The sequence below is a fragment of the Lutimonas vermicola genome, assembly GCF_038433205.1.
In the GTDB taxonomy this organism is placed as follows: domain Bacteria; phylum Bacteroidota; class Bacteroidia; order Flavobacteriales; family Flavobacteriaceae; genus Lutimonas; species Lutimonas vermicola.
In genome coordinates, this window is the sequence record NZ_JBCDNA010000001.1 from 1,436,382 (window position 1) to 1,551,724 (window position 115,343).

99 protein-coding genes, 2 tRNA genes and 1 pseudogene (2 of these 102 cut by a window edge) are annotated in these 115,343 nt (G+C 37.8%); 61 read left to right on the forward strand and 41 right to left on the reverse strand.

Annotated features, from left to right (window positions below; translation table 11 throughout):
• The 3 genes in view from fusA to rpsL are tightly spaced (at most 25 nt apart) and all read right to left on the reverse strand, a layout consistent with a single transcriptional unit that may run on beyond the window.
• Positions 1-697: the beginning of an elongation factor G gene (gene fusA, locus AABB81_RS06445; RefSeq protein ID WP_342159374.1), read on the reverse strand. 1,427 nt of this gene lie to the left of the window's left edge; the window shows 697 of its 2,124 coding nt (coding positions 1-697); it begins with the start codon at positions 695-697; its stop codon lies off the left edge, out of view.
• 12 nt (positions 698-709) lie between these two features.
• Entirely contained in the window at positions 710-1,186 is a 477-nt protein-coding gene (rpsG, locus tag AABB81_RS06450; RefSeq protein ID WP_342159375.1) for a 30S ribosomal protein S7, read from the reverse strand.
• 25 nt (positions 1,187-1,211) lie between these two features.
• Positions 1,212-1,586, reverse strand: a complete 375-nt coding sequence (gene rpsL / locus AABB81_RS06455) for a 30S ribosomal protein S12 (protein ID WP_224926486.1) — start codon at positions 1,584-1,586, stop codon at positions 1,212-1,214.
• Between the two features lie 262 nt (positions 1,587-1,848).
• On the opposite strand from rpsL, the gene AABB81_RS06460 reads away from it, so the two are divergent.
• From AABB81_RS06460 to rlmB, 5 genes and pseudogenes are all read left to right on the forward strand, one after another.
• Positions 1,849-3,576 carry a POTRA domain-containing protein gene (locus AABB81_RS06460; protein WP_342159377.1) on the forward strand — a complete coding sequence of 576 codons (1,728 nt, stop codon included), beginning with the start codon at positions 1,849-1,851 and terminating at the stop codon, positions 3,574-3,576.
• A gap of 157 nt (positions 3,577-3,733) precedes the next feature.
• Entirely contained in the window at positions 3,734-5,740 is a 2,007-nt protein-coding gene (locus AABB81_RS06465; RefSeq protein ID WP_342159378.1) for a SusC/RagA family TonB-linked outer membrane protein, read from the forward strand.
• Between the two features lie 18 nt (positions 5,741-5,758).
• A pseudogene (locus AABB81_RS06470) lies at positions 5,759-6,964 on the forward strand (TonB-dependent receptor domain-containing protein); the annotation flags it as partial.
• A 20-nt stretch (positions 6,965-6,984) separates the two neighbouring features.
• Positions 6,985-8,394 (forward strand): SusD/RagB family nutrient-binding outer membrane lipoprotein, encoded by a 1,410-nt coding sequence (locus tag AABB81_RS06475; RefSeq protein WP_342159380.1) that lies wholly within the window; start codon positions 6,985-6,987, stop codon positions 8,392-8,394.
• Between the two features lie 131 nt (positions 8,395-8,525).
• Positions 8,526-9,266 carry a 23S rRNA (guanosine(2251)-2'-O)-methyltransferase RlmB gene (rlmB, locus tag AABB81_RS06480; protein WP_342159381.1) on the forward strand — a complete coding sequence of 247 codons (741 nt, stop codon included), beginning with the start codon at positions 8,526-8,528 and terminating at the stop codon, positions 9,264-9,266.
• Between the two features lie 13 nt (positions 9,267-9,279).
• Here rlmB and AABB81_RS06485 read toward each other — a convergent pair whose 3' ends face one another.
• Positions 9,280-9,945 (reverse strand): rhomboid family intramembrane serine protease, encoded by a 666-nt coding sequence (locus tag AABB81_RS06485; protein WP_342159382.1) that lies wholly within the window; start codon positions 9,943-9,945, stop codon positions 9,280-9,282.
• Between the two features lie 119 nt (positions 9,946-10,064).
• Here AABB81_RS06485 and AABB81_RS06490 point away from each other — a divergent pair, with 119 nt between their 5' ends.
• Positions 10,065-11,339 carry a replication-associated recombination protein A gene (locus tag AABB81_RS06490; protein WP_342159383.1) on the forward strand — a complete coding sequence of 425 codons (1,275 nt, stop codon included), beginning with the start codon at positions 10,065-10,067 and terminating at the stop codon, positions 11,337-11,339.
• Positions 11,340-11,352: 13 nt separating this feature from the next.
• Here the strand turns inward: AABB81_RS06490 and AABB81_RS06495 are convergent, their stop codons facing one another.
• The 9 genes from AABB81_RS06495 to radC form a co-directional block, all read right to left on the reverse strand.
• Entirely contained in the window at positions 11,353-12,327 is a 975-nt protein-coding gene (locus AABB81_RS06495) for a hypothetical protein (protein ID WP_342159385.1), read from the reverse strand.
• A gap of 2 nt (positions 12,328-12,329) precedes the next feature.
• Positions 12,330-13,766 carry a DUF5723 family protein gene (locus tag AABB81_RS06500; protein WP_342159386.1) on the reverse strand — a complete coding sequence of 479 codons (1,437 nt, stop codon included), beginning with the start codon at positions 13,764-13,766 and terminating at the stop codon, positions 12,330-12,332.
• A 77-nt stretch (positions 13,767-13,843) separates the two neighbouring features.
• Positions 13,844-14,269 (reverse strand): HAD family hydrolase, encoded by a 426-nt coding sequence (locus AABB81_RS06505; protein ID WP_342159388.1) that lies wholly within the window; start codon positions 14,267-14,269, stop codon positions 13,844-13,846.
• Between the two features lie 8 nt (positions 14,270-14,277).
• Positions 14,278-14,466 carry an HAD family hydrolase gene (locus AABB81_RS06510; protein ID WP_342159389.1) on the reverse strand — a complete coding sequence of 63 codons (189 nt, stop codon included), beginning with the start codon at positions 14,464-14,466 and terminating at the stop codon, positions 14,278-14,280.
• 6 nt (positions 14,467-14,472) lie between these two features.
• The gene (locus tag AABB81_RS06515; protein WP_342159390.1) at positions 14,473-15,918 is read right to left on the reverse strand and encodes an oligosaccharide flippase family protein; all 1,446 of its coding nucleotides are present in this window, start codon (positions 15,916-15,918) and stop codon (positions 14,473-14,475) included.
• Positions 15,908-17,101 carry a glycosyltransferase gene (locus AABB81_RS06520; RefSeq protein WP_342159391.1) on the reverse strand — a complete coding sequence of 398 codons (1,194 nt, stop codon included), beginning with the start codon at positions 17,099-17,101 and terminating at the stop codon, positions 15,908-15,910. The genes AABB81_RS06515 and AABB81_RS06520 overlap by 11 nt, the downstream gene beginning before the upstream one ends.
• A 1-nt stretch (position 17,102) precedes the next feature.
• Positions 17,103-17,966, reverse strand: coding sequence for a hypothetical protein (locus AABB81_RS06525; protein ID WP_342159392.1), 864 nt, complete (start codon positions 17,964-17,966; stop codon positions 17,103-17,105).
• A gap of 60 nt (positions 17,967-18,026) precedes the next feature.
• Positions 18,027-19,349, reverse strand: coding sequence for a polysaccharide deacetylase family protein (locus tag AABB81_RS06530; RefSeq protein WP_342159394.1), 1,323 nt, complete (start codon positions 19,347-19,349; stop codon positions 18,027-18,029).
• A gap of 103 nt (positions 19,350-19,452) precedes the next feature.
• Positions 19,453-20,130 carry a RadC family protein gene (radC, locus tag AABB81_RS06535; RefSeq protein ID WP_342159396.1) on the reverse strand — a complete coding sequence of 226 codons (678 nt, stop codon included), beginning with the start codon at positions 20,128-20,130 and terminating at the stop codon, positions 19,453-19,455.
• Between the two features lie 139 nt (positions 20,131-20,269).
• Between radC and trkA the strand changes: the two genes are divergently transcribed.
• The 7 genes from trkA (at position 20,270) to AABB81_RS06570 (ending at position 32,429) form a co-directional block, all read left to right on the forward strand.
• The gene (gene trkA / locus AABB81_RS06540) at positions 20,270-21,619 is read left to right on the forward strand and encodes a Trk system potassium transporter TrkA (protein ID WP_342159397.1); all 1,350 of its coding nucleotides are present in this window, start codon (positions 20,270-20,272) and stop codon (positions 21,617-21,619) included.
• A 7-nt stretch (positions 21,620-21,626) separates the two neighbouring features.
• Entirely contained in the window at positions 21,627-23,138 is a 1,512-nt protein-coding gene (locus AABB81_RS06545) for a TrkH family potassium uptake protein (protein ID WP_342159399.1), read from the forward strand.
• Positions 23,139-23,249: 111 nt separating this feature from the next.
• On the forward strand, positions 23,250-26,684 hold the full coding sequence (locus AABB81_RS06550) for a methylmalonyl-CoA mutase family protein (RefSeq protein WP_342159400.1): 3,435 nt from the start codon (positions 23,250-23,252) through the stop codon (positions 26,682-26,684).
• A 103-nt stretch (positions 26,685-26,787) separates the two neighbouring features.
• On the forward strand, positions 26,788-28,725 hold the full coding sequence (locus tag AABB81_RS06555; protein WP_342159401.1) for a CocE/NonD family hydrolase: 1,938 nt from the start codon (positions 26,788-26,790) through the stop codon (positions 28,723-28,725).
• A 27-nt stretch (positions 28,726-28,752) separates the two neighbouring features.
• The gene (locus tag AABB81_RS06560) at positions 28,753-30,267 is read left to right on the forward strand and encodes an SLC13 family permease (protein WP_342159402.1); all 1,515 of its coding nucleotides are present in this window, start codon (positions 28,753-28,755) and stop codon (positions 30,265-30,267) included.
• Positions 30,268-30,332: 65 nt separating this feature from the next.
• Positions 30,333-31,703 (forward strand): alpha/beta hydrolase family protein, encoded by a 1,371-nt coding sequence (locus AABB81_RS06565; protein WP_342159404.1) that lies wholly within the window; start codon positions 30,333-30,335, stop codon positions 31,701-31,703.
• A gap of 6 nt (positions 31,704-31,709) precedes the next feature.
• On the forward strand, positions 31,710-32,429 hold the full coding sequence (locus AABB81_RS06570) for a class I SAM-dependent methyltransferase (RefSeq protein ID WP_342159405.1): 720 nt from the start codon (positions 31,710-31,712) through the stop codon (positions 32,427-32,429).
• Positions 32,430-32,433: 4 nt separating this feature from the next.
• On the opposite strand, the gene AABB81_RS06575 is transcribed toward AABB81_RS06570, so the two are convergent.
• On the reverse strand, positions 32,434-33,621 hold the full coding sequence (locus AABB81_RS06575) for an MDR family MFS transporter (protein ID WP_342159407.1): 1,188 nt from the start codon (positions 33,619-33,621) through the stop codon (positions 32,434-32,436).
• Positions 33,622-33,747: 126 nt separating this feature from the next.
• Between AABB81_RS06575 and AABB81_RS06580 the strand changes: the two genes are divergently transcribed.
• Positions 33,748-34,350, forward strand: a complete 603-nt coding sequence (locus AABB81_RS06580; protein ID WP_342159409.1) for a DUF1684 domain-containing protein — start codon at positions 33,748-33,750, stop codon at positions 34,348-34,350.
• Here the strand turns inward: AABB81_RS06580 and crcB are convergent, their stop codons facing one another.
• From crcB to AABB81_RS06595, 3 genes are read right to left on the reverse strand one after another with little or no spacing between them, the layout of a single operon-like run.
• On the reverse strand, positions 34,351-34,722 hold the full coding sequence (gene crcB / locus AABB81_RS06585; protein WP_342159410.1) for a fluoride efflux transporter CrcB: 372 nt from the start codon (positions 34,720-34,722) through the stop codon (positions 34,351-34,353).
• 3 nt (positions 34,723-34,725) lie between these two features.
• Positions 34,726-35,829 carry a BT_3928 family protein gene (locus AABB81_RS06590; RefSeq protein WP_342159412.1) on the reverse strand — a complete coding sequence of 368 codons (1,104 nt, stop codon included), beginning with the start codon at positions 35,827-35,829 and terminating at the stop codon, positions 34,726-34,728.
• A gap of 9 nt (positions 35,830-35,838) precedes the next feature.
• Positions 35,839-36,375, reverse strand: coding sequence for a DUF1599 domain-containing protein (locus AABB81_RS06595; RefSeq protein WP_342159413.1), 537 nt, complete (start codon positions 36,373-36,375; stop codon positions 35,839-35,841).
• Between the two features lie 118 nt (positions 36,376-36,493).
• On the opposite strand from AABB81_RS06595, the gene AABB81_RS06600 reads away from it, so the two are divergent.
• From AABB81_RS06600 to AABB81_RS06615, 4 genes are read left to right on the forward strand one after another with little or no spacing between them, the layout of a single operon-like run.
• Positions 36,494-37,075 carry an LOG family protein gene (locus tag AABB81_RS06600; RefSeq protein ID WP_342159414.1) on the forward strand — a complete coding sequence of 194 codons (582 nt, stop codon included), beginning with the start codon at positions 36,494-36,496 and terminating at the stop codon, positions 37,073-37,075.
• A 15-nt stretch (positions 37,076-37,090) separates the two neighbouring features.
• A complete protein-coding gene (gene folP, locus AABB81_RS06605; RefSeq protein ID WP_342159415.1) occupies positions 37,091-37,924 on the forward strand; it encodes a dihydropteroate synthase in 834 nt (277 codons plus the stop codon).
• Entirely contained in the window at positions 37,924-38,598 is a 675-nt protein-coding gene (locus AABB81_RS06610; protein WP_342159416.1) for a hypothetical protein, read from the forward strand. The genes folP and AABB81_RS06610 overlap by 1 nt, the downstream gene beginning before the upstream one ends.
• Before the next feature lie 29 nt (positions 38,599-38,627).
• A complete protein-coding gene (locus tag AABB81_RS06615) occupies positions 38,628-39,410 on the forward strand; it encodes a diadenylate cyclase (RefSeq protein WP_342159417.1) in 783 nt (260 codons plus the stop codon).
• Between the two features lie 13 nt (positions 39,411-39,423).
• On the opposite strand, the gene AABB81_RS06620 is transcribed toward AABB81_RS06615, so the two are convergent.
• Both AABB81_RS06620 and truA read right to left on the reverse strand, forming a co-directional pair.
• Positions 39,424-41,208 carry an ABC transporter ATP-binding protein gene (locus tag AABB81_RS06620; protein ID WP_342159418.1) on the reverse strand — a complete coding sequence of 595 codons (1,785 nt, stop codon included), beginning with the start codon at positions 41,206-41,208 and terminating at the stop codon, positions 39,424-39,426.
• 1 nt (position 41,209) lies between these two features.
• Positions 41,210-41,959 (reverse strand): tRNA pseudouridine(38-40) synthase TruA, encoded by a 750-nt coding sequence (truA, locus tag AABB81_RS06625; RefSeq protein WP_342159419.1) that lies wholly within the window; start codon positions 41,957-41,959, stop codon positions 41,210-41,212.
• 51 nt (positions 41,960-42,010) lie between these two features.
• On the opposite strand from truA, the gene AABB81_RS06630 reads away from it, so the two are divergent.
• Positions 42,011-42,505: a metallophosphoesterase family protein gene (locus tag AABB81_RS06630; protein ID WP_342159420.1), complete on the forward strand. Its 495-nt coding sequence runs from the start codon at positions 42,011-42,013 to the stop codon at positions 42,503-42,505.
• Between the two features lie 2 nt (positions 42,506-42,507).
• Here the strand turns inward: AABB81_RS06630 and AABB81_RS06635 are convergent, their stop codons facing one another.
• From AABB81_RS06635 to AABB81_RS06650, 4 genes are all read right to left on the reverse strand, one after another.
• The gene (locus AABB81_RS06635) at positions 42,508-44,337 is read right to left on the reverse strand and encodes a tetratricopeptide repeat-containing sensor histidine kinase (RefSeq protein ID WP_342159421.1); all 1,830 of its coding nucleotides are present in this window, start codon (positions 44,335-44,337) and stop codon (positions 42,508-42,510) included.
• Positions 44,324-44,983: a response regulator gene (locus tag AABB81_RS06640; protein WP_342159422.1), complete on the reverse strand. Its 660-nt coding sequence runs from the start codon at positions 44,981-44,983 to the stop codon at positions 44,324-44,326. The genes AABB81_RS06635 and AABB81_RS06640 overlap by 14 nt, the downstream gene beginning before the upstream one ends.
• Positions 44,984-45,104: 121 nt before the next feature.
• On the reverse strand, positions 45,105-45,512 hold the full coding sequence (locus AABB81_RS06645) for a hypothetical protein (RefSeq protein ID WP_342159423.1): 408 nt from the start codon (positions 45,510-45,512) through the stop codon (positions 45,105-45,107).
• A 1,601-nt stretch (positions 45,513-47,113) separates the two neighbouring features.
• The gene (locus tag AABB81_RS06650) at positions 47,114-47,548 is read right to left on the reverse strand and encodes a DUF4293 domain-containing protein (RefSeq protein WP_342159424.1); all 435 of its coding nucleotides are present in this window, start codon (positions 47,546-47,548) and stop codon (positions 47,114-47,116) included.
• Between the two features lie 206 nt (positions 47,549-47,754).
• On the opposite strand from AABB81_RS06650, the gene rho reads away from it, so the two are divergent.
• The 4 genes from rho (at position 47,755) to era (ending at position 52,724) form a co-directional block, all read left to right on the forward strand.
• Positions 47,755-49,497, forward strand: a complete 1,743-nt coding sequence (gene rho, locus AABB81_RS06655) for a transcription termination factor Rho (RefSeq protein WP_342159670.1) — start codon at positions 47,755-47,757, stop codon at positions 49,495-49,497.
• A 245-nt stretch (positions 49,498-49,742) separates the two neighbouring features.
• Positions 49,743-49,815, forward strand: a tRNA-Met gene (locus AABB81_RS06660).
• A 468-nt stretch (positions 49,816-50,283) separates the two neighbouring features.
• Positions 50,284-51,765, forward strand: coding sequence for a Na+/H+ antiporter NhaC family protein (locus AABB81_RS06665; RefSeq protein WP_342159425.1), 1,482 nt, complete (start codon positions 50,284-50,286; stop codon positions 51,763-51,765).
• Between the two features lie 77 nt (positions 51,766-51,842).
• Positions 51,843-52,724, forward strand: coding sequence for a GTPase Era (gene era, locus AABB81_RS06670; protein ID WP_342159426.1), 882 nt, complete (start codon positions 51,843-51,845; stop codon positions 52,722-52,724).
• On the opposite strand, the gene AABB81_RS06675 is transcribed toward era, so the two are convergent.
• Together AABB81_RS06675 and AABB81_RS06680 are read right to left on the reverse strand one after the other, a co-directional pair.
• Positions 52,725-54,077: a UDP-N-acetylmuramate--L-alanine ligase gene (locus AABB81_RS06675; protein ID WP_342159427.1), complete on the reverse strand. Its 1,353-nt coding sequence runs from the start codon at positions 54,075-54,077 to the stop codon at positions 52,725-52,727.
• A 113-nt stretch (positions 54,078-54,190) separates the two neighbouring features.
• Positions 54,191-55,075, reverse strand: coding sequence for a dimethylarginine dimethylaminohydrolase family protein (locus AABB81_RS06680; RefSeq protein WP_342159428.1), 885 nt, complete (start codon positions 55,073-55,075; stop codon positions 54,191-54,193).
• Positions 55,076-55,293: 218 nt separating this feature from the next.
• Between AABB81_RS06680 and AABB81_RS06685 the strand changes: the two genes are divergently transcribed.
• Positions 55,294-56,382: an aromatic ring-hydroxylating oxygenase subunit alpha gene (locus AABB81_RS06685; protein WP_342159429.1), complete on the forward strand. Its 1,089-nt coding sequence runs from the start codon at positions 55,294-55,296 to the stop codon at positions 56,380-56,382.
• On the opposite strand, the gene dnaE is transcribed toward AABB81_RS06685, so the two are convergent.
• The gene (dnaE, locus tag AABB81_RS06690) at positions 56,379-60,698 is read right to left on the reverse strand and encodes a DNA polymerase III subunit alpha (protein ID WP_342159430.1); all 4,320 of its coding nucleotides are present in this window, start codon (positions 60,696-60,698) and stop codon (positions 56,379-56,381) included. The two genes, AABB81_RS06685 and dnaE, sit on opposite strands and share 4 nt — an antisense overlap.
• A gap of 267 nt (positions 60,699-60,965) precedes the next feature.
• Here dnaE and AABB81_RS06695 point away from each other — a divergent pair, with 267 nt between their 5' ends.
• From AABB81_RS06695 to AABB81_RS06705, 3 genes are all read left to right on the forward strand, one after another.
• Positions 60,966-61,553 carry a 30S ribosomal protein S16 gene (locus tag AABB81_RS06695; RefSeq protein ID WP_342159431.1) on the forward strand — a complete coding sequence of 196 codons (588 nt, stop codon included), beginning with the start codon at positions 60,966-60,968 and terminating at the stop codon, positions 61,551-61,553.
• 86 nt (positions 61,554-61,639) lie between these two features.
• On the forward strand, positions 61,640-62,167 hold the full coding sequence (rimM, locus tag AABB81_RS06700) for a ribosome maturation factor RimM (protein WP_342159433.1): 528 nt from the start codon (positions 61,640-61,642) through the stop codon (positions 62,165-62,167).
• A 10-nt stretch (positions 62,168-62,177) separates the two neighbouring features.
• The gene (locus tag AABB81_RS06705; protein ID WP_342159434.1) at positions 62,178-62,894 is read left to right on the forward strand and encodes a tRNA1(Val) (adenine(37)-N6)-methyltransferase; all 717 of its coding nucleotides are present in this window, start codon (positions 62,178-62,180) and stop codon (positions 62,892-62,894) included.
• A 266-nt stretch (positions 62,895-63,160) separates the two neighbouring features.
• On the opposite strand, the gene AABB81_RS06710 is transcribed toward AABB81_RS06705, so the two are convergent.
• Entirely contained in the window at positions 63,161-64,531 is a 1,371-nt protein-coding gene (locus tag AABB81_RS06710) for a saccharopine dehydrogenase family protein (protein WP_342159435.1), read from the reverse strand.
• Positions 64,532-64,697: 166 nt separating this feature from the next.
• Here AABB81_RS06710 and AABB81_RS06715 point away from each other — a divergent pair, with 166 nt between their 5' ends.
• Both AABB81_RS06715 and pckA read left to right on the forward strand, forming a co-directional pair.
• A complete protein-coding gene (locus AABB81_RS06715; protein WP_342159436.1) occupies positions 64,698-65,087 on the forward strand; it encodes a DUF423 domain-containing protein in 390 nt (129 codons plus the stop codon).
• A 301-nt stretch (positions 65,088-65,388) separates the two neighbouring features.
• Positions 65,389-67,014 (forward strand): phosphoenolpyruvate carboxykinase (ATP), encoded by a 1,626-nt coding sequence (gene pckA, locus AABB81_RS06720; protein WP_342159437.1) that lies wholly within the window; start codon positions 65,389-65,391, stop codon positions 67,012-67,014.
• A gap of 60 nt (positions 67,015-67,074) precedes the next feature.
• On the opposite strand, the gene dinB is transcribed toward pckA, so the two are convergent.
• The gene (gene dinB / locus AABB81_RS06725; protein WP_342159438.1) at positions 67,075-68,163 is read right to left on the reverse strand and encodes a DNA polymerase IV; all 1,089 of its coding nucleotides are present in this window, start codon (positions 68,161-68,163) and stop codon (positions 67,075-67,077) included.
• Positions 68,164-68,254: 91 nt separating this feature from the next.
• Between dinB and rlmD the strand changes: the two genes are divergently transcribed.
• The 9 genes from rlmD (at position 68,255) to AABB81_RS06770 (ending at position 74,454) form a co-directional block, all read left to right on the forward strand.
• Positions 68,255-69,667 carry a 23S rRNA (uracil(1939)-C(5))-methyltransferase RlmD gene (rlmD, locus tag AABB81_RS06730; protein ID WP_342159439.1) on the forward strand — a complete coding sequence of 471 codons (1,413 nt, stop codon included), beginning with the start codon at positions 68,255-68,257 and terminating at the stop codon, positions 69,665-69,667.
• A 2-nt stretch (positions 69,668-69,669) separates the two neighbouring features.
• Positions 69,670-70,173 (forward strand): DUF6452 family protein, encoded by a 504-nt coding sequence (locus tag AABB81_RS06735; protein ID WP_342159440.1) that lies wholly within the window; start codon positions 69,670-69,672, stop codon positions 70,171-70,173.
• The gene (locus AABB81_RS06740; protein WP_342159441.1) at positions 70,154-70,840 is read left to right on the forward strand and encodes a DUF6048 family protein; all 687 of its coding nucleotides are present in this window, start codon (positions 70,154-70,156) and stop codon (positions 70,838-70,840) included. The genes AABB81_RS06735 and AABB81_RS06740 overlap by 20 nt, the downstream gene beginning before the upstream one ends.
• A gap of 10 nt (positions 70,841-70,850) precedes the next feature.
• Complete coding sequence (locus AABB81_RS06745) at positions 70,851-71,021, forward strand: hypothetical protein (protein WP_342159442.1); 171 nt, start codon at positions 70,851-70,853, stop codon at positions 71,019-71,021.
• The gene (locus tag AABB81_RS06750) at positions 71,018-71,185 is read left to right on the forward strand and encodes a hypothetical protein (protein ID WP_342159443.1); all 168 of its coding nucleotides are present in this window, start codon (positions 71,018-71,020) and stop codon (positions 71,183-71,185) included. Before AABB81_RS06745 ends, AABB81_RS06750 begins: the two co-directional genes overlap by 4 nt.
• Positions 71,178-71,534, forward strand: coding sequence for a translation initiation factor (locus AABB81_RS06755; RefSeq protein WP_342159444.1), 357 nt, complete (start codon positions 71,178-71,180; stop codon positions 71,532-71,534). Before AABB81_RS06750 ends, AABB81_RS06755 begins: the two co-directional genes overlap by 8 nt.
• 49 nt (positions 71,535-71,583) lie before the next feature.
• Positions 71,584-72,456, forward strand: coding sequence for a nucleoside phosphorylase (locus AABB81_RS06760; RefSeq protein WP_342159446.1), 873 nt, complete (start codon positions 71,584-71,586; stop codon positions 72,454-72,456).
• Positions 72,457-72,541: 85 nt separating this feature from the next.
• Positions 72,542-72,721: a hypothetical protein gene (locus AABB81_RS06765; protein WP_342159447.1), complete on the forward strand. Its 180-nt coding sequence runs from the start codon at positions 72,542-72,544 to the stop codon at positions 72,719-72,721.
• Between the two features lie 125 nt (positions 72,722-72,846).
• A complete protein-coding gene (locus AABB81_RS06770; protein WP_342159448.1) occupies positions 72,847-74,454 on the forward strand; it encodes a CTP synthase in 1,608 nt (535 codons plus the stop codon).
• Positions 74,455-74,499: 45 nt separating this feature from the next.
• Here AABB81_RS06770 and AABB81_RS06775 read toward each other — a convergent pair whose 3' ends face one another.
• The 3 genes from AABB81_RS06775 to xrtF all read right to left on the reverse strand — a co-directional run bounded on the left by AABB81_RS06775 (position 74,500) and on the right by xrtF (position 76,150).
• Positions 74,500-74,817 (reverse strand): heavy metal-binding domain-containing protein, encoded by a 318-nt coding sequence (locus AABB81_RS06775; protein WP_342159450.1) that lies wholly within the window; start codon positions 74,815-74,817, stop codon positions 74,500-74,502.
• Positions 74,818-75,168: 351 nt separating this feature from the next.
• Complete coding sequence (locus AABB81_RS06780; protein WP_342159452.1) at positions 75,169-75,609, reverse strand: exosortase F system-associated membrane protein; 441 nt, start codon at positions 75,607-75,609, stop codon at positions 75,169-75,171.
• Entirely contained in the window at positions 75,602-76,150 is a 549-nt protein-coding gene (gene xrtF, locus AABB81_RS06785; RefSeq protein ID WP_342159453.1) for an exosortase family protein XrtF, read from the reverse strand. Before xrtF ends, AABB81_RS06780 begins: the two co-directional genes overlap by 8 nt.
• A gap of 49 nt (positions 76,151-76,199) precedes the next feature.
• Here xrtF and AABB81_RS06790 point away from each other — a divergent pair, with 49 nt between their 5' ends.
• Positions 76,200-76,673, forward strand: a complete 474-nt coding sequence (locus AABB81_RS06790) for a GAF domain-containing protein (protein WP_342159454.1) — start codon at positions 76,200-76,202, stop codon at positions 76,671-76,673.
• On the opposite strand, the gene AABB81_RS06795 is transcribed toward AABB81_RS06790, so the two are convergent.
• Entirely contained in the window at positions 76,654-77,859 is a 1,206-nt protein-coding gene (locus tag AABB81_RS06795) for an MFS transporter (protein WP_342159456.1), read from the reverse strand. The two genes, AABB81_RS06790 and AABB81_RS06795, sit on opposite strands and share 20 nt — an antisense overlap.
• A gap of 191 nt (positions 77,860-78,050) precedes the next feature.
• Between AABB81_RS06795 and purH the strand changes: the two genes are divergently transcribed.
• From purH to rodA, 6 genes are all read left to right on the forward strand, one after another.
• Positions 78,051-79,583, forward strand: a complete 1,533-nt coding sequence (gene purH / locus AABB81_RS06800) for a bifunctional phosphoribosylaminoimidazolecarboxamide formyltransferase/IMP cyclohydrolase (RefSeq protein WP_342159457.1) — start codon at positions 78,051-78,053, stop codon at positions 79,581-79,583.
• A 177-nt stretch (positions 79,584-79,760) separates the two neighbouring features.
• A complete protein-coding gene (locus AABB81_RS06805; RefSeq protein WP_342159458.1) occupies positions 79,761-80,789 on the forward strand; it encodes a rod shape-determining protein in 1,029 nt (342 codons plus the stop codon).
• Between the two features lie 17 nt (positions 80,790-80,806).
• Positions 80,807-81,637, forward strand: coding sequence for a rod shape-determining protein MreC (mreC, locus tag AABB81_RS06810; protein ID WP_342159459.1), 831 nt, complete (start codon positions 80,807-80,809; stop codon positions 81,635-81,637).
• On the forward strand, positions 81,630-82,136 hold the full coding sequence (gene mreD, locus AABB81_RS06815; RefSeq protein ID WP_342159460.1) for a rod shape-determining protein MreD: 507 nt from the start codon (positions 81,630-81,632) through the stop codon (positions 82,134-82,136). Before mreC ends, mreD begins: the two co-directional genes overlap by 8 nt.
• A 3-nt stretch (positions 82,137-82,139) precedes the next feature.
• Positions 82,140-84,020 carry a penicillin-binding protein 2 gene (mrdA, locus tag AABB81_RS06820; RefSeq protein ID WP_342159461.1) on the forward strand — a complete coding sequence of 627 codons (1,881 nt, stop codon included), beginning with the start codon at positions 82,140-82,142 and terminating at the stop codon, positions 84,018-84,020.
• Entirely contained in the window at positions 84,001-85,278 is a 1,278-nt protein-coding gene (gene rodA / locus AABB81_RS06825; RefSeq protein ID WP_342159463.1) for a rod shape-determining protein RodA, read from the forward strand. The genes mrdA and rodA overlap by 20 nt, the downstream gene beginning before the upstream one ends.
• A 114-nt stretch (positions 85,279-85,392) precedes the next feature.
• Here the strand turns inward: rodA and rpsT are convergent, their stop codons facing one another.
• The 3 genes from rpsT to proS all read right to left on the reverse strand — a co-directional run bounded on the left by rpsT (position 85,393) and on the right by proS (position 87,315).
• A complete protein-coding gene (gene rpsT, locus AABB81_RS06830) occupies positions 85,393-85,644 on the reverse strand; it encodes a 30S ribosomal protein S20 (protein WP_342159464.1) in 252 nt (83 codons plus the stop codon).
• A gap of 35 nt (positions 85,645-85,679) precedes the next feature.
• A tRNA-Glu gene (locus AABB81_RS06835) sits at positions 85,680-85,751 on the reverse strand.
• A gap of 88 nt (positions 85,752-85,839) precedes the next feature.
• Positions 85,840-87,315, reverse strand: a complete 1,476-nt coding sequence (proS, locus tag AABB81_RS06840) for a proline--tRNA ligase (protein WP_342159466.1) — start codon at positions 87,313-87,315, stop codon at positions 85,840-85,842.
• A gap of 104 nt (positions 87,316-87,419) precedes the next feature.
• Between proS and AABB81_RS06845 the strand changes: the two genes are divergently transcribed.
• The 12 genes from AABB81_RS06845 (at position 87,420) to AABB81_RS06900 (ending at position 101,492) form a co-directional block, all read left to right on the forward strand.
• Positions 87,420-88,814: a hypothetical protein gene (locus AABB81_RS06845; protein WP_342159467.1), complete on the forward strand. Its 1,395-nt coding sequence runs from the start codon at positions 87,420-87,422 to the stop codon at positions 88,812-88,814.
• Positions 88,815-88,832: 18 nt separating this feature from the next.
• Complete coding sequence (locus AABB81_RS06850; RefSeq protein WP_342159469.1) at positions 88,833-90,194, forward strand: OmpP1/FadL family transporter; 1,362 nt, start codon at positions 88,833-88,835, stop codon at positions 90,192-90,194.
• A 151-nt stretch (positions 90,195-90,345) separates the two neighbouring features.
• Positions 90,346-91,425 (forward strand): hypothetical protein, encoded by a 1,080-nt coding sequence (locus AABB81_RS06855; protein ID WP_342159470.1) that lies wholly within the window; start codon positions 90,346-90,348, stop codon positions 91,423-91,425.
• Between the two features lie 60 nt (positions 91,426-91,485).
• Positions 91,486-92,751, forward strand: coding sequence for an oligosaccharide flippase family protein (locus AABB81_RS06860; RefSeq protein WP_342159471.1), 1,266 nt, complete (start codon positions 91,486-91,488; stop codon positions 92,749-92,751).
• Complete coding sequence (locus AABB81_RS06865; RefSeq protein WP_342159472.1) at positions 92,748-93,974, forward strand: EpsG family protein; 1,227 nt, start codon at positions 92,748-92,750, stop codon at positions 93,972-93,974. Before AABB81_RS06860 ends, AABB81_RS06865 begins: the two co-directional genes overlap by 4 nt.
• Entirely contained in the window at positions 93,971-95,188 is a 1,218-nt protein-coding gene (locus AABB81_RS06870) for an O-antigen ligase family protein (RefSeq protein WP_342159474.1), read from the forward strand. The genes AABB81_RS06865 and AABB81_RS06870 overlap by 4 nt, the downstream gene beginning before the upstream one ends.
• Positions 95,189-95,297: 109 nt before the next feature.
• A complete protein-coding gene (locus tag AABB81_RS06875; protein WP_342159476.1) occupies positions 95,298-96,413 on the forward strand; it encodes a glycosyltransferase family 4 protein in 1,116 nt (371 codons plus the stop codon).
• Positions 96,392-97,639: a hypothetical protein gene (locus AABB81_RS06880; protein ID WP_342159477.1), complete on the forward strand. Its 1,248-nt coding sequence runs from the start codon at positions 96,392-96,394 to the stop codon at positions 97,637-97,639. The genes AABB81_RS06875 and AABB81_RS06880 overlap by 22 nt, the downstream gene beginning before the upstream one ends.
• Entirely contained in the window at positions 97,636-98,448 is an 813-nt protein-coding gene (locus AABB81_RS06885; RefSeq protein ID WP_342159479.1) for a glycosyltransferase, read from the forward strand. Before AABB81_RS06880 ends, AABB81_RS06885 begins: the two co-directional genes overlap by 4 nt.
• A gap of 122 nt (positions 98,449-98,570) precedes the next feature.
• Positions 98,571-99,923, forward strand: a complete 1,353-nt coding sequence (locus AABB81_RS06890; protein WP_342159481.1) for a sugar transferase — start codon at positions 98,571-98,573, stop codon at positions 99,921-99,923.
• Positions 99,924-99,945: 22 nt separating this feature from the next.
• Entirely contained in the window at positions 99,946-100,605 is a 660-nt protein-coding gene (locus tag AABB81_RS06895; RefSeq protein WP_342159482.1) for a uracil-DNA glycosylase family protein, read from the forward strand.
• Positions 100,606-100,853: 248 nt separating this feature from the next.
• Complete coding sequence (locus AABB81_RS06900; protein ID WP_342159483.1) at positions 100,854-101,492, forward strand: hypothetical protein; 639 nt, start codon at positions 100,854-100,856, stop codon at positions 101,490-101,492.
• 107 nt (positions 101,493-101,599) lie between these two features.
• Here the strand turns inward: AABB81_RS06900 and odhB are convergent, their stop codons facing one another.
• Positions 101,600-102,814, reverse strand: coding sequence for a 2-oxoglutarate dehydrogenase complex dihydrolipoyllysine-residue succinyltransferase (gene odhB / locus AABB81_RS06905; RefSeq protein ID WP_342159484.1), 1,215 nt, complete (start codon positions 102,812-102,814; stop codon positions 101,600-101,602).
• 35 nt (positions 102,815-102,849) lie between these two features.
• Positions 102,850-105,579 (reverse strand): 2-oxoglutarate dehydrogenase E1 component, encoded by a 2,730-nt coding sequence (locus tag AABB81_RS06910; RefSeq protein ID WP_342159485.1) that lies wholly within the window; start codon positions 105,577-105,579, stop codon positions 102,850-102,852.
• 683 nt (positions 105,580-106,262) lie between these two features.
• Here AABB81_RS06910 and AABB81_RS06915 point away from each other — a divergent pair.
• Positions 106,263-107,030 (forward strand): hypothetical protein, encoded by a 768-nt coding sequence (locus tag AABB81_RS06915; protein ID WP_342159487.1) that lies wholly within the window; start codon positions 106,263-106,265, stop codon positions 107,028-107,030.
• Between the two features lie 60 nt (positions 107,031-107,090).
• Here the strand turns inward: AABB81_RS06915 and AABB81_RS06920 are convergent, their stop codons facing one another.
• The 3 genes from AABB81_RS06920 to AABB81_RS06930 are packed head-to-tail and all read right to left on the reverse strand — an operon-like array spanning position 107,091 to position 110,736.
• Positions 107,091-108,191: an efflux RND transporter periplasmic adaptor subunit gene (locus tag AABB81_RS06920; RefSeq protein ID WP_342159488.1), complete on the reverse strand. Its 1,101-nt coding sequence runs from the start codon at positions 108,189-108,191 to the stop codon at positions 107,091-107,093.
• Between the two features lie 24 nt (positions 108,192-108,215).
• Entirely contained in the window at positions 108,216-109,475 is a 1,260-nt protein-coding gene (locus AABB81_RS06925) for an ABC transporter permease (RefSeq protein ID WP_342159490.1), read from the reverse strand.
• A gap of 10 nt (positions 109,476-109,485) precedes the next feature.
• Positions 109,486-110,736, reverse strand: coding sequence for an ABC transporter permease (locus tag AABB81_RS06930; RefSeq protein WP_342159492.1), 1,251 nt, complete (start codon positions 110,734-110,736; stop codon positions 109,486-109,488).
• Between the two features lie 410 nt (positions 110,737-111,146).
• Here AABB81_RS06930 and AABB81_RS06935 point away from each other — a divergent pair, with 410 nt between their 5' ends.
• The 3 genes from AABB81_RS06935 (at position 111,147) to AABB81_RS06945 (ending at position 115,025) form a co-directional block, all read left to right on the forward strand.
• A complete protein-coding gene (locus AABB81_RS06935) occupies positions 111,147-111,878 on the forward strand; it encodes an energy transducer TonB (protein WP_342159493.1) in 732 nt (243 codons plus the stop codon).
• A gap of 183 nt (positions 111,879-112,061) precedes the next feature.
• Positions 112,062-112,403: a hypothetical protein gene (locus AABB81_RS06940; RefSeq protein WP_342159494.1), complete on the forward strand. Its 342-nt coding sequence runs from the start codon at positions 112,062-112,064 to the stop codon at positions 112,401-112,403.
• A 177-nt stretch (positions 112,404-112,580) separates the two neighbouring features.
• Positions 112,581-115,025: a TonB-dependent receptor domain-containing protein gene (locus AABB81_RS06945; RefSeq protein ID WP_342159495.1), complete on the forward strand. Its 2,445-nt coding sequence runs from the start codon at positions 112,581-112,583 to the stop codon at positions 115,023-115,025.
• Positions 115,026-115,164: 139 nt separating this feature from the next.
• Here the strand turns inward: AABB81_RS06945 and AABB81_RS06950 are convergent, their stop codons facing one another.
• Positions 115,165-115,343, reverse strand: partial view of a hypothetical protein gene (locus AABB81_RS06950; protein ID WP_342159496.1) — the final stretch only. 790 nt of this gene lie beyond the right edge of the window; only the last 179 of its 969 coding nucleotides appear in the window; its start codon lies beyond the right edge, outside the window — the gene reads right to left on this strand; its stop codon occupies positions 115,165-115,167.

Below are 115,343 nucleotides of genomic sequence, written 5' to 3' on the forward strand. Positions count from 1 at the left end.
AAGATGCTACCTCTTCGATAAGCATAGCCCTGTACTTTGCAGTCTCTTCCTTCAATTCTTCAGGAATCTCAATGACGTCGAAAGTAGAACCAAATGATTCTTCATTCCATACGATTGCCCTGTTCTTGACTAAATCAACGATCCCTTTAAAATCAATCTCATCACCAATAGGAAGAACAATAGGAACCGCATTGGAACCTAACATTTCTTTTACCTGCGTACATACTTTTAAAAAGTCTGCCCCCTGTCTGTCCATTTTGTTGACAAATCCGATTCTGGGTACTTTGTAATTGTCAGCCAATCTCCAGTTAGTTTCAGATTGAGGCTCAACGCCATCAACTGCACTAAAAAGAAAAACCAATCCATCAAGTACTCTTAACGAACGGTTTACCTCAACTGTAAAATCAACGTGACCAGGAGTGTCAATAATATTAAAGTGATACCCTTGAGCATCTGGAGTCGGAACTCCGTTTTCAGTTGGAAACTGCCAGGTACAGGTTGTTGCAGCTGAAGTAATGGTAATACCCCTTTCCTGCTCCTGCTCCATCCAGTCCATAGTGGCAGCGCCATCATGTACTTCACCTATCTTGTGAGAAACTCCTGTATAATATAGAATTCTTTCAGTAGTAGTGGTTTTACCGGCATCAATGTGCGCAGCAATCCCAATATTTCTAGTTAATTTTAAATCTCTTGCCATTCTATATTTTTATTAAAATCTGAAATGAGAGAATGCTTTATTCGCATCCGCCATTTTATGTACATCCATCCTCTTCTTAACAGCTGCTCCTTCTTCCTTCACTGCGGCAAGTACTTCACCGGCAAGTCTTTGAGACATACTTTTTTCATTTCTCTTTCTGGCATAAAGAATCATCCACTTAATGGCCATAGAAATTTTCCTGTCTGCTCTAATAGGCATTGGGATCTGGAATGTTGCACCACCAACCCTTCTGCTTCTTACTTCCACGTGAGGCATTACATTCGACAAAGCCTCTTTCCATAATTCCACAGCAGACTTCTCTTCATCTTGTTTTTTCTCTTCAACTATCTCCATTGCATCATAAAAAACTTTAAATGCAACCGATTTTTTACCATCCAACATCAGGTTGTTTACAAACCTTGTAACCATCTGATCGTTAAATTTTGGATCCGGTAAAAGGATCCTTTTCTTTGAAACTCTTTTTCTCATTGTTCCTTACATTAAAGCTTATAAATTATTTCTTTGGACGTTTGGTTCCGTATTTGGAACGACGCTGAGTCCTTCCCTCTACTCCTGCTGTGTCCAAAGCACCACGAACAATGTGATATTTAACACCAGGTAAATCTTTTACTCTTCCACCTCTAACCAATACTATCGAGTGTTCTTGTAAATTATGTCCTTCTCCCGGGATGTAAGCGTTCACCTCATTACCGTTAGTTAACCTTACCCTGGCAACTTTTCTCATTGCTGAATTTGGTTTCTTTGGTGTAGTAGTGTAAACTCGCGTACAAACTCCACGACGTTGGGGACATGAATTCAAAGCAGCCGATTTATTCTTCTTGGTTGTTTTGGTCCTTCCTTTTCGTACTAATTGTTGAATAGTTGGCATTCTATTTTATAAAATTTTAATTTTAGTTCACTCTGTTTTTTAAGAGTTTGCAAATGTAGGACTTTTTTCTCGTTATTCAAACTATAAATTATTGATTTTTTTAGCTTTATCTCAACATTCAAAATCAGAAGCATTAAATCAAAGCCATCCCATAGCCACTACCCATACCCGTCGAAAGCCATTTTACAATTAAACCATCATTTCTTTTCCATATGGCAAGGTCCTAAATATTGAAGTGGTACTTATTTGTAAATCGCTAAAATTGACAGATATTTACCGTCAAATTCAAAGGCTTTTGAACAGCAAGTTTACACCATATATATATATACTATTTTTTTTTGTACAAGTCTCGTGTGTTCTGGCTCAGGGTTATAAGCTTGAAATCAGAACAAACCCAAACGATCCCGAGGAGTTTGCAAGGCCTTTGGCTTTTCAGAAAAACATCATTACAAAAGATTCGGTTGCCGTTGAACTGAATTCGCACTTGAAACAAATTGAGTTAAAAGGTTACCTCAACGCTACTATTGACAGCGTTGTGCAAACGGATTCTGTTTATACAGCCTTTCTCGATCCGGGAGAAAAATTAGAATTTATCAATATTTACTACGGTCATATTTCAAAGCTGCTGCTCAGTGAAAAAGACCTGAACTCGATTTCTAAAGAAGTAGACAGTTCGCGGATCAGGATTCCTTTTACAGAAATTCCGGCCTTTATGAATGCACTGGTGAGCCTTTTTGAAAATAAAGGCAATTCTTTCGTGATGGCATCTCTCGAGCAAATTGAACTTGACAAACAAGATGCAAGAGCAATTCTACGACTAGATCAGAACATCGTTCGTCATGTTGATAAAGTAATTATCAGAGGATACGACAATTTCCCAAAAAATTATATTGATCATGAACTAGGGCTCAAGCGCGGTACTGTTTTTAACAGTGAAAAATTAGAAATGGCATCCAGGGCCGTAAATAACCTGCTTTTTGCAGAGGAATTAAAACCTCCGGAAGTTCTTTTCACCAATGACTCCACAATCATTTATCTGTATCTCAGCAAAAAAAGGTCGAATGAGTTTGATGGTATTGTTGGATTTGCTTCAAAAGAAGAAGAAAATGGACTTGAATTCAATGGCTATCTCGACCTTTCTATAAACAATATCTTTAACAGTGGAGAAACAATTGCACTTTTCTGGAAGAATAACGGTCAAAACAGACAGCGCTTTTATCTCGAAACGGAATTGCCCTATATCTTTAATCTCCCGCTAAGTCCAAAAATAAACTTTGAACTCTACAGGCAGGATTCTACCTTTAATAATGTAAAAGCCAATTTCAGCTTATTGTATAGCATTATAGGTAAAGGCCAAATTACTGCAAATATCAATACCGAAAACTCGAATGACCTAACCAATGGAAACACTGCCGGCATAGGGTCGTATTCGAATCTGTTTTGGGGTTTGTCTTACACTTATAAGATCCTAACAGCCGATGCGCTTTTCCCGGTTCGGTTTGATGTAAGGTTCAGTGCCATGTTCGGATCTCGAAGCAATGAACAGGAAAGTGTCAGCCAAACTAAATTTATGTTCCACACAAGTTACCTGTATCCGATCAATCGAAAGAATTATATCTTTCTTCAAAACGTGAGTGGCCTTTTGGATTCTGATAATTATTTTGAAAATGAATTGTTCAGGTTCGGAGGCATTTACAATCTGAGAGGGGTGAATGAAGAAAGTATCTTTGCTTCGTCGTATACCGTTTTTAATTTAGAGTATCGTTTCAAACCCAATCTTTCAAGTTACTTTTATACCATTACCGATTATTCCTTTTCAAAGAATGAACTCATCAGCCAAAATACGAATGTTTTAAGCTTTGGCCTGGGTTATGCTTTTCAAACAAAAGCAGGTATCTTAAACCTTAGTTATGCCATCGGGAAATTTGAAAACAGCCCATTCACTTTTGATAATTCCAAGGTGCACATTAAAATCGTGAGTAAATTCTGAGTCAACGCAACCTATATTTTTTTTTACATCCTATAGATAGAAATGCCATTCTTATTAACAAAGCATTAACCTTTTTTTAAAATTTTTATGTTAAAAACTTGGTATATTAACTTTTTATTAAGATTTTTGGCTCAAATTAATTCAAATAATTTATATAATGAAAACAAAGTTAAGTGGAATTTTGACGCTTTTACTAGCGTTTGTAGTGCAAGTATCTTTTGCACAAGAAAGAACTATCACGGGTACAGTGTCGGACGAAACCGGCGCATTACCAGGTGTTAGTGTTTTGATTGAAGGTACCACTTCTGGTACTGAGACTGATTTTGACGGTAATTTTTCTATTGAAGCTAGCAGCGGTGATGTACTTCGCTTCAGTTTCGTAGGGATGACTACTGTGAAAAGAACAGTTGGAGCAGAAAGTTCAATCAATGTAACGATGGTCTCTCAAGAAAACACCCTGGATGAAGTTGTGGTAACAGCTTTGGGTATTGAAAGAGAGAAAAAATCATTAGGTTATGCTACTCAGGAAGTAGGTGGAGAAGCAATCAACACGGTTAAAGATCCTAACTTCGTTAACTCTTTACAAGGTAAGACTTCTGGTGTTGATGTTAAAGCGAGTGGTACTATGGGTGGATCAACCAACGTTGTTATCAGGGGTTATTCCTCGATGTTTAACAGCAACCAGGCGTTGTTCGTAATTGACGGTGTGCCGATTAGTAACATTAACAACAACACTTCAGATCAGACAACTGGTAGAGGTGGTTATGACTACGGTAACGCTGCTCAGGATTTGAACCCTGATGACATCGAATCGGTAAACGTTCTTAAAGGTGGTGGTGCAACTGCACTATACGGATCCAGAGCGGCTAACGGTGTAATCTTGATTACGACTAAAAAAGGTAAAGATCACGGAACCAAAGCGATCGGTGTGACGATTAACTCAGCTGTAACGATGAACGTTTTTAACCCTGATACTTTTAACCGTTATCAAAAAGAATACGGTGCTGGTTATTCTGACTATTATTACGATGCAGGTGGGCCAAGCGATGGTGGTTTCTTTGAAAGAGATTTAAATGGTGATGGTATTCTTGAATTAACGACTCCATCTACAGAAGATGCTTCTTTTGGTGCTGTATTCGATGAAAACTTATTGGTTTACCAATGGGACTCCTGGTATCCTGAACTAGAAGATACTTATTTAGTACCAAGACCATGGGTAGCTGCTGAAAACGACCCAACTACATTCTTCAAAACAGGTGTTACTATGTTTAATAGTATTGACCTTAACGGAGCGAATGAAAAAGGTGATTTCAGATTAGGTTATACAAATTTAGACCAACAAGGTATTTTACCTAACAGTCAAATTAGAAGAAATACTATTTCTTTCAATGGTAGCCTTAAATTGACTGAAAAATTCACAGCCAGTGTAAGAGCAAATTATACAAATACGGCTGGTAAAGGACGTTATGGAACAGGTTATGATTCTCAAAACCCTTTACAATCAATGAGACAATGGAATCAGGCTAACGTTGATTTCAAGGATCAGGAAGCGGCTTATTTTGCTACAAGAAAAAACATTACTTGGAATGCAAATGATCCATTGACAAACAGAACTCCTATTTATACTGATAACCCTTATTGGACTCGTTATGAGAATTTCCAAAATGATGTGAGAGACCGTCTTAATGGAAACGTTACTTTAAACTACCAGATCAATGATTGGTTAGGAATTATGGGTAGGGTTACTATGGATAATTACAGCAGTATTCAAGAAGAGCGTATTGCTATTGGTTCAGTAGACGTTCCGAATTACACTCGTTTTAACGAACGTTTTATGGAAAACAACTATGATTTGATGTTGAATTTCAACAAAACCTGGGATAAATTATCTTTGAACGGTGTTATTGGAACAAACATCAACAGAATCAATTATTCAAATATCAGAGCGAGCACAAATGGTGGATTAAATGTACCACGTTTGTATTCTCTTAGCAATTCAGCCAGTTCATTATTGGCACCTGCTGAATATCAATATTATTCAGGAATCGATGGTTACTATGCGAATGCTTCGCTGGGATGGAACAACTTATTATATTTAGAAGGTTCTTACAGAAGAGATGTTTCTTCTAATTTACCTTCAGATAATAATACCTATGATTATTAATCAGGATCTCTTAGTTTCTTATGGTCTAGTTTGTTTGATTCAAACGCGATTTCATTAGGTAAACTTAGAGTTGGTTATGCTAAAACAGGTAACACTGCAAGACCATTATCAGTAAATAACGTTTTTATATTGGGTAATATTACAGGTGGCCAGCCAACTGCTTCTTTACCAAGTAGAAATAACAATGCTAATCTTAGAGCTGAGACTTCAAATGAATTTGAAGTTGGTTTAGAAATGGCATTATTCAGAAACAGGTTAGGTTTAGATGTTTCGTATTATGACAAAACATCTGAAGACTTGATTACTCCTGTAACGATTAGTGCTGCTACCGGTTATACCGGACAATGGTTGAATGCCGGAGAAATTCAAAACAAAGGTATTGAAGCCACTGTATACGGATCTCCTGTTAAGACTGAGAATTTTGAATGGAGAATTGACTTAAACTATAGTAAGAACGAAAGTGAAGTGTTATCATTGCCTTCAGGTCTTAGCAACTTATTGTTAGCAAGTCCTCAAGGTGGGGTTTCTATTAATGCAACCGTTGGAGAACCTTATGGTATGATCCAGGGTAGAGACTTCGTTTATGTTGACGGTCAAAGAGTGATCAACCAAGACACTGGTCGTTACGAAAGAACGGATAGTTCAACTGAGAACTTAGGTTCTTTCCAGGCTAACTTCAGAGGAGGTATTAACAACCGCCTTACTTGGAAAAACTTAAGCTTTCAATTCTTGATTGATATGCAAGATGGTGGTAGTGTATTCTCATTGGATACCTGGTACGGTTATGGTACTGGTGTTACAGACAACACTGTTGGTCTTAATGACCTTGGTAACCCAAAACGTCTTCCTATAGATCAAGGTGGAGGTATCGTTCTTGGTGGTGTAGCTCCTGATGGAACTCCAAATACTGTAAGAACAAGATATGACTACTACGCACATGCTGAAGGTTGGACGAGAGCTCCACAAGCATTACACGTATATGACGCCAGTTTTGTAAAACTAAGAGAAATGTCTTTATCATATAAACTAGGTAGTGATGTATTCAGAGGACACGTACAAGCCATGACTTTCACAGCCATAGGTAGAAACTTACATATATTCAGTAAAAACACTCCTTACTCTGATCCTGAAGCTGGATTAAGTTCTGGTAACGTTCAAGGTTATCAGTCAGGAGTATATCCAACAACAAGAGATATTGGATTTAGTGTTAAAATCGACTTTTAATAATGAAAAAAATGAAAAAAATGAAGAATTTATTTTTAATAATTCTACTTCTAGCTATCTCAACCTCTTGTGAAGATTTTGAAGGTTGGAACGTAGATGAAAAAAATCCGTCGGAAGTACCCGCTGATTTTTTAGTGACAAGCGCTGAATATACCATCTTTTTAAGAATGACAAGTATCAGTGTGAACTATAATATTTACAAATATTTTATCCAGAACGTTGGGTCTACTACTTATCAGGATGAACCAAACTATGATTTGAGAAACCGTGATATTGGTGGTACGATGTGGACTTATTTTTACAGAGACATATTGAATGACCTTGCGGAAGCAAAGAAAATTGTTACAGAAGGTAATGATCTTCCTTCAGACAAAGCGAACAAATTAGGACAAATTGAACTTTTAGAAGTTTTTGCATGGCATGTGCTTGTGGATACTTATGGAGACTGTCCGTATTCAGAAGCTTTAAACGTGAATGACGTCCTTCAACCAAAGTACGATGATGATGAAGCAATCTATACTGACTTATTCAGACGTATCGATGTGGCTTTGGCAACATTGGAAGCTGGGGGATCTGGTTTTTCAGATGCTGATTTGATCTATCACGGTGATTCTGATGCCTGGATTAAATTCGGTAACTCATTAAAATTGAAATTAGCTGTTCGTACCTCTAATGCCAGCGCAGCTTCTGAAGCTATGGCTGCAGGTATTTTTGAAAGTGATGCCGACAACTTTGCATATCCATTTGAGGCTGATCCACCAAATACAAATCCATTATGGACTAGTTTGGTACAATCCGGTCGTTCAGATTTTATCGTTGCAAATACGATGGTGGATTTGATTGTCCCATTGAATGATCCTAGAACTCCTGTTTATTTAGATGATAATGTGACTCCTTATGCCGGCGGTATTTATGGTGTTAACAGCCCATTTGCAAATTATACGCATATTGGTCCTTATTTCCAAGAATCTGACCTTCCTGGTTTGTTAATGTCTTATTCTGAGGTTCAGTTCTTAGCGGCTGAAGCTATTGAAAGAGGATTAGTGGCCGGAGACGCAGAAGCTTATTATAACGAAGGGGTAACTTCTTCTATCAAGTTTTATGGTGGTTCTGATGCTGATGCTGCAGCTTATTTGGCACAGCCAACTGTAAGTTATGCATCAGGAGACTGGGATGAAAGAATTGGTGTTCAAAAATACCTTGCTCTTTATATGATCAATGGTTTTGAATCTTGGGCATCCTGGAAATTGTTAGATTGGCCAAAAATGAACATTGCCGGACAATCTTTGTTGCCAGTACCAAGACGTTACGTGTATCCTAATGATGAGCCTAATATTAACGGAACCAATTATGACGCAGCTTCGTCTGCCATGGGTGGTGACGAACTAGACTCTAGAGTTTTCTGGGATATTACTGGTCAAGGAAACTAAAATTAAATATATAATTTAGATTAGACACTTTTTATATGTTGATACCATCACGCCTCCGGCGTGATGGTTTTTTTTATACAGGTTGTGTAGAAGTAAATACATGAATCGTTAAAATATCTTACCTTCGCAGCATGGATAAAGACACTACTAAAATATTCGGATTACGCGCCATTATGGAAGCGATCGATTCGGGTCAGGAAATAGAAAAAATATACCTTCAAAAAGAAATTCAGGGCTCATTAGCCAAAGCTTTGCAACATAAAATAAATGAGCATAATATCTCCTTTAGTTATGTTCCTGTTGAAAAACTCCACAAACTTTCGAAGTTCCAGAATCATCAGGGAGCGGTTGCCAAAACCTCTTCAATTACTTTTAAAGACTTAGATGAAGTTCTAAGTGCCCTATCAGATGTAAAGGCCAGCCCCCTCTTTTTATTGTTAGATCAGATCAGCGATGTACGCAATCTTGGTGCGATTTTAAGAACAGCAGAATGTACGGGTGTGGATGCCGTAATCCTTCCTTCACATGGAAGCGCCCCGATCAACGCCGATGCCATAAAAACATCTGCCGGAGCTGCTTTCAGCCTGTCTATTTGTAAGGTGAACCATGTGCTTGACGCCATTTATCAGCTCAAGGCACACGACATACAGATCGTTTCGGTAACTGAAAAATCTGATAAAAGTATTTTTGATATCGATTTTACCGGGCCGACGGCCCTTGTGATGGGTTCGGAGCATAAAGGAATCTCTACTTCTGTTTTAAAGAATTCCGATCACAAAGCTAAACTCCCTTTATTTGGTTCTATAGAGTCTTTGAACGTTTCAGTGGCTTGTGGTGCCGCTCTTTATGAAATAGTACGTCAAAGAGGCTAAAATCAGGATTAGATCACCCTTTGTGATCAGATTCTAATTGCTCACGCTCTTCAAAGAGTGAATCAAAATCATCAGCTTCGTAATTTTCTTTCTCCCATTCGTATTGAAACTTTTGAGGCCCTGTGCCTCTGTAGAAAAAAGCGAAAATAAGCCCGAAAACGAATCCCGAAAGATGCCCTTCCCATGAAACATTTTCCTTAACGGGTAACACGTACCACACCATACTCCCGTAAAGAAAAATGATCATTAACGAAACCGCCACCAAACGGTAGTTGTTTCTTATGATCCCGCTAAAGAATATAAAACTAAACAACAGGTAGATAATGCCACTGGCGCCGATATGATAAGATTTTCTTGCAATAATCCATGTCATGACCCCGGCACAGAGGGTCCCATAAATAAAAACTTTCCATGCGATACTCCTGTAGAAATACAACAGGCTGAACAGCAATACAAACAAGGGCGCTGAATTATGGTATAAATGTTTGATGTCGCCATGAATAAAGGGCGATAAGACAATTCCCTTCAAGCCGCTAAAACTCCGAGGGTATATTCCATAACTGTTAAAATTATAACCGTTTCGCACTTCAAACCAGTAAATCAACCATAATGACAGTACAAAATAAAGAGGAACCGCCAGGATCCATGGTGAAAATTTAAACTGACTTTGTGCGGTCATAGCTACGTTTATTTTCTGTAAAAATACAATATTCAAATAAACGGGATCTGTCAAAAAAATATGATTACAGAATTCTTCTCTCACTTTCAAGGTTAGTCAATTTAGTTTACTTTTACGGTATGAATGAACCATTGGCAGAAAGAATAAGGCCGAGAACAATTGAGGAATATATTAGCCAACAACACCTTGTTGGTAAAGAAGGTGCCCTGAGTACCCATATAAAAAGTGGCTTTATTCCTTCATTGATCTTCTGGGGGCCTCCGGGTACAGGAAAAACCACCCTGGCCAATATCATCGCTCAGCAATCTGGGCGGCCATTTTATTCGCTCAGCGCCATCAATTCAGGGGTTAAAGATGTTAGAGATATTATTGAAAAAGCGAAGAGTAGCGGAGGCTTGTTTACAACAAAAAACCCCATCTTATTTATTGACGAAATTCACCGTTTTAGCAAATCGCAACAGGATTCTCTTTTAGGCGCCGTCGAAAAAGGTTGGGTGACCTTAATTGGTGCCACCACCGAAAATCCAAGTTTTGAAGTGATTCCGGCGCTGCTTTCGCGTTGCCAGATTTATGTTTTAAATCCATTCGACAAAGATGACCTGATATCCCTATTGCACCGGGCCATTGAAAAAGACATTTATATATCAAAAAAACAAGTGGATCTTAAAGAAACTGATGCCTTGCTTCAATTATCGGGAGGAGATGCCAGAAAATTACTGAATATATTCGAATTGGTGGTCAATTCACAAGATGGGGGTGCCAGTATTACCAATGACCTGGTACTGAGCAAGGTTCAAAAAAATACAGTGAGATATGACAAGACGGGGGAACAGCATTATGATATTATTTCGGCCTTTATCAAATCAATAAGAGGCAGCGATCCGAATGGAGCTGTCTACTGGCTTGCCAGGATGATTGAAGGAGGTGAAGACGTCAAATTCATCGCAAGAAGGTTGCTCATTTTAGCATCCGAAGACATTGGAAATGCGAATCCCACAGCTTTGATCCTTGCCAATAACACTTTTCAGGCAGTTGCGGTTGTTGGAAATCCTGAAAGCAGGATCATTTTAAGTCAATGTGCCGTGTACCTGGCAAATTCAGCAAAAAGCAATGCCTCATATATGGCGATTAATAAAGCCCAGCAACTTGTTAAAAACACCGGAGACCTCTCTGTCCCATTGCATTTGAGAAATGCCCCGACAAAATTGATGAAGGAGCTCAATTATGGAATGGAATACAAATATGCCCATGATTTCGAAGAAAATTTTGCGGAACAGGAATTTTTACCCGAAGAAATAAGCAATACAAAGCTATATGATCCCGGAAACAATCCCAGGGAGCATCAGTTCAGGGAGATTCTCAAAAAAAGATGGAAATCAAAGTACGGTTACTGATCCTGAACTAGCCCTATTTTACTTCTTTAAAAGTAAGCACCTCCAATTTGCCATCGCGGTGAATGTCGATCTTTAAATCTCCTGATTCATCGAAATAAGCGGTTGTTTGATCAATATCCTTTTCGGGCTTTTTCCAGGCCACCCTGAACACATTGGGTAGCGATGTTTTTTCAAACGTTCCAATCAATTCCCCTTGTATATATTTCTCTGACGTACTTTTGGTTACATAGGCCTGCAATTGCGCACCCTGATTGACAAGTAAAAAAGTAATCTTCTCATTTTTATACGATTTGGCTACCACCGGAGCTTCCATTTGGGATGGCGCATCAGGCTTCTCCTCTTTAACAGCAATCGGAGCTGCAACAACAACTACCTTAGCCTGGCTGCTTTCTGTAACAGGAACGGGATCGGTTTTAACGTCACCAACCGTACTCTTAGGTTTTTCTTTTTCAGCGGCACCGGCTGCTACTACCGGAGCAACCTCTGCTTTAATGTCATTTTTTTTATTTTCAGCTGTGGTAACTGTCGCAGCTGATTGTGAAAGTGCCTTCGGGTCATACTTGTAATCAAGTTCCTCAATCGTAACAAAACATTTCTTCAGGGCATCGATATAGGTCTTGTCATATTGCTTGATTTTACTCTTTCCTTCAACGGTTTGAAGAACAACCTCACCACTACAATTTTTTAAAACCAGGACTATTTTGGTCGTAAAAGCATTTGATCCGTCAATGACATTGGCTGTTAGTCCCAAACATGGATTGGCTCGCAAATCATCAGGGTAATCATCACCTTGGTAAAAAGCCTGATAGCCGTTCTGGTCGAAAAGGTATTTGGTAAAAGAATTCACCCGGTACTGATTTTCCTTTTTTAAAAAATCATATTGTTTGGGCACTACGATGTATTTATAGGGATCCAATTCATTCTGAGAAGATATCGGGGCTATAAAGCCCAATAACAAAAAAAGTAGGATTGCTTTATGCAGAATCATAATCAGGGTTTGTTAAAGGTAAAATTCATGCCAAATTGAAAAGACTGGTAATTACTGTTTTTTACGGTTGGTAAAGCTACTAAATTATCGGCTGTCAGATAAAAATTAAAACTTTTTATATGGGTTGAAACCCCGATCCCTATGTTGTAAAATGAAAATTTATCAACAGTATAGGTGCCTTTAAGTGACAGGTATTTGTTCAATTCTCTCGAATAAAATCCGGTTACGGCCCAAACCGGGGTACTTGGCCTGAATGCAGTATAAACCTGAAGGCCAAAGGAGCTCGTTAAATAATCACTTGAAAGATCAGCCCTGACATTTCGAAAGGCTATTTTGTCATATTTAACCTTTCTGCGCATGTTGTATCTTACTGAAGCATTTAATCTGGGTGATCTCAAATAAGAGAATGATCTTTCGTCAGTGCTCAGGGGAAGTTCATCTTTAATATACAAGGTTTCCCAGTAATCCAGCTCAGCTCCTGCCGGATCATAGAATTCATCAGATGGAATGACAGCATCATCAAAGTCTATGTTGGTTAGCTTATGTTTAAAAGAAATCATTCCGATATCGAGCAAACTGCCCGTAAAAGTCCATTCATCACTGTGATCATAGGTGAATCCAAGATCCAATGAAGCGCCCATACTTCCATTCATAAAAAAAAGTCCGGCGAACAACTCCGATGACGTTCCTATATCTTCGCTCAGGTCAAAAGGATCCAGAATCCCTGCCGTATTTAACTGGACACCAATATTCTCATAATTATGAACATAGGGTTCATTTGACAAGGGGTTTCGACTGAGGTAATAAGTCCCTCTGTTAGAGCTTGTTTCAAGCCCAATGGATCCGGATAATAATTTTAGCCTTCCTCCTATGGTTAATTTTTCATTGACCTTCTTGTTTATGCCTACGTGGAACACCCCTAACAACTCAAAAACGGTGTTCACGTCGTTAGCATTGTAATTTTTCTCATACTCAGGGATCCCATCCTGATCCTGATCGTCTCCATAAAAAAAAAGATCCGCAAAATCCTGGGGGTAGGCCGAAAAACCATCGGTCTGCTGATACATTCCAAAGCTTAGGTAATAGCTTGGGTTTCTTAAGCGCATTCCGAAATTAAGGACTTCAATTTGCTGATGGAACAAAAATATTTCACCGCTTCCAAGCCTGAGTTCATGAAGGTTTCTCAAAACGTCCCCGGTGTCTTCTGTTCCGGCAACAAGATTATTGTAATTCACATCCCTGCTCGATGAACCTGCAACCCCATAAACATTCGATAGAAAAGGGATACCGAAGTGCATGTCATAATCAATTTCCGATCCTGGATTCAGCATTAAGGTTTGAGGCAATTGATCAAAATCATATAAAATCTGCATGTTCTGAGCCGTGGTTTTGGCACACAACAGTACAAACACAAGGTATATACAGCATGTTCTGATCATGAGGGGATTTCAAGCAATCTTGTTAACTACAAGTGCTAAATATACATCTATTTTCTGAAATCCTTTACCTGGGCAACTTAAAGAAGATTTTTGAGTTGGGTCAGGTTATCAACCATAGGCACGTCCCTGGTTGCAATTTCACCATTGAATTTACAAAATATGACTTGCATGCCCACATTCATGGCTCCTAAAATATCCGCTTCAAAATTATCCCCAATCATCATGCTTTCCCCAGCTCCCGCACCAGTAACATTCATTGCATATTCAAATATCTCCTTATTAGGTTTTTTAACGCCTACTTTTTCCGAAGTAATGATATGATCAAAAAACGGAAGCAAATTTGAGTTTTGAAGCTTTCTGTGCTGTACTTCTTCAAAACCATTCGTAATGATGTGCATCTTGTAACTTTTCTTTAAATATTCCAATACGGGAATGGCATTTTCAAATAAGGCATTGTGATCGGCCAAATAAGTGATATAATCAACTGAGAGCACATCGATCATGGCATCACTTATCTCAAAATCAATAGCGTCAAAAGCTTCCAGTAATGATGATTAATGGGTTGATAGACCTCAATAAATTTGTCAAATTCTACTTCAAGTCCATTTTTTTGAAAAATAAATGAAAATGTTTTGTTCGAATTTGTTTCAAAATCCCATAAGGTATGGTCAAGGTCAAAAAAAATATGTTTTATATCCATCTGTTGTCAGTTTGCCGGTAGCTCCATTTTTGAAATTGCTTTTCTAAAATAAATAAGAAAAAGCAAAGCAAAGATAAATCCTATACCCATTCTTGTTCCATTTTGTATGTTCATTTTATCAACGAAAATAATGTAAACCATGTATTGAATTGTTAATAATACAATTAATTCGATTAAGATCTTGTGTTTCTCTTTTATAATACCCAATACCATGGGGTCGCCATAAACCAGCATAAGAATCATAACTGTGTAAGAAATAACCGTTGTGTGTGCAGCCCATTCATATCCGAATGAACTTACCAGAATCAAGTTGAATACAATATTCAATAATGCCGTAATCAGGGCAATTATAACCAGTTTCTTAATCCTGTCAGAGAATTTTAATCTCAATTCAAAAAAGTTTGAAAGCCCTTGTAAGAATGTTGCCATAAAAATAGAAGGCATCAGTATATAGCCAGCTCTAAAGTCCTTTCCCAATAACAACCAGGCCAGTTCCTTAGAAAACAATGAAAGGTAAAATACAATGGGGAGTCCAAAAAAGATAAAAATAAACAAGTATGACTTTGTAAGGGCAAGCGAGCCTTTAAAGTCTGATTCCAGTCGCTTCAATAAAACCGGGTTGACCGTATTGAAATATATCGCTATTAAAGCCATAATAGAAATTTGTGATATTTTGTACACCTGGTCGTAAACCCCTACCTGATCGAGATCATAAAAAAGGGCGATAATGTAACGGTCACTATATGATATGCTCAACAGGCTCAGGTTTAAAATCAACCCTGCACTTCCGTATTGAAGCAATGCTATCAGCATGGATTTTTTGATGTCTTTTATACCAAACATCAGTTTTGCCGGATTTGTCAATGTTAAAAATATCAATGCACAAAGGTCTATAAAAGCCAGGCTGCTCACCAATGCAACAATTCCCCATTCAAAATAAAATACGAAAATCAAGGCTGTAAACAGACCTAGCAAAGATTTAACACCCTGTATAACAGTGTAATACATAGATTTTCCAGTTAACCGTATCACCACCATATAGCCAAGATAAAGTTGATTAAAAATCAATTGAACAAAAGAGTAGCCTATTAATTCTCTAATCAGGCTATTCCCTGAATTCAAAAACCACCCGGCAGTGATCAGACTGAGCAACAGCATTGATATGGAAAACAGAAAGAAGAGGTTGCTATAAAGGAATCTTAATTGCCCCGAAGCTTCATATTTACTGTAATAACGCCACAGGCATGAGCTTATCCATGAAAAAAAAATCATGCCTAAAAACGAAAATGTAATCGTTACCAGACCTAACTGGCCAAAGGATTCTTTGTCAAAGTATCTCGTAAAAATGGGCGTCTTTACAAATCCAACCATCATCGGCACAATGGAACCTAAAAAGTACCATAGGAAATCCTTTTTAAAAGTGGCTCTTTTATGTTGGTCTTTATCTTGCATCCAAAGCCTTGTTATAATAACTCATCAGTTTTTCAAATTCCAGTTCCCACCTGTATCTTTCCCGGGATACCCTTTTGCCATTGTCGCTATACCTTTCATACAACTCATGGTTAGTTAACAAGTCAACAACAGCTTTTGCTATTGCCTCTGTATCCGTTGGATCAACTGCTATCCCGCAGTCATCATTTTGGATATAAGATTTCATATGTCCAAAGTCACTCCCTATAACCGGTAAACCATGGGCCATATATTCGAACAACTTTATGGGCATACTGATCTCAAAAGTTTTGATACGCTGCAACAGTACCAATCCAATCTTGCTCAATTGATAATAATGGGCCACTTGCGGATATGGAACTGCTTCGGCCAGCTCAATATGATGAGCCAGATTATGGCTGTCTATAAATGATCTGAGCCTTTCTTTAAATTCGGGAGGATAGCAGTTTCCAAGAAACAAGGCTTTAACCTCAGGAATTTCTTCTCTTACCTTTTTGACAGCCTTGACTATTTCAAAGGCCCCCCTTAGGGCTGTAATGGCACCGGTATAAATAAGATCATACTTTTTTTCCATCAAGGGTACCTCTTGATGATCTGCTGCTAAATCGGTGTAATTATACAATACTACTGCTCGTTCCTCCCCCACCACGTTGGCAAAATTTTGTTGAACAATGTTTTCATTAGCAATGATAAGGTCATAGTTTTTTGACTGTTTCTTTTCCCAAGAGTTGATCCAGGAGGCAAATATCCTTAGCAACAACGGAAAATGGGTTTTCACATACGACATATAATCCTCTGCATAAGGCTCCCTGGCATCATAAAAAACAACAGGATGATGGCGAAGGTTTTTCAATTTTACGGCAATCCTGTTGATCCACAGGTCGTGAAAATGGTAAATATCAGCCTCTAACCGCTTGGCTTCCTCAAACATTATTCGATAATTATTACGGGGATTGAATCTTTTTAAAAAAAAATTTAAAAATCTGTTCGGCGCAAATGTTTTGAGTTTCAAGATTTTGAAATGTACACCTTCATCAGTGGTTCCTGATGCAGCTTCACCGCCAATGAGCAGATAATGAACAGTATACCCCCTTTTTACCAGGGGAACTGCCATTTTCCAATAAATCCTGTCGTCAAACAGATTATGTCTGTCGGCCAAAAAACAAATTCTTATGGGTTTAGACATTTTAAATGATTCTTTTTTTTAAATAAACGTAGCTTTCAGGTTGTGCTCCAAAACTCTGATAGAATTTTTCGACGCCTGAAATCATCGATCCTTCAAAATCCAAAATAATGTCCTGAGCCTGAAAATCCCTGATCAATTCATTGATGATAAAGGTAGGAATATGAAGTTGCCTGGCCTTCTCATCCGAAACAGGAACCAGATAAGTAATGCGGCGTGCATCACTCAACCAAACCAAGCCTCCCCTGAATATGCCCTCATTAAAAACATTCCAAACATGAACATGTTTGTTGTTAGCATGGCATAAACATCTCAATTGAATTACAGCCAGATCACTTATTGAATAAGGCTTGTTCAGTTTTTTATAGTTTTCAATAAAAACATCCGCATCACCTTTTTTATCTAGGTAAAGACCTTCAGGTGTTTTACTCGAAATTCTCTTTCTGTTTTTGTTATACCCCTGTTGGATGTCTGTGTGCTCTCCTTGGAGGGAGAGCACATAATTTAGTTTTGAACTACTTGATTTCAAAGAGATTTGATTGTCAGCATTCAATTGATAATCAATCCAAAGGAATTTATTAGGAATGGCTCCTATGAATTCCAGCACTTTATTTTCTGAAAGTTTTTGTTTTGAGAATACGCCTAATTGCTGAACCCAAGATGGCGTGAAAATATAAGAAATACCGTATTTAACCTTTCTGGGCAAGGGCATGACCGATTCATAATCTCCCTCAACCAACAGATCCCAGCCTTCAGAAACACAATCTAGATACCAGCTCAATGCATAGACCCTGCTGTTGATTGATTCTTGTATGCAAATATCATATCTGTTTTTATCAATTTGCCGATATGGAATATACTTGATCATGAAATGAACATCTTTTACGGCCTTAAAAAAAAGTATGAGAACTGATAAAAAAAATAAAGATCATAATACTTTGTTTAATTCGATCAGCAGGCTTTCATATATTTTTCCCCAACCTCTCCATCTTCCGGATCCACTCAGTGATTCATTATGAAAAATGGTGATCAGGGTACCATCCACTTTTTTGACTTCTTTAGCCAGTTTTATGATGGTATTGAAAGCCCTTTTCGGGGTGAAATTCAAATAATCGTTCAAGGTTGCATCCATGGCTGCAAAAGGAAAGACCTTCAAAGGTGTTTGAATCTCAAAATCCAGGTCGTAAAAATAAAACGGGGTGCAGGTACTGGCCCGAAAGCCAAAATGCGAGGCATATCCCATTGAATATTCTTCATAAATTTCAAGGTCAACCAGGTTCTGATAAGTCTCTGGCAACTCAATCCGAAGATAGTGCTGCCTTGAACGCCTTATTGGAAAATTGACGATTCCTTCAAGTATTTCCTTTTCCTTTTTGATCTTCAATTCATTTTTCATACTGAAATAAGAGGGGTGAATACCCACTTCTGCGTAATCAGCTATATTTTTAATGAGCAATTTATAGTTTGTGTTCCCGGGAGAAATATTTTTGTCAAAAGTGCTGTATTCACCGAGAAGAAAGAAAAAGATGGTTTTTATACCGTACTTCTTTTTCATGAACAATAGTTTTTTGTACATATCAAACGGATCTCGTCTTATGCCAAAAATCACTAAAAAACGCATCCATATATTCGAGACATCAAAATGAATGATATCTTTTAGTATGCCCCCAATACTCCTTGTAAAACCTTTGTGCTTAAACTGATAAGCATTGTCGATATCTATGGTTGAAATATAGTTGAATTTTCTCTTGTCACTTTTCAATTCCTCTGCAAAGCTCTGAAAATGACCTGTTAAAATGTCTCTGAATTTATAGGCCCAGATGTCTATCATGGGGCGGTCCAGAAATTTATGTTGAAATGCCAGGCTTTCGGAAGCCGGGAAACGTTCAAACTGGTCCTTTACATGAGGCAGGTATTCTTCATAGCGACTGATCAAATAGAAACTTGCTGCGAAAATATCACACGACATTTCTGCAGAGAAGTTTGTTTGGAAAAAGCAGGGCACATCTTCCCAGGTTACCATATTCACCTCCAAATAATCTATTCCCTGATTGAAAAGCAGGTCATTGCATTTTACAAATAATTCACTGCCCAAAGGTTGCTTCGTATATGAAAACTTGGGGCCGTCATGTGCTATAAATTCTTCTATTTTAGTGGTAAAACTTACTTCCACATTAAGAATTCTGACAAACAAATGTCTGAATGTATAGGTTAACCTGGGCGTTATCTTATGGGTATATACTAAGAGCATATTTGGTTTGTTTGACTACTCAAATGTAAACTTTATAAAGCGTATTAGAAAATCTCTTTTCAAAAGACTTGTATCATGAAATTCATTGAAAAAGCCGATCCATTCACAAAGCTCCTTCGTCTGCAAAACTGTAATACGCCTTGCCGGCTACAATGATGTGGTCAAGAACTTTGATATCCAGAATACCTCCTCCTTTGATCACTTTTTTTGTCAGGACGATATCTGACTGACTGGGTTTTCTGTTTCCTGATGGATGGTTGTGGCAGAGTATAATGCTGGTAGCGCCATGTTCAATGGCTTTCTTATAAATTAATCGTACATCCACCAGTGTCGCGGTGATACCACCCATACTTAAGCGCCATTTGAATTGAATTTTATTGGCATTATTAAGAAGTAAAATCCAAAATTCTTCATGATCCAATTCTCCTATGAGTGGTTGCATCAACTCAAAAACCGATCCCGAACTGCATAGTTGCACTTTTTTCATGTTTTTTGACACCCTTCCTCTCCTTCCCAACTCCAGTGCCGCAATGATCAGAATGGCTTTAGCTTTTCCAATTCCCCTGAATTTAACAAGATGCTGAACACTGTATTTTGACAGGACTCCCAGGTTATGACTTGTATCAGACAATATCCTTCTGGATATGGACAAAGCAGAATCCTCTTTGTTACCTGATCCTATTAAAATTGCAAGCAGCTCGGTATCCGACAAAGCCAAACAACCCCTTGAGAATAATTTCTCCCTGGGTTGGTCATCCTCGTTCCATTCTTTTATGATCATGGTTTTTCTAATTTATTGTCATGAATGTATAAAGATCAACCTTAGCATATGAAAGAAAAATAATACATTTGTACTTTCAATATCATGAATTTGAGTCTGACTATTCTGTTTATTGAAATGTTCAATCAATAAAAATTAAATGAAAATAATTATTGCCGGTGCCGGAGAAGTTGGATATCATTTGTCAAAACTACTTTCCTATGAATCGCATGAAATCATACTTATAGACAAAGACAAGGACAGGTTACTTTATGCAGATTCAAAATTAGACATCAAAACGTTACAATTTGACGCTACTTCAATTCAGGCACTGAAACAGGCTAATATTCAGAATTCGGATCTTTTTATTGCAGTTACATCTTCTGAGACAACAAATATCACAGCATGTGTGATCTCAAAAAAACTTGGAGCAAAAAAAACCATCGCCAGAATCAGTAATTCTGAATTTACAGATAATAAAGATGAAATTAATTTCTCAGAATTGGGTATAGATGAACTGATTTCTACAGAAGAACTGGCCACCCATGAGATAAAGTTGCTTCTTGAAAAAGTTACTTTTAACGAAACACATGAGTTTGAAGGCGGAAAACTGACCATGGTAGCCCTGGAACTTTCAAGATCGGCACCTTTCGTTGGAAAAACGGTTAAAGAAGCCGCTGGTATTTTTGCAGGGATCAATTTTATGCCCATTGTCATTAAAAGAAAAAATACCGTCGAAACCATAATCCCTCGTGGAGACACTAAATTCAGAGTGGGGGATCAGGTGTATTTTATCACGCTCGAAAAAGGAGTGGAAGAATTGAATCGACTATCTGATGTAAAGAACAAACCTATAAAAAATGTTCTTATCCTTGGCGGAAGTAAAATAGGTGAGAAAACTGCAAGAGACCTTTGTAGTAAAAACCTGAATATCACCTTGATAGAATACAATAAAAAAAGAGCCATTGAGTTAGCCGATTTGCTTCCCAATGCCCTGGTCATATACGGCGACGGAAGGGACGTAGACCTGCTTGAGGAAGAAAATGTTTCCGAAATGGACGCCGTGGTCGCCGTTACCGGAAGGTCAGAAACCAATATTATGTCTTGTTTAGTGGCACAATCAAAAGGTGTGGAACGAACGATTGCTCTTGTGCAGAATGTTGACTATTTCAGCCTTAGCAAGAACATCGGAATCGATACACTGATCAATAAAAAGCTCCTTGCCGCAAATACTATATTCAGATACATCAGAAAAGGGGAAGTACTGGAAATGACGATTTTGAATGATATTAATGCCGAAATTCTTGAATTCAAAGCACACAAAAATTCCAAAATCACGAAAAAACCCATTAAAGACCTGAAATTCCCCAGAAATGCTATCATTGGTGGGGTCATCAGGGATAACACCGGTATAATTGCCCTTGGGGATTTTAAAATTCGAGAAGATGATAAAGTAGTGGTTTGTTGTTTTCCAAAGACCATTTCCAAGGTTGAGCGATTCTTTAACTGATCACTAAATGAGAAAATTCAATTTTAAGATCATTCTGCAGCTCATGGGTATTCTGCTCCTGTTTAACGGAGGGTTTATGCTTGTTTCAGGGCTTGTAAGCTGGTACTTTAATGACGGAGCGTTGAACGGTATTCTTCTCGCAGGTGGCCTGACCGTTTTTATTGGCATTGTTTTGCGTTTTGCAACCAAAGGCTTTGAAAAAAAGATTAAAAAACGCGAAGGATACCTGGTCGTGACTCTTGGTTGGGTTACCATGTCTTTATCAGGAGCGCTACCCTATATATTGTCGGGTGCGATCCCTTCTTTTACGGATGCTTTCTTTGAAACAATGTCGGGGTATACGACTACGGGAGCTTCCATTTTGAATGACATTGAGATCATCCCTAAAAGCATACTGTTCTGGAGAAGCACTACACACTGGATCGGAGGTATGGGAATCATCGTACTGGCCATTGCCATATTGCCTTTGCTGGGAATTGGAGGTATGCAGATGTTTGCTGCTGAAGCCCCAGGGCCTTCAGGTGACAAATTGCATCCGAGAATCACAGACACGGCCAAAAGATTGTGGTTTCTCTATTTCGGCCTTACCCTTGCTGAAGCTGTGTTGCTCAAGCTCGCAGGAATGGGTTATTTTGATGCGATCAATCATGCTATGAGCACTTTATCAACAGGAGGGTTTTCAACTAAAAATGCAAGTATTGCCTTTTGGAACGATCAACCTCTGATACAGTATATCATCATTTTCTTCATGTTTATAGCGGGTACCAACTTTGTGCTAAGTTATTTTGCCTTTAAGGGTGACTTTAAAAAATACACCAAGGATGAAGAATTTAAATATTATTTCATCATCATCGTTTCGTTAACAATAATTGCAACGATCATTATTTATTTTTATGCCAGTGTTTCGATACATCCAACGGATATTCAGGTCATAGCCCACCCTAAGGTATTTGGAGAGCTGGAGAGCTCCTTCAGGCATGGCTTGTTCCAAGTACTTGCCGTTGTAACGACTACAGGCTTTGTGTCTGCTGATTATACCATATGGACGCCTTTTCTTACAGTTATGTTCCTGATCATGATGTTTCTGGGTGCCTCTGCAGGGTCTACGGCCGGTGGTGTAAAGATTGTCAGGCATATTATCATGATCAAAAACGGGTTTCTTGAATTCAAAAGAAGCCTTCATCCCAATGCAATAGTACCTGTGCGTTACAACACTAAAACAGTTACACGCGGGATCGTTTTTAACATCATGGCCTTCTTTATTCTTTACCTTATTGTTTTTGCTGTCGGTTCGCTGGTATTCAGCCTTATGGGGATCGATTTAATTACTTCTGTGGGAGCTGCCGCCTCTTCGCTTGGTAATGTGGGTCCTGCTTTTGGCGACTTGAGCCCAGTGAACAATTATTCGAGTTTACCTCCTTTTGGCAAATGGTGGTCAACAATGCTTATGCTCTGTGGCAGGCTGGAATTATTTACCGTTTTAATAATATTTACACCATATTTTTGGAAAAGCAACTAAGCTTAATCTAATTAATGATCGTTTTTTTCGAATCTGTTAATTTGATCAAAATTTCTCCTGAGATTTATTTTGTAAATTCAGTAACTTGCACCTTACTAATTGAACTTATTTATGAAGATCGTTAAGCCTTATATTCCTAAAAATAAAATTCGAATTGTTACAGCTGCATCATTATTTGACGGGCACGATGCGGCGATCAATATCATGAGGCGAATTATTCAGTCAACAGGTGTTGAAGTAATTCATCTTGGACACGACAGAAGTGTTGAAGAAGTTGTGAATACGGCCATACAGGAAGACGCGAACGCTATTGCACTGACCTCTTATCAGGGAGGGCACAATGAATATTTTAAATACATGTATGACCTTTTACAGGAAAAAGGCGGCCCCCATATTAAGATCTTTGGCGGCGGCGGCGGCGTAATTCTTCCCAAAGAAATGGATGAACTGATGGCTTATGGCATTACACGCATCTATTCTCCTGATGACGGAAGACATATGGGGCTTCAGGGAATGATAAATGATATGATCGAAAAATGTGATTTTGATCCTTCCCTTTTGGATGAAAGAAAAGGTGATACGGAGGAACAATTAAAAAAGAATGATAAAAATACAATCGCCAGGCTTATCTCTCTGGCAGAAAACCATCCAAATATCTTTCAGGACACCTATAAAAACCTAAACAAAAAAACAAATCCTACCACTGTTTTAGGGATCACCGGTACCGGGGGGGCCGGGAAATCTTCTTTGGTAGATGAACTCGTGAGAAGGTTTCTGGCAGATTTTCCTACAAAAAATATTGGCATCATTTCAGTTGATCCTTCAAAAAGAAAAACCGGAGGAGCTTTGCTGGGAGACCGAATAAGGATGAATTCTGTCAATAATGAACGTGTGTATATGCGCTCGCTGGCAACCAGACAATCAAATCTTGCCCTTTCGAAGCATGTCAATGAGGCGGTTAACATTTTAAAAGCAGCTTCTTTTGACCTTATCGTTTTAGAAACCTCCGGTATCGGTCAATCTGATACTGAGATACTTGATCATTCCGATTTTTCCCTTTACGTGATGACGCCTGAATACGGTGCGGCAACACAGCTGGAAAAGATTGATATGCTTGATTTTGCGGATGTGATTGCCTTAAATAAATTTGACAAAAAAGGAGGACTGGACGCCCTTAGAGACGTTAAAAAGCAATATCAGAGAAACCATCAGCAATGGGACAAATCAATAGACAGCATGCCGGTTTTTGGCACAATCGCCTCTCAGTTTAATGACCCCGGCACAAACAAGTTGTATAAACATATCATGGATCAACTCGACAACATTTCGGAATCCTCGTTTGTTTCGTCTTTGGAAGTATCCAGTGTCTTAAGTGAAAAACAGTTTATTATACCGCCCAAAAGAGTCAGGTATTTATCAGAAATATCAGACACGAATTCTCAATATGACCAATGGTGCAAAGAGCAAAGTAGCATAGCTCAAAACCTTTATGGCATCTACCTCACTTTACAAAGTTTAACCGGTGAAATCATTGACCTGAATGCCAATGGCATAAGCTTATCTGAAGCCGGCAGTAATATTGATGACAAGAGCAAACCTTTGATTGAAAGACTGATGCTTGAATTTAAAGAAGCAAAAATGAATTTAACCCCCCATAACTGGGAACATATCAGGGGGTTTGAAACCAAAAGGAAGGCCTATCAAAATGAGGTTTTTAAATTCAAGGTAAGGGATAAGGTCATTGAAATTCAAACGCATGCCACTTCCCTATCCCAGTTGAAGATTCCAAAAATCTCCCTCCCGAAATACAAGGCCTGGGGTGATCTTTTACTTTGGATCCTTCGGGAGAATGTCCCCGGTGAATTTCCATTTACTTCGGGGATTTATCCTTTCAAGAGAACGGGAGAAGATCCAACCAGGATGTTTGCCGGTGAAGGCGGGCCTGAAAGAACCAACAGAAGGTTTCATTATGTCAGCCTCAATGCACCGGCAAAAAGACTTTCGACAGCGTTTGACTCGGTCACTCTTTATGGAAATGATCCTGATCACAGACCTGATATTTATGGTAAAATTGGCAACGCGGGAGTGTCTGTATGTTGCCTTGATGATGCCAAAAAATTATATTCAGGATTCGAACTGACAAACCCGATGACATCGGTTTCCATGACAATAAATGGTCCTGCACCCATGCTTTTGGGCTTCTTTATGAATGCTGCCATCGATCAGGAATGCGAAAAATATATTATCGCCAACAAACTTGAACAAGAAGTAGCGCAAAAAATTGATCAAATCTTTAAAGAAAAGGGCATGGAAAGCCCTCAGTATCAGGGCAAATTGCCCGAAGGCAATAACGGCCTCGGATTGATGCTTTTGGGTGTAACCGGAAACGAGGTATTACCTAAAGACATATATAACAGCATTAAGAGAGATACCCTTTCAAAAGTTAGAGGTACGGTTCAGGCTGATATACTCAAAGAGGATCAGGCACAGAATACCTGTATCTTTTCTACGGAGTTTGCCTTAAAAATGATGGGCGACGTACAGGAATACTTTACAGAAAATGCGATTCGAAACTTTTATTCTGTTTCGATTTCCGGATATCATATTGCAGAAGCCGGGGCAAATCCAATTTCGCAATTAGCCTTTACCCTGTCTAATGGGTTCACTTATGTGGAATACTATCTCAGCAGAGGGATGGATATTGATAAATTCGGGCCCAATTTATCGTTCTTCTTTTCGAATGGGCTTGATCCTGAATACGCCGTTATAGGAAGGGTGGCGCGAAGAATCTGGGCCAAGGCCATGAAACTTAAGTACGGCGCAAATGAAAGGGCGCAGATGCTCAAATACCATATCCAGACCTCGGGAAGATCGCTGCATGCCCAGGAAATTGATTTCAACGACATTCGTACTACTTTACAGGCTCTTTATGCCATTTACGACAACTGCAATTCCCTGCATACCAATGCCTATGACGAAGCCATTACGACCCCCACTGAGGAATCAGTAAGAAGGGCCATGGCGATTCAATTGATCATCAATAAAGAACTGGGCCTGGCCAATAATGAAAATCCTTTGCAAGGTTCGTTTATTATCGAAGAATTAACCGATCTGGTAGAAGAAGCCGTTTATTTGGAATTCGATAAAATCACTGAACGGGGAGGTGTATTGGGTGCCATGGAAACCATGTACCAAAGATCAAAAATTCAGGAAGAGAGCCTTTATTATGAAACCCTGAAACACAACGGGGAAATTGAAATTATCGGCGTAAATTCCTTTTTAAACAGCAAAGGTTCTCCAACAATTCTTCCACAGGAAGTTATTCGAGCCACGGAAACAGAAAAACAACATCAAATCGAAGTCATTGAGAAGCTTCATCGGGCCAACAAGGAAAAATCTGGCAGAGAGCTTATAAAACTTAAAGAGACTGCGATCAAAAATGAAAATATTTTCGCACAGCTCATGGAAGCAACAAAGGTTTGCAGTTTGGGTCAGATTACTTCTGCCCTATTCGAAGTCGGAGGACAATACCGAAGAAATATGTAAAACATATATCTGTTCCACAAAAAGATTTAAGTTTAAGAAAAAGAGGGCAAAAAAAGGGAATTAGCATAACTTTTGTAGATTTACGGGAAATAATTCAAAATCTATGAAAAGAAATCAATTTGCCTTTGTAATCCTGTTGCTCTCAAGCTTCCTGATATCATCATGTTTTGAACGAACTGACACAGAAATACAGGGTACAGATCAAAAGAGTAGTTATGTAACAGATCATTTCAATAAACAGGAAGTCACCATAGAGATGAGGGATGGAATCAAGTTACATACAAGCATTTACAGCCCTAAAGACAAATCAAAATCATATCCCATTCTTTTAAAAAGGACACCTTATAGCTGTAAACCCTATGGAGAAAGCGAATACCCAGCCACGCTTGGCCCGAATAAATACATGATGAAACAAGGGTATATCGTTGTTTATCAAGATGTAAGAGGCCGATGGATGAGCGAAGGCACCTATGACAATATGAGGGCATATATTCCAAATAAAGAGTCAGATCTCGATATAGATGAAAGTTCAGATACGTATGACACAATTGATTGGCTGATCAAAAATGTGGAAAATAATAACGGCAATGTTGGTACCTGGGGTATTTCTTATCCCGGCTTTTATGCTACCTATTCTGCCATCGATGCCCACCCGGCACTAAAAGCTGCTTCTCCACAGGCCTGCATCGGTGATTTCTTTTTTGATGACTTTCATCACAACGGGGCCTATTTATTGAGTTATTTCAGGGTAACATCCTTGTTCGGAACGCCTAAGGATAAACCGATTGATACGGCTTGGTACAAAACCCCTGATTTAAAAACCGAAGATCAATACCAATTCTTTCTTGATGCAGGACCTCTAAGCAATTTGAACAAATATTTTCAATACGAGACCGTGGACAATCCGGGTTTGAGAAAAGAAGATATCGTTGATGACTTTTTTTGGCAGGAACTTATAGATCACCCCAACTATGATAGTGTTTGGCAAAAAAAAGGAATCATACAGCACCTGAAAAACATCAAACCCTCGGTGGCGACCATGATCGTTGGTGGCTGGTTTGATGCAGAAGATCTATACGGACCTCTCGAAACCTATAAAACAATAGAAGCCCATAACCCTGATAATTACAATACTATTGTTTTCGGCCCCTGGGACCATGGTGCCTGGTCAAGGTCAAAAATAAAAAATGTCGTGGGTAACTATTATTTTGGCGATTCCATTTCCGATTTCTTTCAGCAGGAAATAGAATCCCAATTTTTTGAGCATTTTTTAAAGAATAATGGCGATCACAATTCGGGACTTCCGGAGGCCTATGTTTTTGACTCAGGTAAAAAGACTTGGCGTACTTTTATGAGCTGGCCTCCTGAAAACGTTTCTAAACATAAATGGTACCTAACCGGGAATCAAAAACTCTCGAGGAGTAATCTGAACGAAACAAAGGTTTCATTCGTCAGTGACCTTAAAAGACCGGTTCCCTACTCCGAAGACATTAAGACAGTATTTACACCAAGAAAATATATGACTGATGATCAGAGATTTGCGGCCAGAAGACCTGATGTATTGGTTTTTGAAACTGAAATTCTTAATGAAGACATGACACTTGCAGGTCCTATAATGGCCAAACTTCAAGTAGCTACAACAGGAACAGATTGCGACTGGATCGTTAAAGTGATTGATGTTCACCCGGCAGATGCTAAAAATGATCATGAAGGACTTCAGGATCACTTAAAAATGAGTAATTATCATTTAATGGTAAGAAGCGAAGTAATGCGTGGAAAGTTCAGAAACAGTTTTTCTGAGCCAGAGCCTTTTGTGCCCAATCAAAAAACGACGGTCCCTGTCAAATTACAGGATGTTTTTCACACATTTAAAAAAGGCCACAAACTGCAGATTCAGGTTCAAAGCACCTGGTTTCCGTTGATTGATTTAAATCCCCAGACCTATGTCCCAAATATATTCAAAGCAAAAGAAAGTGATTTCCAAACACAGACACACACAGTTTACTCTTCTTCTTTTATTGAATTAACCGTATTGAAATAATCCGTGCATAACAAAGATCATAGAACCATGGGTCAAAGCATTAAAACAATGGTTTTTTTGGCTGCACCGGTTCTGTTTTTTTATCTTGTGTTTTTTGTCGAATTAGACAAAAATAACCCTGCGATTACATATACCCTGGCAGTTGCATTGTTAATGGCATTATGGTGGGTCACAGAGATTATCCCTCTGGCTGTTACTTCGCTCCTTCCCTTTGTGCTTTTTCCTATTCTTGGCGTTATGAACGGGAAGGCCGTTGCATCCAATTATTTCAATGATGTTATTTTTTTATTTCTTGGTGGTTTTTTATTTGCCCTGGCCATGCAAAAATGGAATCTGCATAAAAGAATAGCTTTAAAACTCCTCTTGATGGTTGGAAGCAGTCCTGCAAGAATCATGCTGGGCTTTATGCTTGCCACTTCGTTTTTATCCATGTGGATATCAAATACGGCGACCACCATGCTTATGGTTCCTATCCTCATGTCAATTATCTTAAAGTTCGAAGAGCTGAACAAGAATAGTAACATCAGGTCTTTTTCAACAGGCCTTCTTCTGGCTATTGCGTATAGTGCATCCATAGGTGGTATCTCGACTTTGGTCGGAACGCCTCCAAACCTTTCGTTTGCGAGAATTTTCGCCATCTATTTTCCGGATGGCCCTGAGGTTTCATTTGCATCCTGGTTTTTTTATGCATTTCCGATTGTCATAGTATTGCTGTTGATCACCTATGGGTATTTATACCTGGTTTTTATTAAAAATCAATCTGTTAAATGGACACATATTGATACGGGGGATATCGAAATTGAATACAAAACACTTGGGCCATGGATAACAGAACAAAGAATTATTGCCGTGCTTTTTGGGTTGCTCGCAGTTCTTTGGTTTACAAGGGCCGATGTAGATGTTGGCTTCTTTGAGCTTAAAGGCTGGTCTAATATTTTTGAAAATCCTAAGTTTTTAAATGATGGAACTGTGGCCATAACAATTGCAATCGCATTGTTTCTTATCCCTTCGAAAAACTCCAGCAGTAAATTTATAATGGATTGGAAAACTGCTGAAAATATCCCTTGGGGAATTATTCTGTTATTTGGAGGAGGGTTTGCCTTAGCCAGTGGATTCAAGGAGTCGGGACTATCTCAATGGTTTGGTGACCAGTTGATCTGGCTCAAAGAGGTGCACCCGTTTCTTATCATCTTGTCAGTGTCTTTTTTGATTACTTTTCTTACGGAGTTAACCTCGAATGTTGCTACGGTTGAAACTTTTCTTCCTGTCTTGGCAGGCCTTGCCATGAGCATTGAAATCAACCCGTTGCTGTTTATGTTACCTGCAACCATTTCGGCTTCACTGGCATTTATGTTGCCTTCTGCCACTGCCCCAAATGCCATTATTTTTGGCACCAAAAGATTAAAGGTTGTGGATATGTCGAGAACAGGCCTGGCCCTTAATTTCATTGGAATTATCATAGTAACTTTAGTGACCTATTACCTCGCGACTTTTATTTTTAACATTTCGGTGAATGATTTTCCTTCATGGGCAGCGAAATAATTAAGAGCTATTTAACAAACTATATAGAAGACTTTTGATATCTTGATGTATCAATTATATCCCTATTGAAAATCTTAAGTGTTATATCGTTTTTTTTTCTTTCAATCAACCTGTTTTGTCAGGGTGACCTATACAGCAAGGGTGTAATTATTGATAGTATATGGCTCGACAAAAAGCTTGAGGAAAGCTTCGCTTTTTATGCTCCCGAATCCTATGAAGCCTCAAGGCCCAGCCCCGTAATATTTATTTTTGATCCTATGGCAAGAGGGAAAACTGGTATAGAACCATTTATCCTGACCGCCGAGACATACGGCTATGTCCTTATTTGTTCCAACAATTCTAAAAATGGGCCCTATGACCGTAATTATGCAATTGCCACAAGGTTATTTAATAAAATCACCTCCGACCTAAATATCAATCCCAAGCTGTTCTATACTGCCGGTTTTTCAGGAGGGGGCAGGTTCGCTTCGGCGCTTGCTGCAAACAGCGATCAAATTCAAGGTGTTGTTTCCTGCGGTGCGGCGTATAACATGGATTCAGGAAATTTACCAGGTACACAGATGTTTTCCTTTGCCACCATTATGGGGGATGAGGATATGAACTATTATGAATTGGCCTTTACCGATAAATATCTGGATAAAATCAGCCTCTCGCATGAGATTTTTACTTTTGAAATCAATCATCGTTGGCCGGACGATGAACACATACTAATGGCCTTTGACTGGATGCAACTCGAAGCGTACAAGAAGCTGCTGTTACCGTTGGATACAAGTGTTGTTGACAGAATATATAAGAAATTCTATCATCAGGCAAAATTAAAAGAAGAACGCAATGACCTCCTGGGCTCGGTTGCTGAATACCGGCGTATCCTGAATGGCTTTAACCGATACTATCAATTAGATTCAATAAGGGAAAAAGTTGACCGCATAAGTCAAAGTAAAAACTATGGATCACAGAAAAAAATGAATGATTCATTCTTGGAAACGGAGAAAAATCTTACTTATGACTATTTAAATAGATTCGGTTCTGACTTGGAAAAAAAATCCTACAATCCGGGTTGGTGGAACAATCGCATTGAAAAACTCAAAAAGAAACAGGAATCTAAATCAAAGATGGAGCAAAAGATGTATAAACGCCTGTTATATCGCTTATATGCCCATGCTATCGAAACAGTAAATTATACCGACCAGATCAAGACCTTGGAGCAAAGAATGTTTTGCTACGACCTGTGTATTTTTATTTATCCTGGCAATCCTGTTCCGTACCTAAGGCAAATTGGAATTGCCATGGCCCTGGATAAGTCTGATCTGGCCCTTGATTATTTAGAGAAATTATTGGATTCAGGTTACGAAAACAGGGATTATATAATGGATAATCTACCGCTTCAGGCACTCCGGAACAACGAGCGATTTGAAAAACTGATGAGACAAAACTAAAAGATTATGGACGTAAACAATTTAACCGATGTTTTTGGAAGGGCAATCATGGATTACCATAATGGCAAGGCGGCTGTGATTGAAACCTATTCGACCATTGGAGGCTGGGATGAATTACCGGTCGACTATTTATTTCGGTCCTTTGGCGACATGCCCGACATTGAGCAAACTGCTCTTAATATGGCTTCAGGAAGCGTGTTGGATCTGGGATGTGGCGCTGGAAGTCATGCGCTATACCTGCAAAATAAAGGCCTGGAGGTCAAAGCTATAGATATATCTGCAGGTGCTATAGAGGCTTGTCGGCTGAGAGGAGTAAAAAACGTAGAATTGGTCAATTTTTGGGATATCAAGGGGGCAAAATTCGACAGTATTTTGTCTTTAATGAATGGAGCCGGCATTTGTGGTTCCATGAATCGGGTTCCTGATTTTTTAAATCATTTAAAATCCCTGCTTCAGCCGGGTGGTCAGGTTTTAATCGATTCTTCTGATGTTATCTATATGTTTGAAGATGAAAATGGCGAAATAGATTTGTCGGAAGTTGAGCACTACTATGGAGAGGTTGAATTCCAATCAAAATATGATGGCGAAAACAGTGGCTTATACCCCTGGCTGTATATTGATTTTTACAATTTACAACAACAGGCCTTACATGTCAATATGAAATGTGAACTGGTTAAAAAAGGCTCTCATTTCGACTATCTGGCAAGGTTAAGCTTTTCTGAATAGGTCATTAAGATTCCTTTCTTTGTAATCCCAGTAAAATTAAACATGCCAGCAGGCAAATACCGGCCATGAGGTACCAGGTGGCCTCATATCCATATCGGGCAGAAAATTGCATTCCTAAATTGGGGCCCAAAATATGAGCAAAAGAAAAAGACATACTATAAAGAGCCATGTAGGATCCTTGATTTCCAAGTTTTGACCTGTCGAGGGCATATGAATTGGAGAAAGGAAAACCGAGCATTTCGCCAAAAGTCATAAATATAATGCCCATTACGGCCAGTCCGATCCAGGGCCCGGCGTTTAATACAAGAAAACTAAGCAGCAGCAAAAATGATCCGCCTATGACTATCTTTAAATTTTGCAGTTTACCCTTTTCCAGCGAATGAACGATGGGCATTTCCAACAGAAAAATTAACATCCCGTTCATCGCCAGCATCAGTCCGATTTTATCTTCAGTCAGCCCTAGCCTTTGACTGTAATAAAGTGGTATGGTAGAAAAATACTGCATAAATGTAAACCCAATCAAAAACATGGCAAACCAAAATATAAGATAACGCCTGTCTTTATACGGTGACAATTTTGGAAGTGCTGTTTCTTTGTTTTGGTTTTTGACCTGGCTTTTCTGACTCAAAAACCTCAAAATGATCATTCCTGCAATCAAACATGTTATTCCGTCAACCCAAAAAAGGCTTCTGTAGCTAATATAAGTGATAAGCAAACCACCAAGAGCGGGCCCCATGGAAAATCCCAGGTTAATCGCCAATCTTATCAGGGTGACTGAACGGGTTCTGTTATGGTCTTCACTGTAATCATCAAGAGCCACCCAAACTGCGGGTCTAAACGCATCTGCAAAAATAGTTAATGCAAAAATCCCCAGGCATAAGGAGTAAAAATCAGTAATGAACTGGATGGAAAAAAAAACCAGTCCTGTGCCAAATAAACTGGAATACATCACCTTATAATAGCCAATTTTATCCGCCAATTTTCCTCCAATAAAAACCCCCGCTACCGATCCGAAACCATAGCAAGACATGATCCATCCCACTTGCTCTAACGAGAATTCAAGAAAATTTGTAAGGTATAATGACAGAAACGGTACCACCATCGCTCCGGCTCTGTTGATGAGCATCGTAAGCGCCATAAACCAGACTTCTCTGGATAATCCCTCGTAGGGTTTGATGATCGTTTTTAGCATGCTGTAAAGATATATTTTATCAAAATCAAAATCGTGTGCCTAATTTCCAAGAAATAAAATTTATTCAGGTGTAAAAACCAAAGTTCTTATGATTTTTTATAGGTATATTTGGATAAAAGCCAAGTCATGAAAATACACTTTTTCCTTATTTCATTTTTATTCGTTTCAGTGCTGTACAGCCAGGTTTCAAAAGATGTTGAGGCAGCCCTGAAATTTCAGCAAAAATTGAATAAAGAATTTGCCAGTAAAGAGGAATCCCCCCTGACAGATGAAGATCTGGCTGTTTTTAAATCCCTAGAATTTTTCCCTGTTGACAGTAATTACATCGTGAATGCCAAATTGACTTTTTACAAAGACAGCAAGCCTTTTCAAATGAAAACTACCACAGATCGATTACCTGTATACAAGTTATACGCCACGGCAAGCTTTAAATTAAAAGGGAAAAACTATACGTTAGAAATTTACCAAAATGAAAAATTGCTCTTAACCCCTGACTATGAAGACTATTTGTTTTTACCTTTTACCGACCTGACCAATGGAGAAAGCAGTTATGGAGGTGGGAGATATATAGATCTCCAATTACCGAAGAGTGAAACGATTACTATCGATTTTAACCAGTCTTATAACCCCTATTGTGCTTACAACAGTAAATATTCATGTCCGATTCCGCCAAAAGTAAATTATCTGGATACAGAAATCAAAGCCGGGGTGATGTTATTTAAGCATTGATCAAATCAACTTCACCAGGTAAATCCCCAAAAATACTGCGGCAATGCCAAATACAAAGGTTGCGGCGAGATAGGGAATCATGGTAAAATAATCGTTCCCTTTTATAAAGAGGTGGTTTTCATAGGCAAAGGTAGAGAAAGTGGTAAACCCCCCGCAAAATCCGGTAGCGAGCAACAAGGAATGATTTTGGTTTAACATGCCAATCTTCTCAGAATAACCCAGTATCATTCCTATAAAGAGGCTTCCTATTACATTTGCCAACAGGGTTCCAAAAGGGATGGCATTTTCAAAATTATTTAGTTTTAAACTGAGCCAATATCTTGCAACACTTCCTAATCCTCCTCCAAGAAATACCAATAATACATGCTTCATGTTCTAATGATCTAAAATTATGCTATCGGCACGTCTCCAGCTCCACTTACCCGTGATCGTGCCTTTGTTGAGGGTCACAATTCCCGGGTTCGATCTGACGATGGTTTTTAAAGTTGTTTCATCGCAAAATAAAAGGTCAAAATCCAAATTATATTCCTTTTTAATAATGTCATAATCTTCTTGAGTAGATGCTGAGAAACAATAAACTGTATAGCCCATTTCCATCGCGCGTTCAGACAGCTCTTTGATTTGCTGCATTCCTTCCTGACTCGCCATTTTGAGATTATAGGCTACGATCAGCATGAGCTTTTCCTTTTCCATTAATGTCTCAGTAAGATCTTCACCTTCACGTTCCATTGTAAAATCATGAATAGGTGGTATATAGCCTTCCTTTAAGGTTCGCGTTTTTCGATCAACAAAAGTGGCTCCCTGAATATTCCAAGGCTTATCTTCGGTTGTATAGACTTTATTTTCTCCATCCACTTTATAGATCCAGGTGTCTTCATAAACAGGTACTTCGGCATCTTCTGGAATACGCATGCCCTCCGGAATGTTCTTGCCTATGGCATATGGCCTGAAATCAATGATAGGTAAATACCGCAACACATAAAATGCAATGCCAACAAATACAATAAATGATATCATACTCACCCTTCTGGCAAATACATCAGACAAAATGGGATGGATATCATATACTCTTATCAGTAAGTAAACCACCAGTACAATCAGTATAACATTTTTATAAAATGTCTCCCAGGGTGTTAGTTTTATAGCATCCCCAAAGCAACCACAATCAGTAACTTTATCATAATGTGCTGAATACCAGGTTAAAAAAAGAAATAACAAGCTTATAAAAAATAAGCTCCAGACTGTAATTTTTGGTTTATAGCCTACTAAGAGCATCACTCCAAGCATAATTTCTGCAAGAATGAGTACGATAGAGAATTGCAATGCAAAGGGGCTTAAAAACTCAAGGTTCAATACATCTGCTCCAAAATATTCCTCAAATTTATAGGCTGAGCCCAAGGGGTCCACCAATTTTACAAATCCCGAAAATATAAAAGTTACAGCAACTAGAAAGCGGGCGATATGGGTTATAATACGCATGTCATGGTTTTATTCATTCATTAAAATCAAGGCAAAAATGGCATAGTTGATCATGTCCTGATAATTGGCATCTATCCCTTCGGATACCAGTGTTTTCCCTTGATTGTCTTCGATCTGCTTAACCCTTAATAATTTTTGAAGAATCAGATCGGTTAAAGAACTTACCCTCATGTCTCGCCAGGCTTCTCCGTAATCGTGATTCTTTTTTTCCATCAAATCCTTTGTCTCCTTCATGTGCTTGTCATATAACCTGACTGCCTCATCGACATTAAGATCGGGCTGCTCAACTACCCCAAGTTCCAACTGAATAAGGGCCATGATAGAATAGTTGATGATTCCTATGAATTCAGGAATTTCATCTTCATCCACTTTTCGTGTTGTATTCTCCTGAAGTTGTCTGATTCTTTGAGCCTTGATGAATATCTGATCGGTTAATGAAGGGAGTCTTAAAATTCTCCAGGCACTGCCATAATCAGTCATTTTATTTATAAAAAGAGAACGGCATTTAGCCATTATCTCATTATATTGCTTGGATGTGTTCTGCATGTAAGTTGAAATCAGGATCTTTAGATTTTTTGTCAAAACGAATTTATAAAAATCTCATGATATAATATCCCCGGTTTGCTTATTTTTACAAATTATATACATGACAAACCCCTATAAAATGAAACGTATAGCTGTATTTTGTGGTTCGAGTAAAGGCTTCAACGGAGATTATGCCAAAGCCGCTGTCAATTTGGGTAATTATTTCTCCAAAGAAGGAATCGGATTGGTTTATGGTGGTGGGAAAATTGGAATGATGGGAGTCATCGCAGATACCATGATCAAAAACAACTCAGAAGTCATTGGCGTGATCCCGGGTTTGCTGAAACATGAAGAAGTGGCCCATACCAGAATATCACGGATGATTGTGACCAGAAAAATGTCAAAAAGAAAAGTCAAAATCAGTAAGCTGGTTGATGGTTATATAGCCTTGCCCGGTGGCTTCGGCACTCTTGACGAAATTTTCGAAGCTCTTACTTTAGGGCAACTTGGCATTGAGAAAAAAGCCATAGGCATTTTGAATATCAATAATTTTTTTGATCATTCCTTGTTACAATTGGATCATATGGTTAAGGAAGGGTTTTTAAAACAGGAAAACCGCGATATGATTATGGTAAGTGCGTCAATTGAAGATCTCCTGTCTAAAATGAAATCATATAAGGCGCCTGAATTAAGCAAAGTTGTTAATACCGTAGCCAGCTGATAAAGAATATTGAATATGCTCATCAATTGTAAAGGCCATTTAATAGACCTCGATTCACCGAAAGTGATGGGAATCATTAACTTAACTCCTGATTCTTTTTATGATGGCGGTAAATACAAATCAGAAAAAGGCATCATTGAACAAGTTAAAAAGATCCAAAACGAAGGTGCAACTTTTATTGACCTGGGTGCTTATTCTTCGAGGCCTGATGCAAAGGATGTTTCAGAAGAGGATGAACTTTACAGGCTCTTGCCCGTACTTGAGGTCCTGATGCAAGAATTTCCGGATGCATTGATCTCAATTGATACATTTAGAAGCCGCGTTGCGAAAGAAGCCATTGACAGGGGAGCCTGTATGATCAATGATATTTCAGCCGGGGGCCTTGATGATCAAATGTTCTCCACAGTTGCCCAATATCAGGTACCCTATATTATCATGCACATGATTGGTAACCCGCGAACAATGCAGCAAAATGTTTTCTATAAAAATCTCATAAAAGAAATTATTTACTATTTCTCTCAAAAAATATTTCAGCTTCGGGAACTTGGCATCAACGACCTGATTATCGACCCCGGATTCGGATTCAGTAAAACCCTTGATCAAAATTTTGAATTACTACAGAAATTAGAACTTTTTAAAAGTTTGGAACTTCCTGTACTCGCCGGATTATCGAGAAAATCAATGCTGTACAATTTATTGGATGTGAAACCCGAGCAGGCTTTGAATGCGACAACCTCGGCCCATACAATCGCCTTGATGAAAGGTGCTAATATACTGCGCGTACACGATGTAAAAGAGGCCATGGAAGCTATAAGGATCGTTGAAAAAATAACAAACAGAGTTTCCTGATGAACAAAAGATCTTGCTTTGCGCTGCTAACGATGTGCCTCATTTTGATCAACTGCCAGAAAAAAACGGTGCAATTACCCCTGATCGATATTCCCGGTATCTCAGAAATTCAAAATCATTCAAGTATATGGGTATTTATGGAGGCCAATAATGGAGTTACAACAGCTCGTTTGAACAAGAATAACAAAATACTGAACACACATTGGATATTCAATATTGACAGGAGGTTACCAATGAAGGAGGTTGTTCCTATCCTGATAGAAATGCAGGAAAACAGGAACAAGGATTCCATGCACAAAAAGGAAGGAATGAACAATTATTTTAGCTATGCCGATATATCTTCAGAGAAGGTTTCCTTGGCTCCTTTCACCCAGATCAATTTCAAATTCAATAATGATCAGGATGATTTTTTGGATTCTATAAACGAAAGTTCTTGTTCTGTATTAGTCAAAATTGAGGATCAATCAATTAAAATTAATGATAAGGTCATTGATCAGGAAACTCTTGAATCTATAATAAAAGAGCAAAAAACTTGCAAAAATTATGAAGAATTAAAAGTTATTTTGGCTTATGATGATCAAACCCTTTTTCAAAATTATTTGCAAACCAAAGTCTTTCTTATTCACAAGGAGATTCTCTGCGATTCGATCGAATATTTATATACTGTAAAATAATTCATACATTTACAAAAACCGGCTTAGAATTGGATCAAATTAATTTTTTAAACATCAGCTTCTTAGATATTCTTGATATTGTTTTAGTCGCTGTTTTACTTTTTTATATTTTTCGATTAATTAGAGGCACTGCAGCGATTAATATCTTTATAGGAATAGCGATAATCTATCTTATTTGGAAACTTACACAGGCCCTTAAAATGGAATTGCTGAGTGACATACTTGGTAAATTTCTAGGAGGTGGATTTATCGCATTGATCATCGTATTTCAACAAGAGATCAGAAAGTTCTTACTGATGGTGGGCTCCACGAATATTGCCTCTAAAAAAGGCTTCCTCAAGAATTTTAAAATTTTTAAGACCGAAATATCGGCTAACACCTATATTGATGATATTGTTTCTTTTTGTGAGGAAATGGGAAAAAGCAAAACAGGTGTGCTTATCGTATTGCAGAGAAATAATAGTTTGGAATTCGTCAAAATGACCGGAGATGCTATGGAAATAAAGGTGAATAAACCCATTTTAAAAAGTATATTCTACAAAAACAGCCCGCTTCATGATGGCGCCATTGTGGTTGAAAATGACATTATTACAGCCTCCAGGGTTATTCTTCCTATAGAAAACAACATAGAAATTCCGGCCCATTTCGGTTTAAGGCACAGAGCCGGCCTTGGAATTACAACACGTACAGATGCCCTTGCGCTTATCGTATCCGAAGAATCCGGACAAGTATCTTATATCAATAACGGTGCGTTTATCCTGTATGAAGATTTTTCTGAACTGGCCGAGATCATAAAAGACGACCTCAGCTAACTTATTGAAAGTATTAACTTGCTTGTTTCTGAACAAACTGGATATTGTATAATTTACTATAATACCCCTTTTTATCAAGCAACTCTGTATGGTTGCCCTGTTCTACAATTTTACCATCTTCCATTACGATGATCTTATCTGCAGTTTGAATTGTTGCAAGCCGATGAGCAATGATAATGGAAGTTCTGTTCTTGGTGATCATTTCGGTTGCATCCTGAATCATTTTTTCTGAATGTGAATCAATTGACGACGTAGCTTCATCGAGTATCAGAATTCCAGGTTTACTGACAGAAGCCCTCAGGAAAGCGATCAGCTGCCTTTGACCCACCGATAGCATAACACCTCTTTCTTTTACATTATAGTCATAACCGCCTGGTAAGGACATGATAAATTCATGTATACCAATAACCTTTGCTGATTCTTGTACTTCTTCCATCGTTATGGAATCATCCTTTAACGTTATATTGTCAAAAATACTCTCCGAAAAAAGAAAAACATCTTGCAATACTACTGCGATCTGATCTCTAAGCTCATGCAACCTGTACTTAGATATATCGACATCATCAATTTCAATACTTCCTTTATCAATTTCATAAAAGCGATTGAGCAAATTAATAATGGTTGATTTTCCAGCACCTGTAGCTCCTACAATGGCAACAGTTTCACCAGGTTTAACATCAAAAGATATACCTTTAATTACTTCTTCATCAGGAATATAACTAAAATGAACATCCTTAAAACTCACTTTTCCTTTAAAAGTATCAATCACCACGTTACCCGTGTCAATTTCACTTTCCTTCGCATCGATAATCTTGAACACCCTTTCGGCTGCGACCATTCCCATCTGAAGCGTGTTGAATTTATCCGCAATTTGTCTTAATGGTCTGAACAGCATGTTGTTCATCATGATAAAGCTAATGATCTCGCCTGCCGAAACAGAATTGCTGGTCGCAGCGTTCAAACCTCCGTACCAAACCACCAACCCTATGGCTATTGAGGGTAAAACCTCCGCAACAGGAAAGAATATAGAATTGTACCATACCGTTCTGATCCATGCTTTTTTGTGCTTTTCATTGATCCTTCTGAATTTATCATATTCAATTTTTTCACGGGAAAACAATTGAATAATTCTCATGCCGGTAATACGCTCTTGTACAAAAGTATTCAAGTTGGACACCTCTGTTCTTACATCCTGAAATGCAGATTTCATCGCCTTTTGAAAAATTTTGGTGGCGAAAACAAGAATAGGGAGAATCGCAAACACAATTAAAGCCAATTGCCAGTTCATAAAAAGCATCACCATGGCAATGACGAGCATTTTTAAAATATCACTGATGATCATGAATAAACCCTGTCCGAATACGCTTGCAATGGTTTCAATATCCGAGACGACTCTGGTCACGAGTTTACCCACTGGGGTTTTATTGAAATACTGCATTTTAAAATACAGCAAATGCTTAAAAAGTTGGGTTCTCATGTCTCTTATGATGTTTTGACCCAGCCAATTCGCAAAATAAATAAATAAGAATTGAAACAAAACTTCAAACAGAAGTGCCAAAAGCATCAAAATAGTGAAAAACACAAGTTGCTCCGAATTCTTGGTATAAATAAAATCATCAATGATCCTTTTTAACAGAATGGGCCTCACTGCCGCGAGCATCGCCACAGACAAAACCGCGATAACTGAAACAGCAAATTGGAGTTTGTAAAATCTGGCATATTTCATTAGCCGGGAGAATAACTTTACGTCATACACCTTTCCAATTACTTTTTTATTTTCTTCCTTGTTTTTAGACATGCTATTCTATGAAAATTTCGTTTGGATAACTCACTTTTGTGAGATACAGCCCTTTGGCTTTTGCCGATGCACCTGCCCTGGTTCTATCTCTCAATTCGATCACACTTTTGAATTCATGTATACTCATTCTGTTTTTACCTACCTCAAGCAAAGTGCCTACAATAGCCCTCACCATATTTCTTAAAAACCTGTTCGCACTAATGTGAAAAGTTAGATTCTCTCCTTCTCTTTCCCAAAAGGCTTCACTGATCGTGCAATCAAATGTTTTAACATCCGTTTTGTTTTTAGAAAAGCTCTTAAAGTCAATATAATCCATTAAGAGTAGTGCTGCTCTGTTCATCTTGTCTATATCAAGATGGTTTTCAGACAGCTGTAAACTCAAGTCATTTTCAAAAACATTTTTAACCAATGAGATACGGTATTGATAACTTCTCGAAACCGCAGAAAATCTTGCATGTGCATCTTCCTGCACCCTAGTTATGCGAAAAATAGCTATATCCTTTGGTAAAAAAGAATTTAGCTTAAATTTTAACTTTCTTTTATCAATTGTTGCATCAATATCAAAATGAAAAAAGAACTGACTTGCATGTACTCCTGAATCTGTTCTTCCACAACCCACTATTGAAATCTCTTGTTTCAACAATAATGAGAGGGCCTTTTCAATGATCTCCTGTACCGAAATTTCATTGGGTTGTATTTGCCAGCCATGGTAATTTTTTCCATGATAAGAAAGTTCAACAAAATATCTCAAAAACCTTTATTTTTACGACGAACAAAGATACTTAATTTAATCAATACTCCTTTGGCGCTTAAAATTTTGCTATTATCCGACACCCACAGCTTTATCGATGAAAAAGTGCTTAATTATTGCAAAGCCTCTGATGAAGTATGGCATGCCGGTGATATTGGAAGCATTGAAGTAACAAATAGAATCCGGGAAGTCAGTACCCTAAGAGCAGTTTACGGAAATATAGATGACAAAGATATACGCAGTGAGTTTCCTTTGGATAATAAATTTAAGGTGGAGGAGGTCCATGTTTGGATGACGCATATTGGAGGTTATCCATACCGCTATAATCCCAGGGTCAGGGAAGCTTTAACCTTACATCCTCCTAAATTGTTTATATCCGGCCATTCTCATATACTCAAGGTTCAGTTTGATAAAAAACTGCAATTATTACATATGAATCCTGGCGCTGTCGGTAATCACGGGTTCCATAAAGTAAAAACAATGCTGCGTTTTGAAATAGACAAGGCCGATATAAAAAATCTTGAGATCATTGAGATAAAAAGATAAAATCAAATAGCCTCTGCCATTTTCGCCTGGTAGATAGGAACTGATATAAAAATGCTTGTGCCCTCACCTTTTTTGGAATTGATATTAAAAACACCATGCATCATTTTGATTCTGGCTTCGATATGACTAAGGCCCAATCCATCTTTTTTTCTTGCTTTATGAACTTCGAATCCTATTCCGTCATCAATAATTTGTATCAGTAATTTATTGCCATTCCTTTCCTTAAGGTTGATTGTAGCGTTCTTGGCACCACTGTGTTTTAGTATATTATTGATAAGCTCTTCAATAATATTATAAATTTTAATTTCAAACTGTTGGTTGTATCTTTTGATCCCATTGTCATCACTCATAAATTGGATTTCTGAGTTTGAATATTTTTCACAAAGGTCATGTACTGCAAAGGCAAGTCCAAATTTTAGCAATACAGATGAAATCAATTCATGTGACAAATCCCTGATCTTGACCGAAGCTTCATTCACGATCTCCTGTGCCTTTGAAATTTCAATAGGGACATGGGAATTCAATTGGGCCTTTGAAGCCTGCAAATGTAAATTAGCAGAAGACAAAAGTGCGCTTACACTATCATGAAGAATTTCTGCAATAGATTTTCGCTCCTTCTCTTTGGCGTCAATGGTAGCATTGATAATTCTGTTTTGCAGGTTGCTATGGATCTGTTCAAGTTTGTTCTGTTGCTTAAGCTTATAGTTTTTGTAAAAAATAAAGGCCAAAATCACAAAAGTAAGTGTAATAAACGCCAGTCCATAGAACAAAAACTGGGCCCTTAATGTCCTGTTTTTTTCTTCTTCCGTTTTTCGCTCTTCGACTGCAAGATTGTATTTGGCCTCAACTTCGGCGATATTTTCTGCCAGTTGCTCGTTGGTTAATTTAAACTTAAGCTGATAAGATTTATGTAAATAATTATAGGCATTTTTATAGTCATTTATGGAGTCATAAGAAACAGACAGATTTTCGTAGATGATTCTTTTCAGGTATTGGGAATCTCTGGAAGTATCTAATTTTATCTGCTCAAAAGCGTCTAAATAATTGTCAATGGCCGTCTCGTAATGTTGATCAAAATGATAAATATTTCCCAAATTAACATTAGAATAGGCAATTCCTCTATCGTCCTTTAATTTGATTCTCAATTTTAAAGCCTCTCTAGCCCAGGTTTTGGCCAAATCAAAATTATCGTTATTCTGAGCAATGACACCCAAATTATTTAAGGCATCTCCAATTCGTTTCTCAGTAAGCGGTGTTACCGGAAAACGAGCCATTTTCCTAAAGTACATTTTCGCGCTATCCTCCTCATCTTTTGAGTAATAAAAACTACCCATACGAATTAGTCCCTTGGCGATACTAGTCGTATCTTTGATCAAATAAGCTTTTTGTAAGGCTATCTTATTGTAATAAATGGCCTTATCAAAATTTTGAGAATTGGCAAATATTTTAGACAGCATATTGGCATATTCGATATTAAGAGGAGAAAAAGGTTTTGCTTTTAAACGGTCCAATCCATTTAAAAACTCTTTGAGGCTCTTTTCTTTGTTGCCTTGCAAATACAAATTCTTAGCCTTCCTAAAATCAAAGGCCAGCTGCTCTTCTGAATTTTTTTTAAAAGAAAAGGTATTTAAAGTAGTATTGATGATTTTAGTTACTTGTTTGTAACTACCGGCATCGAGCAATGAATCGATCTGATTTAATTTGTGCTCAATATAGGCCGCTTCCTGATTTCCATTCTGTGCTAACACAAATGAAGTAGAATACAAGAATATGACAAACGTAAGTATACGGTAGCTCAATTTGTTTTCTGATATCAGATTATATAACCTCATTTTTTAAAGCAAAAATAGCTAAACCAACACTGTTCTTTACTTTAACTTTTTTCATCAAGTTTTTGCGATGCGTTTCAACGGTACTTTCACTTATATGCAATTCATCACCAATTTCCCGCGTACTGTATTGCTGGGCCACAAGCTTTAACACCTGTACCTCTCGTTTGGTAAGCGAACTGATTAAAACCCCGTCCTGACTCCCTTCGTTCTTAACCTGGCCATTTAACAAGGTTTGCATCATTTTCTCCTTAACATCATCGGTAAAGTACTGATTACCGGCAGAAACTTTGTATACTGCGTTAACAATATGTTCCCCGGCAGACTTTTTGGGCACAAAACCTTTAGCTCCCATCTGAAGTACTTCCTTGACGAGTTTTACATCGTCATAGCTGGATAATACAATGATTTCGGGTCTTTTTTTAAGGTTTTTCAACTTTTTCAATACTTCAATACCATCCAGTTCCGGCATATTGATATCAAGAATAAGCACATCTGAAGTATTTTCTTCATACCAGTCCACAACTTCAATCCCGTTAAGGGAAAATCCTGTAACCTCAATATTGGGTTCTAAATTGAGTACCGCTTTAACCCCATCAATCAAGATCTGGTGGTCATCGGCAATATGAACTGTAATCATTTTATCCATGTACAAAATATTTTGTTCAAAACTGGGTTTAAAAAAATCCGAAAAAAACTAATTTTTCGGATCTTTACCTAGTTTATGAAATAAACGTTTTAAATCTGTAAATATTGTACAAAGAACAACACTAATCCCACATGATAGCTCCTTTAGGTCTTCTTTCCGGCTCTTTGGCATTCAATAAAGCATCCATGGCAGCAACGTCATAATTGCTTTCATAAATGTTGTTGAAAGTAGTTTCAACTTTACCGTTTACGGGTTTAAGATCAAGTGTCACTGTTTTTGATGAGTTGGAATCACCATTTTCCACTAGAAAGATTTCGTTAGAAGATCCAATCAAAGCAGAAGAAACCATTACATTTTCATTAACAGTGAATGTCACAGAAACGTCTCCACTATTGTTTTCCAGTATAGGAGCAGATTCTAATAAAGTTCCTTCGTAATCAGATAAAACAACTGATTTTGAATTAGTTAAGTTGGTTGTAAATGATGCCATAACCAACAATACGGCAATTGCTAAAGTAAAATTTTTCATAATAATAAACTTTTAGATTTGTTTTGTATGTATACGTATATCAGCCAAAACAGGCTAACACATCAAATGTATCGGCAAATGGTATACAAACCAATAGCGAAATCAGGTATTTTTTGATATACCTGAAAACCACTAGGTTTATACCCAGAAACCACTAATTTAATGTTTCGAAAGATATAAAAAATCTATTATTATGTATTTTTATTGTTTTTTTACTTCATTTGCTTATTTTTTTTAACCGTATGAATCTGAATGTCAATTATTTAAGTTTTATGTTCTAAAAAGTATCTTCATTTATATTTGAATCTTTCAAATTCTTTTTTATCTTGCATGTTCGTTAGCGTTGAATTTAATTTCAATAGTTGAAATATTTATAGTAAGGAGAGAAGTTATTTGTTTATTAGAAAACTTGTTTCACTTCTCTCCTAACTCCCTTTCCTTTTTCCTCTTAAAAAGAAGAATATTGTCGTTTCTTCTTAAAAAATACTCAAGTTTACAGATTTGGGTATTTTTTTTGTTTTAAAAAATAGTAAGGAGAGAAGCTATTTGTATCATTTAAGTATATTAGAAAACAATGTGCTTCACTTCTCTCCTTTCTCCCCTTTCTTCTTCTCCAATGATTATGGAGTATTTTATGTCGATTTCAAGTTTTTATCAGAAATTAATCTGCCAGACCTCTTGTTAAATCCTTTTAGAGCAGGCTGCCTTTTTTCCTTTGAAAAATAGTAAGGAGAGAAGCTATTTGTATCATTTAAGTATATTAGAAAACAATGTGCTTCACTTCTCTCCTTTCTCCCCTCTCTTCTTCTCCAGCAATGGAGTATATGATTATGATCTTAATTTGTTAATCCAGATCAATACTTTTTATCTAAAATGATGATAACATAACTGAATTTGGAAAAAATAGTAAGGAGAGAAGCTATTTGTATCATTTAAGTATATTAGAAAACAATGTGCTTTACTTCTCTCCTTTCTCCCCTTTCTTCTTCTCCTCGATATATAATATCAAGGAGTATGTTACAACGTCAAGATTTTGCCTTAACGCCATCATTTCTTTGAGAAATTTGATGTCTTTATGTCAATTTAGGAATCTATAGCAATTTTCCCACTTTTTGAAAAATAGTAAGGAGAGAAGTAATTTGTTTAAATAGAATGACAGAAACAATGCGCTTCACTTCTCTCCTTTCTCCCCTCTTTTTTCTCCTATATTAAAATTAGGAGTATATCATATCATTGAGACCAAATGGTCCTCAATGGCATCTCGATTAGAGAAATTTAATTTTCAAAATGTCAGTATTAGGAATTCATAGCAATTTATTCCCGGAGTTTAAAATAAGGAGAGAAGCTCTTTTCTTCGTTGAAGTGAAAGTTGACTCCTCTCCTTTCCCCCCTTATACCTTTTTTCAAAGGCTGTTTTTTCATAACAGTAACTATTACTTGAATAATTACACTACAAATATATACACACATCATGGTTCTCACAATAGAGGAACTTGGGATTTTGAAAATTACCCAAAAACCGTTAGATGGTAAACGGCCAAAAAAAAACTGTCTGAATTGAATTCAGACAGTCTTAACACACTATAACTAAGGTATTAGTATTATCGTAACCTATCTACAGATTTTACAAGTTTTTCATCCTTAATGATTGCTTTATTGGCTAATGCCAGAAAAACAATTACGATTAAAGGTATGAAAACGCCAATACCCTTCTTTGAAACAACAGTTTCTCCAGGTAACATTAATAAATGGTAAACAATAACTCCTAACAATAAAAAGTTTATCACGATATTCAATCTATTGAATACGATTTGTCTTGTTCGGGTTTTAAATGATAATATGGTAATGACCGAGATAAGTCCCGACATCATAAATAGGACAGGCACAGCCATAAGTGTTACTTCTCCTGTTTGAAACAACGAATCCAAATAAACATCCTCCATCTCCTGATCTGACCAAAATGGAAGTAAAAAAGATACAATCCCTGATAGAATGATTGCAACTAATAAATAAACAGTTTGAATTCTTTGTAGCATTTCTTAAAAATCAAGCGCAAAAATACATTAATCTTTTTAAGAAATAACTTTCTATATTAATTTTATTTTGTAATATTGTGCCATCAAATCGAAACCTATTGTAAAATTACTTCTTTTACGATACCCTATTATATTATCAAAACATATTCATTTAAACAGATAATCCTTTCCAAAGAATTGATATCATTAATTAACATTTATATATGATGTTTGACATAGACAAACTCAAAGAGATGAAACTTTTGGAGTTGCAAGAGATTGCGCAAAAAATTGATGTCCCAAAGTTCCGTCAATTAAAAAAACTTGATTTGGTTTATCAAATATTGGATGTACAAGCTGCAAATCCAAAACAAGTTGTTGAAAAAACAACTTCAGACAATAAACCTAAGAGAAGAAGAATTTCGAAAAATGAAGGCGCACCTGAAATGGCTCCCCCAGCCAGCGACATAAAAAGAGAAATCCTTCCAAAAAAAGAAATTACAAGAGAAGAAGCAAAACCTGTAATCGAACAGAAAAAAAAGGTCAAGGTTGAGCCAACTCATGAAAAAAAGAAATCACCTGTTGATACCGGACCCGTTGTCGAAGACAAAAGGGATCCTAATATCCAACAGAAAAAACCAGCTCAGAAACAAGAGCCTAAAAAACAACATCCTGCACAAGCAAAAGATCAGAAGACTCAGCAGAATCAGAAAAATCCACAACATAAGGATCAGAAACATCAGCAAAAGGATCAAAGAAATCAAAATAATAATCCCAACAATCAACATCAAGGTCATAAGCAACGTGGTAATGAAGCGAATAAACAGGCGAAATACAGAGACCCTGATTTTGAATTTGATGGTATTATTGAAAGCGAGGGTGTATTGGAAATCATGCCAGACAGCTATGGCTTTTTAAGATCTTCAGATTATAATTACCTCTCTTCACCTGATGATATTTATGTGTCCCAGTCTCAAATCAAACTTTTTGGTTTAAAAACGGGAGATACCGTTAAAGGAAAAGTGAGGCCCCCAAAAGAGGGAGAAAAATATTTTCCATTGATCCGTGTAAGTCTTATTAACGGACTCAATCCGAGTATTGTAAGAGACAGGGTATCTTTTGAACACCTTACACCTTTATTTCCTGAGGAAAAATTTAACCTAGCTGAAAAGGGAAGCAATCTTTCTACGCGAATTATTGATCTTTTTTCACCACTTGGAAAGGGCCAAAGAGGTATGATCGTTGCACAACCCAAAACCGGAAAAACAATATTATTAAAAGATATTGCTAATGCAATTGCAGCTAATCACCCTGAAGTTTATCAATTGGTTCTGTTGATTGATGAACGTCCGGAGGAAGTTACCGATATGCAACGCAATGTTAAGGGAGAAGTTATTGCTTCTACTTTTGATGAGTCGGCAGAAAAACACGTAAGAGTTGCCAATATCGTACTTGAAAAAGCCAAAAGGCTTGTAGAATGCGGACATGATGTGGTAATTTTACTCGATTCAATAACACGTCTGGCCAGGGCTTATAACACAGTGGCTCCTGCTTCGGGTAAAATATTATCTGGGGGAATCGATGCTAATGCCTTACACAAACCAAAAAGATTTTTCGGTGCAGCCAGAAATATTGAAAATGGAGGATCTCTCTCTATAATAGCGACTGCGCTTACCGATACAGGTTCTAAAATGGATGAAGTGATTTTTGAAGAATTCAAAGGAACAGGAAATATGGAACTTCAATTAGACAGAAACATTGCTAATAGAAGAATTTATCCTGCTATTGATCTTGTTAAATCAAGCACACGTCGTGATGACCTGCTTCATGAGGATAAGGTGAGACAAAGGATTTGGGTATTGAGAAAATACCTGGCTGATATGAATCCGATAGAAGCCATGGAATTTGTTAAGGACAAAATTAAATATACCAATAACAACGAGGAATTCTTAATGTCTATGAATGGATAAATTTGTGGGATTCTTTAAATTTTAAAGATAATCCAACGTAGCCATGGATAATGAATTGAAAGTCAGATATAAAAATATCTGACTTTTTTTATGGAAAAAGCTTTGTTTATATCTATAAATAATATGTATCTTTGCACGCAGATTAAGTGAAAAATGAATAGCTTTTTCACCATGGTCATTTGGTCATCAGACAGACGCTGGTTTATACCAAATTGAAATATTGAAAAACGTACATAAACATATATCGCGGGATAGAGCAGTAGGTAGCTCGTTGGGCTCATAACCCAAAGGTCGCTGGTTCGAGTCCAGCTCCCGCTACTAGAAAAACCTTTCAGGAAACTGGAAGGTTTTTTTGTTGTAAGAAATTCGTAATGCTTGCATTTAAGAATTTCGATCAACAAAAAATAAATTGCAGAGCAATTTGGTTTTTCTAGTATAGCTTCCCCCTTTTGGCCCATTTTGAAGCGTAGCGGAAAAATGAATCCAGCTGTTCTAATAAAAATATCATTGCGTTAGCCAAATGGTTTTTCTAGTACAGCAACCCTTTTTGGCCCATTTTGAAGCGTAGCGGAAAAATGAATCCAGCTGTTCTAATAAAAATATCATTGCGTTAGCCAATTGGTTTTTCTAGTATAGCTTCCCTCTTTTGGCCCATTTTGAAGCATAGCGGAAAAATGAATCCGGCAGGTCTTACAAATTTAATTAGTTATAAAAAAATCACTAGCAAAGCAGGGTATGTCTTAGTTTTCCTATATTTAACAATTATTAATCAGTTTTGACATCCTTATGAACGACTACGGTATTCTATCCGTTCTCCCCCCTGTTATTGCCATCATATTAGCATTAAAAACCAAACAGGTTTATGTGGCTCTTGTTTTCGGAATTTGGTTTTCATGGCTTATCATCAGTGACTGGAACATCCTTGACGGGACTCTCGCAACCATTGAAGGCATGGTTAATGTTTTTAAATCTGAGGGGAATACGAGAACCATTATGTTCAGCGCTTTGGTAGGTGCCCTGCTCCTTTTTATTCAATATTCAGGAGGTGTAGAAGGGTTTGTTAACCATCTCAACAAACTCATCCAATATTTTGAAAATAAACATATCGGATACAGCAGGGTGATTATACAATTATTAGCCATGCTTACCGGGATTGTACTTTTTGTTGAAACAAGCATAAGCTCACTAACCGTAGGTACTCTGTACAGACCTGTTTTTGACAAACTTAAGATTCCGAGAGAGAAACTGGCTTATATTGCAGATTCGAGCTCCGCTCCAACCTCTATTCTCATTCCCTTTAATGCATGGGGAGCATTTATAATGGGCCTTTTGATAACCCAGAATATAGAAAATCCTTTTAGGGTAATGTTATCATCCATAGCCTATAATTTTTATCCAATACTGGCACTGGTCATACTTTTTATAGTGATTGTGTCGAAAAAGGACATAGGTCCCATGGCAAAAGCCGAAAAGAGAACACGAACCTCCGGTAAATTAATGGATGAAGGTTCTAAACCAATGATTTCAGATGTGATCACATCACTTAAACCAAAAGAAGGTATACGCGCAAAATCATACAATATGGTGATTCCTCTTTTGACCATGGTGATTATGATGCCGGTGAATCTTGTCTATACAGGCTGGTCGAAAGTCGAGAATGCCGATTCTTTCTTAAGCCATGCCTCCAAGGCCATTGGTAATGGGTCAGGATCATCTTCAGTTTTATATGCAGTGATTGCCTCTATTCTGGTTGCTATGATATTGTATCGCTCTCAGGGTATCATGAAATTAAAAGAAATGGTAAATCTTATTCTAAAAGGAATAAGCGAATTAATGCCTCTGGCCCTGTTGATGCTGCTTGCCTTTGCCATTGGTGATGCTTGTAACGAATTAGGAACGGGTCAATATGTTGCGAATTGGTCAAAAGATTGGTTGTCACCCGAATTTTTGCCGGCTGTCGTTTTTGTCATTAGTTCTTTTATAGCATTTTCAACAGGAACTTCATGGGGAACCTTTGCCATCATGCTGGCAATATCCATTCCCATGGCGAAAGTACATGGAACAGAACTTACACTGATTATTGCTGCAACTTTGGGAGGCGGTATTTTTGGAGACCACTGTTCACCCATCTCTGACACGTCTATTATCTCGTCTATGGCGTCGGCAAGCGATCATATTGATCACGTCAGAACACAACTTCCCTATGCACTTCTGGGTGGCCTTATCACCACGATGCTTTATTTAATCCTGGGTTTTGCCATGATCTGATCAAATCACATAAAAAATACAATCCAGCGCGAACAAAGGTGAAAACCTAGTACCTTTGTATTCAAATACAAAGCTAAATGAAACACAAAGCCGGATTTGTCAATATCATCGGAAATCCAAATGTCGGAAAATCGACGCTGATGAACGCCTTGGTTGGCGAACGATTGTCAATTATTACGTCAAAGGCCCAAACCACAAGACACCGAATTTTAGGGATCGTAAATTCAGATGATTATCAGGTGGTGTTTTCGGATACTCCCGGAATTATTAAACCTGCCTATGAACTTCAGGAATCCATGATGGACTTTGTAAAAACTGCATTTGAGGATGCAGATGTTTTGGTCTATATGGTCGAAACCGGTGAGAAAGACCTGAAAAATGAAGCTTTTTTTAATAAAATTAAAAATGTCAAGGTTCCGGTATTGCTGCTGTTAAATAAAATTGACCAGTCTTCGCAAACGGATTTAGAAAATCAAGTTAGTTATTGGAAAGAAACTTTACCAAATGCCGAGATTCACCCTATTTCTGCGCTTGAAAATTTTAATATTGAGACTGTGATGAAGCGAATCGTCGAATTGCTGCCTGAATCACCTCCTTATTATCCCAAAGATCAGCTCACCGACAAACCGGAAAAGTTCTTTGTAAGTGAAACAATAAGAGAAAAGATTCTTATGCATTACAAAAAGGAAATTCCCTACTCCGTTGAAATTGAAATAGAAGAGTTTAAGGAAGAGGCCAAAATAATAAGGATTAGAGCTGTAATTATGGTCGAAAGAGACACGCAAAAAGGAATCATTATCGGCCATAAGGGATTGGCCCTAAAAAGAGTTGGTACTGAAGCCCGTAAGGACCTTGAAAGATTCTTTGCCAAAAAAATATTTATGGACCTTTACGTGAAAGTCAATAAGAACTGGAGGAGCAGTAACAGTCAATTAAAAAGGTTCGGATACAAAGAATAGCTATAGCAGTTCTTTAACTTCTTCGAAATCAAGACCTCCGTAATTACCCGAACTCATCAAAAGCACTGCTGAATCTTCCAGGTTCTTGCTGAACAAAAAGTCTTTAAAAGCTTTGGGATCTGTATAAACAATCAGGTTGTCTCTGTTAAAAGCTTTTGCTATCTGCTGCTCACTAACTTCTTTTAACCTTTTGATCTTCACTGCGTGTGGAGAATAAAACACAACGGCCTCATCAGCTTTGTCAAGTGTGCCCACATACTCTTTGAGAAAATCTTCGTTGAGACTGCTGTAAGTGTGCAATTCAAGACAAGCCAGTAGTTTTCTGTTTGCATATTGCTCTTTTACTGCATTGGTAGTCGCTTCAACTTTCGATGGAGAATGCGCAAAATCCTTAAAAATAACGGTTTGCTCATTTTCACCAATTTTTTCAAGTCTTTTACTCGCTCCTTTAAAATCGGCTATAGCTTCGTAAAACTCTTCCTCGCTCACTCCCAAATGAAAACAAATGCTTCTTGCACCTTCCAGGTTCTGTAAATTATGTTTGCCAAATATCTCCAGCGGGATTTCCCCTTCGGCTGTATCCAGTAATGTCATGCCATTCTCTATCGAATACTCAGGGGTTTTGTAGGGATATTTTTTAATCTGATTTGAAGTTTCTTCAACAACTTTTTTCACCTCCGGATCCTCTTCATTATAAACCATCATTCCGCCTTTAACCATTGTATCTACAAATATTTTAAACTGATCCACGTAATTCTCAAACGTAGGAAATACGTTAATATGATCCCAGGCAATACCGCTTATCAAACCAATATTTGCTTTGTACAAATGGAACTTGGGCCTCAAATCAATGGGGGATGATAAATATTCGTCTCCTTCCAGAACAATGACCTCGTTTTTATCCGTGAGGTGAACCATTCTATCAAATCCGTCTAGTTGAGCTCCTACCATAAAATCAACCTCTATACCGTGATATTTCAACACGTGAAGAATCATTGAGGTTATTGTCGTCTTGCCATGCGAACCTCCTATAACGACCCTGGTCTTGTTTTTGGCATGCTCATACAAAAATTCGGGATACGAATAGATCTCTATCCCCAATTCCTGTGCCCTGATCAGTTCAGGATTATCAGCTTTGGCGTGCATTCCTAAAATTATGGCATCCAATCCAACGTGTATTTTTTCGGGAAACCAACCCAGAGCATCCGGAAGCAGCCCCTTCTCTTTAAGTCTTGATTTTGATGGTTCGAATATTGCGTCATCACTACCGGTTATATGATCGCCTTTGTCATGAAGTGCTAAAGCCAGATTGTGCATGGCACTGCCACCTATAGATATAAAATGTACGTTCATTCTTTAGAATTAGTTGGGTAAAAATACAAATTTAAGTGGTTGAATCAGGCTATTTGATATTGAATTTCCAGAGCTTTTTCTCAGGATCAATTGATTAAAAACATCCAAAATAATTAGTTCCGATCCTTTCGCATCAAAGGCCTGGTCAAACAAGTCGGACCGCCACCTCCCATAACACTTATATGTTCTCCTTGATAGGTAAATACCTCACAACCATGATCAGTCAATCCCTTTTCGGTTTGGGGGTTTCCTGCAAGTATTAAACATTTTTTTGGGCCCAGGGCAAGTACATTACATCCCATCGAATCAAACTCATCCTCAGGAACTTCAATAAGCCGATAACCCCTCAGGAGCAGTTCATTTCTAAAAGCAACAGGCATCAAAGGTGAATAGACAACAGCAAGATCCGCATCGACCGGGCTAAATATTGACATCAGGTGAAATACATCATCAGGTCCTTTGTGGTGTGGTAGTTCAGCCACAATAATCTGAATTCCTTTAGGCTCCAAAAGACCTTTCAACTGATGTATTCCTGCTGTATTCGTTCGGTAAGTATGTCCAACGGCGAGTGTATTTCTATCAAGCCAGGCGACATCTCCTCCTTCAAGTGTTCCCGGGTGCAAAATTTCACCCAACACTTTTATACCATGCTTTTTAAAATATGCCTTTTGGGCTTCAGGCTCCCGGGATCGTTCTTTTTTTCCCATAGCACATAAAATCATACCAAAATCAGTAGCAATTGAAGCATCTCTGCAATATATCGAATCCATACTCAAAGTCTCATTTTCGGGCAAATGACTCACTTCTATGTACTGGCTCTTCAAAATAGATTCAAATGTACTGTATTCTTCATTGGCAATTTTAAGATCAGGTTTATCCAGAAAATTTAGTGTTTTCCATTGTTCAGAAATCAAAAGATCAGAACGGAAAGCAGCAGCTGCCGATTTGATTAAAACCGTTTCCAGTGTAAGATACTCTGTATGGGATGTTTTACTCATTATGTCGATTTTTGGCCTTAGTCATTTCTGTATAATACGGGATACAAAGCATGACTAACAACAGGCCAATATCCTCTTGATCATCAGACCCATTACAAAGATGCCACTCTCCTTTAATCCTGCTTTTTTGAGTCGATTTTCACAGTAAGGTCAGGTTTTAATTCTATTTTAATTACTACTTTAGTCGCAATTATACAACAATTTAAAGTATAAACCTTATGCGGCATAAATTCACTATTGACCCTGATATAACTAAGGCCAGTACCCTGCCTTCTTCCTTTTACAGAAGTCAGATTGTATTTGAAGACATCAAGGAAAAGATCTTTTTAAAATCCTGGCAGTTTATAGGAGATGAAGCACTGGTGAAATTGCCTAAATCGGCCCATCCTTTTGTTTTACTGGAGGGATATTTAACCGAACCTCTTCTGCTCACAAGAGATGAAAAAGGAGATATCCATTGTATGAGCAATGTATGTACCCATAGGGCCAATCTAGTTGTTTTGGGCGATGGAAAATATAAAAAGCTAACTTGCATGTATCATGGGCGCAGGTTTGACCTCAAGGGGAATTTTGAACATATGCCCGAGTTTCAAAACGCCAAGAATTTTCCCCGTGAATGCGATGGTTTGCACAGGTTTAATTTGCGTCATTGGGGTCAGTTATTGTTCACCGGATTAGACCCTGCTTTTAATTTTGACGAAGTCATCAGTATCATGCAGGAACGCATCGGGTTTCTCCCTTTGCATGAATTAAGATTTGACGCCTCCCTTTCAAAAGAATACCTGGTTCAGGCGCACTGGGCCCTTTACTGCGATAATTATCTCGAAGGCTTTCACGTTCCTTTTGTGCATGAAGATCTAAACAAGGTTCTTGATTATGGGAGTTATACAACCGAAATTTACAAATACTGTAACCTTCAGGTTGGTTATACTAATCATGCCGGTGAAACCTTTGACTTACCTCAAGGGCATACAGATCATGGCAAAAATGTAGCGGCCTATTATTACTGGGTCTTTCCGAATATGATGTTTAATTTTTACCCCTGGGGCCTTTCGGTCAATATTGTCAAACCAGTTAGCCTAAACAGGACCAAGGTTTCGTTCATCAGTTATGTACTTGATCCTGAAAAGCTTGAAAAAGGGGCAGGGCAGGCATTGGATAAAGTAGAGCGAGAGGATGAATTTGTGGTTGAAAATGTTCAAAAAGGAATAAATTCCTCCTTTTATAAGGCAGGGAGGTTTTCACCCGAACGCGAAAAGGGAGTGCACCATTTTCACAGGTTGCTTGCAGAATTCATAAGCCGTTAATTCAATTTAAAACTCCATTCATTTTCACTGAGTTCGTCAAGCAGTTCTTTGGTGATATTGATCTTGGAACTTCTGCTCGGCATATTGAGCTTGAGTTTTTCTTTCTGATCGAATATCAAAAAATTGAGATGCTGGTTTCCCGGATGTTTCTTAAAAACCTCATCAAATTCGTGAATAGCTTTTTCATTAATACCGTCAATCGGTACCTGTAAAGTTATTTTTTTAGCCATTTTCCCTAAAACATCCTGCAACTGCTGTATTGTTGTGATTTGCACCCTTACATCTCCATTCTGCCATGCCCTTCGCATTACTGTTTTAAGATATAAGAAAGTGTTTGGGATCAAAAAATGCCTGTATTTTAAATAATCTTCATTAAAAAGCCTGAATTCATAGGCGTCGCTGTAATCTTCAAAAGTAAACATCCCCCATGGTTTTCCGTTTTTACTTACCCTGTGCTGTACATCGGTGATGATCCCGGCAAATGCCAATTCCTTACCTTCCAATTGGTTGATGTTCTTTAAGCTGTCAACCCTTGCATTGCAGAAATACTGTATTTCAGTTTTAAAATCGTCAAGGGGATGACCCGAAATATAAATCCCTATCATTTCCTTTTCCTTGGAAAGTTTCTCCATCACATTCCAAGGTTCACAAGGAGGTATAACGGGTTCTTCAAACTGCACCTCAGATGCCTCCCCAAAAAGGGACACCTGTGCCGAATTCTTGCTCTCCTGAAACTTATTCCCGTATCGAATGGCTTTTTCAATAAAAGTGATTCCTTTTTCGTCGAGCGCAAAGTATTGAGATCTGTTGGCGGTTTCAAAAGAATCAAAGCCCCCTGCCAGTACCAAACCGTCAAAGGCCTTTTTATTCGCAGACCTAAGATCTACCCTTTTGGTAACATCAAAGATCGAACGGTAATTGCCGTTCTCCTTTCTCTCATCGACAATGGCGCGCACAGCTGCAGCTCCCACCCCTCTGATAGCGCCCATACCAAATCTGATCGCTCCTTGTTTGTTTACAGAAAACTTATAATAGGATTCATTGATGTCAGGGCCGAGCACTTCAATCCCGGACCTCCTGCATTCCTCCATAAAAAACGATACCTGTTTAATATCATTCATATTATTACTGAGCACAGAGGCCATGTATTCGGCAGGATAATGTGCTTTCAAATAAGCTGTCTGATAAGCTATAAAGGCGTAGCAAGTAGAGTGCGACTTATTGAAAGCGTAAGCGGCGAATGCCTCCCAGTCTTTCCATATCTTCTCTAAAATTTCTTCGGGATGGTTATTCTTTTTTCCACCTTCTATAAACAGGGGTTTTAATTTTTCAAGCAAGGCAAAAATCTTTTTTCCCATCGCCTTACGGAGCATATCCGCCTGACCCTTGGTAAAATTTGCCAGTTTTTGCGATAAAAGCATTACTTGCTCCTGATAAACTGTAATTCCATATGTTTCCTTGAGATACTCTTCCATATCCGGTAAATCATATGCTATTTCTTCTCTGCCGTGTTTGCGGTCAATAAAAGAAGGAATATATTCCATTGGCCCCGGCCTGTAAAGGGCATTCATGGCTATCAGGTCTGCGAATTCAGTCGGCTTGAGCGACTTCATGTGCTTCTGCATTCCGGGAGATTCATATTGGAATATCCCAATGGTTTCCCCTCTCTGAAATAAGGCATAAGTTTTCTCATCATCCAACGGGAATTCATCCGGTTCAAGATCAATATTGTGCAGGGCCTTCACGATCTTAACAGTATCCTTAATTAATGTTAGTGTTTTTAACCCCAGGAAATCCATTTTAAGCAAACCAGCATCCTCTACTACTCCGTTATCAAACTGGGTAACATACATATCTGTTCCTTTGGCAGTTGCAACAGGAATCAGGTTCGTAATATCTTCAGGTGTAATGATCACTCCACAGGCATGGGTACCAGTATTTCTGACCGAACCTTCAAGCATTCTGGCCTGTTTGATGGTTTCTGCTTCAACCCCGTTCCCTTCAGCCATGTTTTTCAATTCATCCACATTTGACTTTTCCTCACTTCGCAAAGCCTTTACCTTGGAGACACTTTTTTCATCGGTTCCAAAAATATTATTCAACTTCAGGCCAGGAATCAATTTGGCAATTCGGTCGGCATCCGAAAGAGGAAGATCAAGTACCCGGGCCGTATCCCTGATCGAAGATTTGGCAGCCATAGTTCCATAAGTAATGATCTGGGCTACCTGGTTCGATCCGTACTTATTGATTACATAGTCGATCACTCTTTGTCTTCCTTCATCGTCAAAATCGATATCAATATCCGGTAATGAAACCCTGTCAGGGTTGAGAAAACGCTCAAAAAGAAGATCGTATTTGATAGGGTCAATATTCGTAATACCCAGGCAATAGGCAACTGCAGACCCTGCGGCAGAACCCCTTCCCGGCCCGACAGAAACACCCATCCTACGCGCCTCTTTAATAAAATCCTCTACAATAAGGAAATAGCCGGGATAACCTGTCTTTTCGATAATCATCAATTCAAAATCAAGCCTTTCCTTTATAGCCTCACTAAGGTCTTTATACCTGTGCTTCGCTCCTTCAAAAGTTAAATGCCTTAAATAGGCATTCTCCCCTCTTTTGCCTCCATCCTCCTGATCTTTGGGATTGTAGAACTGCTCCGGCATTTCGAACTTCGGTAACAGCACATCTCTGGCAAGGTCATATATCTCAACCTTGTCGATCACTTCCTGAATGTTGATAATCGCTTCGGGAACATGCTGAAAAAGAGTTTTCATCTCATCCTGCCCTTTAAAATAATATTCATCGTTAGGCAGGCCATATCTAAATCCGCGACCCCTTCCTTTTGGGGTTGCCATCTTTTCGCCATCTTTTACGCAGAGTAGTATATCATGAGCGAGTGAATCGGATTTTTTGAGATAAAACGTATTATTCGTGGCGATCAGCTTTACTTTATGCTTTTTTGAAAACCCGACCAGGACCTCATTAATATGCTTTTCATTTTCCTGCTGATGGTCACTGATCTCCAGGTAAAAATCATCTTTGAAGTTTTCCTTCCACCACAACAGTGCCTGCTCAGCCTGATGTTCTCCTATGTTGAGTATTTTATTCGGTATTTCTCCATTGACACCGCCGCTTAACACAATTACATCCTCCTTGTATTTTTGGATCAATTGTTTATCTATTCTTGGAACATAGTAAAATCCATCGATATAGGCTGCAGACGCCAGCTTTGCCAGATTATGGTATCCATTTTTATTCTTGGCAAGGAGCACCACCTGATATCCATTGTCTTTAAAAGATTTGTCCAAATGATTCTCACAAACATTGAATTCACACCCAACGATTGGCTTTATCGCCTGATCATTATTCTTGTTGTGATTCAATATTTCCTTGACGAAAACAAAAGCGCCCATCATATTACCTGTATCAGTCAAGGCAACCGCGGGCATCTTATCTGCACTGGTGGCATGAACCAGATCTGTGATACTGGAAGTGGATTGTAAAATGGAATATTGTGAATGATTGTGTAAATGCGCAAATGAAGCCTTTTGAAGGTCCTCCTGCCTGTGTGAACTTATAACTGCGTCTTTGGCATCTGATTTCTCCTTCTTTTTACGGATTTTTTTACTTTCCTTCTTTAAGTTCAAATGATCCAAACCTTCAGGAGCAATAACACCTTTGTTATGTTCTGTAAAATTGACAAAATAAGAACTGTCAACTTCCAATTCCTCCTTTGAATAATGGCCGTTCCTCAATAACTCCAAAAAACACCTGGTGGTGGCCTCAACATCTGCGGTTGCATTATGAGCTTCTTCAAACGGCTCCCGAAAAAGTTTTTCATGGAGTTCTGTTAAGGTCGGAAGTTTGAACTTTCCAAACCTCCCTCCCGGAATTTCACACAATAATGCCGTTTTCTCTGTACAGGTGTCTAGTACGGGCAAATTGTTCAGCTCGGTCCTGATATCAGACCTGTGAAATTCAGCACCCATAATATTCAAATCAAACTTCAGGTTCTGGCCGACGATAAATTTGGTTTTCGACAAGGCTTCGTTGAACAAATTCAATACCTCAATAAGAGGTTTTCCCTGCTGAAGGGCCAGGTCTGTCGAAATCCCATGAATCTGTTCGGCATCATAAGGAATTTTATAATGATCAGGAATAATCAGAAAATCCTGATGAGAAATCATTCTTCCCATGTCATCATGTAACTGCCATGCAATCTGCACGCAACGAGGCCAGTTGTCAACATCCGTAATGGGGGCATTCCAGTTCTTGGGCAAACCTGTAGTCTCAGTGTCAAAAATCAAATACATGCAGTGAAATGTTTTGTGAAGATTTTAAAGCCATAAAAATAGGTATTTACACCTTTCCCATGAAAGGATAGGTGGGTAATTTTATCAACAATGATCCACAAGTAATACGAGTTTCTTCTCAATGTTGAATTCTGATTTATAGATAGATAATAAATCATATTTTTAATTTGAGATTCAATATTATTTAGTAATTTTGCGCCCTACTTCGAGAAAGTAGCAATATTATATTAATAACTTAGGTCGTGAACCTAAAAATTTAAAACAATTATGTCAGTAAAAATTAGATTACAAAGACACGGTAGAAAAGGAAAACCATTTTTTTGGATAGTGGCAGCTGATGCTCGTTCTAAAAGAGACGGTAGATCTTTGGAAAAACTAGGGACTTACAATCCTAACACAAATCCTGCAACTATAGAATTAGATGTGGACGCATCGGTTAAATGGCTTCAAAATGGCGCCCAACCAACTGATACTGCCCGAGCGATTTTATCTTACAAAGGTGCAATGTTAAAAAATCACCTTGCCATCGGTGTTAGAAAAGGTGCTTTAACTGAAGAGCAGGCAGAAACAAAATTCCAGGCCTGGCTAGATGAAAAAGCTTCAAAAGTTTCAGAGAAGGAAGGAAAGCTTGCCAAAGCTCAGGAAGATGCAAAAAAAGCTATATTTGAAGCTGAAAAAGCTGTAAATGCAAATCGTAAAGCAGCAGCTGATGAGGCTGAAAACGAAGCAATTAAAGCAGAAGCTGATGCAAAAGCCGCAGCTGCGGCAGCTGTAAAGGCTAAAGAAGTAGTAGAAGATGAGGCTCCTCAAACTATTGATGAAGCTGCTCAACAAGCTAAAGAAGAAGAAAAATAATATATTTTTCATATATTTTTAAAAACCTGATATGAATGTATCAGGTTTTTTTATTTTAAATTTGCTTCAATACAACAAACAGGTAAATGAATAAAGAGGATTGTTTTTATCTTGGAAAGATCGTTAAGAAATACAGTTTCAAAGGAGAACTTATCCTAAAACTTGACACTGATGAGCCTGAGATTTACGAAAACCTAAACGTTATTTTTCTGGATCTGGGAAAAAATCTGGTACCCTACTTTATTGAAAAAAGTTTGTTCCAAAAAGGAAATCATCTTCGCATTCAATTCGAAGATGTATACTCAGAAGCAGATGCAGAAGTATTATTAAAAAGAGATGCGTATTTACCGCTAAATCTCCTTCCAAAATTAAAAGGAAATAAATTTTATTTCCATGAGGTCACGGGATTTATTCTTGAAGATGTTCATTATGGTAAGGTTGGAGTAATCGATTCGATTAATGATGTATCTGCACAAGCCTTGTTTGTTGTCAAAACAGATGAAGGCGAAATTTTCATTCCTATGGTCGATGATTTTATAGAGGATATTGACAGGAAAAACAAGAAAATTACGGTAAGAACTCCTGAGGGTCTTATTGACATGAACAAGGCTTAAATTTTTACTGATGTCAGAAAAACCCTTCCATTTTAAGGAGTTTAGTATTTCTCAAGATCAATGTGCCATGAAAATAGGAACTGATGGCGTATTGCTTGGTTCCTGGGTAAATATTCCGGAAGATACAGAATCTATCCTCGATATTGGAACCGGTACCGGGCTTATTGCTTTGCAAATGGCTCAAAGGAGCGAGGCGCTGATGATTGATGCCTTGGAAATTGAAGACAAGGCTTTTGAACAAGCCGTTGAAAATTTTGAAAACAGTTCCTGGGCCGACCGACTATTTTGTTATCACGCTTCTATTCAGGGATTTGCAGAAGAAATGGAGGAACAATATGACCTGATCATTAGTAACCCTCCATATTTTAATGACACTTTTAAAGACCTGGCTCAAGAACGAGCCCTTGCAAGACACACCGGCGAACTCAGTTACGAGGAACTCTTAGCGTCGGTCTCCAAACTTTTATTACCGAATGGGAGTTGTGCCTTTATCATACCTTTCAGGGAAGAATCCGAGTTTCTATCAAAAGCCTCAGAAAACAACCTTTATCCATTAAGGATTACAAGAGTACGCGGAAACAAACAGAGCCCCGTTATCAGGAGCCTTGTCCAATTCACAAAGAAGCCTCAAACAACGAGTACGAACGAACTCGTCATTGAAACAAAGAGGCACGTATACACAAAAGAATATACTGAGCTTGCAAAAGATTTCTATTTAAATATGTGATTCCTACTGCTCCCTTGAACGATGTCTGAAGATAATGATCAGGGCAACCGAAGCAAACATGAGCAAGCTATAGGACAAAGGAACAATTGTACACGCAGGATTATTTAAGGGCAGCGTGGCAATAGTGATTGCCAAAGTCCCGCTTTGAATACCGGACTCAATTGATATAGTAACCACTTGATTTCTAAGTAATTTAAATAATAAAGCCAAAATAAACCCACCTTGTAAGCTTTCCCGATACCATTAACGAACCAAAATAATACTATCTAAGCTCCAAGATTATTTGGGTTGTATCCCAAATACGGTACTTCTTTCTCATTGAATCTTATGCCGTGATTTTCCAGCTCCTTTAAAATCGGATCGTAGACCTCTTTGCGGATAGGCAACTGAACTCCAGGGCTTTTAATACGTCCATTCAAGATAGCCAGTGTGGCAATCGCCACGGGCAATCCAACCGTCTTTGCCATAGCCGTAAAAGTTTGATCCTCACCGATAACCACCATGTTTGATTCAATTTGTTTTTTTATACCATCCTTTTCATAACCGAATTTATGATACATCACTATCATATCCTTATCCTCTTCTTTCAGCGTCCAGCTATCCATGAGAATGCGTTGCAGAACCTGGGCAGGCGTCGCATCTTTTAGGCCTACCTTTTTTTTGGCATTGAACAAATCCAGTTCCAATAATTTATCCCAAATCACGTCATCCTGATCGATCTTTAGATAATGCCTTAATTTCAGTTCAACAGAATCATGCGGTTTATAGGGTAAAAAAGAATTGGTAAAATCCCGGTAACTCATGTTTTCAGAACCTTCCATAATAAAGCTGTCATCGGTCATCCCCAGTTGAACAAAAATATTCCAGGCTCTCGAAAAACCTACCCTTCTTATGGTCCCCCTGTACAGGGTTAGAATATCTTCCAGGCCATATACCTCTCTGTAATTCAAGGAGTCACGATTGGCCAGGGCCTCAAACTTGCCATAACCTTCAATAGAAAGAAACTCAGTTCTTCTAAACAATTTGTGATAAGGTATATATTTGTATTTTCCTTCCTGTATGAATTTGGCAATACCACCTTGCCCGGCAATGACAACGTTTCTTGGATTCCAGGTAAATTTATAGTTCCATAGATTATTATCACTTTCAGGAGCAACCAAGCCTCCTGTAAAAGATTCAAAAAGCAGCATTTTACCACCTTGTGCCTTGATTCGGTCAATGACATGCATAGCACTCATATGATCGATTCCCGGATCCAGGCCAATTTCGTTCATAAAGACAAGTCCTTTCTCAACCACTTCATTGTTCATTGCCTTGAGTTCTTTTGAAATATACGACGCCGTTACCAGGTTCTTTCCAAACTCAAGACAGTCTTTGGCAATTTCCAAATGAAACCTGGCAGGCAGCATGGAAATCACAATATCGGCGCACTTTACTAATTCTTTGCGGCTTTCAATATTAAAAATATCCAACTCTATTACTTCGCAATTTTCATGATCAGCAGCAAGTTTTCTGGCATTTTCTACCGAAATATCTGCGATGACCACTTTTAATTTCTCCTCAGCGGATTTTTCTAAAAGATACCTCACTAAAGCAGCAGAAGACCTGCCGGCACCTACGATTAATATACGTCTCATGACTCTTAACTTGTTTGCCCAAATGTAATTAATTTGATGTGAATTACCCTTGAGAAAACCCTAATCTTTAACACATTTTTTTTGTGCTAAAACCCTCAAAAAATAATTTCTTCGCTTGAAATACTGTTTTTTAATCTTACTTTTACCAATATCAATATTTGATCATATGAAAAGTAAAATTATGGCAATGGCGGCCTTCTTAGGAATGCTCACCATCATTCTTGGAGCATTTGGGGCACATGCCTTAAAAGAAAAACTCGATGCTGAATCCATGCAAAGTTTTGAAACTGGCGTTCGCTATATGATGTATCATGTATTAGCCGTACTTCTTATTCAAAACAGTGCGTTGCTCACGGAAAAAGTAAAGAATAAAATTTCCCTTTTATTTTTTACAGGTATCATTTTCTTCTCCGGTTCGATATTTGTAATTGCCCTTGATCTTATCCCCGCGGGTGCTATCTGGTTTGTAACCCCTTTAGGAGGTTTGTTTTTTATTTTAGGATGGTTGATGGCCGGAATAACATTTTTTAAATCCGGGGATAAAAATCGCAAATAGCAGTTCTTTAAAAAATCAAATTGCTTTTATTATTACCTCATTTATGATGCTTAAAACCAAAATAGTTTTTATTAGATTCTGATCTCTTTTATTTTCTGATATTTTTAACATTTTATAGTGAATTATTGTTGCATCCCTTTGTTATTCTTAGTACTTTTAGGATGTAAATTTTTTGCTTACCTAAACGAAAACGTTATCGTGAATATCCTTGCAAATGCTGATAATTGTCATAAAAGTGAGGTTATGTTTATGCGTAAATTTGCTAAAGAAATCAAAACAATTAACACTTAAATTTTGACCTATGGAAGTTCTAACAAAATCAGTAATCAGCTCATTAAATGACTTAGGAATTAAAAACCCAAAAGAGATTATCTACAACCCATCATATGACGAATTATATGAGTACGAATTGTCCCCTGATTTAGAAGGATATGAAAGAGGATTCAAAACAGAATTAGGTGCAATCAATGTAATGACAGGTAAATTCACGGGTCGTTCTCCTAAAGATAAATATATAGTCAAAGACGACATAACCAAAGATACGATCTGGTGGACTTCTGAAAAAGCTAAGAATGACAACAAGCCAATCACTCAGGCTGTTTGGAACGACCTCAAAGAATTGGTTGTTGAAGAGCTTTCAGGTAAAAAATTATTTGTAGTTGATACTTTTTGTGGTGCTAACGAAGACACGAGACTTAAAGTTAGATTCGTTGTTGAAGTTCCATGGCAAGCCCACTTTGTTAAAAACATGTTCATCAGACCGACTGCCGAAGAATTGGAAACTTTTGGAGATCCTGATTTTGTGGTCCTTAACGGTTCAGAAACCGTAAATAAAAAATGGAAAGAGCACGGTTTAAATTCAGAAGTATTTACTGTGTTTAACCTTACTGAAAAAATGCAGGTGATCGGTGGAACATGGTATGGTGGAGAGATGAAAAAAGGTATGTTCGCCATGATGAACTACTATCTTCCTCAAAGAGGAATGGCATCTATGCACTGTTCTGCAAATGTTGGCGAAGATGGAGATACAGCAATTTTCTTTGGACTTTCCGGAACCGGTAAAACAACGCTTTCGACAGACCCAAAAAGAAAACTGATTGGTGATGATGAGCACGGCTGGGATGATCAGGGTGTCTTTAACTTTGAAGGCGGATGTTATGCAAAAACAATAGATCTTGACCACGAAGCAGAACCAGATATCTATGAAGCCATTACAAGAGATGCTTTATTAGAAAATGTAACGGTTGATGAGAATGGTAAAATAGATTTTACAGATGGTTCTGTGACACAAAATACCAGAGTATCTTATCCTATTTATCACATTGACAATATAGTAAAACCAGTTTCCAAAGCAGGTCATGCCAATAAGGTGATCTTTTTGACAGCAGATGCTTATGGTGTAATGCCTCCAGTATCTAAACTGACTCCGGAGCAAACCAAGTACCACTTCCTTTCAGGTTTCACAGCTAAACTTGCGGGAACTGAAAGAGGAGTAACTGAACCAACACCTACTTTTTCAGCTTGTTATGGTGCAGCTTTCTTAACACTTCATCCAACAAAATACGGTGAGGAACTGGTTAAAAAGATGGAAGAACACAATGCTCAGGCTTACCTGGTAAACACAGGTTGGAACGGAACCGGAAAACGTATCTCTATTCAGGATACCAGAGGTATCATTGACAGAATTCTGGACGGATCAATTGACAGAGCTGAAACCAAGGTGATCCCCGTGTTTAATCTTGAAGTACCAACTTCTTTAAAAGAAGTACATGATAATATCCTTGACCCAAGAGATACCTATGAAGATGTTGCAGAATGGAACAGGAAGGCTCAAAAATTGGCTGGATTATTCATCAATAACTTCGAGAAATATACAGATAATGAAGAAGGAAAATCATTAGTTGCTGCCGGACCGCAGTTAGGCTAAAGAATCGCTTTTCTACAAAAGTGTGTATCAGGAAAACCCTGGTGCACACTTTTTTTATTCCTAAAACTCAAATTTTAACTGAACATCCATCACTTTTTCATCGTTGTCTGTGGCATTGTTTAAATTGGATACTGAGATTCCCAAAAGCCTGACGGATTCCTTTATTTTTTCCTGATACAGCAGTTCCCTTACTGTATTCAGTAAAACGCTTTTATCCTTTACATAATGAGGAAGTGTTTTGCTTCTTGTTTGCAAAGAAAAATCACTGTATTTAATCTTTAAGGTTATGGTTTTACCCGCAATTTTTGAACGAATTAACCTGTTTTCAAGTTCTTCGGCTATTGTTTCCAGTCGTTCCATCATAAATATTTCGGAAGTAAGGTTCTTGCGAAAGGTATGCTCTGCTGCAACAGATTTCTGAATCCTGTTTGGCTTGACTTCGCTAAAATGCTCTCCCCTGACCACCTTAAAATAATGTTCACCTGAATTCTTAAAATGCTCCGTAAGAAAGTCAAGAGATTTCGATTTCAGATCGCGTCCTGTAAAAATTCCCAACTTAAACATCTTAGCAGCCGTTACTTTTCCTATTCCAAAGAATTTCTCTATGGGTAAGTCTTCCAAAAATGCTTCTACTTCTTCGGGAGGAATTGTTTTTTGTCCGTTAGGCTTATTGATGTCCGAAGCAATCTTTGCCACAAATTTACTGTTGGAGATACCTGCAGAAGCTCTTAAACCAACCTCTTCAAAGATACGGTTTCGTATTTCCTTTGCGATTAGTGTTGCCGAAGGATGCATCATTTTATTTTCGGTCACATCCAAATAAGCCTCGTCAAGAGACAAAGGTTCTACCAAATCTGTATACTCAAAAAAAATGGCCCGTATTTGTTTAGAAATCTCCTTATATCTTGAAAATCTCGGTTTTACAAAGATGAGGTCAGGACAGTTCTTTCTGGCCATAACACCGCTCATGGCCGACCTTACCCCATATTTTCTGGCCTCATAACTAGCCGCTGCCACCACACCTCTTTCTTCTCCTCCACCTACAGCAACAGGCTTCCCTATTAGTTCGGGTTGATCCATTTGCTCAACAGAGGCGTAAAAGGCATCCATATCAACGTGAATGATCTTTTTATGTGCTTGGGTAACCATGATGATAAAACTACAAAATTAAGTAATGACAAAGCCCTAAACATCATGTAATCGCGATTGAAAAATGATAAAAATGACTTACTTTTGCTGCATGTCTAGAAAAAAGAAATTTCACTTATTTGAAAATATTGAGGTGGTCGATACAGCTGCCAAAGGTAAATCTGTGGCCAAATCACCTGACGGACGCGTTGTCTTTCTCAGTAATGCTGTTCCGGGAGATATAGTTGATATCCGGACCGGGAGAAAAAGAAAGTCCTATTTTGAAGGAAAAGCAGTTAAGTTTCATCATTTGTCCGACAAAAGAGTTGAACCTGTTTGTGAGCATTTTGGAGTTTGCGGGGGCTGTAAATGGCAGCACATGAATTATAAAGACCAACTAATTTACAAACAAAAGGAAGTGACCAATAACCTCCTTAGAATCGGACACCTGGATCTTCCTGAAATCACGCCAATCGCAGCTTGTAAAAGTATCTATTTTTACAGAAACAAAATGGAATTCTCTTTTTCAGATTCGAGATGGCTAACGGAGGAAGAACTGAAAAGTGATATTGAATTTGAAGACAAAAACGCATGTGGCTTTCATATTCCGGGGATGTGGGATAAGATCTTAGACATTAAAAAATGTCATCTTCAGGAAGATCCTTCCAATACTATTCGCAATTCTGTAAAAAACTTCGCCATAGAGAACGAAATATCTTTTTTTAATCCAAGGCAAAGAACTGGATTGTTAAGAACCCTGATGATCAGGATCAGTTCAACAGGAGAAATCATGGTTGTGGTTCAGTTTTTTAAAGAAGATAAGACGAAACGTGAATTGCTGTTAAATTATTTAAAAGAAACATTTGCAGAAATAACCTCCTTACAATATATCATCAACGAGAAAGGAAATGATTCAATCTATGATCAGGATATTTTATTGTTTAGCGGGAGAGACCATATTTTTGAAGAAATGGAAGGGCTTACATTCAAAATTAATGCAAAGTCTTTTTATCAGACAAATTCGTCACAAGCCTATGAATTGTATAAAATAGCCCGGGATTTTGCCAACTTAACAGGCGATGAGATCGTTTACGATCTCTATACCGGAACAGGAACAATTGCACAATTTGTTGCTTCAAAAGCAAAAAAAGTCATTGGCGTGGAGGCTGTACCCGAAGCCATTGAAGATGCAAAAGAGAATGCCAGATTAAACGGAATCGATAATACGGTTTTTTACGACGGTGATATGGCCAAGGTGTTTACCCAGGAGTTTATTGAACAAAACGGACAGCCTGACCTGATCATTACAGATCCGCCAAGAGATGGAATGCACAAAAAGGTAGTGGCCCAAATTTTAAATATTTTACCTGAAAAAGTTGTTTATATTAGCTGTAATTCGGCCACTCAGGCGAGGGATCTTGCGCTGATGAAAGAAGAATATGTCATAGAAAAATCTCAAGCTGTAGATATGTTTCCACAAACACATCATGTTGAAAATGTAGTGCTTTTAAAACGCAGAAAATAGAGATGAGAAGTTTTTTAAAACTGATATTGATTCTTATGGTTTTTGTAATTCAGTTGAGTTGCGAAAGGGATGAAATATGTCTTGAGGAAATAACCCCTAAACTTGTCATTCGCTTTTACAATGAAGCCAACCCCAACGAATTAAAATCGGTTCTCGGTCTTACAGTTAAGATAGAAGGAATCGAAGGCGATTACTCGAATGAAACCATCAGTAATTTTACTGATTCTATTGCTATTCCAATTCCCGTCACCGAAAACAGAACCAATTTCATTTTGAGAATTCCAAGCAATGATCAGACTATTGAGATTAATCCCGACACGCTGACTTTGGTCTATTCGCAGGAAGATGTATATATATCAAGGTCCTGTGGTTACAAGACCATCTATAATGATGCCTCTGCATCCATTGTGCAGGATGATGATAATTGGATAAAAAACCTTGATACGAAAACCGATGAATTTCAAGTAATTGACGAAAATACAGCTCATGTTAAAATATACCATTAACATCATCCTTCTATTGACCTGTTCCGCTTTATTCGCTCAATTAGGGGAAAAAAGTCAAGACACTGTTACGTATAAAGACAGGTACGGGCTCAGAGTGGGTATAGATGTTGTTCGTCCCATATATTCTGTTTTCAGTGAAGACATGAAAGGTTTTGAAATAGTGGGTGACTACCGCCTGACCAAAAGATTCTATCTGGCTACAGAACTTGGGTATCGAGATCAAATACGCCAGGAAGATTTTTTTAATTTTTCAACCAAAGGTCAGTACATTAAGCTTGGGGCGGATTACAACGCGTATAAGAATTGGTTGGGAATGGAGAATGTTATCGTGGTCGGGTTGAGATACGCGTTTAGTACTTTTAGCCAAACCATTAATGAATATACCATAAATACGGATCCATTTTTACCTGTAAGAACCGAAACAGAAGGAACAACCTATGAAGGATTAAACGGTCAGTGGGTTGAATTGGTATTGGGATTAAAAGTTGAAGTTCTGCACAATGTTTTTTTGGGAGTATCCTTTAGAGGAAACACACTCATCTCATCCAAACAACCGGATAATTTTAAAAATCTTTATATACCCGGATTTGAGCGTGTATTTTCAAATAATAACGGGTTTAGTTTTAATTATACGGTATCCTATTTGATTCCACTCTATAGAAAATAAGGTAGTTGCAATGGATAAAAACATCATCTCTTTGTTTACTTTTGGCCTGGTTCTCCTTACAATTGGAGGTATTGGTACTTTTTTTGACTGGGATCAATCGATGATCTTTATTGGACTTGGCCTGACCCTCGAATCACTGGCACTGCTTTTGTTTGCCTGGAAACGTATAAAAAAGAAATGAATTATTCCAACCCCGTTACCATTGTTCTTGCCTCTGTCATGGTTACGGTACTATCTTTAAAAATCAAGGAAGATTGCTATTATTGTTTTTTAGGCGTGTTTTTTATCGGGCTTATTTTATTTATCTTTGGACTTGTTAAATTCTGGAAACGACGCAATGGCTAAGAAAAATTTAAACAGTTTGTCTGACCTTGGAGGCTTTGTATTTTCAACCAACCAAGAGGAGGATTTCTCTGAGTATTCAGAGCAATCGGAAATATCGCTTAAACCTGAGGAACAAAGACTTGAGGCACATTTTTCAAACAAGGGAAGAGGAGGAAAAACGGTTACGGTCATTTCAGGTTATCAGGGAACAGAATCCGACCTCAAATCCCTGGCTAAATTGTTAAAAACAAAATGCGGTGTTGGAGGAAGTGTAAAGGAAGGAGAAATAATCATTCAGGGGAATTATCGCGATAAGATCATGACTATCCTTAAACAAGAGGGATATCAGGTTAAAAGGGTCGGAGGATAAAACAGAAGACACTTTTCCCTGTTTTCAACTATTAATATCTTACTATTTCATGCGAACTATTGGCCCTTCTGAACTCATCATTAACCCTGATGGCAGCATTTATCATATCAATCTGAAACCGGAGCACATTGCTCCGACCATTATTTTCGTAGGCGATCAGGATCGTGTTGAAAAAGTTGCCAGACATTTTGATCATATTGAATTCTCAACGCAGAAGAGAGAATTCAAAACCATTGTAGGCAGCATAAAAAACAAGAGATTTACGGTGATTTCCACAGGAATTGGCCCTGACAACATTGACATTGTTCTCAACGAGATAGATGCCCTTGTCAACATCGATCTTAAAAGCAGGGAGATTAAAAATCAGCTTACTAGTCTCGAAATAGTTCGAATAGGCACTTCGGGATCATTGCAACACGACATTCCGGTGGATTCCATTGTTCTTGGAAAATACGGGATGGGATTTGACGGGGTACTGCATTTTTATCAAAATCAAGGCATATTTGAAACCAAACTGGAAAACGCTTTTATTGATCATAGCGGCTATCCAAAAGAAAGGTCGAGACCTTATATTGTGAAAAACAATCCAATTCTGGAAGAAAAACTGTTATCTGAGCAGATATTTGCTGGAATTACGGCTACTGCAGGGGGTTTTTATGGCCCACAAGGCAGAGTTCTCAGACTGTCGGTGCAAGACAACCTGATGAACAAAAAAATTGAAAACTTTAAGCATGGTCAATTGCGAATAACAAATATGGAAATGGAAACTTCTGTGATTTACGGGCTTTCCAGGCTTCTTGGCCACCGGGCCGTATCAATGAACGCTATTATTGCGAACAGGGCAGATCTCACGTTCAGCAAGGATCCATACGCTGCGGTCGAAAACCTTATCAGGTATACCCTGGACAAGCTTAGCTCATAATTTTTGCGTTTTTTTATACTAAAGACATTTTTCAAACGTTTATACATAGATCTCCCTTGATTAATATAAACCTAAAATTAACCCTATGAAAAAGTTAGTCTATTTATTAGTTTTTGTTGTTGCTTCGGCAAGTTTAGCTTCCTGTGGTGGATCAAGTGCGAGTTGTGCTACATCTGACAAGTACATTATTAAAAATATGAAATTTGAGAATCAGGAAATGGTTCTTTCAAAAAAATTCAAAACAAGCGATGAGATCATCAACTAATTTGAATTTATAAATCACCTAAAACCGTCAATTCACATTGACGGTTTTTTTTTGTTTTAAAAAATAAAAAAGAAAAGGCTTGTCAAAATTATGAGACTTTGTAATTTTACACAAACCAAAACACAATGCCAAACACCAAGTATATTTTTGTTACAGGAGGAGTTAGTTCATCTCTTGGGAAAGGAATTATAGCTGCTTCTCTAGCAAAATTATTACAATCAAGCGGATTTTCTGTTACCATTCAAAAACTGGATCCCTATATCAACGTAGATCCAGGAACACTTAATCCCTATGAACATGGAGAGTGCTTTGTGACAAATGACGGAGCAGAAACAGACCTCGACCTTGGTCACTATGAACGCTTTTTAAATATCCCCACTTCTCAGGCAAACAACGTCACTACCGGAAGAATCTATCAAACTGTTATCAATAAAGAAAGAAAAGGTGATTACCTCGGAAAAACCGTTCAGATCATTCCACATATCACCAACGAGATCAAAAGACGCATAAAAATTCTTGGTCAAACAGGTGAATATGACATTGTGATTACCGAAATTGGAGGAACTGTGGGCGATATTGAATCATTGCCCTATGTTGAATCTGTCAGACAATTAAAATGGGATCTGGGTAAACACAATGCGATTGTAATTCACCTGACCTTAATTCCCTATCTGGCAGCAGCCAAGGAATTAAAGACCAAACCAACCCAACATTCGGTAAAAGAGCTCATGCAAAGCGGTGTTAGTCCTGATATCCTGGTTTGCAGAACAGAACATCACATCGGAGATGATATCAAAAGAAAACTTGCCTTATTCTGTAATGTTGATAAAGGAGCGATTATCGAATCCATTGATGCAGATACCATATATGATGTACCTAATTTGATGCTGAGCGAAGGTTTACATAAGGTTGTTCTTGAAAAACTCGACCTGGAAGCTTCCAAAGAACCGGTGTTAACCCGTTGGAATGAATTTCTGAGTAATTATAAGCATCCTCAGGGCAGCGTTGAGATTGGACTGGTAGGTAAATATATTGAATTGCAGGATGCCTATAAATCGATATTGGAGGCACTTGATCATGCAGGTGCCCAGAACAAATTAAAGGTGAACATCCACCCTATTCATTCTGAAGATCTGAATGAACAGAATGTCTCCGAAAAACTAAAAGGCCTCCAAGGACTGATAGTCGCACCGGGTTTTGGCGACAGAGGGATAGAAGGAAAGATCGCCGCGGTTCAATACGTAAGAGAAAACAACATTCCTTTTTTGGGAATTTGTCTTGGAATGCAAATGGCGGTTATTGAATTTGCAAGAAATGTTTTACATCTTAAAAACGCGAATTCGACCGAAATGAGCAGGTCCACACCTCACCCTGTTATAGATATCATGGAAGATCAAAAAATGGTAACAGAAAAAGGTGGAACAATGAGACTGGGGGCATGGGATTGTCAATTGGAAAAAGGTTCAATGGCCTATAAGATCTATGGGAAGGAAATGATAAGTGAAAGACACAGACATCGTTATGAATACAACAACGACTATCTTAAAAAACTAACGGATTCCGGTTTAATTGCCACCGGTTTAAATCCAAAAACGGGCCTGGTTGAAATTGTTGAAATTCCAGAACATAAATGGTTTATGGGTGTTCAATACCATCCTGAATACAAAAGTACTGTCTTAAATCCACATCCATTATTCGTGGCATTCGTATCAGCCTGTTCTGATAAAGCATAAAAAAAAGCGGCTTAAAGCCGCTTTTTTAATATCCAGTTGTATAATTTATTCTTTGGTTTCCTCAGCTTCAGCTTCCTCTTTTAAAGGCGTTTCTACTTTTTTAAGGTCCATTTTGCATTTCGGACAATTTCCTTCTTCAGTATAGGTCTTCTCTCCTTCACATTTCATTGGACACTGATAGGCACCCATCGCCATTTCATAACCGTAATCGTGACCGTGTTCTCCAGTTTGATCTTCTTTGTTAAGTTCTTTTTCGTCATTAACAACCTTATTTGTTTCAGCCTCGTTTTTAACCTGCTTACACGCTGTAAAGACAAAAATGAAGACAATTAACCACATTGCTATTTTGCTCACTTTATTCATATTTAAATTTTTTGATTTTGCTGTACAAATATACCCGAAAATAGCAATATTTATCATCAGTCATCCAAGGATTGTGCAGTTAATTTTTAATTCGCAATTTTTAAGCCGGCGGGTTTAGGTTTTAACATGGCCATCAGATGCCACAGGCTTTCTGTCAAAACTCAAAAGCCATGATGTAGTCTCATCAAAATTAGAACTCCAGAAGCCTGATATTCAAAACATGTACAACATAGTTGTGAATAAAACTGCGAGGGAAATAATGAGGGTAACTATTTTTTCTAAAACTTGTAACATACATTCAAATTTAGAACAAATTGATAAACAACAGGAAGGTCGGTTTTTAAATTTTTGTTAAATTATTTCCCTTAATCTTAACTGTTTGTAATAAAACGCCGGAAGGAGTAACAAGACAAAAAGAGGATGAATGATAAATCTTCTAATGTAAAAGGCAAATAAATATCCATGAGCCAATTCACCTTTTAAAATTATAAAAAACACAATGCTTAAAATGATAAAAGCAATCACATAGAATTTTATAGAAAAGATCACAAAACTCTTGTTCTGAAAAGCAACAAAAATGATAACCAAAGAAACAAAGGTGTTTAATCCATACCTGAAGATCAGGCTCATCAATAATTTTGATCCGCTGAATAAGGGTATCGGATCATAGAGATAATCATTTTTAAAATATTCAATAAAGGGGTCATAGAACAATTGCTGTTCAAATGCCCTTATCAGAACGAGAACAAAGAAGAGCACCAGAATAATCATGATGCGGTATTTTTTATCCATTTTTCCCAGTTTTCAGATTTGAAAAAAACTTCACCCAAGTGACCCATAAAACAAAAGTCAGCCCATAAATCACTGATGGAAACAAAAGGTCGTGCAGGATTGTCTGATATTCCGGAAACTTGTGATACAAAATACTCAATGCGATAATCCTAAGCACATTAACGATATATATCAGTATACTTCCAAATAATCCAAATAAAAATGTATTGAGAAAACTTCCTGAAAAGGCAATGATAAATGCCAGAAAAAGAATGATAATACTCACAGAGTTACACCCTTCGATAATACGTGAAACATAATTTCCGTCCAACATAAATTTGATGGATAATTCGTCCGGATGTTGTTCGATTGAGGCATCATAACCAAGCATTTGTGAGGTTTTGTAAACGTGTTGAGCCACAGTTGCGGTTAAAGGAGAACATACAAAAACATCTGTTTTCTGCTGGGTTTTATGCAGGTAAAAAGAATATGCACCGAAAAGAATAAAATAGGTAGCAAAGAATTTTACTAAAAAAACAATTATGGCTTTATTTTTATGCAAAGATTGAATAGTTTTACCTTTTCAAATTTATAGGAAAGATTTAGAATAAATGATAATTGAGAATAAAATTACGCAAATAATTAACAGTGAAGTTTCCAATGCTGAAAAACTCCAGCAAATATGTAATCTGTTAAAAAAAAACATTCCCCATTTTCATTGGGTGGGATTCTATTTTATAAATGGAGACAAGAAAGAACTCAAATTGGCTCAGTTTGCCGGGAAACCAACTGAACATACCATCATTCCATTTGGAAAAGGTATTTGTGGACAGGTTGCATTGAGCAATGAAAACTTTGTGGTTCAAGATGTTACAGAACAAGACAATTATATTTCCTGTGGAATGGAGGTAAAATCTGAAATTGTCGTCCCAATTTTCCAGAATAACAAAAATATTGGACAGATAGATATTGATTCACACGACGTGGCTCCATTCTCAAATGACGATGAATCTTTACTGGAATTCATTTGCAGCGAAGTGGCTTCACTCAATCTGGATACTGTTCTCAACCGGGATCCATCCTAAACCTAATGATCAGGGCAGAAACAAAGGTTATAATCGCTATGAGCCCAACCGAATAATTGATACTCAGGAGGTCTGCTACAATGCCCGTCAAAATGGCTCCAACAGCATAGCCTAGATCCCTCCACAACCTGAAAACCCCAATACTTTCAGCTCTTTGAACCGGATTGGTATGGGCAGCTATTCCTGCCAAAAAAGTAGGATAAACCATGGCGGTACCGATTCCCAATAAAGCTGACAACACTATAAACTGATTAAAATCAACGGTAATCGTCATCAACAACAAAGCTATAGCCTGCAGTAGCATGCCCCAAAACAAAAGACCTCTTTTAGAAAGTATATCGGCCAGTTTACCGGTAAAAAGCTGACCCAGTCCCCATACGGCCGGATATACTGAAACGATAAGGCCAATTTGCTTCAAGTCGAAATCAAGACCGGCAAGCAGTATCGGGAACAAGCCCCAGACCATGCCATCATTGAGGTTATTAACCATTCCTGCCTGAGATATGGATCCCAGGTTATTATTTCTCCATGTCGTTTCCCAGAATACGTGTTGCAGCATATCTTTCTCACTTGCCTTTGATTCCATGGCAACATGATGTTTTGTATCTTTAATAAAGAAAATTGAGAACAACAATCCTAATACCGAGATAAGGATCCCTATATAAAAGGGATATGGCATCAAACCGTAATTGGATGCGATCCAACCTGTAAAAAAGGCTACTCCTCCTACAGCTATATATCCCGCTGCTTCATTAAATCCCATGGCGAGCCCTCGATCTTTTTCCCCAACAAGGTCAATTTTCATCACAACAGTGCTTGACCATGTCAAACCCTGATTGATTCCCAAAAGTAAATTTGCAAAAATTACCCATGACCAATTAGGTGCATGGATAAGTATAAAAGGTATTGGAATAGCAATTATCCATCCCAGAATTAATAAATTCTTTCTTCCTAACTTGTCGGCAAGGGCTCCGGTAAAATAATTGGTTATCGCTTTTGACACCCCGAAAATAATGATAAAAGACAAAATTGTCGTCTTTACCTTTAAACCGAATTTCTCTTCAGCCAGCTGAGGTAAAATTGTTCTTTCCAATCCGACCATGCCTCCGACAAAAACATTCACAATGACCAGCAATAGAAATTGCTTCCAATTATACTTTAATCCAAGTCCAATCTTCTGTGCCAAATTAAAACAATTACGTTAACAGCAGTTTTAGAATACTAAGCCAACCAAAGATAGACTTTCTTTCTAAAGTTTTTCTCAGTCCCTTTCTATTCTGTTCAAAAGTTTCGGGCAAAACTCAATAATATGTCGATCAGTTCGGTTGTTGATCAAGATTGTTTTCTTACTTTTGGGGCATATTTTCACCACTAATTATGAACAAAACTAAAAAAGTAAAATCGGCCCTTATCTCTGTATTTCACAAAGACGGATTGGAGCCTATCGCGAAAAAACTGGATGCTTTAGGTGTCACGATTTTTTCAACCGGCGGAACAGAAAAATTCATCAGGGATCTCGGTATAGATGTGGTTCCTGTGGAAGAACTTACCAGTTATCCTTCAATACTTGGGGGCCGGGTGAAAACCTTGCATCCAAAAGTATTTGGAGGTATCCTTGGCAGAAGAGAAAACGCCAATGACCTGTCTCAACTCGCTGAATATAAAATCCCTGAAATAGACGTCGTAATTGTTGATCTCTATCCGTTTGAGAAAACTGTTTCCAGTGGTGCTGAAGAACAAGATATTATTGAAAAGATTGATATCGGCGGGATTTCACTAATCAGAGCGGCAGCCAAGAATTTCAAAGACGTAATCTGCGTCTCGAGCATGACACAGTATGACGAGTTTTTGAATATCCTGTCGAAAGATGGAGGAAATATCGGCCTTAATGATCGCAGGAATTTTGCCGCAAAAGCGTTTAGTGTTTCCAGTCATTACGATACGGCTATATTTAAATATTTGAACCAGGAAGCCGGAGAAGTGGAATTTAGGGAAAGCTATGACCAGGTAAAAGCCTTGCGCTATGGAGAGAACCCACATCAAAAAGGTTACTTCTTTGGAAATCTTGATGCCCTTTTTGACAAATTACACGGAAAAGAACTCTCTTATAACAACCTGTTGGATGTAGATGCAGCTGTCAACTTGTTAAACGAATTTAAAGGTGAGTCCCCTACTTTTGCCATATTAAAACACAATAATGCCTGTGGCCTTGCCCAAAGAGATACAATCGAGCAGGCCTATAAAGATGCTTTGGCCGGCGATCCTATTTCTGCCTTTGGAGGAATTTTGATCTCTAATACCGCTATAAACACTGAAACAGCAAAAGAAATCCACAAGTTATTTTGCGAGGTTGTGATTGCGCCTTCTTATGATGCGGAGGCACTGGAAATATTAAAAGGAAAGAAGAACAGAATTATATTGGTTCAAAAAGATATTGCATTGCCTGTTTTTAATTATCGGACAGCATTAAACGGGGTCCTTTCCCAAGAAAAGGATGCTATTACTGATCAGCGCTCAGACCTTACAAATGTTACTGATTTAAAGCCTTCTGACCGCGAGGTCGACGATCTTCTGTTTGCATCAAAGATCTGCAAACATACCAAATCAAATACCATCGTTATCGTAAAAAACAAACAGTTATTTGCGAGCGGCACGGGGCAGACATCCAGGGTAGACGCTTTAAATCAAGCCATAGCCAAAGCAAATCATTTTAAATTTGATCTTAAGGGGTCGGTCATGGCAAGCGATGCTTTTTTTCCTTTCCCTGATTGTGTGGAAATCGCTGACAAGGCCGGCATCACTTCAGTTATTCAGCCGGGTGGCTCGATAAAAGACCAGTTATCAGTTGATTACTGCAATGCGCATCGTATGTCAATGGTTTGCACCGGAACCCGACATTTTAAGCATTAAACGCTGCGGTAAAAGGCCGGTCACATTCAAAAAATTCCCTCATTTTCTGATCTTAAACTGATAAAAACATTGCCTTAAAATAGTTCCAACTATTTTAAAGCAATGGCTTTACTAATTGCTTAAATTTATTACATTTGTGACATTCACAATACAAACAAGTTAACACGAGATCATTTTATGGGGTTTTTTGACTTTATGACCGAAGATATTGCAATCGATTTAGGGACTGCAAATACTTTAATCATTCACAAAGGAAAAGTTGTTGTCGACAGTCCGTCAATAGTTGCGATTGATAGAACTACCAACAAAATCATTGCTATCGGTAAAAAGGCAAATCTGATGCAGGGAAAAACTCACGAAAATATTAAGACTATCCGACCTTTAAAGGATGGTGTAATAGCTGATTTTGAGGCCTCTGAACAGATGATTCGTGAGTTTATCAAGAATATCCCAACCATTAAAAAACGTTTTTTCAGACCTTCACTCAGAATGGTGATCTGTATTCCCTCAGGAATTACAGAAGTTGAAAAAAGGGCGGTTAGGGATTCTGCTGAACAAATGAATGCAAAAGACATCTATTTGATCTATGAGCCTATGGCGGCCGCTATAGGTATCGGCATAGATATCATGCAACCCAAAGGAAACATGATCATTGATATTGGAGGCGGAACCACAGAAATTGCGGTTATCGCTTTAAGCGGAATAGTTTGCGACAAATCAGTGAAAGTAGCCGGAGATGTTTTTACCAGTGATATAGCTATGTACCTGAGAACACAGCATAATCTTTACATTGGTGAAACCACGGCCGAAAAAATAAAAATCCAAATAGGAGCAGCAACCGAAGAGCTTGAAACTCCTCCGGATGATATTTCCATTCAAGGTCGTGACCTTCTCAGCGGAAAACCAAAACAAATCGAGCTCTCTTACAGGGAAATAGCCAAGGCTCTTGAAAAATCTATCCTGCGTATTGAGGATGCTGTTATGGAAACCCTTTCACAAACTCCTCCCGAATTGGCTGCCGATATTTACAACACAGGGATTTACCTGGCAGGAGGTGGCTCCATGTTGAGAGGATTAGACAAAAGGTTATCTCGAAAAACAGATCTTCCTGTTTATGTTGCAGAAGATCCCCTTAGAGCAGTTGTGCGAGGTACAGGTATTGCTTTAAAGGATATTGAAAAATACAAAAGTGTTTTAATGAAATAGTAGCCTGATAAAATATTATGCAACAAATTATTTCATTCCTTTACAAGAATAAATTATTTATACTGTTTTTGTTGCTTGAAGTGTTTGCTGTTATTTTTACGATTCAGAGTCACTCATTTCACAAAAGTAAATTTGTTAATTCGGCAAATTTCTTGTCCGGAGGCATCTACAACAAAATCAATAATTTTAAAGAGTTTTTACTTCTTAAAAAGGAAAATGAACGTCTTAACGAAGAAAATGTCTATCTGAAAAACCTGCTGAGCCTTGAAGAAAAAGACATTGTTCAACATGACATGACAGTTATTGACACCCTAATTTTTAAGCAAAAATACCAATATACAGGGGCTAAGGTCATCAATAACAACTATAGAAAGAACAATAATTACTTAACGATAAACAAGGGTGCGAATCAAGGCCTTGAATCTGATCTTGGGGTCATCAACAGTAAGGGGATCGTAGGAATTACCAAAAGTGTTTCAGCAAATTACGCTACAGTGCTTTCAATTCTTAATGTAAACTCAAGAATAAATGCCAAATTACTTAATAGCGATCATTACGGCAGCCTGAGCTGGGATAACAACGATTACAATGTGGTTCAACTGCTCGACTTACCGATTCAGGCAGCCATCTATAAAGGAGATACAGTAGTTACAGGAGGAAAATCAACAATATTTCCTGAAGGAATCCCTATTGGAACTATTAAAGAATTTAAAACGCTTAACAATAATTACGAGTATATCGATATCTTGCTTTTTAATGACATGAGTTCTATAGGCTATGTCCAGGTAATTAAGAACTTTGACAAAATGGAAATCATAAACCTGGAAGAAAAATCGACAAATGAATAGGGAAACCATAAATAGCACCTTACTTTTTATCGGACTGATATTGTTACAGGTCATTGTACTTAATAATATCAACTTCCTGGGCTATATCAACCCGTATTTTTATATTTTTTTCATCTTTCTGTATCCAATCAGAAAAGATGATGTATTTATTTTAATTTTGAGTTTTCTTCTTGGACTGTCTATTGATATTTTTTCTGATTCAGGGGGAATCAATGCTGCAGCAACATTGTTTATAGCATTTATAAGAATCCCTGTTCTGCAAAGTGTCATTGGCAAAAGAGAAATTGAATACGGAACGATGACCATTTTTAAACTTCCATTTCCAAAAATGTTCCTCTATGTTTTGGTTCTTACATTCATCCATCACTTTATCGTTTTTGGAATGGAGTATTTTAAATGGAGTAAGTTTGGGATCATATTGATCAATACAGTTTTAACGAGTATTTTTACAATAATATTAACCTTGATAAGTTTTACCTTTGTCATGCGCAAAAGATAAGAGATGCCCAGGAAGTCATTATTATATTTTTTAATACTATCGGTTGGAGCGATATTTATAGGGAGACTGTTTTTTTTACAGATAGTTGATTCCAAATATCGTCAGAACCCTCTTAATAACTCGGCGGTAACTGTAAAATTTGCCTATCCGGACAGGGGGTTTATTTATGACCGTAACGGTAAACTGCTCGTTGCAAACCAGAGTTCTTACGACATCATGATTATCCCTAAAGATGTAGAACCCCTAGACACACTTGAGTTTTGTGACTTGCTCAAGATCACCAAGGAGGACTTTTTAAAAAGATACCATAAAACGAAAAATTACTCGCCGAGGATCCCATCCATTTTTGTTGGGCAGCTCTCAAAAGAGGATTATGCTTTTTTGCAGGAAAAAATGTACAAATACAAGGGATTTTATATCCAGAAAAGATTCTTGCGCCAGTATCCGGAGAACACAAGCGCCAACATAGTTGGTTATATCAGCGAGGTCAATGAAGGCTTGTTAAAAAGAAATAAGTATTACCAGCTTGGAGAACTTGTGGGATACCAGGGCGTTGAAAAGCAATACGAAAATGTGCTGCGAGGTCAAAAAGGCGTGAATTTTATTCAAAAAAACCGTTTTAACAAAGAAATCGGGGCTTATAAAGATGGTATCTACGACACCCTCCCTGTTCCCGGAAAGGATATCACACTTACACTTGACATGGAACTTCAAATGTATGCCGAAAAACTGATGACCAATAAAAGAGGCGGAATCGTTGCTATTGAACCAGGCACAGGAGAAATTTTATCCCTGGTTTCTACACCGAGTTATGATCCGAAAATGCTTGTTGGACGAAAAAGGTCTAAAAATTCATTTTTGCTCTTTAATGACACTATTAAAAAACCAATGCTCGACAGGGGCTTGCAAGCACAATACCCTCCAGGATCTCCTTTTAAAATCATCAATGCACTCATAGCACTGCAGGAAGAAGTGATTACACCCACTACAGGATTTAAATGTTATCACGGCTATAAATACGGGCGGGGAGGATTCATGAAGTGTCATTGTGGAATCGTTGGCACTCCGATAAGTATGAATACCGGAATTTACCGTTCCTGCAATTCTTATTTTTCAAATGTATACAGGAGAACTATTGAAAAATACGATTCCCCGGTTAAAGGAATGGACGTTTGGAGTAAACATGCAAAAAGTTTTGGTTTGGGCAATTACCTGGGCTATGACCTGCCAGCCGGTCAAAAGGGTTTGATCCCTGATTCAGAACTATATAACCGATACTATCCTAACCACCAATGGAAAGCCATTACGACAATTTCCAACGCCATAGGCCAGGGGGAAGTGCTGACAACCCCGATACAATTGGCCAATATGACGGCTGCCATTGCCAACAGAGGTTATTATTTTACGCCCCATATCCTTAAAAAAGTTGGAGACAGCCTCAACCAAAATGAAAAATTTACAACGCCTCGATATACAACGATTGCTCCTCAGCATTTCGAACCTGTAATCGAGGGGATGTTTAATGTATTTGAACTCGGAACCGCAAGGGGCTCCAAAATACCTGACATTGAGATTTGTGGTAAAACAGGGACTGCCGAAAATTTTAAACGAGTCAATGGCGAAAGAATTCAGTTTACAGATCATTCCATATTTATTGCCTTTGCTCCTAAGGATGACCCTAAAATCGCTATTGCTGTTTTTGTTGAAAATGGTTATTGGGGATCAAGATGGGCTGCCCCCATTGCGAGTTTGATGATTGAAAAGTATCTAAAGGGTGGCATAACAAGAGACTGGCTAGAAAAAAGAATGCTGGAAGGCAGTCTTGAAGAAGAGTACACCAAACAAATTGAAATAGAGAACTACGTTGCGCAAAAGGAAGAGTAATATATTCAAAGGGGTTGACTGGCCCTTGATCATTATGTACCTCCTGTTCGTTTTTCTGGGCTGGCTGAGTATCTATGCGGCGACCTTTTCAGAAACTGAGTTCGAAGTATTCGACCTTACTGCGAAATACGGAAAACAGATGATATGGATTTTGCTGAGTTTCGTGATCATCATTTTTATCCTGGCTATCGACAAAAAGTTTTATGAACAGTTTTCAGGAATTTTTTATTTGGTTTCCGTTCTGTCACTTGCCGGCCTGTTTATTTTTGGAACTAATATCAACGGAGCAACTTCCTGGTACAGTTTTGGCTCTTTTGGAATACAACCTTCTGAATTTGCCAAGGCGGCAACTGCACTGGCTATTGCCAATTATTTGAATGAACGAAACCAGGACCTTAGAAAATTACCCAATCAACTAAGGGCTTTTGGAATTATATTCCTTCCTGCATTGTTGATCACACTTCAACCTGATCCGGGATCTGCTCTGGTGTATGGCTCTTTGATTTTGGTTCTTTACCAATTTGGTCTGCCCTTGTATTATCTTGTTATCGGGTTTTTAGCCTTAATTCTGTTCGTGATCACATTGTTTTTTGGTTTTCTAAATACAATGATCATTGCATCAGTGATTATTTTGGGACTTCTTGTTTACATGGTATATAAAAACAAAAAATATCTCAGGCATAACTGGCTGAGGTTTGTTGCCATTTACCTGGTTACAAGTATCTTTATACTTAGTGTTGATTATGTGTTCAACAATGTGTTCGAGCAGCGCCACAGAGATCGCTTCAATATACTTTTAGGAAAAGATGTGGATGATCAGGGAATTGGGTATAATACCGCTCAGTCTGTAATCACTATAGGGTCGGGCGGGCTCAATGGCAAAGGTTTTTTACAAGGTGACCGTACCCAGGGAGATTTTGTCCCAGAACAACAAACTGATTATATTTTTAGCACAGTTGGAGAGGAATGGGGCTTTTTGGGAAGTAGTTTCGTTATTATTTTGTTTGTGACCTTTTTGATCAGGTTACTTTTTATAGCCGACAGGCAAAAATCAATCTTCAGTAAAGTATTTTCCTATGCCACCGTGGCCATTTTCTTTTTCCATTTTACAATCAATATCGGTATGGTAATAGGTTTGCTGCCTACCATCGGTATACCCCTTCCATTTTTTAGCTATGGAGGCTCTTCCTTATGGGGGTTTACCGTACTATTATTTATTATGATCAGGCTCGATGCCGACCGGGTCTATGAATGGTAAATGATCATGATGTCATAAAAGATTGCTGGTTTTTGCTTTTGAAAATCCTCTTGACTTTAGTTCAAAAAAAAAGCAACCCGATTGGATTGCTTGTCTGTTTTTAATTAGATTCTCTTATAATGAAGCTACGTGCAATGTCAGTTTTGAATTGATATTTGCAGCCTTATTTTTGTGAATCACATTATTCTTAGCCAATTTGTCGACCATAGAGATAACATTAGGCAATAAAGCCTCAGCATCCTTTTTAACTTCAATAGATCGTAAGTTTTTAATAGCATTACGAGTGCTTTTGTGCTGATACTTGTTTCTTAAATGTTTCGACTCATTGCTTCTGATTCTCTTCAGTGCCGATTTATGATTTGCCATACTTCTATAATTAAATTGTTATTTAAACAAATTCGTAGCCCGTAGGGGAATCGAACCCCTCTTACCAGGATGAAAACCTGGCGTCCTAGCCGATAGACGAACGGGCCAAGAGTGTGCTTTTATTTATTAAAGCGAGTGCAAAATTAATACAAAATTTAAACTCTGCAAGTACTTTTCAATCTTTTTTTCATTTTTTCAGTAAGCTTTAGCAAACAATACCCTTTTGTCAGATGGCTTGCCACTAAATACGCAGAAGCCTTCCTCCGCTTTAGCATCAAGAGGAATACATCTAATAGTAGCTTTGGTAAGGCTTTTAATCTTTTCTTCTGTTTCTGAAGAACCATCCCAATGGGCTGAAACAAAACCCCCTTTTTTATCCAATACTTCCTGAAATTCATCAAAATTATCGACTTCAGTGATCAAATTATTCCTAAAATCAAGCGCTTTATTAAAAAGATTATCCTGAATTTCAACCAATAGGTTTTCTATTCTTTTTACAAGGACATCCTGATTGATATTTTCCTTCTCAAGCGTATCTCTTCGCGCTAACTCAGCTGTATTGTTTTCAAGATCCCTCGGGCCCATTGCTACCCGCAGAGGAACACCTTTTAATTCGTATTCAGCAAATTTCCAACCCGGTTTATAGGTCGTCCTGTTGTCATATTTAACAGAAATGCCTTTTGCCTTTAATTCGGCTGTCAATGCTCCTATCCTTTGGTTTAACATATCCAATTGCTCCTCACTCCTGTAAATAGGAACTATCACTACTTGTATCGGTGCCAGTTTAGGAGGCAATACCAAACCGAAATCATCACTGTGCGACATGACTAAGGCGCCCATTAACCTGGTTGAAACACCCCATGAGGTTGCCCAAACATAGTCAAGCTTCCCTTCCCGCGTTGTATATTTTACATCAAAAGCCTTTGCGAAATTCTGTCCCAGAAAATGAGACGTTCCTGCCTGAAGGGCCTTTCCATCCTGCATCATCGCTTCTATGGTATATGTATCAAGAGCTCCGGCAAATCGCTCGCTTTCCGTCTTGGTACCTTTGATTACAGGCATCGCCATAAAACTTTCTGCAAATTCTGCATAAACACCCTGCATTCTTTGTGTTTCCTCTATAGCTTCTTCCTTAGTTTCATGAGCCGTATGCCCTTCCTGCCAAAGAAATTCTGCTGTTCGCAAAAACAAACGCGTACGCATTTCCCAACGCATTACGTTGGCCCACTGATTAATCAGTAAAGGAAGGTCGCGATACGATTGAATCCACTTTCTGTAAGAATCCCAAATAATCGTTTCAGAAGTGGGTCTAATAATTAGTTCTTCCTCCAGTTTTGCATTTTCATCAACTACAATACCTTTGCCATCCTCATCATTTTTTAAACGATAATGAGTTACCACGGCACATTCTTTGGCAAACCCGTCAACGTGACTGGCCTCTTTACTAAAATATGACTTTGGGATCAACAATGGGAAATATGCATTTTCATGGCCTGTCTCCTTAAACATCCTGTCCAACTCAGCTTGCATCATCTCCCAGATAGCATAACCATAGGGTTTGATTACCATCATACCTCGAACCCCTGAATTCTCGGCCAGGTCGGCTTTCATCACCAATTCATTGTACCATTTAGAATAATCTTCCGCTCTTTTAGTCAGTTTGTTACCCATAAAAATAAATTTTTGGCATAAATATTGTAATATTACTTTTAACTCGAAAAAATTAGTTGCAAACTTAGTTTTTTTTTGCCTTACAACCATAAAAATATATGACTATGAAAAACATTACTCAATTTAAAAATATTCTTTTTAACAGTATGATACTGGGATTGCTGCTAGTGTTTTTTTCTGCCTGTAGTTCTTCTCAGCAAGCCTATAATGAGGACGATGGTATATATGGCTCAACACAGTCCAAAGATGAGGTTGTGATGGTAAGAGACACCAGGTCTGATTATTATCAAAACTATTTTTCAGGTGAAAAACAAAATACAGAAGAAATTTTTACAGATATTGACGCCTACGAGGGAGATTATGATACAGACACTGTGTATGTTGAAAATCAATATGTTGGAAATCCTCCATGGGAGCGCACAAGCTCAAGCGTAAGCATCAGCTTTAATGTAGGTGTAGGCGCTGGCTGGGGCTGGGGCGGACCTTGTTATGGATGGGGTGGCTTTTACGGTTGGGGTAATCCTTGTTATGCTTATGGTTATGGATGGGGATATCCGCGTTGGGGATACGGATATGGATATGGTTATGGATGGGGTTACCCGAGATGGGGTTATCCGGGATGGGGCTATTACCCTCCTTATTATCCAGGATATTATCCTCCATATCATCCAGGTTATAACGATAGAGCGACTTACGGAAAACGATATGCTAATAATACCGGTAGGTTTAATACCGGAAGAGTGAACCGGGCAGATTCATTCAGTGCTGATCGCAGAAGATCTAGCAACAGGAGCGTTGCTTCCAGTTATTCAAATAGCAGAAGCGGTCGAAGCACTGCAACACAAAGTGGAAGAACGTATTCGAACCGTTCGAGTTATAGCAATTCCAATGCACGATCAAGTTCAAGGAACAGAAATAATTCAGGAACCAATAATTCCAACAGTTATAAAAGATCTTCCTCTGCTTCTGGCAGATCCTATTCTCCAAGTAGCAGAAGGAGTTCTTCAGGTATGAGAAGCGGTTCCTCCGGAATGAGAAGCGGTTCTTCGGGTATGAGAAGCGGCGGATCTTCAGGAGTGAGAAGCAGTTCAGGCAGAAGGCAAATGTCGTATAACAATATGAATCGCGATACTAAACCTTCAAACAGAACTTTTGTAAAAAGAGCTGAGCAATTTGATAAAAAAGTTTCTAAAAATAGAGTTTCCTACGCCAACTCAAGAAGTAACGGAAATATTCAGCGCTATGAAAAATATGTTCCTTCGGCAGCTGCCAGAAATAACTACAGTTATTCCAAGTCCTCAAAAGGGAATGCCAATGCTACGGGAAGATCAAATTACAGCAATGCAAATAGATCAAGCAGCTCAACCAGGTCTGCTTCAAATAGAAGGAGCAGCAGTACGACCAGATCTTCTTCTGCCCCTAGCAGAAGTTTTAAACCGGCCGCATCTTCCGGTAACAGAAGTCAACCTGTTTCAAGAGGTTCAAGAAGCCCAAAATAATATAAAAAAACATGCACTATGAATCATAAGATACCTTTGGTTATAATATACCTATGCAGTTTTACGATTTCTGCACAATCGTTAAGTTACCTTGACCAGGCAGTTTTATTTTCAACCGAAAGTAATTTCGGAACAGCAAGATACGTTGGAATGAGTGGTGCCTTTGGGGCCCTTGGTAATGACATGTCTGCGGTAGACATCAACCCTGCAGGTTTAGCAGTTTATAATGCCGGTGAGTTTTCTACAACTTTTACATACAGGGATACAGATATAAATTCAAATTTTTACGGAACAAACACCTTTAACAACGATGATTATTTCAGGTTTTCACAAATCGGTGGCTTGAATGTTTGGGACAGTTTTGGCAATCCGGATATTTATAAGATTGCCTTTGGATTTAATTACAGTGTAGTGAATCATTATAACAACAACTATGTTATTAATGGAAATAGTGGAATTCCGGAATATCCGGATGATCCCGATTTTAATTTTGACGACGATCCTGATAATGATATTAATTATATCAATGTTGATGACCAATATTTTTACAATTACACTTCCGGTATCAATGATAAGTTTAATTTTAGTTTTGCAACCCTTTACAAGGAAATAGTCTACCTGGGTGCCTCCATGGCTTTTCATCACATAGATTTTTACCAAAACACCGTATTTGAGGAAAGCAGTAATGACGGAGCTGGAAATACAATGGATGTAAGAAATACTGAGTATCTTTCAACCTATGCAAGTGGTTTTAATTTTGGCATGGGAATTATTGTAAAACCAACCGCCGGACTGAGGTTAGGTGCCTCCTATCAATCACCTATATGGTATAATCTTTCAGAAAGGTATGAGCAAAGACTGAGCTATGTATTTAACGGCGAATTAGATCCAAATCCTGATTATCCATTGCCAAACTACTATGATTATCAACTGAAAACTCCAGGTAAGTTTACGGGAAGTTTTGCCTATGTATTCGGGCAGTACGGACTTATTAGTTTTGATTATATCTACCAAGGGTATAAGAAGACCAAATTAAAGCCCTCCAGCAATTTTAATGATGAGAATGCAGATCTCAATGCCGGCTTAAGAAATACTAATTCATTTAAAATAGGAACTGAGTGGAAATATAATATATTCAGTTTCAGAGGCGGTTACAGAATTATACAGTCACCCTTTGTTGATTCCTCTGCTGAATATGATATAAAGGGTTATTCTTTAGGTCTAGGAGTAAAGTTTTCAAAACGATTCAAGATGGATTTTGCCTACGATAATTCATCATACCAGGATCAGTATCGCTTTATGGGTGCACCGGGCGTCAATCCGGCTCAATTTGACATTACAAATAATAGGTTTACTTCTTCTTTAGTTCTGTCTTTTTGACCGGTAAATATTTCATGATAAAAGCCCTGTTTGCAGCAACAAACCGGGCTCGTTTTTTTTAAGCCTGGACATCTTTCCTTAACATGACTTAAAATAATTGTGATACTTAGTATTCTTTAAGTATTTTTACGAGGAAAATAATTTTCATTCTATGAAAAAAGACAAACTCGGGGTCAATGAAAACACCCAGGAAACCAAGGAAGATGATGTAGATATAGGACAACTTTTTGTACTGATCGGAAAAGGGATCACAAACTTCATCAATTTTATTATATTCCTGTTTAAAACTGTTTTTGAATGGTTCTTGCTTCTTTTGCTTTTCATTAGGAGTAATTTGAACAAAATGTTACTTGCAGCCCTGGTTGGGGGGTGTATAGGAGCAATTTATCAATATGTTATCAAGGATGTTCAGTATGAATCGTCAATGACCGTTGAACCAAATTTCGGTTCAACCGTACAGTTATATAAGAATATTGAATATTATTTGAGCCTGGTAAAACAGGATGATCTTGAAAGGTTGGCTTCCAGTCTCAACATTAGTCAGGAAGAAGCTGAAAATGTTTCCTGGATTGAAGTTGAACCTTACTCAAACGAGAATCAACTGCTCCTGTCTTATAAAAGTTTTATATCAGAACTTGATAGCAATGCCGTAAAGCATATCAAATACAAAACTTTTGCTTCAGAACAACCTATTGAATCCTTCAGATATCACATCGTTAGGGTCACTTCAAAAGATAAATTTATCTTTAAAAAACTTGAGTCGCCCATTATTAATTCTGTCATAAGCAATAGCTACTACGATAAAGTTAAAAATACAGCCTATAACAATTTAATTCGCAAAAAATCAGCACTTGAAAGTTCTATGTTAGAACTGGATTCTCTCAGAAACTTGTACAAGCAGGTAATGTTGGCAGAAAGTGTTAAAGAAAATAGTGGGACTAACATTTTCATGTCCGAAACAGGCGGCGGAACAAAAGAAGTAGATATTTTTGACAAATACATGGTTATGAACGAGGAGCTTATTGAAGTAAACAAACAATTAACTGCTGAAAATGAGGTAATCAATGTGGTTTCAAGCTTTAATGCCGTTGGGATGAAAGTCCAGATCTGGTACAAGAATTTTGCTGTAATTGGACTCATTGGCGGCTTTGTTTTTATGTTTCTTATAATAAGCATCAGAAAACTGGATCAACATCTGCTAACCTATAAAAATCAACGATCAAATCATTGATCTGGTGATCCTTCCTGAAATTACTATAATTGCAGGTTGCTGGTAATCATTACTTTTTAAGTGAAATTGTTAAATAAAACAAACCTAAGCACCGAAGGAAAATTAGTATTTAAAAACTTTTCCTTTTTCTCCCTTCTCAGGGCATTTAACATCTTAAGCCAATACCTGCTTGTTTCCTATCTCGTAAGAACTTTGGGTGCCCAAACCTATGGCGTTTTTGTATGGGGCTTCTCGATTATTCAATATCTGATCATCATCATCAACTTTGGATTTAACACCTATGCTGCAAAATATATAGCAGAAAACAAAGACGATCAAGTTGAACTCAACAGAATATTTTCGGCCATTACGGCCATAAAGCTATTGCTCTTTATAATAACAGTATTTTTCTTTATCGTTATTATTTATGCTGTCGGAGTGTTTGATTCAAACCGAAGTCTTATTTTGATCCTTCTCGGGTTTGTGCTTGGTGAAGTGCTTTTCCCTATATGGTTCTTCCAAGGCAAGGAAAAATTGGACATCCCCACAAAGATCGTATTCAGTTTTAAATTCCTGCTGATTGCCCTTACGTTTCTATTGATCACCGGTCCTGAAGATCTTTTGCGATATGCGCTTTTATTGAGTGTCAGCCAGTTGCTTATCGGTGTCACCGGGTTTTATGTTGCCAAGAAAAAATTAAACATAAACCTTGTTAAAACTACATCAAACTATATCTTAAACAAGATTAAAGAAGGGTTTATGTTTTTTGTTGGAACTCTTTTTAGCAGGACCTTTAATTTGGCTGTTATTTTTTTAGCAGGAATTTGGTTTACGATGGAAGATGTAGCAAGTTTTGATATCTCATTTAAAATTATTGCGGCATTCCAACTTCCATTTGAAACCCTGTCAATGGTTCTCTTTCCAACTATTTCGAGAACAAAGGATGTAAAAATGAATGAACGGATCATTTTTATGGCTAGTGCTTTTTCTTTGTTACTCTGGGGATTCACATTTTGGCAATCAGACCTGCTGCTGACTATTATGGGTGGGAAAGAATTATTGATTTACAGCTCTTTACTCAAAAATTTAAGCATATTGATCCCAATCGTTGTCGTTACATATTTTTTAGGAACCAATACCCTTGTAGCCTTTGGCTACCAAAGAGAATTCAATTTAAGCATCATTATACCATCGGTATTGTATATCTTGACTCTGGTTTGTCTGTGGATTTTGGATTTGATCTCTATTGAAGCGTTAATTTATTCCAGAATCATGGTTGATCTATTAGTGATGGCCATCAGACTGATTATTGCCTATAAGCATAAATTGATATTTAGTTCCAGATGAAATTGATTTCAAAAAAATATCCTGTTTCTGACATTGTTACTGCTGGTCTGTTCATTATTTTGCCATTCTGGACGGTGCCAATAGCCATATTTCAGTTCATTAAAACAAGACGTGTTTTCTACGCTTCATTGATCTCATTTTTCTTTGGATTAACAGCTTCTCTCCTGGCACCTACAGGAGATCTATACAGGCTGTATATCGTCTATTTTGATTTCCAGGACAGTAGTTTTCAAGACTTTCTCAATTACATAGAAATCAAACCCGATTTTCTGTTCTATTTACTGTTATACACTTTTGCCAAACTGGGGCTATCTATTCGCCTTATTATTTTCGCTATCGTATTTTCTTATTTCCAATTATCTTTTAAGTTGCTTTTGAAACAGGTAAACACAGTAAGCGCGGGTGTAATCATTCTTTTTGTCATGCAGTTCGACTTTTTGCTACAAGGGCTGTTCCTAAGATTTCCTATGGCCATTCTCATCGTTATTTATGCGTTTTTGAGAAATCTTGAAGGACGAAAATATGTACTGATCTGGCTCATTATTGCATCCATGGTTCATTTTGCCGTTCTTATAACCATTCCACTATTTTTTCTATCGAAGATGAGGCTAAAAAACCTGAATATCCTGTTTTTGATATCTCTGTTTGTAATGCCTTTTGGGAGCTACATCTTTATTTTTTTAACCACTCATTTACTGGATTATTTCCCCGAAATTCCACTTAAATTGAAAATTGAAAGTTATTTCCTTGGTTATTGGGCACTTGAATATTTTGATGACAGAACCTGGAAAGCCTTACTTCAATTTTACACAGAAAGATTGTTGTATGTATTCGTGTTGCTTTATTTTTTGCTTACCAAGAACTCAAATAAATACCGTCTTCAGGTCATTCCTTTTTTAATATTGGTCAATATATTCTTTTCTTTCCCGAATCTGTTTAGCAGGTATTCGACTCTGGCCATTTTTTTCGGATTGTATACTTTGATTATAGAACAGCGAAAAAGCGCTATTTCCCGTTTTATTAAATTCGCGGTGATCCTTATTATACCGGTAGTCTTTGGCATAAGGATTGTCGCCCAGCAAAAAAACATCCGGGCAGGATATATACCACAGGTATTGTATACAAATGTTCTGTCTTTATCATTTAAAAAATATGACAAACAATGGATCCAAAAAAATATTGACAAAGAAACGGCGAGGCCAAAAAATATAGAGTCATTATGAAACCAGAGACTGTTTTTAACTATTTGTTTATCCTGCTGCTCCCTTCGGTTTTGATTTCATTTGCCGCGAATTCTATCATTTTTGTGCTTCTCTCCGTCATTGTTGCTTTCTCTCAGCTTACGTTAGGTTATTCAAATGCCTTTTTTAAAAAATATGGTTGGTTTTCGACATTCATCATCAGTATATTTATAGCCTTTTTACTTGACATAATTAATCAGCATGGCTTTAACACCAGGCTTTTAACAAAACGACTGGCCTTTGTACTGCTTCCGTTTATTGTATTTTATTCAAAAAAGAGCCATCAAACCCTGGCCCTGAAAATGCTCGTATACTCTATGAGTATTTTGAGCAGCTTATTTATCGTCATCGGATTGATCAGGTCATGGTTAAACAAAGGTGAAATTGTTTATGGTAATTGGGACAGCGAAACCACTGAAACATTTTATGCCAATGACATGCTGCTGAACTGGGGAGAATTAAGTTACAAAAGAATCTTTCTTTTTTTGGATATTCATCCCACTTATTATGCTTTTTTTTCGGCGGTAGTGATTTTGATTATACTGTTTACACCATTTATAAAGCTTGGAAAATGGCAAAAATGGGCTTTGGTATTTCTCCATTCATTGATGATCCTGCTGATTAGTTCAAAAGCGGGTATTATTTCTTTGTTACTTATCATGGGGATCGAATTTTTTAAGGCGAAAAATCCTAAACAAATGATTCTAGGCTTATCTGTTTTATCTTTAATCACCATCATTGCCCTGAGTATTCCTTCCACGCAGTTAAGAATTAAAAGAGCATATCAATCAGTAGTTTTAAAAGATACATCTGTAAAAAAAAGCAGTTCGGTTGGCAGGTTACAACTTTGGAATTCACTCAATGATTTTAGTACCACAGAATTGATTACAGGTTTGGGAATTAAGACATCTCGGGCCAAGGTTAAAGAATTTACAGGCCAGGATAAAAATATGCATAATCAGTTCTTACAAGCGCTGGTAAGCTCTGGTATTATTGGCCTTATCCTGTTAATTTGCTTTTTAGCCATGCCCTCTTTCTACCATAAAAATATTTTTATATATTCATTTACTGCCTTACTGGTGGTCAACCTTTTCCTGGAAAATATGCTGGATCGTGTTTCGGGAATCATGATGGTTGCATTTTTTTACAGCCTCTTTATATTCGGGGATGAATCACTCTTCAATAAAGAGCCGTAATACTTGAAATTGATGCAAGAAGGTGCTAATTATTCTGTTGATCAGGCTTAATCAACTACCTTTACAGACAACTAAAAAACAAAGCCAAAAGAAAATCAAGTTGCGTCAAATGAAAAAGATCAAAATACTTTATCTGGTTTCCACACTTAAAAAATGCGGTCCGATAAATATTTTATACGGCATCATAAAGGGCTTAGACCAAGAGTTGTTCGACATTACAATACTCTGCCTTTCAAGTGAAAAAAAGATGTCGATGAAAATACAATTTGAAAATCTGGGTTGCAGGTTGATTAACCTTAACAATTCAAGGTTAAAAGGAGCTTTAAAAAACAAAGAAAGAGTCAATAAAATTCTTAGTTCAAACCAGATAGACGTCGTGCATTCTCATGGATTGAGGGCTGATATGATCAATGCTGATTTAAAGAGTGTTTGTCGTTTTACCACCATGCACAATTTTCCCGGAGAAGATTATGTTCTTCAATATGGCAAAATTAAGGGCTCTATCATGGCCAATAAACACACAAAAGCCATTGCCAGGATTGAGTATCGTATCGCATGCTCCGCATATATAAATGAAAAATTTTCACGTACGTACAATCTTAAAAGCAATTGCATAAAAAATGGAATCGTTACCGGTTTGTTTCAAAACAATCTCAGTCATTCAAAAACGGATCTAAGGAAAGCATTGGATTTGCCCTTGAACAAAAAGGTATTTTTGGTAAGTGGTTCACTGATCAAAAGAAAAGAACCTGAAACTATCTTAAAGGCCTTTGATCAGTTCAATGACAATGATGCCATTCTGGTGCTTATTGGGGGAGGGAAACTTGAAAACAAGTTAAAATCAAAGTACAAGAGCAAGAGAATAATTTTCAAAGGAGTTGTAACCAACGTATCTGATTATCTTCATGCCTGCGATTATTTTATTTCAGCCTCAAGTTCTGAAGGCCTTCCTAACTCGGTTATGGAATCGATGTATTCAGGTTTGCCGGTTGTATTGTCCGACATAGATTCTCACAGGGAAATTGTGGGCCCCTCATATCCATTTCTTTTTAAAACATCAAGCGTTTCAGGATTGAAGAAGAAATTGTCTTTGATCACAAAACTGGATAACACATCATTAATAAAGTCGAATTCAGCACTGATCATATCAAATTTTAATGCTGAAAATATGGCAAAGCAATATCAAAAAAAATATCTTGATCAATGTCGGAGTTCGGAAAAATAGAAAAACAAATTGCTTCTTTATTGATGCGGCACCCTAAGATCAAAAATCGTTTGAAGCTGGCCTATCAAAAGATCAACCACACCGTATACAGGAAACCTTATAACTTTAAATTGGCAAAAGGAGTCAAAATGAAAAGACTTCTGGAAAACAACGCTTTGGCCGATTTCTGGGGTTACTACGACAGCTCCCCCATTCTGGAACAGAACTTCCTTACGCATTCTTTCAACCACATGGAGCGTGAAGCAAGTTTTACAACACAATTGGATATCTTAGTCAATGGAAGTAAAGTGTCAGAAACCAATGCCTGGAACTGGCAACAGGGATCAAGGCTTTTTTGGATAGATACAGATACGATCGTTCATAATGTCTATAAAAATGATTCCTATAAAAGTAAAATCCTAGACTTAAAAACCGGGAAACAGCGGTTCCTTGATACGCCAATATATGCTTATCACAGAAAAAGCAAGGTTGCTCTTGGGCTTAATTTTAAACGATTGGGTCACCTGGATCCGGCTTATGGTTATTTTGCACATGAAAAGAATGAAATATCCCAATTTGACGATCAAGGAGACGGAATATTTAAAATTGATACAGCCAAAAATATAAAAGAACTGATCATCTCCTTTGATACAATTAAAACATTTCATACAAAACCATATATGCATAAGGCGATCCACGGCATCAATCACATTCAGATTTCTCCCTCTGCAAATCGTTTTATGTTTCTGCACAGAACCTATCTTGGCAATGGTCAAAAATTTAGCAGATTGATTACTGCTGATTTAGATGGTTCAAATTTGCACCTTTTATCGGATGATGACATGGTATCACATTGTAATTGGAAAAATGATCATGAAATTATCGGATGGATGCATAAAAACAAGTCAGGCGATGGATATTATTTACATAAGGATCAAACAAATCATTTTGAACAGCTTGGATCCGGAATACTCAAAGAGGACGGGCATCCAAGTTTTAGTGCTTGCGGAAAATATATGATTACAGACACATATCCGGACAGGTCGAGAATGAGCCATGTACTGCTTTACGATCTGGTTAAAAAAAGGCTTTCGGTTATAGGTTCCTTTTATACCCCGATACAGTTCAATAACGAAAAAAGGTGCGACCTTCATCCAAGATTTTCAGATGATGGAAACATAAGTATCGATACTGTTCACGAAGGTGTCAGACATCAGGTTCAACTGGATATTTCAAAAATATTATGAAGAAAGTATCGGTCATAATGTCTGTCTATAACTGTGAGAAATTCTTGAAGCAGGCAGTCGACAGTATATTACAACAAAGCTATAGTGACTTTGAATTAATCCTTATAGATGATGGTTCTCAAGATGCTACTGCAAAAATGATCGAGTCATATGCATCAAAAGATGCCAGAATCATCCCTGTTTACAATCAAAAAAACCTTGGCCTCACTGTTAACCTGAACAAAGCCATCGGGCTGTCTCAAGGCACTTATATTGCAAGAATGGATGCAGATGATGTGGCTTTGCCTCAGCGGTTTGAAAAACAAATCGATTATCTGGACGCTCATCCGGATATTGACCTGGTTGGTTCAGCAGCAATAGATATTAATGAGAAAGGTGTTGAGTTGCAGTTGCGAAAATCGCCGAAAACTCATAAAGAGATCATAAGCCTTTTGCCAAAGGCCAACCCAATAACGCATTCAACGGTTATGTTCAGGAAAGATCGATTTGCTGCCATTGAATTCTATAATGAGTCTTATCGAACGACTCAAGACTATGAAATGTGGTTCAGGGCAGCAGGCAAAGGCTTGAAATTCCATAACCTCCAGGAAGTGCTGCTGATGTACCGAATGGACAATAATTACCACAAGCGAAAATCATTGAGATATCGACTTTATGATTGTAAACTCAGGTTGCAAGGTTTCAAACATATAAATCTTCCGGTATATAAATACTATTACGCGTTTATTCCGATCATACTGGGTATTCTGCCTGAAAACTTATACGTATCAATCAAAAAATTAGACCCCCGTGTAAACGATTTAGATTGATTTGGGATAAAATTAAGCATATCTTTGCCTTAAAGTCATTTAAATTGAATTCAATTACCCAGATTCAGCAAGTCAATAAAAGGAGTCTCTCCTTTACAAAATTTGGCCTTTGGCATAAAAAAATGCTGCTAGCCATTTTAGATATGGCTATTTTGGTTTTTTCTCTTTTCTATTACCATAATTCAATTTCTGCAAATCTTGGTTTTTATCATTTCCTTAAATTGCATACACTGAATATCCTATTTGGTATCGGCATTTTTTGGGTGCTTACCATCATTTTTAATTTTTATGATCTCGACTATGTCAATAAAACCCGAAAAGTTCTTCCTTTGGCATTTTTTATCGGCCTTATCTTTACACTGAGCTATATCTTTACTTCATCACTTACTCCAGACAACAATGAGGTCAAGGGCAGTGTCATTGTTTTTGTCTTTGGGTTTACATTACTACTGATCGTATGGCGTGTAATATATGCATCTGTGATCCACCACAACGTTTTTGTAAAAAACTGTATCGTCCTTACCACTGAAAAAAACAATAAAAAGCTGATTAGCCAGATCAAAAAATCTGTAGAGGGCAAAGACTTTGAGCACGGACTTAAAATATTGGGTATTTATGGAGTATCTGAAGAGCTTAAACAAATTGACCGGCTTTCTAGGGCCCTTGAACGAATGGCTTCCAAAAAACTTGTTGATACCATTATTGTGATGGATAAGGATCAGGAAACTATTTCAAATTCGTTGAATACTACTTTGGTTAAAGTCCTTGGGAGTGGAGTCCAGGTGATCACATATTTTAAACTTTATGAAGAAGTCAAAGAGGCCCTGCCTCTTCAATTTGCCGGAAATCAATTTTACAGTATACTTCCTATTTCCAAATACAACCATAACTACCTGTATCTGTTATGGCATAAGCTAGTTGATATTCTTGCCTCGATAGCGGGGCTTTCAATAATGCTCCTTCTTACTCCTGTCATTCTTTTACTGAATTTATTTTTTAATCAAGGACCCCTTTTTTACAAGCAATACAGAGTAGGAAAAGGTGGAAAAGAAATCCTGATCACCAAGTTCAGGTCGATGATTGTCGAAGCAGAAAAGCATGGAGCACAAATGGCTGAAAAAGGAGATTTGAGAGTGACCAGCTTTGGAAAGATTCTTCGGAAAATTCGCATAGATGAACTGCCTCAGTTTTGGTCGGTACTTAAAGGAGAAATGAGTTTTATTGGGCCAAGACCGGAAAGGAAAGTTTTTATTGAAAAGCTAATCGAAAGTATCCCTCTTTACGATTCACGGCATCTCATAAAGCCTGGAATTACAGGCTGGGCGCAGGTCAAATACGATTATGGTGAAAACATTGAAGATTCTTACAAAAAACTTGAGTATGATCTGTATTATATCAAGAACAGATCTGTAACGCTCGACATTAGAATCATTTTTAAAACGATCAATACCATTGCTTTTTATAAAGGGCGATAATGAAAAATAACAATAACTCCTGATGATGTTTATACATGAACATCCTTATCCTCCATTTATCCCTGAATCGGCAACCAAACTCATTGTAGGAACGATTCCGCCACCAAGATTCTCTTCAGGGAAACTTTTTCAAGAAGATGTGGATTTTTGTTATGGGAGCAAGTATGGTTTGCTTTGGCCTATTTTAAATGAGATATTCGATCTTAACCTCATCTATGAAAATACCCTGGAAGCCATTGATCAGAGAAAATCGTTTTTGATGACCCATGGAATCGGGATATGCGACATGGTAGATCGTTGTCAAAGAGAACATATTAATGCATCTGATGTTGGAATGCAGCACATTAATTTGAGAAATTTACGCGCATTTATTCAGGAAAACAAACAAGTCTCAACGCTACTTTTTATGGGAGGAAACAGTAAAAATGGTCCTGAGAATTTATTTAGGACACACCTTCGTTCTTATCAATGCGATTTAATCCCGGTTTCAAGTGAACGTCCCAAAATTCATGAATTTATGCTTGAGGACCGAAAAATAAGAACAGTTACCTTGATTTCACCTTCAAGTGCTGCAAATCGTTCTATTGGAGGTGATCCTTTTTACAAACTCCAAAAGCAGATGAACTCAAAATACAGCACACTGGATTTTAGAATAGAACAGTATAGAAAGTTTTTTAGCTAAGTCGCCTTTTTTGTATTTTAGACAGTAACAACAAGCAAATGTGAAAGAAACCTTCAGTATGCAAAGAGTCGTGATGTCAATGATGATTGGTTACATCTTATGGGAAAATGTGCATTTGGAATTGGACGCCAAAACTGCCTCCATCAGATCTTGTTTTAAGATTTGATGCTGTATTCATCTATCCTATTATGATAGTTTTAATCCTAATTTCGGGGTGTCAGTACATAAAATTGCCCTAAATATTTAAAATGAAATCATTTTTATCTATCCTGCTTTTCCTTATATTATTTGCGGCATGCAAACAAGAAAAAGGAAGTCCAGCTGCTAATGACAAACAGTCTGAGACAAAAACAACACTCAAAGAGCAAGACCGATCTGTCATTACAAAACCTTCCATTTTTAAAACTTCAACAGGTAAATTCATCAAGCTGATTACGGAAGAGAAAAGCAGTAGTCTCGTTGATATAAAAATAATCCCAATTGATTTTCAAAACAACAAAGACACCCTAAGGCTCACTGATATTGATCCACTTCAACATGCATGGATCAGGGATCTTGACGGTAATGGCTATGATGAACTCTATCTGATAAGCGCCTCTGCCGGATCGGGATCATACGGAACAATTTATGGTTTTGCCTCCAATCGCGACCTGAGCATGACACGCGTTTATGTTCCCGAAATTTCAGAAAAGGATCTGTTACCTGACGGCAACTTTTACGGATACATGGGCCATGATTCAATTTACACTGCAGAGAACAGGATCTATAGAAAATATCCTATTTATAAAGAAGGAGATGCTAATTGCTGCCCGAGCGGAGGAAGCAAAACACTAAGTTATCATCTGAAGGCGGGAGAAGCTACCTGGATATTAGCGATTGAAAAATAATTTAAATCTTAGGGGCAGGTCTCAGCTGAGTAGCTGCCATATAAAACCGGCTATATCACAATCCAATGTATCAAATGATATTTATTCAATCTCCTGAAAGTATGGATCTACAGTTCCAATGCCTTTTTCTCGTTCCCATCCATCAACAACTCGACAGGATTTTCCAAAGCTTCTTTGACTGCTACCAGAAATCCTACGGATTCTTTCCCGTCAATGATACGGTGATCATAAGACAAGGCAACATACATAATCGGTCTGATTTCCACCTTTCCTTCAATGGCTACAGGTCTTTCCACAATATTGTGCATACCGAGAATAGCACTCTGAGGCGGATTAATAATCGGGGTGGATAACATTGAACCAAAAACTCCTCCGTTGGTGATGGTAAAAGTACCTCCTGTCATTTCATCAACAGTGATCTGACCATCCCTTGCTCTTACGGCCAATCTTTTCACTTCACTTTCAACACCTCTAAAAGTCAGTTTATCAGCGTTTCTAATGACTGGCACCATCAATCCTTTGGGTCCTGAAACGGCTATTGATATATCTGCAAAATCATAGGAAATTTTAAAATCACCATCGATCATTGAATTCACATCCGGAAACAATTTCAGAGCCCTCACAACAGAAAGTGTGAAAAAGCTCATAAAGCCCAATCCGACTTCGTGCTTTTCTTTAAAAGATTCTTTGTATTTCTTTCTCAGATCAAATATAGGTTTCATATCAACCTCGTTAAAGGTTGTAAGCATGGCTGTTTCGTTTTTTACCGAAACAAGTCTTTCTGCCACCTTTCTGCGAAGCATGGATAATTTCTTCCTTTCACTCTTTCTGTCTGTCTCATTCAAAGGTTCACCCATTGATGGTACAGCATTAATCGCATCTTCTTTGGTAATCCTACCATCTTTTCCGGTGCCCTTCACTGTGCTGGCATCAATATCCTTTTCTGCCAATATTTTTTTTGCAGCCGGTGAAGCAGATCCTGTTGCATAAGTAGTATTTTCAACCGGGGCTGCAACCTCCTCAGCTGTTTCTTTCACTTCCTCCTTTTTTGCCGCTTCCTTTTTATTCTTTCCGGATGGCTTGGCTGCACTCGTATCTATCAAGCACACCACAGCGCCAACACTAACTGCATCGCCTTCTTCAGCCTTTAAGGTTATGATTCCGCTTTCTTCTGCAGGTAATTCAAGCGTTGCCTTATCAGAATCCACTTCAGCAATTGCCTGATCCTTTTCTACATAATCACCGTCTTCAACTAACCAGCTTGCAATTTCCACTTCAGTAATAGACTCCCCTGGTGAGGGAACTTTCATTTCTAAAATCATTTCACTTCCTATTTATAATGATATTATTCTGTTGTTTAATTGTCAAATACACTTTCTATCACCCTGCGTTGTCTCAACTTAAATCTTGTCGAAGACCCTGCAGCGGGAACAGCATAGTATTTTCTCGATCTTACCTTAAGATCCTTTAATTCGAAACGCTGCAGCATATAACTCCAGGCTCCCATATTACGAGGCTCTTCCTGTGCCCAGATATAATCTTCGGCGTTGGTATAACGCCCAATAATCTTTTCAATTTTTTCTTCGTGTAATGGAAAAAGTTGTTCAATTCTAACTAAAGCCACATCGTTGCGCCCGTTTTTATTTCTTTCTTCCAGTAGGTCAAAATAGAATTTCCCTGTGCAGAATACCAGTCGCTTTACCTGATCGGGTGCAACAGTATCATCTATGACTTCCTGAAACTCTCCTTCAGTAAAATCTGACATTTCCGAAACGGCCAGATGATGCCTCAACAAACTTTTTGGTGTAAACACGATTAAGGGTTTTCTAAAGTTCCGCTTCATCTGTCTCCTCAGTAAATGAAAGAAATTTGCCGGGGTCGTACAATCGGCTACAGTCATATTATCATTGGCACAAAGCTGCAAAAAGCGTTCCATCCTTGCTGAAGAATGCTCAGAACCCTGCCCTTCATAACCATGAGGCAGAAGGATCACGATGCCATTCTGCTGTTTCCACTTGTCTTCGGCAGCAGAAATATATTGGTCAAACATAATTTGTGCCCCGTTCCCAAAATCCCCAAATTGAGCTTCCCAAATGGTCAGTGTATTCGGGGCAGCCATGGCATAACCATAATCAAAACCCAGTACACCGTATTCTGATAAGGATGAGTTATAAATACTCATCACTCCTTTATTCTTGGGGTTGGAATTCAATAAATTGAATTTTTTGGAGGAGATCTCATCTCTTAAAATGGCATGCCTGTGTGAAAAAGTCCCTCTTTCTACGTCCTGGCCCGAAATTCTAACGTTAAATCCTTCTTCTAAAAGACTGCCAAAGGCAAAAATTTCTCCCATGCTCCAGTCCATCTTATTGCTCTCAAAAACCATTTTTTCGCGATCTTTAAGAATCCTTTCTGTCTTTCTGAGGAATTTAACTCCCTCGGGCACCGTTGAAACGATTCTCGCAATTTTTTCCAGTTTTGATTTAGGGTATTTGGTCCCGACACTGAGTAACAGGCCGTCAAGATCCTGATGCATAAAGCCACTCCAAACATTTGACATAAAGGGATTGACCTTGCTGGCCGAATCATCTTTTGACCTGTTGAATTCCTTTTCAAGCAAATTCCTGTAATCTTCAATCAAAGATGGCAGGTAGGCTTCATCTATTACACCTTCCTTAATCAGCCTCTCGTTATAAATATCTCTCGGATTAGGCTGCTTTGCAATCGCTTTGTATAAAATAGGCTGGGTAAATCTCGGTTCATCTCCTTCATTATGTCCGTATTTTCGATAGCCCAAAAGATCAATAAATACATCGCGTTTAAATTTCATTCTAAAATCCAATGCCATAAGTACCGCATGAGTCACAGCCTCAACATCGTCTGCATTGACATGTAAAACAGGAGACAAGGTCACCTTGGCAACATCGGTGCAGTAGGTACTTGATCTGGCATCCAAATAGTTTGTAGTAAAACCTATCTGATTGTTAACCACGATATGCACTGTTCCCCCAGTGGAATAACCCTTGAGTTTACTCATTTGAATGAGTTCGTAAACTATTCCCTGACCAGCTACGGCAGCATCTCCGTGAATAACCACGGGTAAAATCTTAGAGGAATTCCCTTGATAATCATCTTCTATTTTTGCTCTGGCAATTCCCTCAACAACCGCTCCGACAGTTTCTAAATGGGATGGGTTAGGCACCAGATTCATTGTGATCTGCTTATTGCTTTTAAGTGTTTTTTTGATTGTTGAACCCAAATGGTATTTTACGTCGCCATCAAAATCATCTTCATCGTAATCTTTACCGTCAAACTCATTGAACAATTCCCTGATAGGTTTTCTGAAGATGTTCACCAATGTATTTAACCTTCCACGATGCGCCATACCCAAAACAAACTCATCGACGTCAAATTCTTCTGCAGCAATCCTAAAAAGCCCTCCAAGGGCAGGAATCAAGGTCTCGCCTCCTTCCAGTGAAAACCTCTTTTGCCCAACATATTTTGTTTGGAGGAACTGCTCAAAGGTAACTGCCTGATTCAATTTTGACAGGATATATTTTTTTGTGCTGTTTTCGTAATTAGGATGGTTATCATTTTCATTGAGCCGTTTCTGCCACCATTGAATTTCTTCAGGGTTCCTAATGAACATGTATTCAATTCCTATTGAATCACAATAGATCCGCTCACAATGACGAATAATTTCCGACAAAGTTGTTGGTTGAAGCCCAAGAATGCTACCCGCATTAAAAATACTATTCAGATCATCTTTACCCAATCCGAAATTTTCAATTGCCAGCGTTGGGCTGTAAGGCCTTCTGCTTCTTACAGGGTTTGTCTGAGTAAACAAATGTCCCCTAGTCCGGTATCCATTGATCAATTCAATGACCTTAAATTCTTTATAAACCTGTTGGGGAATTTCAATATCCGACTCATCATTCTCCAGACTATAATCTGAATTTGCCAGATCATAACCTTGAAAAAAACTTTTCCAACTTGGCTCAACAGAATCAGGATCAATCAGGTATTGTTGATACAACTCTTCTATAAACCCAGTATGTACAGTATTCAAAAAGGAAAACCTATCCATTTACAAATGCTTTCAATTTTTAAGAAATCAGTCACAAAAATAAGGTCTTTATCCATAATAGTTATAAAAAAAATGATATTTATCATTTTTCAATATGCTTAAACCGAGGTAAAAGCATAATCATCAAAAATTAGCTAAAAAATACCAATTTAAATGGAGTTTATGTGCAGTCCTGTTAAAACCAAAAAGCAACCTCAACGGAGATATAATAACCTATCAAAAAATGATAAAAATCAGCTCAAACTTTCAATAATTTTTTTACATTTGTTCTTTATTTAGATTTAGTTTAAATAAAAATAAGCTCAGGAACCAATGACCACAACACATTTTTATACCGTTTTTGACTACAGCTCTATCGACATCGATGGCCCGAAAAAGAAAACAAAATGCTGTAAAAAGTATAAAAAAAAGGGTAAATTCAACTGTGGCAACTGCCCCAGGCTCTAGTGATCTTTTTGAGTTCCTGTTATTACTTATGATCATTCCCTAAATTACTCAGACATTTTACTCGGTAAATAAAAATATAGCTTTGGAACATATTTTGGTCCATTCGTCCTTAATCGTTTTCTGAATTCCAATATCTTTCTTTACTTAGATCTTAGGAATTAATCGGTAACAACTAATCAAACCTTTTACTTTTTAATTTTCACATTTCGTATTCATTTTAACTAAAATCAATAACCATGAACAAAAAAGTACTTTCATTTCTTATTTTGACCTTTCTTGTATTAGGACCAATCGCGACTTTGCATGCTCAGGACGAGCCTGCCTATGCCATGTGGGAGAGTTTCTACATCACTCCCGACAATACAAAACTCAAGGCTTTGGGTGAAGCCATGTCTAAACACAATAAAAAATACCATAAAGAAGGGCCACACAGCGCTGTTGTTTACAATGTTGTTTCAGGGCCAAATATTGGTAAAATAGTATGGCAAATGGGGCCATTGAATTTCAAACACTTAGACGGTCGTCCTTCAGCAGGTGGCCATGATGAAGATTGGAGAGACAATGTAATGCCAAATGTCAAAAAACTGTCTTCAGGTGAATATTGGAAGCAAGATGACGATGTATCCAATACAGCCATGCTTCAAGGCACCGTAGGCTCTTATCCGATACTTCATATCAGATTTTGGGAAGTGGCGGATGGTCACGGTTATCAAATTGATCATTTGATGGATCAAATTAGCAAAACAGTAAAAGACATGGACGGCGAAAACCCATGGGGTCTTTACGACAATCAATTCCGTCAGGGAAATATAGGCCGGCATCTTGCTACGGTTATGTTTCACAAAAACTGGGCAGATTATGACAAAGAGCCTAAGTTCAAAGCATCATTTTTAAAGCTTCATGGTGAAGATTCCTGGGATCCCTTTGTCAAAGGAATGACGACTGCATTTTCTAATAGTTGGGATGAAATTTGGGAATACAACGCCAATATGAGCGGACAATAAAATATCAATTAAAATAGCTTATAAAACCAATAAATACATTGTATTTATTGGTTTTTATTATTATAAACTCTTTATCTTATTCCATACCTTGATCTCATCTTCTTCATTGAGGCCTTCTTTTACCTCGACATTTAATCCGTCACTGATGCCAAGTGTAACGTCTCTGCGTTCAAAATCTTTTTCTCCTGTTTTTACTTCAACATAGGACTTCTTGGTTTCCGCATCGAATTGAACCAGTGCTTCTTTAATAGATAAAACACTGTCTGCACGTGCCAAAATAATGGAAGCATTGGCACTTAAACCAGCTCTGATAAATGTTGTATCCGCCTTGTGCAAGGTCCCTTTGATTTCAAACTGAATTGCTCCATTTTCAAGCTTTCCCTTTGGGGCGATATAATCAAGTACCGCATCAAACGTAGCATTTTCAATCGCACCCACAGTAATTTCGAGTGGGTAACCTTCCTTGATCTTCCCTACTTCCGATTCATCTACTTTGCCTTCAAATATCATGCTGTTGACATCAGCAAGGGCTGCAATAGTTGTTCCTTCATTAAAGTTGTTACTAAGGATTACCTGATTTCCAACTTCAACAGGCATTTCCAAAACCATTCCGGATACTGTTGAACGCACCAAGGTATTCGCAGAGCTACCCAAACCTTTAGTCGAGCCCGTTTTTACAATGTCGTAATTCTGCCTGGCTGCAGTATAAGTCTGTTGGGCCTGCTTATAGCTTACTTCTGCCCTCTCCATTTCCTCCTTGGAAATCACACCTTTTTCAAATAGGCCTTTTTGTCTTTCGTGCCTTCTTTTTTCATCAGACAGCGCTATTTGAGCTGTTTCAATAGCATTTTGCGCCTGATTCAAGGCCGCCAAATTTGGAACAACCTTAATTTTTGCGATAAGATCATTCGCTTTAACCAGATCTCCGCCTTCAACGTAAATCTCTTCAATGATACCCGAGATGTTAGGCTTTATAATAACTTCTTCAAGAGGAAGAATACTCCCTGTTGCGACTGTTTTATTAATAATCGTTTGAACGGATGGCTTTTCAGTATCATATACAACCGGATCCTCCTTATTCTTTGAATATAAATAATACATGGCTCCTCCAAAGGTGATCAGGATAAACACTAAAATAAAAATGGTTACGGATTTCTTCATTGTTCTTTTTTTTCAATATTGATTTTATTCAGTTCTAAGTGCCTCTATAGGCTTTAATTTAATGGCATTCTGAGCAGGTATCAACCCTGCAAATAAACCGGACACAATAAGTATAGCTAATGCAATACTTACAACACCCAGATTTACGCTGGGGTTCGCAAACATATCAATTGGTTCTGTCATTTCCAGTGCATAATTAAGGCCGAAAATTATAGTGGCTCCAAAAACGATGCCTGCCATTCCCGAAATAATTGTAAGAAAAACAGACTCGGTTAAAATCTGAGCCCTTATTTTTCCCGGGGAGGCACCCAGGGCCCTTCGGATTCCAATCTCATTTGTGCGCTCTTTAACTACGATCAGCATGATATTACTCACACCAATTACTCCAGACAATAACACCAGGATCCCGACAAAATAGGCTATCACTTTTAAGGCCATAAATAAACTTTCCACCCTATTAAATTGTGCAAAAAGGTCAAAATGACCTACGGCCCGATTATCTTCAGGATGAATCTTATGATTTTTCTTTACTATATCAAAGATGCTTTGTTTGATATCAGTAATCGGCGTGCCATCAACAGCTGTTATTGCCATCCATCCTACTTTATTGCCGCGATTGAATGCCTGCGAAAATGCCGTAAAAGGAACAAAGATCTGTTTCTGTTGTCGTTCACTGTCGCCACCTCCGCTTTTTTTGGTATAAACCCCGATGACCATAAAATTCACACCATTGATCTTGATATAACTGCCTAAAACCTCCTCGCCTTCATCATACAAACTTGACTTGACGCCTAGGCCAATAATGGCCACCTTTCTTTTATCATTTATATCATTATAATTGATAAATCTTCCTTCTATAATATTCATAGGCTCCTGACGAATAATCTCCGGATAGTCGCCGTAAACATCAAATGCCCCGGAATTCAAACCTCTAATCACATTGCCACCTCCATTAAAACCACCCAATTGATTTCGCGGCGAAATAAATCGCAGGTCATCAACATTGTTTCTGATATCCCGCACATCATCAAGATCATAACTAAAGCGTCTCCCCTTGGCCATACCTTGATATGACTTACTCACAGGCATCGTCCACATAAACATGGTATTGGTGGCTATATCGCCAAAATCCTGCCGAATACCGTTTTCCAGACCTTTTCCTGCTGCAAGCAAAAGAATCAAAATAAAGATCCCCCAGAAAACTCCGAAAGCGGTAAGAAGGGTTCTCCACCAATTTGTAGTCAGAACCTCAAGAATTTCATTCCATTTATCTCTATCAAACATGCCTTTTATATTATTCGTCTCTTAAAGCTTCGATGGGTTGTATATTTGCTGCACGCCATGCAGGAATGAATCCAGCCAGTGCACCGGCAATAATCAATAAAATTACCATAGTCATGGCAATTGAAAAATCTACTGATGGATTCAATACGTAATCTACTTCGACATTTGGGCCCACAATCTCAAGAAGTCCCATACTAAAGATCAACCCTGCAAATCCAGATACAGCAGTTACAAAAATTGACTCCTGCATGATCATCCCTATAATTGACCATGGTTTAGCGCCTAAGGCTTTTCTGATTCCTATTTCCCTGGTCCTGTCTTTAACAATGATCATCATAATATTGCTCACACCAACAATTCCCGCTATAATTGTACAGATCCCAACAAACCAGAAAAAGAAGGCAATACTGCTTGTTAACGTATAAAAACGTTTGGTATCTTCCATTACATTATTGACATGAACGGCAGCATCATCATCAGGAGCTATTTTGTGTATTTCCTTTAAGTATTGCTTTATTTCTTCTTCAAAAAGCAAAGACGCTTTGACGGCAGTTTCAAAATTTTTCTCCGGCTTCATCGTAAATGCCAGATTATTTATCAGATCAGACCCGTTAAAAACACTTTGAGCTGTTGTAAATGGAACAAAAACTCTATCCTCTTCTCTTTCACCGGCAGGATCAGTATAAACCCCGATAATTTTAAAATTGATCCCGGAAATTTGCAGGTATTCCGTCAATGGATCTTCAACATCTTTTAAGAGTTCCCTTTTAATCTTATTGCTAATCACCACAACTTTGGTTTTGTTATCGAGGTCAACTTGGTCTATATACCTTCCGGCCATCATATCCTGATTCTCAATTTGCTGATAATTAGGATGAACTCCCCAGATGCCGTAGGTAACTGATTCATTTTTATAGTTCACAGTCGTCCCAAAGGCCACTCGATATACACCTGATCTAAATTCTATTTTATCTCCATAAGCAGCGACCAGATGATTGTAATTTTCGTTATTTAACTGGATTCTTCTTCCAGGATTCAACCCTTTATATTCTTTGGTGGTTGTTTGCGCCCATATATATAACAAATTAGTCGCATCGCCTTCAAATTCTTTTCGAATTCCATTCTCCATACCACGTCCGAATCCCAAAAGGATTACAAGGATAAAGATTCCTGAGGCAACAGATAAGCCTGTGAGAAATGTTCTCAACTTGTTCTTAGCTATAGTGTCAAAAATTTCTTGCCAGCTGTCAATGTCAAACATAGATGCATCTTTTCTTTAAGGTTTAAACTAACCTCTTTCATAATATAGACGCTAAGATGATAGCTTTTGTTACAATATTTTTTTTTTAATTCTTAAGATTTAGGGAGTCTTAAAAAATAGCGTGTGAAGAACAAAATATGCCAAGTTTTTATGGAAAAATTGTGGTATGAATCCAATCAAACTCGGATTTTAATAATTCAATGATCAATTCATAAAATTCATCAATAACAATAATGAAGACTTTCGTGAAAATAAATTCATTTTTAAAATATAAACGAATATTCTATTACGAAAAGCTTATTGAATACGGATATTATAAAAATAATAGGGAAATATTATTAAAGTGATAATTATCATATTATGCTTTTCCATTTGATACTAATTTTATGGTCATATTAAATTTAACCGTCATGTTAGCTAAAAAATCCCATAAAGCCGAAATAGGAGCCTACAGTAAAATCTTTTTTCAGTTAGGCTTACTTTTGTCATTGGTTGTCATTTATATTGCTATAGAATGGAGAACTTTTGATCGAACTGTTAGTGAATTGAGCGCTACCAATATTCAGGAAGAAGAAATCATGGATATTCCTATTACTGAAAGAATCCTTGAGGTAAAACCTCCTCCTCCTCCTCCTCCTGCACCGGAAGTGATTGAAATTGTCGCTGATGAAAAGGAAATTGAAGAGACAATTCTCGAATCAACAGAAACAGATGAATCTGAATATGTCGAGGTCATAGAGATGGATCTAATAGAAGAAGTGGTTGAGGAAGAGCAGGTAGAACAAGATATTCCGTTTGCTATTATTGAAGACCCTCCGGTATTCCCTGGTTGCAAAGGCACTAAAGAACAAAAGAAAAAATGCCTGCAAGAAAAAATCACCCAGCATGTCAGCAAAAATTACAACACTGGATTATCTCAAGACCTCGGATTAACACCGGGTAAAAAGAAAGTTTATGTAGTGTTTAAAATTGATAAGACTGGAAATATTTCAGAGGCAAGAGCAAGAGGGCCTCATGCGAGATTAGAAAAAGAAGCGCTTAGAGTTGTAAACATGCTTCCAAAACTAACACCCGGTAAACAGAGAGGAATACCCGTAAGTGTATCTTACACTTTACCGATTACATTGCAGGTACAAATATAAATACATTAATTATTGTTAGAGCTTAAATAAGTTATTAGTTGAAAGGAGGTCGACTCAGGTTTTCCTCCTTTTTTTGTGCTTCAAGAAATCTGAATAGGTTAGAAAATTTTTTGGTCATATGACAGTACCTATCATATGAGTTTCAAATAATTACCTTAAATTTGCGCTTTCTTATAAAAAGTAATGAAAAATTTATTCGTTTTATTTCTATTTATTTGGGCTGCAATCCCTGTTTCGTACAGCCAACAAATTATTCCTTTCCCGGATCTTAGTGAAATCCATATCACTATTTACAATGAGGCTGAGATCGTTGATGGCCGTAATTACAGCCTTTACACGGATCATTATCAGGATGCCTTAAAGAAAATCGATCTTGAAATTGAAAAAGTAAATGAAAGGATTCAAAATGAAACGAATTCGACGCTGAAAACATCCTTAAAGAATAAAAGGTCCTCTCTTATTGACAAGAGGTCCGTTCTTCTCGAAGAAGCCGTATTAGTACAGGATCTTAATAAGTTTTATTGATCCTGTAATAGCATACAGTATTTGTGGAGAAAGTTATTTCAGCCGAAAGATTTACGATCTGTTTAAATTTCATTTGATAAGTCTAATAGCATATCCGGACACTAAATTGATACTTTGGTCCTTAATCAATTGCATATTAAAACTCTTTATCCCATTTTAGCCTGATAAGAATTTACTATGACATTCAGACATTATGCTAAAAAAGAGTCCTTGATTTTTGGACTTTTATTTTTTCCCCTTTTTATCCAAATGACTGCCTTTTCACAAAACAACATTCAAGGAAAGGTTGTTGGAAAAGAGTCGGTTATATCTTTTGCCAATACTATTCTTTACAATGCCATTGACTCCAGTTTTGTCAAGGGCAACCTAAGTGACGAAAACGGACAATACACCTTTAATAAAATCAAAGACGGAAGCTATTATGTTACCGCGAGTATGATGGGGTTTACCAATGTCTCATCTCAAGTATTTGAACTGAGCAATGGTGTAACATTTAATGTCCCCGATATCGTACTCGGTGAACAAATTGTTCTGGATGAAGTATTGGTTAAGGTTGAAAAACCTTTGTATGAGCAAAAGGTTGACAGGATGGTTATCAACGTTGAAAGCAGTATTCTTTCGGCAGGTTCAACGGCATTGGAAGTCTTGGAAAGGTCTCCCGGTGTTATGGTCAACAGGCAGAACAGCAATATCTCATTAACAGGAAAAAATGGCGTTACGATTATGATTAATGGGAAAATAAGTTATTTGCCCCAGGCCAGTATTGTACAAATACTGGAAGGAATGAGTTCGGATAATATTCAAAGCATAGAACTTATCACGACGCCGCCAGCCAATTTAGATGCCGAGGGAAATGCGGGATTTATCAATATCGTCATGAAAGAAAGGAGTGACGTCGGGTTAAATGGTTCCTATTCATTGTCGGCTGGAGTTGGAAATGGAGCAACTACAAATAATAACATCAACTTCAATTACAGAAAAAATAAGATTAATGTTTATGGTAATTATTCTTTTTTACTCAGATCGCAAGGACAAGTGTTTGCATTTTCCAGGACCTATCTCGATGAAAATGATGACCTGATCAATTTATCCACTGTATCCGACAGGGATCCCATCCAGAGAAATCACAACGCAAGAATTGGTCTTGACTATAGTATAAGTGAAAAAACCATCATCGGTATGATTGTAAGCGGCTATGACAACAAATGGACCATGGATGCGGTTACCCCAAGCGAAACAATGACCAATGGTACAACTTCATCATTATCAGAATTGCTTATCGACGAGCGGAATCAATTAAGCAATATTGGAACGAACTTCAATATGAAACACAATTTTAAAGAAGATGGCTTTTTTAGTATTGATTATGATTTTTTATATTACTACAACGAAAACCCAACAAATTACGTGAATAATTATTACGATTCAAGCGGGAATTTCGTTGTTGAGGAACTGATAAAAAGTAATAAAACCACCCCCATCAATATCTCGGTTGTTGCGGCCGACTACAGTAATCAAATAAACGATAAAATCAAGATTGAAGCTGGTGCGAAAGGGGCATTTTCAAATTTCGAAAACGATGTTTCTGTTGAAAATTTTGATGGTCAGGACTATATTGAAGACCCGACCCTGACTAATTTTAGCAATTTGGATGAGCGAATTTTAGCAGCTTATACCTCGGTTGATTACAAAATATCCGATAAACTAAATGCTAAAATCGGGCTTCGTTTTGAACACACTGATTCGAAACTTGATTCCGACAAGGATGGAGTCGTTGTCGATCGATCTTTTGGCGAATTATTTCCAAGCGCATTCTTTACATATACCTTGAATGATTCTCTGAATATGAATGTATCCTATTCACGAAGGATCACGCGTCCTACGTTCAATCAAATGGCACCATTTGTCATATTTTTTGACCCAAATACTTTTTTTGCAGGTAATCCGGCCATTCAGCCCGCCATCTCCAATGCGTTTAAATTTGGGGCCAATTATAAATCATTGGTATTATCCCTGCAATATACCATGGAAAATGGCACAATAGCCCGTTTTCAGGAAAGATTCGACGAAGAAAATCAAAGGCTGATTTTTATCGCGGATAATCTCGATGAACTGAACACCTTTTCATTGACCCTCGGACTACCCTTTAAAATAACTCACTGGTGGAAAACACAAAATACATTGATATTTCTCAATACTAGAATTTTAAACACGATCAATGAGAGCCAATATGAACAAAAACTCAATTCCTTCAATATTAACAGCACACAGTCTTTTACTATTGCAGATAATCTAACGGCAGAAGTCAATTTTAATTATAATAGCCCCCAATTATTTGGTTCACTAAAAATTGAAAGCACCTATTTTTTAAATGTCGGCATCCAGAAAAAACTTGGAGAAAAATGGGGCACCCTAAGATTTAACGTCAATGACATTTTTGATTCATATGAATTCAGAGGAGGAACTGATATTCCCGAAGAAAATTTGAATACATCCAATAGTTTTGACTTCAGTAACAGGACTTTCTTATTGACCTATACCAGAAGTTTTGGAAATAAAAAACTAAAATCTGCTCGTGATCGTCAAACAGGTGCAGAGGAAGAACGAAGAAGAGTCAACTAGTTTAACCCTTTTGTCTGTCAAGACCGCCGACTCTCCTAGCTTCCAACCCTGCCAACCTAATGGTTTCAACAGCATCATTGAGGGCTTGCAAACCCAATCCAGAGCTACATCAGGAATTTGGAATATCTTGTATGAAATTTTAATTTATAACGATAAAAGGTTTAAACAGGCTCTTGCTTCGGGCCATGGGAACTTCCGAAATCAAGGCATAATGCCCGGGCGCAAGATCGACTTCAAAATAACCTGTTGAACCGGCCACCATATCATTAACACCTCCCAAAAAAGTAAATCCCTCAGGGGCCGGAGAAATCAATCCTT

Excerpts from the sequence above, each read along its gene's own strand:
- AABB81_RS06750 (WP_342159443.1), top strand. The coding sequence starts at position 71,018 with ATGAATTATTCCAACCCCGTTACCATTGTTCTTGCCTCTGTCATGGTT.
- AABB81_RS06680 (WP_342159428.1), bottom strand. The coding sequence starts at position 55,075 with ATGAGTAAAACATCCCATACAGAGTATCTTACACTGGAAACGGTTTTA.
- AABB81_RS06880 (WP_342159477.1), top strand. The coding sequence starts at position 96,392 with ATGTCGGAGTTCGGAAAAATAGAAAAACAAATTGCTTCTTTATTGATG.
- AABB81_RS06740 (WP_342159441.1), top strand. The coding sequence starts at position 70,154 with ATGTTAAAATATACCATTAACATCATCCTTCTATTGACCTGTTCCGCT.
- AABB81_RS06845 (WP_342159467.1), top strand. The coding sequence starts at position 87,420 with ATGAAAAACATTACTCAATTTAAAAATATTCTTTTTAACAGTATGATA.
- AABB81_RS06895 (WP_342159482.1), top strand. The coding sequence starts at position 99,946 with ATGATGTTTATACATGAACATCCTTATCCTCCATTTATCCCTGAATCG.
- AABB81_RS06735 (WP_342159440.1), top strand. The coding sequence starts at position 69,670 with ATGAGAAGTTTTTTAAAACTGATATTGATTCTTATGGTTTTTGTAATT.
- AABB81_RS06675 (WP_342159427.1), bottom strand. The coding sequence starts at position 54,077 with ATGAACGTACATTTTATATCTATAGGTGGCAGTGCCATGCACAATCTG.
- AABB81_RS06850 (WP_342159469.1), top strand. The coding sequence starts at position 88,833 with ATGAATCATAAGATACCTTTGGTTATAATATACCTATGCAGTTTTACG.
- AABB81_RS06635 (WP_342159421.1), bottom strand. The coding sequence starts at position 44,337 with ATGAGGTTATATAATCTGATATCAGAAAACAAATTGAGCTACCGTATA.
- AABB81_RS06665 (WP_342159425.1), top strand. The coding sequence starts at position 50,284 with ATGAACGACTACGGTATTCTATCCGTTCTCCCCCCTGTTATTGCCATC.
- AABB81_RS06765 (WP_342159447.1), top strand. The coding sequence starts at position 72,542 with ATGAAAAAGTTAGTCTATTTATTAGTTTTTGTTGTTGCTTCGGCAAGT.
- AABB81_RS06475 (WP_342159380.1), top strand. The coding sequence starts at position 6,985 with ATGAAGAATTTATTTTTAATAATTCTACTTCTAGCTATCTCAACCTCT.
- AABB81_RS06640 (WP_342159422.1), bottom strand. The coding sequence starts at position 44,983 with ATGGATAAAATGATTACAGTTCATATTGCCGATGACCACCAGATCTTG.
- proS (WP_342159466.1), bottom strand. The coding sequence starts at position 87,315 with ATGGGTAACAAACTGACTAAAAGAGCGGAAGATTATTCTAAATGGTAC.
- AABB81_RS06775 (WP_342159450.1), bottom strand. The coding sequence starts at position 74,817 with ATGAATAAAGTGAGCAAAATAGCAATGTGGTTAATTGTCTTCATTTTT.
- AABB81_RS06930 (WP_342159492.1), bottom strand. The coding sequence starts at position 110,736 with ATGTTTGACATTGACAGCTGGCAAGAAATTTTTGACACTATAGCTAAG.
- AABB81_RS06505 (WP_342159388.1), bottom strand. The coding sequence starts at position 14,269 with ATGATCGATGTGCTCTCAGTTGATTATATCACTTATTTGGCCGATCAC.
- AABB81_RS06710 (WP_342159435.1), bottom strand. The coding sequence starts at position 64,531 with ATGAGACGTATATTAATCGTAGGTGCCGGCAGGTCTTCTGCTGCTTTA.
- AABB81_RS06855 (WP_342159470.1), top strand. The coding sequence starts at position 90,346 with ATGAAAAAAGACAAACTCGGGGTCAATGAAAACACCCAGGAAACCAAG.
- AABB81_RS06685 (WP_342159429.1), top strand. The coding sequence starts at position 55,294 with ATGCGGCATAAATTCACTATTGACCCTGATATAACTAAGGCCAGTACC.
- AABB81_RS06595 (WP_342159413.1), bottom strand. The coding sequence starts at position 36,375 with ATGCAGAACACATCCAAGCAATATAATGAGATAATGGCTAAATGCCGT.
- AABB81_RS06580 (WP_342159409.1), top strand. The coding sequence starts at position 33,748 with ATGAAAATACACTTTTTCCTTATTTCATTTTTATTCGTTTCAGTGCTG.
- AABB81_RS06890 (WP_342159481.1), top strand. The coding sequence starts at position 98,571 with ATGCTGCTAGCCATTTTAGATATGGCTATTTTGGTTTTTTCTCTTTTC.
- AABB81_RS06885 (WP_342159479.1), top strand. The coding sequence starts at position 97,636 with ATGAAGAAAGTATCGGTCATAATGTCTGTCTATAACTGTGAGAAATTC.
- AABB81_RS06745 (WP_342159442.1), top strand. The coding sequence starts at position 70,851 with ATGGATAAAAACATCATCTCTTTGTTTACTTTTGGCCTGGTTCTCCTT.
- AABB81_RS06900 (WP_342159483.1), top strand. The coding sequence starts at position 100,854 with ATGAAATCATTTTTATCTATCCTGCTTTTCCTTATATTATTTGCGGCA.
- trkA (WP_342159397.1), top strand. The coding sequence starts at position 20,270 with ATGAAAATAATTATTGCCGGTGCCGGAGAAGTTGGATATCATTTGTCA.
- folP (WP_342159415.1), top strand. The coding sequence starts at position 37,091 with ATGCTCATCAATTGTAAAGGCCATTTAATAGACCTCGATTCACCGAAA.
- pckA (WP_342159437.1), top strand. The coding sequence starts at position 65,389 with ATGGAAGTTCTAACAAAATCAGTAATCAGCTCATTAAATGACTTAGGA.
- AABB81_RS06925 (WP_342159490.1), bottom strand. The coding sequence starts at position 109,475 with ATGTTTGATAGAGATAAATGGAATGAAATTCTTGAGGTTCTGACTACA.
- AABB81_RS06945 (WP_342159495.1), top strand. The coding sequence starts at position 112,581 with ATGACATTCAGACATTATGCTAAAAAAGAGTCCTTGATTTTTGGACTT.
- AABB81_RS06530 (WP_342159394.1), bottom strand. The coding sequence starts at position 19,349 with ATGCTCTTAGTATATACCCATAAGATAACGCCCAGGTTAACCTATACA.
- rpsL (WP_224926486.1), bottom strand. The coding sequence starts at position 1,586 with ATGCCAACTATTCAACAATTAGTACGAAAAGGAAGGACCAAAACAACC.
- AABB81_RS06590 (WP_342159412.1), bottom strand. The coding sequence starts at position 35,829 with ATGCGTATTATAACCCATATCGCCCGCTTTCTAGTTGCTGTAACTTTT.
- AABB81_RS06520 (WP_342159391.1), bottom strand. The coding sequence starts at position 17,101 with ATGTCTAAACCCATAAGAATTTGTTTTTTGGCCGACAGACATAATCTG.
- AABB81_RS06600 (WP_342159414.1), top strand. The coding sequence starts at position 36,494 with ATGAAACGTATAGCTGTATTTTGTGGTTCGAGTAAAGGCTTCAACGGA.
- dinB (WP_342159438.1), bottom strand. The coding sequence starts at position 68,163 with ATGGTTACCCAAGCACATAAAAAGATCATTCACGTTGATATGGATGCC.
- AABB81_RS06575 (WP_342159407.1), bottom strand. The coding sequence starts at position 33,621 with ATGCTAAAAACGATCATCAAACCCTACGAGGGATTATCCAGAGAAGTC.
- AABB81_RS06645 (WP_342159423.1), bottom strand. The coding sequence starts at position 45,512 with ATGAAAAATTTTACTTTAGCAATTGCCGTATTGTTGGTTATGGCATCA.
- AABB81_RS06805 (WP_342159458.1), top strand. The coding sequence starts at position 79,761 with ATGGGGTTTTTTGACTTTATGACCGAAGATATTGCAATCGATTTAGGG.
- rlmB (WP_342159381.1), top strand. The coding sequence starts at position 8,526 with ATGGATAAAGACACTACTAAAATATTCGGATTACGCGCCATTATGGAA.
- AABB81_RS06910 (WP_342159485.1), bottom strand. The coding sequence starts at position 105,579 with ATGGATAGGTTTTCCTTTTTGAATACTGTACATACTGGGTTTATAGAA.
- AABB81_RS06515 (WP_342159390.1), bottom strand. The coding sequence starts at position 15,918 with ATGCAAGATAAAGACCAACATAAAAGAGCCACTTTTAAAAAGGATTTC.
- AABB81_RS06495 (WP_342159385.1), bottom strand. The coding sequence starts at position 12,327 with ATGATTCTGCATAAAGCAATCCTACTTTTTTTGTTATTGGGCTTTATA.
- rho (WP_342159670.1), top strand. The coding sequence starts at position 47,755 with ATGTTTGACATAGACAAACTCAAAGAGATGAAACTTTTGGAGTTGCAA.
- AABB81_RS06940 (WP_342159494.1), top strand. The coding sequence starts at position 112,062 with ATGAAAAATTTATTCGTTTTATTTCTATTTATTTGGGCTGCAATCCCT.
- rpsG (WP_342159375.1), bottom strand. The coding sequence starts at position 1,186 with ATGAGAAAAAGAGTTTCAAAGAAAAGGATCCTTTTACCGGATCCAAAA.
- AABB81_RS06570 (WP_342159405.1), top strand. The coding sequence starts at position 31,710 with ATGGACGTAAACAATTTAACCGATGTTTTTGGAAGGGCAATCATGGAT.
- AABB81_RS06755 (WP_342159444.1), top strand. The coding sequence starts at position 71,178 with ATGGCTAAGAAAAATTTAAACAGTTTGTCTGACCTTGGAGGCTTTGTA.
- mreC (WP_342159459.1), top strand. The coding sequence starts at position 80,807 with ATGCAACAAATTATTTCATTCCTTTACAAGAATAAATTATTTATACTG.
- AABB81_RS06915 (WP_342159487.1), top strand. The coding sequence starts at position 106,263 with ATGAACAAAAAAGTACTTTCATTTCTTATTTTGACCTTTCTTGTATTA.
- AABB81_RS06510 (WP_342159389.1), bottom strand. The coding sequence starts at position 14,466 with ATGGATATAAAACATATTTTTTTTGACCTTGACCATACCTTATGGGAT.
- AABB81_RS06920 (WP_342159488.1), bottom strand. The coding sequence starts at position 108,191 with ATGAAGAAATCCGTAACCATTTTTATTTTAGTGTTTATCCTGATCACC.
- AABB81_RS06500 (WP_342159386.1), bottom strand. The coding sequence starts at position 13,766 with ATGATCAGAACATGCTGTATATACCTTGTGTTTGTACTGTTGTGTGCC.
- AABB81_RS06790 (WP_342159454.1), top strand. The coding sequence starts at position 76,200 with ATGATAATTGAGAATAAAATTACGCAAATAATTAACAGTGAAGTTTCC.
- AABB81_RS06760 (WP_342159446.1), top strand. The coding sequence starts at position 71,584 with ATGCGAACTATTGGCCCTTCTGAACTCATCATTAACCCTGATGGCAGC.
- AABB81_RS06875 (WP_342159476.1), top strand. The coding sequence starts at position 95,298 with ATGAAAAAGATCAAAATACTTTATCTGGTTTCCACACTTAAAAAATGC.
- AABB81_RS06695 (WP_342159431.1), top strand. The coding sequence starts at position 60,966 with ATGTCAGTAAAAATTAGATTACAAAGACACGGTAGAAAAGGAAAACCA.
- AABB81_RS06705 (WP_342159434.1), top strand. The coding sequence starts at position 62,178 with ATGTCAGAAAAACCCTTCCATTTTAAGGAGTTTAGTATTTCTCAAGAT.
- AABB81_RS06560 (WP_342159402.1), top strand. The coding sequence starts at position 28,753 with ATGGGTCAAAGCATTAAAACAATGGTTTTTTTGGCTGCACCGGTTCTG.
- radC (WP_342159396.1), bottom strand. The coding sequence starts at position 20,130 with ATGATCATAAAAGAATGGAACGAGGATGACCAACCCAGGGAGAAATTA.
- rlmD (WP_342159439.1), top strand. The coding sequence starts at position 68,255 with ATGTCTAGAAAAAAGAAATTTCACTTATTTGAAAATATTGAGGTGGTC.
- AABB81_RS06550 (WP_342159400.1), top strand. The coding sequence starts at position 23,250 with ATGAAGATCGTTAAGCCTTATATTCCTAAAAATAAAATTCGAATTGTT.
- AABB81_RS06770 (WP_342159448.1), top strand. The coding sequence starts at position 72,847 with ATGCCAAACACCAAGTATATTTTTGTTACAGGAGGAGTTAGTTCATCT.
- AABB81_RS06525 (WP_342159392.1), bottom strand. The coding sequence starts at position 17,966 with ATGATCAAGTATATTCCATATCGGCAAATTGATAAAAACAGATATGAT.
- AABB81_RS06870 (WP_342159474.1), top strand. The coding sequence starts at position 93,971 with ATGAAACCAGAGACTGTTTTTAACTATTTGTTTATCCTGCTGCTCCCT.
- AABB81_RS06620 (WP_342159418.1), bottom strand. The coding sequence starts at position 41,208 with ATGTCTAAAAACAAGGAAGAAAATAAAAAAGTAATTGGAAAGGTGTAT.
- purH (WP_342159457.1), top strand. The coding sequence starts at position 78,051 with ATGAACAAAACTAAAAAAGTAAAATCGGCCCTTATCTCTGTATTTCAC.
- AABB81_RS06715 (WP_342159436.1), top strand. The coding sequence starts at position 64,698 with ATGAAAAGTAAAATTATGGCAATGGCGGCCTTCTTAGGAATGCTCACC.
- AABB81_RS06465 (WP_342159378.1), top strand. The coding sequence starts at position 3,734 with ATGAAAACAAAGTTAAGTGGAATTTTGACGCTTTTACTAGCGTTTGTA.
- mrdA (WP_342159461.1), top strand. The coding sequence starts at position 82,140 with ATGCCCAGGAAGTCATTATTATATTTTTTAATACTATCGGTTGGAGCG.
- rpsT (WP_342159464.1), bottom strand. The coding sequence starts at position 85,644 with ATGGCAAATCATAAATCGGCACTGAAGAGAATCAGAAGCAATGAGTCG.
- AABB81_RS06610 (WP_342159416.1), top strand. The coding sequence starts at position 37,924 with ATGAACAAAAGATCTTGCTTTGCGCTGCTAACGATGTGCCTCATTTTG.
- AABB81_RS06650 (WP_342159424.1), bottom strand. The coding sequence starts at position 47,548 with ATGCTACAAAGAATTCAAACTGTTTATTTATTAGTTGCAATCATTCTA.
- AABB81_RS06490 (WP_342159383.1), top strand. The coding sequence starts at position 10,065 with ATGAATGAACCATTGGCAGAAAGAATAAGGCCGAGAACAATTGAGGAA.
- rimM (WP_342159433.1), top strand. The coding sequence starts at position 61,640 with ATGAATAAAGAGGATTGTTTTTATCTTGGAAAGATCGTTAAGAAATAC.
- era (WP_342159426.1), top strand. The coding sequence starts at position 51,843 with ATGAAACACAAAGCCGGATTTGTCAATATCATCGGAAATCCAAATGTC.
- crcB (WP_342159410.1), bottom strand. The coding sequence starts at position 34,722 with ATGAAGCATGTATTATTGGTATTTCTTGGAGGAGGATTAGGAAGTGTT.
- AABB81_RS06485 (WP_342159382.1), bottom strand. The coding sequence starts at position 9,945 with ATGACCGCACAAAGTCAGTTTAAATTTTCACCATGGATCCTGGCGGTT.
- AABB81_RS06555 (WP_342159401.1), top strand. The coding sequence starts at position 26,788 with ATGAAAAGAAATCAATTTGCCTTTGTAATCCTGTTGCTCTCAAGCTTC.
- dnaE (WP_342159430.1), bottom strand. The coding sequence starts at position 60,698 with ATGTATTTGATTTTTGACACTGAGACTACAGGTTTGCCCAAGAACTGG.
- AABB81_RS06545 (WP_342159399.1), top strand. The coding sequence starts at position 21,627 with ATGAGAAAATTCAATTTTAAGATCATTCTGCAGCTCATGGGTATTCTG.
- mreD (WP_342159460.1), top strand. The coding sequence starts at position 81,630 with ATGAATAGGGAAACCATAAATAGCACCTTACTTTTTATCGGACTGATA.
- AABB81_RS06865 (WP_342159472.1), top strand. The coding sequence starts at position 92,748 with ATGAAATTGATTTCAAAAAAATATCCTGTTTCTGACATTGTTACTGCT.
- odhB (WP_342159484.1), bottom strand. The coding sequence starts at position 102,814 with ATGATTTTAGAAATGAAAGTTCCCTCACCAGGGGAGTCTATTACTGAA.
- AABB81_RS06780 (WP_342159452.1), bottom strand. The coding sequence starts at position 75,609 with ATGGATAAAAAATACCGCATCATGATTATTCTGGTGCTCTTCTTTGTT.
- AABB81_RS06935 (WP_342159493.1), top strand. The coding sequence starts at position 111,147 with ATGTTAGCTAAAAAATCCCATAAAGCCGAAATAGGAGCCTACAGTAAA.